This window comes from Burkholderia sp. B10 (assembly GCF_004368385.1).
GTDB lineage: Bacteria > Pseudomonadota > Gammaproteobacteria > Burkholderiales > Burkholderiaceae > Burkholderia > Burkholderia vietnamiensis.
On record NZ_PQMX01000020.1, the window covers coordinates 1 to 90783 of the forward strand.

Sequence of the window (90783 nt, forward strand, 5' to 3'; positions counted from 1 at the left end):
TCCCTCCGCACCCGCATCACCACGCTTCGCCGCACATCCCACATTTCGCCCGACGGCGCGCTATGATCGACGCGTGGCGCCGCCTGCGCGTCCGCTCGGGCGCTGCCGTCCGGCCGTTCCCCAGTGCTGTTCCGTTCGACTGCCTGTCCGCCGGGAGGCCGTATCGATGAGCACGCTCACCAACACCATCAAGCAACGTCTACACGACGGCGACGAGCCGTTGTACGGCCTGTGGCTGTCGCTCGGCTGCGACTCGGTCGCGGAAGCGCTCGCACACGCCGGCTACGACTGGCTCTGCATCGACATGGAGCATGCGCCGAACGACAGCCGCGACGTCGCATCGCAGTTGCGGGCGCTCGCTGCCGCGCATCTGCCGACCGAGCCGGTCGTGCGCGTGCCGGGGCGCGAGCCGTGGCTCGTGAAGCGCGCGCTCGACGCCGGCGCGCGCACGCTGATGTTTCCCTGTATCGAAACGCCCGAAGAAGCCGCGCACGCCGTGCGGCTCACGCGCTTTCCGTCGCCGGAATCTCCCGACGGCCTGCGCGGCGTAGCCGGCATGGTGCGCGCGGCGGCGTTCGGCATGCGCCGCGATTATCTGCAGACGGCGAACGCGCAAGTCGCGGTGATCGTGCAGATCGAATCGGCGCGCGGCATCGACGAGGTCGAGCGGATCGCCGCGACGCCCGGCGTCGACTGCCTGTTCGTCGGCCCGGCCGATCTGGCGGCGAGCATCGGACATCTGGGCGACAGCCGCCACCCGGACGTCGCCGCCGCGATGGCGCGCGTGCTGGCGGCGGGCAAGCAGGCCGGCGTCGCGGTCGGCATCTTCGCGAACGATGTGGCGGGCGCGCGCCAGTACCGCGACGCCGGCTACCGGATGATCGCGCTGTCGGCCGACGTGAGCTGGCTGCTGCGCGCAACACGCCAGGCGCTGCAGGAGGTGCGGTCATGAACGACGTCGATCGAAACGGAGCAGGAGCCGGCGCCCCGACTGACGCAGGACCAGGCACGACCCCAGAACCAAGCACCGATGCCCGCGCCCGATCCGCACGCCACGCGGTCGGTCCGCGCGAGCGGCTCGGCGCGATGCTCGGCCTGTGCGTACTCTGCGCGGCAACCGCCGCCGCAGCCACCGCCCAAACCACCCCGCACCCGAAACCCGATCCCGCGCACGAGACGCAATCCGCGGTAGCCGACTACAACGCCGGCGACTATCGCGCCGCGCTCGTGCAGTTCCACGACGCGGCCGAGCGCGGCGACCGGCTCGCGCAGTTCAATTACGCGATGATGCTGCTCACCGGCGTCGGCGTGAGCGCGAACGTCGACGAGGGGCTGCGCTGGCTCAAGCGGGCGGCCGACGCCAACATGTCGCACGCGCAGTACGTGTACGGGCGCATGTTCGACGACGGCGAGTTCGTCGCGCGCAACCCGGCCGAAGCGCACCGCTGGTTCCTGCGCGCGGCGAAGCAGGGGCACGTGCAGGCCGAGCTGTCGCTCGCGAACCAGTTTCTCGACGGGCGCGGCACGCCGCGCGACAACCGGCAGGCGTTCGTCTGGTACAAGCAGGCGGCCGATTCGGGCGAGCCGACGGCGCAGTACGTGACCGCATCGTTCTACGAGCGCGGCGGCGATGGCGTCGTGCAGAACCTGAACATCGCGCGTGCCTACTACGCGGCGGCCGCCGCGCAGGGCGACGAGACGGCCGGGCTGAAATTCAAGGAGCTGAGTGCGCGGCTGAAGGCGCAGGAGCCCGCGGCGGGCGGCGGCGCGGACCATGCGAGCCCGCGCGCGACGCCGCAGTGAGCGCGCGACCGGCCGCGACCGCTCGTCGAGACGAAAAACGGCGCCGAGGCGCCGTTTTCGCTTGCCGCGGCCGCATGCGGCCATCCGTCGTGCGGGCGCTCAGCTCTTCATCAGCCGCCGCTGCCGCGCGACGCTCATGATCATCCCGATCGCGATGCCGAGCGTCGTGAGCGCGGTGCCGCCGTAGCTCATGAACGGCAGCGGCACGCCGACGACCGGCAGCACGCCGCTCACCATGCCGATGTTCACGAACGCATAGACGAAGAACGCGAGCGTGAGCGAGCCGGCGAGCAGCCGGCCGAACAGCGTCGCGCCCTGCGCGGCGATGTAGAGCCCGCGCGCGATCAGCGCCATGTACAGCGTCAGCAGCACGAGCCCGCCCGCGAGCCCCCATTCTTCGGAGAACACCGCGAAGATGAAGTCGGTGTGCTTCTCCGGAATGAATTCGAGGTGCGCCTGCGTACCCTTCAGATAACCCTTGCCGAGCACCCCGCCCGAACCGATCGCGATCACCGCCTGAATGGTGTGGAAGCCCTTGCCGAGCGGGTCGGAGGTCGGGTCGAGCAGCGTGCACACGCGGTGCTTCTGATAATCGTGCATCAGCGGCCATTGCACTTCCGGCTGGCAGATGCGCTCCTCGAACACCGCGATCGAGCCGACCGCGATCACGCCCGCGACCAGCACCGGCACGATCAGCTTGAACGACAGGCCGGCCAGATAGATCACGAAGAAGCCGGCCGCGAACACCAGCAGGCCGGTGCCGAGGTCGGGCTGCTTCGCGATCAGCCCGACGGGCACCAGCAGAATGCCGAACGCGGCGAGGAAGTCGTACCAGCGCAGCCCGCCTTCGCGGCGCTGGTAGTACCACGCGAGCATCAGCGGCGTCGCGATCTTGAGGATCTCGGACGGCTGGATCACGACGCCGACGTTCAGCCAGCGCTTCGCGCCCTTCTTGGTCATGCCGAACAGCGCGACCGCGACCAGCAGCGCGACCCCGACCGTATAGAGCGGGACCGCGAAGCGCATCAGCGTCGTCGGCGGGATATTGGCGATCACCCACATCAGCACGAACGTCAGCAGGATGTTGCGCAGTTGATCCTCGACGCGGCCCGGCATGTCGATGCTCGCGCTGTACAGCGTGACGATGCCGACGCACATCAGCAGGAACACGATGAGGGCGAGCGGGCGGTCGAAGCCCGCGAACATCTGCTTGATCTTGTCGAGCCAGGCGCGCTTGTCGAATTGCATGCCTTTCTCCGTTAATGAGCGGTGCCGGCGTTCGCCGCCTTCGCGGCGGCTGCGGCTCGGGAATTGTCGTCGCGCGGCGCAGCCGCGAGCGGCTGCGCATCGCTGGCCGGCCGGCGCGGCCGGTGCGGGCGCCGGATCGGCGGCAGGCTCGCGGGCCGCGGCGCCGCGGCGCTCGCCTCGGTCGCTGGCGCCGCGCTGGCGGCCGCCGCAGCACCCGGTGCCGACGCAGCCGACGCGGCCTGCGCCGCGCTCGCCGCGCTCGGCACCACCGGTGGCGGCAGCGCCGTGAAGCCGGCCGCCACGGTGACGGGCTTCGTCGCGTCGCCGATCACGGGCGCGCTCACCGGCTCGGTCGCCGATGCGGCGGCGGCCACGGCCGCGGCCTCGTTCTTCGGGTTCTGGCGCTCGACCAGGTAGTAGTCGAGCACGCGGCGTGCGATCGGGCCGGCGGACTGCGCGCCCCAGCCGCCGTTCTCGACGACCAGCGCGAGCGCGATCTGCGGATGGTCGACCGGCGCGTACGCGATGAACAGCGCGTGGTCGCGCAGATGCTCGGCGAGCAGGTGGCCCTTGTAGTTCGAGCCCTGCAGCGAGAACACCTGCGCGGTGCCGGTCTTGCCCGCCGCGACGTACTGCGCGCCGCGGAACACCTTGTACGCGGTGCCCGACGGGTTGTCGATGACGTTCTCCATCCCGCGCTTCACGACGTCGAGGTCGGCGGCCTTGAGCGGGATGACCTCGCTTTCCTTCGGCACCGTCAGGTGGCGCGCGCGCGTGATCGGATCCTCGACTTCCTTCACCAGGTGCGGCTTCATCACGACGCCGTTGTTCGCGAGCGTCGCGGTCGCATGCGCGAGCTGCAGGATCGTGAACGAGTTGTAGCCCTGGCCGATCCCGAGGCTGATCGTCTCGCCGTCGTACCACTTCTGCTGCGCAGGCTTCTTGAACGCCTTCTTCTTCCATTCGGTCGACGGCAGGATCCCGCGCGCCTCGCCCTGGATGTCGATGCCGGTGATCTGGCCGAACCCGAACGGCTTCATGAAGTTCGCGATCGCATTGACGCCGAGGTCGCGCGCGAGCATGTAGAAGTAGGTGTCGTTCGACACCATGATCGCCTTGTTCATGTCGACCCAGCCCTGGCCCGAGCGCACGTCGTTGCGGAACGTGTGGCCGCCGAACGTGAAGTAGCCGGGATCCTGGAAGCCCCAGCCCGGCGTGCGCTTGCCGAGCGTCAGGCCGGCCAGCGCCATGAACGGCTTGTACGTCGAGCCGGGCGGGTAGGTGCCGTGCAGCGGGCGGTTCAGGAGCGGCTTGTCGGGCGAGTTGTTCAGCTCGTCCCAGGTCTGCTGGTCGATGCCGTCGACGAACGAGTTCGGGTCGAAGCTCGGCGACGACACGAACGCGAGCACGTCGCCCGTCTTCGGTTCGATCGCGACGAGCGCGCCGCGCTTGCCGGCGAACGCCTGCTCGGCCACCTGCTGCAGCGCGATGTCGAGCGACAGCACGAGGTTGTCGCCGGGCGTCGCCTGCGTGCGCGACAGCGTGCGCACGGGCCGGCCGCCGGCCGTCACCTCGACTTCCTCGAAGCCCGTCAGGCCGTGCAGCTCGGTCTCGTAGCTCTGCTCGACGCCGATCTTGCCGATGTAGTCGGTGCCCTTGTAGTTGTTCGCGTCGCGGCGCGGATCGTAGTGTTCCGGATCGCTGTCGTTGTCGTCGCTCATCGCGTCGATGCGATCCTGGTCGCGCTTCGAGATCCGGCCGATATAGCCGATCACGTGCGCGGCCGTCATGCCGAGCGGATACTGGCGGAACAGCCGCGCGCGCACGTCGACGCCGGGGAAGCGGAAGCGCTGCGCGGTGAAGCGGGCGACTTCGGCGTCGGTCAGGCGCGTGCGGATCGGCAGGCTCTCGAAATTCTTCGAGTCTTCCTGCAGCTTCTTGAAGCGGCGGCGGTCGCGCGCGTCGATCGGAACGATCTCGGACAGCTTGTCGATCGTGTTGTCGAGCGTGTCGTCGAGCTTCGACGGCGTGATCTCGAGCGTGTACGCCGAGTAGTTCTTCGCGAGCACCACGCCGTTGCGGTCGGTGATGATGCCGCGGTTCGGCACGATCGGCGCGACCGAGATGCGGTTTTCCTCGGCCTGCAGCGCGTATTTGCCGTGCTGCAGCAGCTGCAGGTAGAAGAAGCGGCTCGCGAGCAGCCCGAAGCAGACGAACACGAACACGCCCGCCGCCGCGACGCGCAGGCGGAACTTCGAGAGCTGCTGTTGGGTGTCGTTGAATTCGGTCATGCGCTTACAGTCGATCCGGCCCGCGCACGTCGAGCGCGCGGGCGAGGGGCCGCCTCGGGGCGCTTCGGGCGTGGGGGCGGCAGGTCATCAAGGGGCGGTTCCGGTGCGGCTCAGATCGGGCGCGTGTCGTCCGGGTCGACCGGGCGGCGTTGCGGCATCAGCAGCAGATGGCTCGCGATCGGCCACAGCGCGGCCTCGACGAAGCCGTCCACCAGATAGCGCCAGCCGGGGAACGCGGCGCCCATCATCAGCCGGATCACGAACGGCACCAGTTGCGCGCCGACCAGCAGCGGCGTCACGTACAGCACTTGCACGCCGATCGGCATCCACAGCACGCGCCGGTGGATCGTGATCGCACCGTACGACAGCAGCGTATAGGCGAGCGCATGCTCGCCGAGCAGCCCCGCGTCGTGCACGTCCATCAGGATGCCGAGCGCGAACGCGACGCCCATCCCGACCTTGCGCGGCTGATGGATGTTCCAGAACAGCAGCACGAGCGCGACGAAGTCGGGCACGCCGGGCAGGCGGCCCCACGGCATCAGGTTCAGCAGGAACGCGGCGGCGAGGCTGAAGACGATGAAGTACGGGTTGACCGGCTGCAGGATGTATTGCGGGCGATTCATCGCTGGGCTCCTGGTTGCCCGGCCGCGGGCTGCGCGGGCGCCGCCGGAGCCGCTGCCGCAGGCGTCGCGCCCGGTGCGGCGGCCGGCTTCGCGTCGGCCTTCTCCTTGTCGACCTTCGCCGCGCCCTTCACGCCTTTCTTGCCCTTCGCGTTCTTGTCGGCCGGCTCGGGCTCGGCCGGGCGCGGCGGGACGTCGCTGCGGTAATGCAGCACCAGCATCTCGCGCGCGCCGCGCACCGCGGCGATCGGCGCGCAGGTCACGCGCGCGAACGCGGTATCGGCGAGCTTGTCGACGCGCACGACCTTCGCGACCGGCAGGCCGGGCGGATAGACGCCGTCGAGGCCGCTCGTGACGAGCTCGTCGCCCGCGACGAGGTCCGAGCTGGTCGGCACGAAGCGCAGATCCAGCGCATCGCCCTTCGGCGTGCCGTAGATCACGCTGCGCAGGCCGGTGCGCAGCACCTGCACCGGAATCGCGAGATCGCGGTCGGTGATCAGCGTGACTTCCGCCTGCAGCGGGAACACGCGCGTGACCTGGCCGACCACGCCGTCCTCGCTGACGACCGGCGCGCCGTGCTGGATGCCCTGTTGCGAGCCTTGCCCGATGACGATCTTCTGCGTGAACGGGTCGCTCGTGTCGTACTGGATCTCGACCGGCGTCGATTGCGTCGCGATGTGCTGGCGCAGCTCGAGCACCGCGCGCAGATGGATGTTTTCCTGCGCCAGCATCGCGGCCTGGTTGGCCTGGGTGGACAGCTGCAGGTTGCGCTTGCGCAGCGCGTCGTTCTCGTGGCGCAGCGACGCGCCGGTGACCGCGATGTCGGCCGCGCCCATGAACAGGTCGCGCGGCACGAGCGCCGCGCGCTGCAACGGGTACAGCACGGTGCCGAGCACGCCGCGGACGATTTCGAGCGTGCTGAAGCGCGCGTCCGACACGAGGAGCGCGATGGCGAGGGCGACGAAGAAGATGAGCCGCGCGAGCGCAGGCGGACCTTGCTTGAAGAGAGGCGGCGGACTGTATTCCATGGTCGGCGCCGGGCGCGTGGTGATCGGTTAAATAATGCTCAGACGCGCAAACGGCGTGGCGGTTCGTTCTGAGCGAGCGATCCGGCCACGCCGCGCGTGCGTCATGTCAAACGGGACTGCCTAGGCGATCACTCGTACGAGAAGATGCTGCCCAGCTTGTCCATGCGCTCGAGCGCCATGCCCGAGCCGCGCACGACGCAGGTGAGCGGATCTTCGGCGACGAGCACCGGCAGGCCGGTTTCTTCCGCGAGCAGGCGGTCGAGGTCGCGCAGCAGCGCGCCGCCGCCCGTCAGCATCATCCCGCGCTCGGCGATGTCGGCGCCGAGTTCCGGCGGCGTCTGCTCGAGCGCGATCTTCACCGACGACACGATCTGGTTCAGCGGGTCGGTCAGCGCTTCGAGGATTTCGTTGCTGGAGATCGTGAAGCTGCGCGGAATGCCTTCCGACAGGTTGCGGCCCTTCACTTCCATTTCCTTGACTTCGGAGCCCGGGAACGCGGAGCCGATTTCCTTCTTGATCGCCTCGGCCGTCTGCTCGCCGATCAACATCCCGTAGTTGCGGCGGATGTAGTTGACGATCGCTTCGTCGAATTTGTCGCCGCCGACGCGCACCGAGCCCTTGTAGACGATGCCGCCGAGCGAGATCACGCCGACTTCGGTCGTGCCGCCGCCGATGTCGACGACCATCGAGCCGGTGGCTTCCGACACCGGCAGGCCCGCGCCGATCGCGGCCGCCATCGGCTCCTCGATCAGGTAGACCTGCGACGCGCCCGCGCCGTGCGCGGCTTCCTTGATCGCGCGGCGCTCGACCTGGGTCGAGCCGCACGGCACGCAGATGATGATGCGCGGCGACGGCGAGAACATGCGAGACTCGTGCGCCGTCTTGATGAACTGCTTGATCATCTGCTCGGTGACGGTGAAGTCGGCGATCACGCCGTCCTTCATCGGGCGGATCGCCTCGATGTTGCCCGGCACCTTGCCGAGCATCTGCTTGGCTTCCTTGCCGACTGCCTGGATCGTCTTCTTGCCGTTGGGGCCGCCTTCCTGGCGGATCGACACCACCGACGGCTCATCGAGCACGATGCCCTTGCCGCGCATGTAGATCAGGGTGTTTGCGGTGCCGAGGTCGATCGCGAGATCGTTGGAGAAATAGCTGCGCAAAAAACCGAACATTCAGAATCCTGTTTCGCTCTGAGCCGGCCCTGGATAGCGAGCGCTGAGGGCGGCAGCGGAAAAAATAACAGCCTCGGGAAGCGTGGCGGAAGCGGCCGCCGCGGCGCACGAAGCTGCGAGTGATGTCTACCGGGAACCGCACGAAGCACGCACGGCTTGCCGAAGCGGCGAAACGGTGCGGGAAAAGGCTGGCCGGGTTTGGGTCGAACGCGTAATGATACCTTATAATTTCGCGGTATTTGAACCGAAACGGACGGTATTTTTGCCGCTTCGGTCCCGATTTTTGAGGGTGGGATCGCACCCTCCAACCCCCCGCCGCAGCGCGGTTTCAGATTGCGCTGCGCAGTCTTGTTTTTCCGGTGATCGCATGGCCCTGACCCTGACCGATGTGAAACGCATCGCGCACCTGGCGCGACTCGAAATGGCCGACGCCGACGCCGAGCACACGCTCGGCCAGCTCAATGAGTTCTTCGGCCTCGTCGAGCAGATGCAGGCGGTCGACACCGCCGGCATCGCGCCGCTCGCCCACCCGATCGAACAGATCCAGGAAGTCGCGCAGCGCCTGCGCGACGACGCCGTGACGGAAGTCGTCAATCGCGACGACAACCAGCGTCCGGCGCCGGCCGTCCAGGACGGCCTCTATCTCGTGCCGAAGGTGATCGAGTAAGCCTTCGACGACACGCGCGCCGGCGCCACGCCGCGCGCGCGACCCAGAATTCCCAGGAAAACCACTCAATGCACGCAAAAAGCCTGACCGAACTGCGCGCCGCGCTCGCCGCCAAGGAATGCTCGGCCGTCGAGCTCGCGCAGCTGTACCTGAAACGGATCGACGCGGCACGCGACCTGAACGCGTTCGTCCACGTCGACGCCGACCTCACCCTCGCGCAGGCGAAGGCCGCCGACGCCGAGCTCGCGCGCGGCGCGGGCGGCCCGCTGACCGGCGTGCCGATCGCGCACAAGGACGTGTTCGTCACGCGCGGCTGGCGCTCGACCGCCGGCTCGAAGATGCTCGAAAACTACCAGAGCCCGTTCGATGCGACCGTCGTCGCCCGCCTGCAGGCGGCCGGCATGGTCACGCTCGGCAAGACCAACATGGACGAGTTCGCGATGGGCTCGTCGAACGAAAACTCCGCGTTCGGCGCGGTGAAGAACCCGTGGGACACCCACGCGGTGCCGGGCGGCAGCTCGGGCGGCAGCTCGGCCGCCGTCGCCGCGCGCCTCGCGCCGGCCGCCACCGGCACCGACACCGGCGGCTCGATTCGCCAGCCCGCGTCGTTCGCGGGCGTGACGGGCATCAAGCCGACCTACGGCCGCGTGTCGCGTTACGGGATGATCGCGTTCGCGTCGTCGCTCGACCAGGGCGGCCCGATGGCGCAGAGCGCGTCCGACTGCGCGCTGCTGCTGAACGCGATGGCCGGCTTCGACGAGCGCGACTCGACGAGCCTCGAGCGCGACGACGAAGATTTCACGCGCCACCTCGGCCAGCCGTGGACGGCCGGCAGCGACGCGGCCAGGCCGCTCGCCGGGCTGCGCATCGGCCTGCCGAACGAGTATTTCGGCGCGGGCCTCGCCGACGACGTGCGCGCGACGATCGACGCGGCGCTCAAGCAATATGAAGCGCTCGGCGCGACGCTCGTGCCGGTGTCGCTGCCGAAGACGGAGCTGTCGATTCCCGTCTACTACGTGATCGCGCCGGCGGAAGCGTCGTCGAACCTGTCGCGGTTCGACGGCGTGCGCTTCGGCCACCGCGCCGCGCAGTACGGCGATCTGCTCGACATGTACAAGAAGTCGCGCGCCGAAGGCTTCGGCCCCGAGGTGAAGCGCCGGATCCTGGTCGGCACCTACGTGCTGTCGCACGGCTACTACGACGCCTACTACCTGCAGGCGCAGAAGATCCGCCGCATCATCGCGCAGGATTTCCAGGAAGCGTTCAAGTCCTGCGACGTGATCATGGGCCCGGCGTCGCCGACGGTCGCATGGGATCTCGGCGCGAAGGGCGACGATCCGGTGCAGATGTATCTCGCCGACATCTACACGCTGTCCGTGAGCCTCGCCGGCCTGCCCGGCATGAGCGTGCCGTGCGGCTTCGGCGCCGGCGCGAACGCGAAGCGCCCGGTCGGTCTGCAGATCATCGGCAACTATTTCAACGAAGCCCGGATGCTGCAGGTCGCCGATGCGTTCCAGCGCGCGACCGACTGGCACAAGCAAGTACCGGCAGGGGTGTAAGCATATGACTCAATGGGAAGTCGTCATCGGTCTCGAGACGCACGCGCAACTGTCGACCGTCTCGAAGATTTTCTCCGGCGCGCCGACGCAGTTCGGCGCCGAGCCGAACACGCAGGCCTGCCCGGTCGATCTGGCGCTGCCGGGCGTGCTGCCGGTGCTGAACCGCGGCGCGGTCGAGCGGGCGATCCGCTTCGGCCTCGCGATCGGCTCGACCATCGCGCCGCGCAGCATCTTCGCGCGCAAGAATTATTTCTACCCCGATCTGCCGAAGGGCTATCAGATCAGCCAGTACGAGATCCCGGTCGTCCAGGGCGGCCAGATCACGATCCAGGTGCCGGCCAACGAAAAGGCCGGCAAGCCGGCGTACGAGAAGACGGTCAACCTGACCCGCGCGCATCTCGAGGAAGATGCGGGCAAGTCGCTGCATGAGGACTTCGCCGGGATGACCGGGATCGACCTGAACCGCGCGGGCACGCCGCTGCTCGAGATCGTCACCGAGCCGGAAATGCGCAGCGCGGCCGAGGCCGTCGCGTACGCGAAGGCGCTGCACGCGCTCGTCGTGTGGCTCGGCATCTGCGACGGCAACATGCAGGAAGGCTCGTTCCGCTGCGACGCGAACGTGTCGGTGCGCCCGGTCGGCCAGGAGAAGTTCGGCACGCGCGCCGAGATCAAGAACCTGAACTCGTTCCGCTTCCTCGAGGAGGCGATCAACTACGAAGTGCGACGCCAGATCGAGCTGATCGAGGACGGCGGCGAAGTCGTGCAGGAAACGCGCCTGTACGATCCGGACAAGCGCGAGACGCGCTCGATGCGCAGCAAGGAAGACGCGCACGACTACCGCTACTTCCCCGATCCCGACCTGATGCCGCTCGTGATCGGCCAGGACTGGATCGAGCGCGTGCAGGCCGGGATGCCCGAGCTGCCGGCCGCGATCCAGCAGCGCTTCGTCGACCAGTACGGCGTGTCCGCGTACGACGCCGGCGTGCTGACGTCGAGCAAGGCGATGGCCGCGTACTTCGAGGCGGTGGTCGCGAAGGCCGGCGCGGCGAACGCGAAGATCGCCGCGAACTGGCTGATGGGCGACGTATCGTCGCAGCTGAACCGCGACGGCATCGAGATCGACGCGATTCCGGTGTCGGCCGCGCAGCTCGCGCTGGTGCTGCAGCGCATCGCCGACGGCACGATCTCGAACAAGATCGCGAAGGAAATCTTCGCGACGATCTGGGACGAGAAGGCGACCGACGAAGGCGCGGCCGACCGCATCATCGACGCGAAGGGCCTCAAGCAGATCTCCGACACCGGCGCGCTGGAGGCGATCATCGACGAGGTGCTGGCGGCGAACGCGAAATCGGTCGAGGAATTCCGCGCGGGCAAGGAGAAGGCGTTCAACGCGCTGATCGGCCAGGCGATGAAGGCGACCAAGGGCAAGGCCAATCCGCAGCAGGTCAACGAGCTGTTGAAGAAGAAGCTCGGCTGAACGTGGCCGCGCACCCGAGCCGCGTGTGACGACGGGCCGCCGCCGAACCTGTTCGGGGCGGCCCGTCGCTTTGGCGGATGCGCTATCGTGTGCGACTGACCGCGCACCGTCCAACGGAGGAACGAATGGCGAAACAACCGTCGCTCGACGATTTCCGCGTGCCGTACGGCACGCGCGACAAGGCAGCTGCCGCATTCACGCTCGACGCGTTCGATCCGGCGGCGAAGCCATTCTCGTCGGGCTCGAAGGATACCGACCGCGAACGGCTGTCGGCCGTGTCGATCGAACTCGACACGCATCAGGAACGCCTGCACGCGCAGCACAAGAAGCGCGTGCTGCTGGTGCTGCAGGGCATGGACACCAGCGGCAAGGACGGCACCGTGCGCGCGGTGTTCCGCGAAGTCGATCCGCTCGGCCTGCGCGTCGTGCCGTTCAAGGCGCCGACGCCGATCGAGGCCGCGCACGATTTCCTGTGGCGCGTGCACGCGCAGGTGCCGGCCGCGGGCGAGCTCGCGATCTTCAATCGCAGCCACTATGAAGACGTGCTGGTGCCGCGCGTGCTCGGCATGATCGACGCGAAGGAATGCGAGCGCCGCTACCGGCAGATCCGCGATTTCGAGACGATGCTGGTCGAGAGCGGCACGACGATCGTCAAGTGCTTCCTGCACATTTCGAAGGACGAGCAGCGCGCACGGCTGCAGGCGCGCATCGACGATCCGACCAAGCATTGGAAGTTCGACATCGCCGATCTCGACGCGCGCAAGCACTGGGATGCGTATCAGTCGGCATACCGCGATGCGCTCGCCGCGACGTCGGTCGAGCATGCGCCGTGGTACGTGATTCCGGCGAACTCGAAGACGCACCGCAACGTGATGATCGCCGAGCTGCTGCTGCGCACGCTGACCGACATGAAGCTCGAATTCCCGCCGCCGAAGCCGGAGCTCGAAGGCGTGAAGATCAGCTAGCGATCCCGTCAAACCCATCGAAACGAACAGAACCACGGAACCCGACATGATGCGAGTGATTACCGCCAACCTGAACGGCATCCGCTCCGCCGCGAAGAAGGGCTTCTTCGACTGGCTCGGCGAACAGAACGCCGACTGCGTCTGCGTGCAGGAAATCAAGGTGTCGGCCGACGACCTGCCGGCCGAATTCGTCGAGCCGCACGGCTTCAAGAGCTATTTCCATCACGCGGCGAAGAAGGGCTACAGCGGTGCGGGCGTGTACAGCCGCCGTGAGCCCGACGACGTGATCATCGGCTTCGGCAGCAGCGAATTCGATCCCGAGGGGCGCTACGTCGAGGCGCGTTACGGCAAGCTGTCGGTCGTGTCGGTGTACGTGCCGTCCGGCTCGAGCGGCGAAGAGCGCCAGCAGGCGAAGTACCGCTTCATGGACGAATTCATGCCGCATCTCGCCGAGCTGAAGCAGCAGCGTGAGGTGATCCTGTGCGGCGACGTGAACATCGTCCACAAGGAAATCGACATCAAGAACTGGAAGAGCAACCAGAAGAACTCGGGCTGCCTGCCCGAGGAGCGCGCGTGGCTCACGCAGCTGTTCGACGAGGTCGGCTACGTCGACGTGTTCCGCACGCTGGACCCGCGCCCCGAGCAGTACACGTGGTGGAGCAACCGCGGCCAGGCGTACGCGAAGAACGTCGGGTGGCGCATCGACTACCAGATCGCGACGCCGGGCGTCGCGGGCACCGCGAAAAGCACGTCGATCTTCAAGGACATCAAGTTCAGCGATCACGCGCCGCTGACGGTCGATTACGACTACAAGAAGTGAGCGGCGGCATCGGCGTAACGCGCGATGCGAATTGCGCGTTACGCGGCCGTCGGGCCGTTCCGACGGTCGATGAAAAACGGGCCGCATGTCCTTCGACATGCGGCCCGTTTTCGTTGCGACGCCGGTTACTGCGCGAGCGACGCCATGTCGACCACGAACCGGTACTTCACGTCGCTCTTGAGCATCCGTTCGTACGCGGCATTGATCTGCTGCATCGGGATGACCTCGATGTCCGACGTGATCCCGTGCTGCGCGCAGAAATCGAGCATCTCCTGCGTTTCGGCGATCCCGCCGATCAGCGAGCCCGCGAGACGGCGGCGCTTGAAGATCAGGTTGAACACCTGCGGCGACGGATGGTCGTGCTCGGGCGCGCCGACGAGCGTCATCGTGCCGTCGCGCTTCAGCAGGTTCAGGAACGGGTTCAGGTCGTGCTGCGCGGCGACCGTGTTGAGGATGAAGTCGAAGCTGTTCAGGTGCGCGTTCATCTGCGCTTCGTCCTTCGAGACCACCACTTCGTGCGCGCCGAGCCGCTTGCCGTCTTCGATCTTCGACGGCGACGTCGTGAACAGCACGACGTGCGCGCCCATCGCGCGGGCGAGCTTCACGCCCATGTGGCCGAGGCCGCCCAGGCCGACGATCCCGACCTTCTTGCCGGGGCCGGCGTTCCACTGGCGCAGCGGCGAATAGGTCGTGATCCCCGCGCACAGCAGCGGCGCGGCGCCGGCCGGATCGAGCGACTCGGGCACGCGCAGCACGAACGCCTCGTCGACGACGATCCGCGTCGAATAGCCGCCGTACGTAACCTCGCCCGTCACGCGGTCCTGGCCGTTGTAGGTGCCGACGAAGCCGTTCTCGCAATACTGCTCGAGGCCTTCCGCGCAACTCGGGCAGGTGCGGCACGAATCGACGAGACAGCCGACGCCGACCAGCTCGCCGACCTTGAAGCGCGAGACCTGCGGGCCGGTCGCGCTGACGCGGCCGACGATTTCATGGCCCGGCACGACCGGGTAGATCGTGTTGCGCCATTCGTTGCGGGCCTGATGAAGGTCCGAGTGGCAGACGCCGCAGTACAGCACCTCGATCTGCACGTCGAGGTCGCGCAGCGCGCGGCGCTGGAGTTCGAAAGGGGCGAGCGGCGAGCGCGCGTCGGTCGCCGCGTAAGCGTAGGTTGTGCTCATGCAATGGGCTCCTGATCCGGAAATCCGGCAAAACGGGCTGCCGCCGCGTCATGTGGCGGCGCGGCGAGACAGGCTCCCATCCTAAGGAGCGCGCCGCGCCGGCGAAATACACGAAGGTCTGGAAGATTTGCCTATTCCTCTCGAATTTGGCGCGGACGGCCGCCGGGACGCTTTCCCGGTGCTACATTGCGAGCCTGATTCTCTTGCCGGACAGGACGACGCCGATGAGCTTCCAGCCCCTTTTCGACGACTCGGGCGAGCGCGTTCGGCGCCGCATGATCGAGCTGCATGCGCGCCTCGCGCCGCACGAAGGCGACACGCTCGCGGCGCTCGACGGCGTGCGCTTCATTCGCGTGAGCCGGCCCGTGCCGCGCATGCCGGTGTTGTACGAGCCGAGCATCGTGGTCGTGTGCCAGGGCCGCAAGCTCGGCTATCTCGGCGACCGCTCGTTCGTCTACGACGCGCAGCAGTATCTGGTGCTGTCGGTGCCGCTGCCGTTCGAATGCGAGACTTTCGCGAGCCCGGACGAGCCGTTTCTCGCGATCTCGATCCGCATCGATCTGGCCGTGATCGCCGAACTGGCGATCCTGCTCGACGAGACGCTCGGCGCGGCGGCGAGCGAGCCGCATGGCGTGTATTCGACCTCGCTCGACGCGCCGCTCGCCGACGCGGTGCTGCGGCTGCTCGAAGCGCTCGCGTCGCCGCACGACACGCGCGTGCTCGGGCCGGCCATCATGCGCGAGATCGCGTATCGCGTGCTGACCGGCGCGCAGGGCGACGCGATTCGCGCGGCGCTGGTCCAGCAGCATCATTTCGGACGCGTCGCGAAGGCGCTGCGGCGCATTCACGCAGACCTGAAAGCCGATCTCGACGTCGACACGCTCGCGCGCGAGGCCGGCATGAGCGTCGCGGTGTTCCACGCGCAGTTCAAGCACGTGACGGCGACTTCCCCGATGCAGTACGTGAAGGCCGCGCGCCTGCACCAGGCGCGGCTGATGATGATCCAGGACGGTTTGGGGGCGGGCGCCGCCGCCGCGCGGGTCGGCTATGCGAGCGCGTCGCAGTTCAGCCGCGAGTTCAAGCGGCTGTTCGGCCGCAGCCCCGGGGACGAGGTGCGCTCGATGCGCGACAGCGGCAGCCGGCCGGTCGAGTCGGAACTCGACGCGTAGCGCGCGGCCGGCCCGACGGATCAGCCGCCGCCGCTGGCGCTCAGCGCCGCGCGACCTTGCGCCGCTGCGCGCTGATGCCCGCGTAGTCGGGCAGCGCGTCGACGCGTGTGCCGATCGCCTTCGCATACAGCGGCATCAAGTCGGGCAGGCGGTTCAGCAGGTCCTGCCGGCGCGCGGCGCTGTACGGGTGCAGGTAGATGAAGCCCGACGTGCGGTTCGCGCGGGTCGCCGCGGCGAGCTTGTCCCACAGCGTGATCGCCGCGCGCGGATCGAAGCCCGCGCGGGCGGCGATGTCGCCGCCGATCACGTCGGCTTCGGTTTCGTCGGTCGGGTCGTAGCGCAGCGTCTGCAGACGCGCGCCCAGGTTCAGCGCCTGCGGCAGCGGATCGCCGACGCCAAACAGCGGCGGCAGCGTGGCCGCGCGCAGCGACGTCTGCGTCGTCGCGCCGAAATTGCTGCGCGCATGTTCGCGCAGCGCATGCGCGATGCCGTGCGCGAGCAGCACGCCGAGCTCGTCGTCGTTCAGGCGGATGCGGTCGAGCAGCCCGCCGTACACCAGCACCTTGCCGCCCGGCAGACACATGACGCGAATCTCGCGCGAGCGGATCGCGTTGACGTCCCATTGCCAGCTCTTCACGCGATCGTTCCACTTCACCGAATACGGCGCGAGCTTGTCGACGATCGCGCGCAGGCGCTTCACGCCCGGCTGCGTCGCGGGCAGCAGGCGGTTGCCGTCGGCGGCGGTCTGCACGATCTGCGCGTATTCGCTCGCGGTGAGTTGTTCGAGCAGCGGCGACGGGATCAGCGTGCGGAACGCGATCGCGTTGCCGTAGCGCACCTGCTGCGCCGCCGGTGTGTAGGCTTTCGCATGTGCGGCCGCGCCGCTCGGCTGGGCGGCTTCCGCGCCGGACGGTGCGACCGGCGGCGCGGCGGCGGACACGGCCGCGGGCGCCGTGGCGGGTGGGGGGCTGGCCGATGGCGCGCTGGCGTCGGCAGCATGGGCGCTGCCAGCGCCGCCCAACAGCACGAGGCCGGCGCTCAGTGCGGCGGCGGCCCGATGCCGACGCTCACTGCGCACGGCTCGCCTCGCCGTTGCGCGCGACGCCGTTCCACGGCGCGATCTTGAACAGCAGCAGCATGCCGGGAATCGCGAGCGCGGTGCAGACGATGAAGTAGTCGAACCAGCCGATCTTCGCGACGATGAAGCCGCTCGCGGCCGACGCGAGCGTGCGCGGCACCGATGCGAGGCTCGTGAACAGCGCGAACTGCGTGGCCGTGTAGCGCGGATCGGTCGTGCTGGCGATGTAGGCGACGAACGCGGCCATCGTCAGGCCGGTCGCGAAGGTTTCGACGCCGTAGACGATCGCGAGCGCGACCGTCATCGGGCTGAATTGCGGCGTGACCGCGATGCCGAACGTCGACAGCGCCGCGGCGATCGCGTGGCTCGTGGACAGCGTGAAGTCGTACAGCGCCGCGAGCACCGGCGAGCCCGGGCCGAGCTGCGCGAGCCATGCGAAGCCGAGCGTCGACACCATCTGCAGCGCGCCGAAGATCCACAGCCCGCGGCCGATGCCGATCTTCACGAGCCAGACGCCGCCGACGATGCCGCCGGCGACGCTCGCGACCAGCGCGGTGGTTTTCGCGACGATGCCGATCTCGGTGCGCGTGAAGCCGATGTCGAGGAAGAACGACGTCGACAGCGTGGTGGCCATCGTGTCGCCGATCTTGAACAGGAAGATGAACGCGATGACGAGCAGCGCGCCGGACCAGCCGTCGCGCTGGATGAATTCGCGAAACGGCAGCACGATCGCGTCGCGCAGATTGCGCGGCGGCGTGCCGGCCACTTCGGGCTCGCGCACGACCAGCGTCATCAGGATGCCCGGCAGCATGAACGCGCCGGTGATCGCGAACACGGCATCCCACGGCAGGTGGTCGGACAGGATCAGCGCGAGCGAGCCGGGGATCAGCGCGGCGAGCTTGTATGCGTTCACGTGCACCGCGTTGCCGAGGCCCTGTTCGGTGTCGCGCAGCAGCTCGCGGCGATACGCGTCGATCACGATGTCGGCGCTCGCGCCGAAGAACGCGACGAGCGTCGTGAGCGCGGCGACCGTCCAGATCGAGTCGCGCGGCGACACGAAGCCGAGCGTGGCGATCGCGCCGGCGACCAGCAGCTGCGTGAGCAGCAGCCAGCCGCGCCGGCGGCCCGGCCGCCAGCCGGGCAGGCGCGGCACGTAGCGATCCATCAGCGGCGCCCACAGGAACTTCCACGTATAGGGGAACTGGATCAGCGCGAACAGGCCGATCTCCTTCAGGTTCACGCCCTCGGAGCGCAGCCATGCCTGCACGAGGTAGACGAGCGTGAAGAGCGGCAGCCCGGACGTGAAGCCGAGGAACACGCAGATCAGCATGTGCGTGTTCAGATAGGCGCGCCAGCCGGGATGATCCTCGTGAGCGGTAAGGGCGGGCGCCTCGTGTGGCGTTTTCGACATGGACTGGGACTGGGTAGCGTTGACTGATTGCGGCCGCGGCGCAGGCGGCGCGGGCGGTGCAGAACGGACGGCCGCTCGCGCGGGCGGGCCGGAGCGTCCGTCGACGGCCCGCCGCTCAGCTGCGCTTCACGCGGTAGACAGCAAGACTACCACGCCAGTTCGCTCCCCACCGAATCAGCTGGCCTTCGTGCAGCACGATGCGATCGAGGATCGTCACGCCGACTTCCGGCGCGAGCGCCTCGAAGTCCTTGATCGTCAGCACCCGCACGTTCGGCGTGTTGTGCCATTGGTAAGGCAGCGATTTCGACACCGGCATCCGGCCGCGCAGCACCGACAGCCGATGCGCCCAGTAGCCGAAGTTCGGGAACGACACGATGCATTCGCGCCCGACGCGCGCGGTCTCGCGCAGGATTGCGGCCGTCTGGTGAATCGTCTGCAGCGTCTGCGACAGGATCGCGATGTCGAAGCTGTGATCCTCGAACAGGCGCAGGCCGTCTTCCAGATTCTGCTGGATCACGTTGATGCCGTTCTTCGTGCTCGCGAGCACGCCGGCGTCGTTCAGCTCGATCCCGTAGCCGGTGACGTCCAGTTCTTCCATCAGCAGCGACAGCAGCGAGCCGTCGCCGCAGCCGAGATCGAGCACCGTCGCGCGCGGCTCGACCCAGCGCGCGATCGCACGGAAGTCCGCGCGTGCGGACAGGGAATTCAGCGCTTGCTGGTTCATGCTCCCACCTCGTTGGCGATGCGTTCGTAATACGCGCGGATCAGGTTGTGATAGCGCGCGTCGTCGAGCAGGAACGCGTCGTGGCCGTGCGGCGCGTCGATTTCCGCGTAGCTGACGGTGCGCTTGTTGTCGAGCAGCGCCTTCACGATCTCGCGCGAACGCGCGGGCGCGAAACGCCAGTCGGTCGAGAAGCTCGCGATCAGGTATTTCGCCTGCGTGTGCGCGAGCGCGGCGGTCAGGTTGCCGTCGAACGCCTTGGCCGGATCGAAGTAGTCGAGCGCGCGCGTGATCAGCAGGTAGGTGTTCGCGTCGAAATAATCGGCGAACTTGTCGCCCTGGTAGCGCAGATACGACTCGACCTCGAACTCGACGTCGAAGCTGAAGTTGTAGGCATCGAGCGCGCCGTCCGCGCGGCGCAGCGCACGGCCGAATTTCTCGGCCATGTCGTCGTCGGACAGATAGGTAATGTGGCCGATCATCCGCGCGACGCGCAGCCCGCGCTTCGGTTTCACGCCGTGCGCGTAGTAGTTGCCGCCGTGGAAGTCGGGATCGGACAGGATCGCCGAGCGCGCCACTTCGTTGAACGCGATGTTCTGCGCGGACAGCTTCGGCGTCGATGCGATGTCGATGCAATGCGCGACGCGATCGGGATACATCAGGCTCCACGCGAGCGCCTGCATCCCGCCGAGGCTGCCGCCCATCACGGCGGCGAAGCGGTCGATGCCGAACGCGTCGGCGACGCGCGCCTGCGCATGCACCCAGTCCTCGACGGTCACCACCGGGAAGCGCGCGCCGTAGGGCTGGCCGGTCGACGGATCGTCGCTCATCGGGCCGGTCGAGCCGAAGCACGAGCCGAGGTTGTTCACGCCGATCACGAAGAAGCGGTTGGTGTCGAGCGGCTTGCCCGGGCCGACCATGTTGTCCCACCAGCCGGTGCTGCGCGGATCGTCCGCGTAGATGCCGGCGACGTGGTGCGACGCGTTGAGCGCGTGACAGACGAGCACCGCGTTCGAACGCGCGGCGTTGAGCTCGCCGTAGGTCTCGACGACGAGCTGATAGTTGCCGATCACGCTGCCGCTTTGCAAGCGCAGCGGTTCGGCGAAGTGCATGGTCTGTGGAGCGACGATGCCGATCGATTCCATTCGTTCCGCCTTATGACTGGGGCGGCTAAACGGTGTCGGCGATGCGCGGAGGCGAAATTGCGCGGCTGACGACCTCTTTAGCCGCATTTGTAGTGAACCGCCGGGTCGCTCGTACATCGCGCCCCGGCCGGTTCGCGCGCCCGCAATCGAGTCAGCAAATCGGCGCGCTTCCGACCTGCCGCCAGTGGCGGCAGTCGGCAGAGTATAGCGGAATTCGCCGGCCCACGGATTGCGTGGGCCGGCGACGGCCTGCTCGGCTCACCAGCGATACTTCGCCGACAGTTGCCCGCGAACCAGCGCGTAGTCGGACAGATTGCCTTCGACGCCGACACTCGCCGAGACCGAGAAGCGCCGGCTCAACTGGCCGGTCGCGCCGATCCGGATCGCCGCCCGATCGCGCGGGACGTTGAATGAGAACGCATTGCCGTCGAGCGTCAACGCACGCGAGCCGGGGCCGTGCCACCAGTTCGCCTCGAAGAACGGCCGCAGCTCGCGTCCCGCGGCGATCGCGGTGACGCCGTGCACGCGCACGCCGACGCGGGTCAGCAGGTCGGTCGAGCGTTGGCCGTCGATGCGGCCGCCGGGCGTCGCATGTGCGTCCGCGCCGTAGTCCGAGACGACGAGCTGCACCTCGGGCTCGACGAAGAAGCGCGAGTCGCCGCGCTCGTAGAACGGCAGCGAATAGCCGGCTTCGAGCGAGCCCGTGACGGTGCGCGACCGGTACGAATCGGCGGCGAGGCTGCCGCCGACGCTGTTCGCATAGGCGCCGTACATGAACCACGCATCGGCGTACGGGCCGGACAGGATGTCGCGGCTGCCGTACCACGTGCCGTACACGCCGACGTTGTAGCCGGACACGCTGCCGCGCGCGGTCGCGTCCATCGTCCGGCGCTCGAGGGCGTTCCACAGCGGGCGCGTCGACCAGTTCGTCTGGCTGCCGTACATGCCCATCGCGCCGACCCGGACGCTGCCGCCGCGACCGTCGTCGAAGCGCAGCAGGTCGGCGCCCGCGTGCAGCAGGCGGCCGTTGCCCGACACGCTGCGGCCGCCGCCCGACATCGAGGTCATCTGGCCTTCGGCGCGCAGCCACACCGCGCCGTCGAGCGGGCCGGCGGCTGCGGTGCGCAGCGAGCGATCGTCGCGCTGATGCAGCGTGTGGACCGCCATCCACGACGCCGCATCCGCATTCGCGAGATAGGCGTCGGGCTCCGGAGCGGTCGCGTGCGCAGGTGGTACGGCTTCGGGTTCGATCGGCGCGGCGGGGGTCACCGGGGCCGGCGGTTGCGATGGTGGCGGCGGTTGCTGCGGCTCGGGTTCCGGCTGCGCTTGGGGCTGCGCCGCGGATACGAGATACCAGTCGTCGGTCCGGCCGCCGCGGCCGCCGCGCTCGAGCATGTAGTCGTAGCCGCCAGCGGACAACGTGCCGAAGCCTGCGCGGTAGCCGTCCGATCCTGCATCGAGCGTGAATGCCGACACGTCGGTGGTGCCGCCGTTGCGCGTTTCGACGATCGGGATGCCGACGGTCGTTTGCGCACCGGTGCCGCCCGCGCGCTTGACGACGATGCCGGTGTCGCCCGCTGCATGGCCGCCGTCGATCACGAGGCGGTCGGTCGGAGATGCGTCGTCCTGCAGCGTCGTATGGATCACCAGCTTGCCGTTGTGCGCCGCGTAGTCGCCCGTCGCGACGAGCGTACGCGGTGTCGCCAATGCGCGGGCGGTCGGCTCTGCGAACGCGATCGTCGAGTCGTTCAGCGCGACGGAGCCGACCGACGAATCCGCGGTGACGGTCCAGCGGCTGTCCGAGTCGAGCGACAGCGTGCGCACCGCATCGGTCGCGCCGGTCCACGTGGACGCGTTCGACAGCGCGACGTCCGTCAATGCCGGCGTCGGGCTGCCGTCGTCGGCCGGATGGTTCACGATGTCGCCGTACGCATGCGAGCCGGTGTCGAGCGTCAGCCGCACGGGCGCATCGTATTGCGCATGGACGGCCAGCAGCGTGCCGTCGCCGCCGGTCGCGCGCGCGCCGTTGCGCAGCGCGATGCTGCCGCCGGCCGCGTCGAGCGCGCCGTATCGGTCGCTGACGAGCGAGCCGCCATCGACGTTCAGCGCGCCGCCGTAGACGCTGGCCGCATAAGCGCCGTCGCCGCGCGTGCGTGCGTCGCTGCGCAACAGGTCGATTCGGCCGCCGGTGCTGGCGTGGAGCGCGACGGCGCCGTCGCCGTACGTGTCGACGCTCATGTCGGTGGCGGTGACGACGGAGCCGCTGTCGGACGACATCGCACCGGGCGAGCCTGCGCCGCGCGTGTCGATGCCGCCGCGCGTCATCGCGATCTTGCCGCCGCGCCGCGCAATCGCGCCGGCCGCGCGCGCGCCGGTGGTCGTCACGCGCGTATCGGTCGCGTCGATGACGGGCGTGTCGGCGTATTCCTTCGATGCGTACAGCCCGTGCGCGCTGGTGCCTTCCGTGATCACGCGCGTGCGTGCGAGTGCGACGTCGCCCGCGCGCATATCGACGCCGAGCGAGCCTACGCCGCTGGCGTGCAGATACGAGTCGCTGAACGCGACCGTGGACGTGCTCGGCAGGAACAGCACCGGCGCGTAGTTGCCGTCCGTCCGGATCTCGGTGCGATCGAGCGTCGCGTGTGCGCCGTCGTAGCTGATCGACAGGCCGGAGGCGTACAGGCCGCTGGTCCGGATCGACGTAGTGGCGACATCGATCGTGCCGCCCGGCGTCCCGATCACGTTGATGCCGGCGCTTTCCTTGCCGCGCGTGACGATTGCGCTGTCCGCGATGCGGAACTCGCCGTTCGCGCCGTAGAGGTATGCACCGTGCGCGTAGTCGCCGTCGGTATCGATCGACACGCGTTCCGCCGACGCGCTCGCGCCGCCGCGCACGTCGATGCCGACGCTGTTGCCGCCGCGCGTGCGGATTTCCGTATCGCGCAGTTCCACGCGCGAGCCCGCTCCCGATGCGGCGGCGCCGGCGGCGACGGGGCCCGTCGAAAACGCGCGGGTTTTGGCCGTCGTCGTCAGATGTCCGCCGTTGATCGCGGACAGCACCGCGCGGCCGACCTGGGTCGTCGAATAGTCGCCCGGCGCGACCTCGAGCGCGACGCCGTTGGCCTGCTGCGGGCCGCCGGCGATTTGCGCACTGGACGCCCACGGCATCACGGCACCGGCGATCAGCGCCGAATGGGCGAGACGGCGGCCGGTGCGGGTTCGAGAAAGTGGAAAGCTGCGATGGTTCACCCGTTCACCTCTGTTTGGTAACGGGCTAAAAGTAGTTAGTATGGGAGAGATTGGAAATTGGACGAGTTCGAATTTTGCCGCGCTGACGGGCAAAAGGGGCGAGGTTGGCCATTCGGTGGGTGGAGCGACCGGGGCGTTCGACGTGCTGCGTGCGTCGAACCGTCGATAGCCGTCGATGGCCGGCGACGATGCCGGTGAGCGGCTCCGCATCGCGCAGGTTCGAGCGGATGCGCCCGGCGCATCGATCCGTCTATCGCCGGCGCGCGCCGGCATTGCCTACTGCAGAATCAGCCGCAGTTGCGCATCCGCATATTCGGTCGGCGATTTGCCGAAGCCGCTTTTCGCGTAGCGATGCCAGCGGCCGAGCACGTAGCTGACGATCAGGCTCGCGCGCATCGTCGGGTCGTAATCGCCCGGCAGCGGCGTCGTCGTGGTCGATCCACCGTCCGCGCCCGCGCCCGCGTCGGCGCGTGCCAGCCGCAGCGATTGCCTGAGCGACGCTTCGACTCGTTCGAGCATCTGCTCGACGCGCTCGGCCAGCCGCCCGTCTTCGCCGACCAGCGCTTCGCCGGTCAGCACGCGCGTCATTCCGGGGTTCTTCACCGCGAAATTGAGCAGCATCATCGCGATCGCGCGCGCCTGCAGCACGCCGTCGGGCTCTTTAGCGGAGATCTGATTGACGAGGCCGAAGAAGGTCGTCTCGATGAACTCGATCAGTCCTTCGTACATCTTCGCCTTGCTGGAGAAATGCCGGTACAGCGCGGCTTCCGACACGTCGAGGCGGGCGGCCAGCGCGGCCGTCGTGATTTTCTCCGGCTTCGGCGCCTCGAGCATCGCGGCGAGCGTCTGCAGGATCATCACGCGCCGCTCGCCCGGCTTCGGGCGCGGGCGGGACGGCGTGGCCTGGTGTTCCGTTACGGCAGGGTCCTGCGGATAAGTCGGCTGCATTTCTGTCGCCCCGATCGTGTGCCCAGTCGCAGCGATTTTAACGAACGAATGCGCTGGTCGACGTAATGCGGACGGCCGGTGCTCGGCAGATGGCCGGGCAGGTGGCCGGTGATCCATACGGTACCGACGCCGAGGCGCTTGTAGCGCTTCAGATGGCTGCGCGTGTCTTCGACGAGGATCGCGTCGGCCAGCCGCGCATGCGCGGCCCGCATGGTCCGGCGCAGCATCGTGTGGTCGGGCTTCGCGCGCCACGCGCGGCGGTCGCGCATGTGCTCGATCGCGATCACGCGCTCGAACAGCCGCTCGATGCGCAGCGCGCGCAGCACCGCGCGCGCGTAGTTTTCCGGCGCGTTGGTCAGCACGAACTTGCGGCCCGGCAGCGCGGCGACGAGGCGTGCGAGGCCGCGCTCGGCGCGCAGCATCGCCGGCAGATCGGCAAACGTGTGGACGACCTTCAGGAAGTCGTGCGGGTCGATCGGATGATGGCGCGTGAGGCCGAGCAGCGCGGCGCCGTAGCGCTGCGTGTAGCCGGTGCGCAGGCGGTCGGCCTCGGCGCGCTCGACGTTCAGCGTGTCGATGATGTACTGCGTCATCGCGCGGTTGATCTCCGGGAAGATCGCATGCGATGCGTGGTGCAGCGTGTTGTCGAGGTCGAACAGCCAGACGGGCGCGCCGGCTTGCGGCCGGCTACGGGAGACGCGCCGGCGTCGCAGCGACGCCGGCAGTTCGACAGCGGGGGGCGGGCGGCGCGCGCTCAATGCGAGCGGATCATCGTGCCGAACGGCTGGTCGGTCAGGATTTCGAGCAGCACCGAGTGCTCGATGCGGCCGTCGACGATGTGCACCGACTTCACGCCGCTCTTCGCCGCGTCGAGCGCCGACGAAATCTTCGGCAGCATGCCGCCCGAGATCGTGCCGTCTTCGAACAGCGCGTCGATCTCGCGCGCCGACAGGTCGGTCAGCAGGTTGCCGTCCTTGTCCATCACGCCGGGAATGTTGGTCATCATCAGCAGCTTCTCGGCGTTCAGCACCGTGGCCAGCTTGCCGGCGACGAGGTCGGCGTTGATGTTGTACGACAGGCCGTCTTCGCCGAAGCCGATCGGCGAGATCACCGGAATGAACGCGTCGTCCTGCAGCGCCTTCACGACCGCCGGGTTGATCGCCTCGACTTCGCCGACCTGGCCGATGTCGATGTACTGGCCCGGATTGTCGCGGTCCGGCATCAGCAGCTTGCGCGCGTGGATCAGGCCGCCGTCCTTGCCCGTCAGGCCCACCGCATGGCCGCCGAAGTGGTTGATCAGCATCACGATGTCCTGCTGCACTTCGCCGCCCAGCACCCATTCGACGACTTCCATCGTCTCTTCGTCGGTCACGCGCATGCCCTGGATGAAGGTGCCGGCCTTGCCGATCTTCTTCAGCGCATGATCGATCTGCGGGCCGCCGCCGTGGACGATCACCGGATTGATGCCGACCAGTTTCAGCAGGATCACGTCGCGCGCGAAGCCTTGCTTGAGCCGCTCTTCCGTCATCGCGTTGCCGCCGTATTTGATCACCACGGTCTTGCCGTGGTAGCGGCGGATGTACGGCAGCGCTTCGGCAAGGATTTCTGCCTTCAGCGTGGGGGCGATCTGCGAGAGGTCGATGGGCTCGGACATGGCGGCAGCTCTGGCTGGGAACGGTTGAAACAGGCCGAATTGTACAGGAGTGGCGCAGCGCAGCATCGGGTTTTTGGGCCGGCCGGACGGCCGATGAAACGCGCCGGGCGGCCCGCCGGCCATGGCGCCGCGCATGGCCGGGGCGATCCGCGCGCGGTGTCGCGCGACGCATCCGGCACGATGCGCCGCGCACGTTGGCCGGATGGCCGACGTGCAAAATCCGGGCGCCGCGCTATGCTTGTCCGGTAGGGCGACGTTCGTGCCCGCTTCTGCGCTCCGCCGATGACCGATACTGCCGCCGACGCCCGTTCGACCCCGCACCGCGCGCGCTGCCCGCAGTGCGGGCGCAGTTTCGACTGCGGCGCCGGCACGCAGCCGTTCGAGTGCTGGTGCACGGCGATGCCGGCCGTGCCGGGCGCCGCGCCACCGGCGGCCGGTGCGCAGTGCCGCTGCCCCGAGTGCCTCGCCGACGAGATCGCGAAGCGCGTCGCCGGTGCGGCCGGATGAGCGGGGGAGCGCGGTCGCGGCCCGTCGGGCAGCGCGGGCGCCGGCGCCGATCCGGCCCCTGGTGGAGCCGCCGCCCGCTAAACGGGTAAACTGCTCGGATGCAAAGAATCACCACCACCGGGCGCGTCAACCTCAGTCACCTGTTCTGGCTGCGCAATCTGGCGATCATCGGCCAGCTCGTGACGATCGGCGTCGTTCAGACCTATTTCGGCGTGCATCTGCCGTTGCCGGCGATGCTGATGGTCATCGCGCTCGAGATCGTCTTCAATGCGCTGACGTGGCTGCGCGTGCTGCGCGCGCGGCCCGAGACCAATTTCGAGCTGCTCGGCCAGCTATGGGTCGATCTCGGCGCGCTGTCGGCGCTGCTGTTCCTGTCTGGCGGCACGACCAATCCGTTCGTGTCGCTGTATCTGCCATCGCTGGCGATCGCGGCGGCCGTGCTGCCGTGGACGCTGATGGTCTGGCTCGCGGCGTTCGCGGTCGCGTGCTACGCGGCGCTCGGCTTCGACTCGGTGCCGCTGAACATGGACAACCCGGCGAACCTGTTCGACTACTACCGCACCGGGATGTGGGTGAACTTCATGGTGAGCGTCGGGCTGATCGCGTGGTTCGTCGCCCGGATGTCGAACGCGCTGCGCCAGCGCGACGCGGCGCTCGGCGAAGCGCAGACGCACCTGCTGCGCGACGAGCGCGCGGTCGCGCTCGGCGTGCAGGCCGCCACCGTCGCGCACGAGATGGGCACGCCGCTGTCGACCATCGCGATGCTGACCGAGGAGCTGCGCGACGCGGCGCGTGCCGACCCGGGGCTCGCGCGCTACGAGGCCGACCTGAAGGTGCTGGAAGAACAGATGACGCTCTGCACGTCGGCGCTCGCGCGGCTGCGCAGTCGGGCGAGCGCGCCGGCGAGCCGTCAGCCGGTCGACGACTGGCTCGACACGTTCGTCGAGCACTGGCGCCTGCGGCATCCGCACGTGCAGTTCGAGCTGCTCGGCGCGCGCCCGTCGGGCGTCGCGCTCGACGACACGGTCGCGGCCGGCCAGATCCTGACGATCCTGCTCGACAACGCGGCGCGGGCGAGCCCGCAGCGCGTGACGCTGGCCGCGAAGCTCACGCATCACGACCGCGTGGCCGACCAGATCGAATTCGAAGTATGCGACGATGGCCCCGGCATTCCTGCAGCGTTGCGGGAATCGCTCGGCTCGATGCCGGTCGACAGCACGCAAGGCGGCCACGGCGTCGGCCTGTATCTCGCGTTCAGCGCGGCGGCGCGTCTGGGCGGCGACATCGAGCTGTCCGACGTCACGCCGCGCGCCGCGGGCAACGGTCGCGCGGGCGGCGCCCATCCGCAGGCCGCTGCCGCGGCGGGCCAGCGCCTCGACGAGCGTGCGCTCGAACGCATGGCGGCGGCCGGCCGCGGCACGCGTGCCGTGCTGCGGCTGCCGGTCGCGCGCATCACGGCGCCGGCCGCCTCAAACCAACACGTAGACGGAGAAACGACATGAGCGAGAACAATTTCCTGGTGATCGACGACAACGAGGTGTTCGCGGGCACGCTCGCGCGCGGTCTCGAACGACGCGGCTATGCGGTCCAGCAGGCGCACGACAAGGACACGGCGCTGCGGCTCGCGGCCGGCGGCAAGTTCCAGTTCATCACCGTCGATCTGCATCTGGGCGAAGATTCGGGCCTGAGCCTGATCGCGCCGCTGTGCGACCTGCAACCCGACGCGCGAATCCTCGTGCTGACCGGCTACGCGAGCATCGCGACCGCCGTGCAGGCCGTGAAGGAGGGCGCCGACAACTATCTGGCGAAACCCGCGAACGTCGAGTCGATCCTCGCCGCGCTGCAGACCAACGCGAGCGAAGTGCAGGCCGACGAGGCGCTGGAGAATCCGGTCGTGCTGTCGGTCGACCGGCTCGAATGGGAGCACATCCAGCGCGTGCTCGCGGAGAACAACAACAACATCTCGGCCACCGCGCGCGCGCTGAACATGCATCGCCGCACGCTGCAGCGCAAGCTCGCGAAGAAGCCGGTGCGGCAGTAAGCCGCGGGGCACAGGTCGCGAGGCATCGGCCGCCAAGCACCTGCCGCTAGGCACCGGCCCCCCGGCCCCAAACGAAAACGGGCGGCCCATCGGGCCGCCCGTTTTCAAGTCGCTGCCGCCCCGCGCGTTACAGCACGTAGCGCGACAGGTCCTCGTCCTGCGACACTTCGCCGAGCGCGCGGTCGACATACTGCGCGTCGATCGTCACGCGCTCGCCGGCGTGGTTGCCGGCCGAGAACGACACTTCCTCGAGCAGCTTCTCGATCACCGTGTACAGCCGGCGCGCGCCGATGTTCTCGGTCTTCTCGTTGACCGCGTACGCGATCTCGGCGAGGCGGCGAATGCCGTCCGCGGCGAAGTTGAGCTGCACGTCCTCGGTGGCGAGCAGCGCCTGGTATTGCTTGACGAGGCTCGCGTCGGTCGCGACGAGGATCGATTCGAAATCCTCGACCGACAGCGAATCGAGCTCGACGCGGATCGGGAAGCGGCCCTGCAGCTCCGGAATCAGGTCGCTCGGCTTCGCGAGGTGGAACGCGCCGCTCGCGATGAACAGGATGTGATCGGTCTTCACCATCCCGTACTTCGTGTTGACGGTCGTGCCTTCGACGAGCGGCAGCAGGTCGCGCTGCACGCCCTGGCGCGACACTTCGCCGCCGCTGCCTTCGTTGTTGCGCGACGTGATCTTGTCGATCTCGTCGAGGAACACGATGCCGTTCTGCTCGACGTTCTGCACGGCCTTCGTCTTCACTTCCTCGTCGTTGAGCATCTTCGCCGCTTCCTCGTCGGTCAGCAGCTTCAGCGCTTCCTGGATCTTCACCTTGCGGCGCTGCTTCTTGCCGCTGCCGAGGTTCGAGAACATCGAGCGGATCTGCTCGGTCATCTCTTCCATGCCCGGAGGCGCCATGATGTCCATGCCGGCCGACGGCTGCTCCAGGTCGAGCTCGATTTCCTTGTCGTCGAGCTGGCCTTCGCGCAGACGCTTGCGGAACGTCTGGCGCGTCGCGTTGTTGTCGTCGTTCGCGTGGTCGGCGTTGCCGCCGAAGCCCACCGCGCGCGGTTGCGGCAGCAGGATGTCGAGGATGCGGTCTTCCGCCTGGTCGGTCGCCTTGCTGCGCACCTTGCGCATCTCGGACTCACGCGTCTGCTTGACCGAGATCTCGATCAGGTCGCGCACGATGCTGTCGACGTCGCGGCCGACGTAGCCGACTTCGGTGAACTTGGTCGCTTCGATCTTGATGAACGGCGCATCGGCGAGCTTCGCGAGGCGGCGCGCGATTTCGGTCTTGCCGACGCCCGTCGGCCCGATCATCAGGATGTTCTTCGGCGTGATTTCCTGGCGCAGCGGCTCGGTGACCTGCTGACGGCGCCAGCGGTTGCGCAGCGCGACCGCGACGGCCTTCTTCGCCTTCGACTGGCCGATGATGTGCTTGTCGAGTTCCGAGACGATCTCGGCAGGGGTCATGGTGCTCATGGGGCGGTCCTTACTCGATCGTTTCGATGATGCGGTTGTGGTTCGTGTAGATGCACATGTCGCCGGCGATCTCGAGCGACTTCTCGACGATCTCGCGCGGCGACATGTCGGTATTCTCGGCCAGCGCGCGGGCCGCGGCCTGCGCGTAGGCGCCGCCCGAGCCGATCGCGCAGATGCCGCCTTCCGGGTCGAGCACGTCGCCGTTGCCGGTGATGACGAGCGTGGTGGTCGCATCGGCGGTGATCAGCATCGCCTCGAGACGGCGCAGCATCCGGTCGGTGCGCCAGTCCTTCGCGAGCTCGACGGCCGCGCGGGTCAGGTTGCCCTGGTGCTTCTCGAGCTTCGCCTCGAAGCGATCGAGCAGCGAGAACGCATCGGCGGTGCCGCCTGCGAATCCGACCAGAACCTGGTTGTTGTAGATCCGCCGCACTTTCCGCGCGCCACCCTTCATGACGATGTTGCCGAGGGTTACCTGGCCGTCGCCGCCGAGCGCGACCTTGTCGCCGCGCCGGACCGAAACGATGGTCGTGCCGTGAAATTGCTCCATCTGCGTTCCTTGAGAAAAACGGGGAAGAGTCGGGCGGCGCGGGACGCGCCGCCGCGTGAATCGCAGTGCGCCGGGAGCGGCCCGGCGCGCGTCCGATTCATTTTAGGGCGCGCGCCGGGATATCAAGAGGGGACGCAAATCGCCGGCAGCCGGGAACCGGTGCCGGAAAACAAAAAGCGCGCGGCAGGCCGCGCGCTTTCGGGAAGCAGCGTGTGGGGGCGGAACGCCGCCGATCAGTCGCCGAACAGCTTCTGGCGCAGCTCGCGGCGCTCTTGCGCCTCGAGCGACAGCGTCGCGGTCGGGCGCGCGAGCAGGCGCGGGATGCCGATCGGTTCGCCGGTTTCCTCGCACCAGCCGTAATCGCCGGAATCGATGCGGGCGAGCGACTGCTGAACCTTCTTGAGGAGCTTGCGTTCGCGATCGCGCGTGCGCAGCTCGAGCGCGTGCTCTTCCTCGATCGTCGCGCGATCGGCGGGATCGGGCACGATCACCGTCTCGCGCAGGTTCTCGGTCGTCTGGCCAGCGTTCTTGAGGATGTCCGCCTGCAACTGTTCGAGCCGATTTTTGAAGAAGGCGAGCTGATCCTCATTCATGTAATCCTTGTCGCTCATCTTCAGGATTTCGGCTTCGGTCAAGAGTTTCTTCGTCATCTGCTTGCTTCTTCAATGTGCGGCAAATCCGGAGATATTGCCTGCACTTTGGGATTACCCGCAACTGCGCTAGCAATCATTTGCGATTAGCCGCCGCGGGGCCGAAAGCCTCTGGAAAACCGGTTCTCAAATACCAGGACGGGCCTGGCGCGGATCTGCGCGCGGCGAACCGGTGTGCTGCGCGGCAGATCGCATCGGCCGCAGCCGGTGGCGGATGGGCGATCCGGCGCGGTTGCGATGCCCGGGTAATGGTTCTGCAAGAACCGGGCCTGTTATTGCCGTACTCCAGCGGGCACGTATTGTAACTGAATCGCAAGCGGCCGCCGTATCGGGTCGATCCCCGTCGGCCGCGCCAATATCTAGAAAATATAACGCGCAAATCGGGAAAAAGCGATGACGGCGAAACCCTGCCCGGCAAAGGCGCGCCGCCAGCGTCGCGGCCGCCCGTGGGGGCGGCCTGCGGGTTCACGCGAGACAGGCGTCGAGGCCGTCGGTGATCAGGTCCTGCGGCAAGTCGACGCCGATGAACACCATCTTGTTGGTCTTCTTCTCGGCCGGCAGCCACTTCGCCGCCAGGTCGCTGCCCATCATCTGGTGCACGCCCTGGAACACGACCTTGCGATCGACGCCCTTCATGTACAGCACGCCCTTGTAGCGCAGCATCCGCTCGCCGTAGATCTGCAGGATGCCGCCGAGGAAATCCTCGAGCTTGTTCGGATCGAACGGGCGGTCGTTGCGGTACACGAACGACTTGATCTTGTCGTCGTGGTGCGCGTGGTGGTGGTGACCGTGGCCGTGATCGTGCGTGCATTCGCCATGATCGTGGTCGCAATGCGCGTGATCATGGTCATGATCGTGGTGATGGTGCGCGTGGTCGTCTTCGGCGAGGAAGTCCGGATCGATCTCGAGCTTCGCGTTCAGGTTGAAGCCGCGCAGGTCGAAGATTTCCTTGATGTCGGCTTCGCCGAAGTTCACGACCTTGACGGTCGCCTTCGGGTTCATGTGCAGCAGGCGGTGCTTGAGCGCCGCGACGGTTTCGTCGTCGACCAGATCCGACTTCGTGATGAACAGGCGATCGGCGAAACCGACCTGGCGCTGCACGACCTCGTGTTCGTCCAGCTGCGCGTTCGCATGCTTCGCGTCGACCAGCGTGATGATCGCGTCGAGCAGGAAGTCGTCGGCGATCTCGCTGTCGATGAAGAACGTCTGCGCGACCGGGCCCGGGTTCGCGAGGCCGGTCGTCTCGATCACGATGCGATCGAAGTCGAGCTTGCCGTCGCGCTTCTTCGCGGCCAGATCGCCGAGCGCGCGCGCGAGGTCGCCGCGGATCGTGCAGCAGATGCAGCCGTTGCTCATCTGGATGATCTGCTCGTTGGTGTCCTGAACGAGGATCTCGTTGTCGATGTTCTCTTCGCCGAATTCGTTCTCGATCACGGCGATCTTCATGCCGTGTTGTTCGTTCAGGATGCGCTTGAGCAGCGTCGTCTTGCCGCTGCCGAGGAAGCCGGTGAGGATGGTGACGGGAGTGGCCATGTCGATCGCCTGTGGTTCGTGAATCGGGGTCAAAACTAGGATGGGTACGTCGCGCCGCGAGCCGGCTGGGCCGGGCGCACAACCATCCATTGAAACATACCTGTCAAGCCTTCGCCCGTCGTCCGGACGACGGGTTGCAGCGCGCGTCGGCCGGCGCCCGACGAGCGGGCCGGCGACGAGTGGGCGGATAGATCGGGGCGATCAGACGATTTGCAACAGCAGCCCCTTCAGATATTCGCCTTCCGGGAACGCGGCGAGCAGCGGATGATCGACGCCCGCGCCGAGGCGCTTCAGGATCCGCGCGTCGACCTTCGCGTCGGCCGCAGCGCCCGCGACGATCTTCTGGAACAGCTCCGCGTCGATCGCGCCCGAGCACGAATACGTGAACAGCAGGCCGCCCGGACGCAGCAGCTTGAAGCCGCTCAGGTTGATGTCCTTGTACGCGCGTGCGGCGCGCTCGACGCTGTCACGGTTCGGCGCGAACTTCGGCGGATCGAGCACGATCAGGTCGAACCGCTCGCCTTCGTCGACGAGCCGGCGCAGCGTCTTGAATGCGTCCGCGTCGAGCCAGCTCGCGCGCGCGGCGTCGAAGCCGTTCGCCGCGACGTTCTGCTGCGCGAGCGCGAGCGCATCGCCCGACGAATCGATCGACACGACCCGTTGCGCGCCGCCCTTGAGCGCCGCCAGCGAGAAGCCGCCGGTGTAGCAGAAGCAGTTGAGCACGTCGCGGCCGGCCGCGTATTGCGCGACGAGCGCGCGGTTGTCGCGCTGGTCGACGTAGAAGCCCGTCTTGTGGCCGTGCGGCACGTCGACGTGATAGCGCACGCCGTTCTCGTCGACGATCAGCGTCGCGGGCGGCGCGTCGCCCGCGAGCACGCCGGTGGTCTGCGCGAGCCCTTCCTTGTCGCGGATCGACACGTCGGAGCGCTCGTACACGTTCGGGCAGCCGGTCGCGCCGATCAGCGCCTTCACGATCGCGTCCTTCCACGCTTCGACGCCCGCGGCCATGAACTGGCACACGAGCTGGCCGCGCGGCGCGGCGTCAGGTTCGGCGCCCGGTTCGGCGGTATCGGCGACGTAGTAGTCGACGATCAGCCCCGGCAAGCCGTCGGCTTCGCCGAACACGAGGCGCACCGCGCCCGTGCCCGACACCATCGCGTTGCGGTGCGCGACCGCGCGCTGCACGCGGCGCTTGAAGAACGCGTGGTCGATCGGCTCGGTCTCGTCGAAGCTCCACACGCGCACGCGGATCTGCGACTGCGGGCTGTACGCGCCGCGCGCGAGGAAGCGGCCGTCGTGTGCGCGCACGACCACGGTGGCGCCCGGCGCGGGCTGGCCGTCGACGCGGTCGATCGCATTCGCGTAGATCCACGGATGCCGGCGCTGCAGCGATTTGTCCTTGGACGGTTTGAGGGTGACGGTGTGCATGATGGAGTCTGAATGAGTCGTGCGGCGGCGGCCGTTGGCGGCCGCGCGCGGGGCGCATCGAACGGTACGCGCGTCAGTCGCGCTTCTTCGCGCGCGGATGCGCGCTGTCGTAAATCTTCGCGAGATGCTGGAAGTCGAGCGACGTGTAGATCTGCGTGGCCGCGACGCTCGCGTGGCCCAGCAGCTCCTGCACCGCGCGCAGGTCGCCGCTCGATTGCAGCACGTGCGTCGCGAACGAGTGGCGCAGCACGTGCGGATGCACGTTGGCCGGGATGCCGGCGGAGAGCGCCGCGCGCTTCACGCGCTCGCGCACGACGCCCGGCGCCATCCGGTTGCCGCGCACCGACAGGAACAGCGGATGCGGATCGTGCTTCACGAATTCGCCGCGCACCGCGAGCCATGCGTTGAGCGCGGCGATCGCCTTGCGGCCGACCGGCACCTTGCGCTCCTTGTTGCCCTTGCCGCGCACCGTGACTTCCGCTTCGGCGAGATCGAGCCAGCCGGCCGAGCGGTAGCCGTCCGCCTGCGTGTACATGGCGTCGAGCCCGACCAGTTCGGCGAGGCGCAGCCCCGACGAATAGAACAGCTCGAGGATCGCGTGATCGCGGATGCCTTCGGTCGTGTCGGGCAGCGGCGCGTCCATCAGCGCCGATGCGTCGTCGACCGACAGCGCCTTCGGCAGCGTCTTCGGGCGCTTCGGCGCGCGCACCGCGGCCACCGGGTTGGCGGGCATCTCGATGCGCAGCGCGAGCCATCGGTAGAACGCGCGCCATGCGGAAAGCCGGTGCGAGATCGAGCGCGCCGACAGCCCGCCCGCGTGTGCGCGCGCGACCGCGCCGCGCACGTCGGTGGCCGTCAGCGTTTCCAGCGGGCGGCCGGCCGCGAGCTTCTTCAGTTCGTCGAGCTCGTGCGTGTATCCGCGCAGCGTGTGCTCCGACAGCTGCCTGACGTGTTTCAGGTTCGACAGGTAGGCGGCGATCGAATCGTCGAGCATGGGCGCGGTGTCAGTGCGGCAGCAGGCGCGTGAGCGCGGCGCTCGCGAGCGTCGCGATCTGCGCGAGGAAGTCGGTGGCCATGCCGTCGTGGAAGCGGCGCGGATCGGGCGAGCCGAGCACGAGCAGCCCGAACGCGGGCGCATCGACGCCGGCGAGCGGCGCACGCAGCGCGAGCAGCGCGACCGACTTGGGCGAACCGTCGCCGGCCGGCGCGGCTTCGGCGGTGTCGGCCGAGGCCGCGGCGTTGGCGGCCGGCGCCGCGACGGCCGGTGCGAGCCACTGGGCCGCTTCGAAACCGGTGTTCGCGCCGCAGTACGGCGTCGCCAGCCCGTTCGTGAACAGGCGCACTTCCTCGCCGACCTGGCGCGCGAAATCGGCTTGCGCGTAGGTGTCGGCGACGTCCCAGACGCGCAGTGCCGTTTGCGGCACGTCGAACACGTCGGCGATGCCGTCGGCGATCGTGCGCGGCAGCGCGTACGGGTCACGTTCGGCGATGACGCGGGCGGTCCAGCGGCTGAACTTCGCGGACAGGCTGTCGTTCTCGTGGCCGTAGCGCACCAGCTCGGCGAGCCGGCGCTCGAGATGCTTGTTCTTGTCGCGCAGCATTTCCATCTGCCGCTCCTGCAGCGAGATCGCGGCCTTGCCGTGCGGGTTGGCGAGACGGATGGTCGCGAGCAGTTCCGCGTGTTGCGCGAAGAATTCGGGATTGGCGAGCAGGTAGTCGGCGACGTCGCGTTCGTTCATGTGGCTGGAGCGTTCAGTGGTTCAGGACGTTGAAGGGTCAGACGTTCAGCTCGATCTCGCCTTCGAACACGGTCGTGGCCGGGCCGGCCATCGTCAGCGCGGCGCGTTCGTCGTGCGCGCCGTCCCAGCTGATCGTCAGCGTGCCGCCGTGCGTGTGGACGGTGACCGGCGTGTCGAGCAGGCCGCGCCGGATGCCGGCCGCGACCGCCGCGCACGCGCCGGTGCCGCAGGCGAGCGTCTCGCCCGCTCCGCGCTCGTAGACGCGCAGCTTCACCTCGTGGCGCGACACGATCTGCATGAAGCCGGCGTTCACGCGCTTCGGGAAGCGCGCGTGGCGCTCGATCAGCGGGCCTTCGGCGAGCACCGGATACGCTTCGGCGTCGTCGACGACCTGCACCGCATGCGGATTGCCCATCGAGACCGTCGACACCCAGCGCGTCGCGCCGCCGACGTCGAGCGGCCACAGCGTGTCGTTGCCGTCCGTGCGGCCGTCGAGGCCGCTGGCGTCGAACGGCACCTGGGCCGGCTCGAACACGGGCGCGCCCATGTCGACGACCACTTCGCCGTTGTCCTGCATCGTCAGCGTAATCAGGCCCTTCATCACCTGCACGCGCACGCTGCGCTTGTCGGTCAGGCCGCGATCGGTGACGAACTTCACGAAGCAGCGCGCGCCGTTGCCGCAGTGCTCGACCTCGCCGCCGTCGCAATTGAAGATCCGGTATTTGAAATCGGCGCCGTCGACGGTCGGTTTCTCGACGACCAGCAGCTGGTCGGCGCCGATGCCGAAGTGGCGGTCGGCGAGCGCGCGCACCTGCACGTCGGTGAGCGGGGGCAGCGTGTGCGAATAGCCGTCGAGCACGACGAAGTCGTTGCCCGCGCCGTGCATCTTGGTGAACGAGAGTTTCACTGGGTCCGGAATTCCATGGCGAACGAGGCGGCCGGCACGATCGACGTGGCGACGGTCGCCCGCGCGGGCAGCGTCGTTCGTCGTGCCGATCTCAGCCGTAAATGATACATGCAGCGGGCAGGGGCGTCCCGCGCTGGCCGGCGGCGCAGCGCCCGCGGCGCATGCGCAGCGGATGTTGGACGGCGCGCGTTCGGCGGCGCGCCGGCGGATGGCGTTCAGTAGAGGCTCGGCTCGCCGGGCGGGCGCGTCTTGAAGCGCTTGTGAACCCAGTAGTACTGCTCGGGCATCAGCGGGATCTGCTCTTCGAGGAATTCGTTCATGCGCCGCGCGTCGAGGTCGTCGTCGCCGGTCGGGTAGTGATCCCACGGCTTGAACACCTTCAGCCGGTAACCCTTGTAGTTCGGCAGCACTTCGCCGATGAACGGCACGACCTGCGCGCGGCCCGTCTTCGCGAGCCGGCCGACGGCCGTCAGCGTGCAGGCGGGCACGCCGAAGAACGGCACGAACGTCGAATTGCGCAGCCCGTAGTCCATGTCGGCGCCGAGCATCACCGGCTTGCGGTCGCGCAGCCAGCGCAGCACGACGCGCGCGCTGTCCGCGCGGCCGACCATCTCGGCGTCGAAACGCCCGCGCGCCTTCTTTGCTTCCGCTTCGAGCACTTCGTTCGAGAACGGCTGGTACAGCGACCCGCAGCGGCGGTGCAGCGACCGGTTCAGCCAGATCGAGCCGGCCTCGATGCCGACGAAATGCAGGCCGAGGAACAGCGTCGGGGGCAGATCGGGATCGGTGAGGTCGACCGCGCTGTCGACCTGGATCAGCTTCGCGAGCTTGCGCTCGGAGCCGAACCACTGGACGCTGCGCTCGACGTAGCTGCGGATCGCATGGCGGAAATGCAGGCCGGCCACTTCCTCGCGCCGCGCGTCGCTCCAGTCGGGAAAGCAGAGTTTCAGATTGATATGTACGATGCGCTTGCGCCGGCTGGGGATCTGGTACAGCAGCCAGCCGAGGCCGTCGCCGAACCGCGCGGTCAGGCCGTACGGCAGCAGGGCGAGCAGCTTCAGGAAGCCGATGGCGAGGTGCGTGCCGAGGCGGCCTAGCATGCGGAATCTCCGTTGGGCCGGCTGGCCGGCGCGTGGCAGACAGGGGAGGAGGACAGCGGACGATACGGCACGGGCGGCGCTCTGTGACAATTCACGAAAGCCGCTATAATACGGGCTTCGCCGAGTTAACTGACAACTTGCGGGGCGAAGCCGGCTGGCGCGAAGCGCGCTGCCCGGTCCTGGTAATCCGCTAAAGCGTCGCCGCTTCAGGCCCAACGAAGCTGGCTACGTGAAACCGACCGTAACCACACAGGAGCCTGAAAAAGTGGCAAACGATTATTTCTTCACGTCCGAATCCGTCTCCGAAGGCCATCCGGACAAAGTCGCGGACCAAATCTCGGACGCGATTCTCGACGCCATCCTCGAGCAGGACAAATATTCCCGCGTTGCCGCAGAAACGCTGTGCAACACGGGTCTCGTCGTCCTGGCCGGTGAAATCACCACGACGGCCAACATCGATTACATCCAGATCGCGCGCGACACGATCAAGCGCATCGGCTACGACAACACCGACTACGGCATCGACTACAAGGGTTGCGCGGTGCTGGTCGCGTACGACAAGCAGTCGCCGGACATCGCGCAGGGCGTCGACCGCGCGCATGACGACAACCTCGATCAGGGCGCGGGCGACCAGGGCCTGATGTTCGGCTACGCATGCGACGAAACGCCGGAACTGATGCCGCTGCCGATCTACCTGTCGCACCGTCTGGTCGAGCGCCAGGCGAGCCTGCGCCGCGACGGCCGTCTGCCGTGGCTGCGTCCGGACGCGAAGTCGCAGGTCACGATCCGCTACGTCGACGGCAAGCCCGATTCGATCGACACCGTCGTGCTGTCGACGCAGCACGCACCGGACATCGAACTGCCGGCGCTGCGCGAAGCCGTGATCGAGGAAATCATCAAGCCGACGCTGCCGGCCGACCTGATCAAGGGCGACATCAAGTTCCTCGTGAACCCGACCGGCCGGTTCGTGATCGGCGGCCCGCAGGGCGACTGCGGCCTGACCGGCCGCAAGATCATCGTCGACACCTACGGCGGTGCCGCACCGCACGGCGGCGGCGCGTTCTCGGGCAAGGATCCGTCGAAGGTCGACCGCTCGGCCGCCTATGCGGGCCGCTATGTCGCGAAGAACATCGTCGCCGCGGGCCTCGCTTCGCGCGCGCTGATCCAGGTGTCGTATGCGATCGGCGTGGCCGAGCCGACCTCGGTGATGGTCAACACGTTCGGCACGGGCCGCGTGTCGGATGCGGTGATCACGAAGCTCGTGCGCGAGCACTTCGACCTGCGCCCGAAGGGCATCATCAAGATGCTCGACCTGCTGCGCCCGATCTACGAGAAGACGGCCGCTTACGGCCACTTCGGCCGCGAAGAGCCGGAATTCTCGTGGGAAGCGACCGACAAGGCGCTGGCGCTGGCCGAAGCGGCCGGCGTCGAGCCGACCGCACGCGTCGCATAAGCGCTCCGCTCCAAACGAAAAACCCCGGCATGCCGGGGTTTTTTTATGCGCGTCGTTCGCAGTCGAACCGACGCCGCATCGTGGCGATGCCGGCCGGCGCGGCGGCGTCAGCGTGCGCCGAAGCCGAACCAGCCGTGGCTCGCCGCCAGCCGCCGCGGACGATTGACGCGGCGCTGCGGGCCGAGCGTGCGGCGCAGCGCGAGCGCGCGCAGCGACGACGGCTTTTGCAGCAGCGAGCGCAGCCCGGCGCGGCGTGCGAACGCTTGCGCGTTCATCATCGAGAAGAACGCGTGGAACCACGCGCGGATGCCGTCCAGCCGGCTGTGCGCGTGCGTGTGCCCGGCGAGCGCGCGAGCCCGCGCGCGATGATGGCGCAGCGAGCGGGCGGGAGCGGACGGCACGACGCGCTTGGCAGCGCGGTTGAAACGGGAAGTCAGACGGAATGGCATGTGAACGATGCTTCGCTTGTATGGGTGGCGCCTTGCAGAGCGCACTGGTATCGACGGCCTCGGATGGCGCAACGGATCTTACCCAAACCCGCTGCGCGCCGCGCCCGCCAGAATTGACAGGCCGCGACAGGCTACCGGGCTTTCGTGACGCGCAAAAGTCGCGATAAACCCTCGTGCCGCAAGCGAATTGCCGCGTGCAGCCTGTCGCTGAGGCTCGCGCCGCGCCACACAGTTCCCTTGATCCGCATCAAATCAGCGATTGGCATGCCCATGCGCACGGCAATGGCGCTGTTCGCGGTCTTCGGCGCCGATTTACAATCGTCACATTCACACAATAAACGTCTGGCATCCCATGTCGTCACCATTGCAGTCGGAATCGATCCGCGCGCAGGTCGCGGAATTGCGCGAACACGGCTTCGTCGTTGCGCGCGGCCTCGTCGGCGAAGCGCAGTGCGCGACGCTCAAGCGGATCGCGCAGCGGCAGTTGCAGGAAGCGGCCGAGCCGATCGAATTCGAGGCCGATCTGCGCTATCCGGGCGCGCCGGACTCCCGGCACGCGCCGGGCGGCCATACGGTGCGGCGGTTGCTGGATGCGTACTCGCGCGACCCGGCGTTCGCCCAGCGCGCGATCGCGCCCGAGATCGGCGCATGGATGCGCGAGTACTTCGGCGAGCAGCCGGTGCTGTCGCGCGCGCATCACAACTGCATGATGACGAAGCATCCGGCGTACGGCAGCCTCACCGGCTGGCATCGCGACTTCCGCTACTGGTCGTTCGAACGCGCGGACATGGTGTCGGTGTGGCTCGCGCTCGGCACGGAAACGAACGAGAACGGCGCGCTGTGGCTGGTGCCGGGTTCGCACACGGCCGAATTCGGGCCGGAAGCATTCGACGACGCGAAGTTCTTCCGCAGCGACCTGCCCGCCAACCGCGTGATGATCGACGCGGCGATTTGTCCGCCGCTGCAGACCGGCGACGTCGTGTTCTTTCACTGCAACACGCTGCATTCGGCCGGCCAGAACCGCTCCGACGACGTGAAGTTCTCGCTGGTTTACACCTATCACGGGATCAGCAACCGGCCGCTGCCGGGCACGCGCTCGGCGGCGAAGCCGGAAGTGCAGTTCTAGCGGTGCGTCGGTCCGGCGCGCCCGTCGTGGTGCCGGGCCGTCGGGCTACCGGCCCCGGCGCGGCGCTTCGGCCGCGCGGGCACAATGACGAACGGGCGGCCTGGCCGCCCGTTTCGTTTGGTCGACCCGCTCGAGCGAATCGCGCCGGCGTGCTCAGCGCTTGTTGCCCGGCATCGCGAGGCCGATCAGACCGATCAGCATCGCGACGGCGCCGCCGGCGATCAGCAGGATCGTCTTCGTCGCGGGCGAGCCGGTGAAGAAGCGCGACACGTTGTCGTTGATCGAATGGAACGACTGGCCGCCGAAATAGAGCAGCACGACGCCGCCGACCAGCAGCGCAACCGAGATGACCCGGGACATACCAACCTCGCTGTAACGGTGATTCGAGACGCCGCAGTGTAGGCGACGCGCGCGGGCGCGTCCATGGCCGTGCGCGCTTCGGCCACGTTCGCTACCATGAACGCCGTACGTGTCCTTCGCCGCCGTCGCGCGATGTCTGCGCGCGGCGCGCGTCCCTTCCCCGACGTCCAGACGGAACCGACTCATGGCCTACGAAGCAGCTACCGAACGTTATGCCGACATGCAATACCGCACCTGCGGCAAATCCGGGCTCAAATTGCCCGCCCTGTCGCTCGGCCTGTGGCACAACTTCGGCGACACGACGCCGATCGCGACGCAGCGCGAGATTCTGCGCACCGCGTTCGACCTCGGCATCAATCACTTCGACCTCGCAAACAACTACGGGCCGCCGTACGGCAGCGCCGAAATCAACTTCGGCCGGCTGCTGAAGGAGGATTTCCGGCCCTACCGCGACGAGCTGCTGATCTCGACGAAGGCCGGCTGGGACATGTGGCCGGGGCCGTACGGCAGCGGCGGCGGCTCGCGCAAGTACGTGCTCGCGAGCCTCGACCAGAGCCTGCAGCGCATGGGCCTCGACTACGTCGACATCTTCTATTCGCACCGCTTCGACGCGCATACGCCGCTCGAGGAAACCGCCGGCGCGCTCGCATCGGCGGTTCAGCAGGGCAAGGCGCTGTATATCGGCATCTCGTCGTACTCGGCCGCGAAGACGCGCGAGATGGCCGAACTGCTCGCCCGGTACAAGGTGCCGCTGCTGATCCATCAGCCGTCGTACAACCTGCTCAACCGCTGGGTCGAGCACGAACTGCTCGGCACGCTCGATGCGCTCGGCACGGGCAGCATCGCGTTCACGCCGCTCGCGCAGGGGCTGCTGACGTCGAAATACCTGAACGGCGTGCCGGCCGATGCGCGCGTGAACAAGCCGGGCGGCGGTTCGCTGAAGCAGGATCACCTGAGCGCGGCGAACCTCGAGCACGTGCGCAAGCTCGATGCGATCGCGCAGCGGCGCGGCCAGAGCCTCGCGCAGATGGCGCTTGCATGGGTGCTGCGCGGCGAGCGCGTGACGTCGGCGTTGATCGGTGCGAGCCGTGCGGAGCAGGTGCGTGAAAACGTCGGCGCGCTAAAGAACCTCGAATTTTCGGCCGACGAACTCGCTGAAATCGATCGCTACGCGACCGAAGGCGGGATCAATCTGTGGGAAAAGCCGTCCACCGATCAGGCGATCTGACCGGTTGCATCGGCACGCGATACGGGCTCCGAAACATCGGGCGCCGTATCGCAGATAACTGCGCGCGGCAACTGCGTGCGAGCCGCTGCGTCGCTGCGATGCAGCGACGTGAACCGCACGCAATGGGCGCGTTGCTACAGCAGCGCAGGCAGCCCTTCGACGAGCAATACCGCGACGCCGACGCCGAGGATCACGCCCAGCACGCGCAGCAGGTTGTGGCGGAACTGCGTGGCGCACGGCACCGCGCCGAGAAACAGCGCGCCGGCCAGCGCCATCGGAATCAACAGGATGAAGTCGCCGATCGTGAAATAGGTGGTCATGCGTGTCTCCGTAGTCGGCCGGCGCAGGCACGCGCCTGCACCGGCCCCATGCCCGGTATTTCTAATGTGGGGCCGACCCGCTCGCAAGCGGGCCGGACAATTCGAGTATAGGCAACCGCGCCGCGTTTTTCGCTATCCGAACCATTAAAAGCAGCGGGAAAACGCCCGAATGTCGCCCGTTTCGCTGCGAATCGGACGAATGCCTTGCGCCAGCCTTTCCCGTTGCTTTCGGTTTGTGCGAAAGCGCAGTCCGGACCGGCGATGCCGACCTGGTAAGCGGCCCGTGTCGGCTATGCGCGGCCGCAGCGCGGCCGACGTGCCGACGGGCGAAACACGAGCACGAGCCCCGCGACGATGGCGCCCATGCCGGCGAGCGCGAGCGGCGCGGGGCGGTGGCCGAGCCACAACGCGTCCATCAGCGTGGTGACGACGGGCACGAGATAGAACAGGCTCGTCACGTCGACGAGATCGCCGCGCTGCATCAACCGATAGAACAGCAGCTGCGCGATCACCGAAATCACGATGCCCAGCCACAGCAACGGTACGACGAATGCCCAACCCGGCTCGAGCGACACGCGCTGGAACGGCAGGATCGCGACGCACAGCGCGAGGCCGATCGCGTTCTGCAACGGCAGCACGTCGGCGGGCGCCGCGCGCGTGCGTTTTTGCAGCAATGCGCCGACGGTCAGCGCGACGAGCGCGGCGAGTGCGCACGCGACGCCCGTCAGCGGCATGCCCGCGTCGCCGACGCCGCGGCATACGACGAGCGCCAGCCCGGCCAGCGACAGCCCGAGCCCCGCGACGCGCATCGGCTGCCAGCGCCGCTCGACGATCGCGAGCGTGACGATCGGCTGCACGCCGAGGATCGTCGCGAGCACGCCGGGCGCGATCCCGCGCTCGAGCGCGAGCAGATAGAAGATCGAATAGCCCCCCATCATCAGCAAGCCGGTGAGCGCGGCCATGCGGCGCTCGCCGCGCGGCGGCAGCCAGCGTCCGCGCACGCAGGCCAGCACGACGAGCACGAGCGATGCGAGCGCGAAGCGCGCGGCGAGGAAAACGAACGCGGACGCGTGACGCAGCCCCAGTTCGGCGAAGATCGCGCCGCTGCTCCACAGCAGGACGAACAGCGACGTTGCGCCATGCGCGGCGAGCGCGCGTTTGAACGAAATCATGTGAATTCACCTGTCGAACGGATCGAGACGTTCCATGCCGCGCGCAGACGTGCGATACGCGATACGCGAGCGCGTACCGCGTGTGTCACGCGGGCGGATGGAAAGCGGAATACCGGCTGGTCAGCCGGCGCGCGTCGCCGGTGGCGGCGGCGCGGCGCCGACGAGCGGCGTTGCGACAGGTGGAGGGGGAGCGGACGAATGCGCGCACGCCTGCGGCCGCGAGTCGAGCTGCGGCCAGGATTCTGCAGGTGCGGACGTGAGCGAATGCATCGTGTCGAAATGCGTTCGAATGCGAATGAACGTCAAAGGTACCGCGAGGCGGCCATCCGGCGCAACGGGGTAGGAGAACACCCGCACACCCGCGCGCCAGCCGTACGCGATCCGACGACGATCGCGATCGCCGCGCACGCGGCCGCGCAGCCATCGCAGGCACGTCGCGCATCGCACGGTTCACCGGCGCAACACGCGTGACGACACGCGTGACGCACGCGCCGGGCGCTTTCCGCGGACGGTCACGTGCGACAGGGTATGATGGGGTTGATCGGGCGTGCAAGCGCGCGCACGACGCAGTGGTTGATTGGAGACATTCGACGAATTCGCGGCACTTCACCCGCTTCTTCTTCTTTTCGCGCTTCGATAAACCGTGAACAATGGGATCACGCGCAACATCCCCGGCGAGGGCGGCGCGGATCGTGCATTTGCCGGCTCGTCCGCGAGCCGGGTTTCAAGTTTCAAGAGTGGGGAACCATCATGCATGTCGGGTCGATTGTCTGCACTACCCATATCGCAGTGCCGAAGGGCGCGCGCGGCATCGTTCAGCGCGTTCTGGGCGACATGGCCATGGTGACCTGGTACGCGGGCGTACCGGGCGAGTCGAAGGAACTCAACACCGAGCCGTTCTTTCTCGAGGACCTGATCGACACCGGCGAATCCGTGCTGCCGGCCGGCGCCGCGATCCACTGAGTCCACGCATCGCAGCCAACGCTCGTGTTTCGGCGCGGCTGACGGCACAATGCGGGGCATGACAGACGTTACTTCCGCCTCCGCTGCTCCCGCCGGCCCGCCGTTCGCCGGCCTCACGCCCGAGTGCGTGCTCGACGCGCTCGACAGCGTGCTGATGCCGGCCGGGCTGCGCACCGACGGGCGCCTGCTCGCGCTCAACAGCTACGAGAACCGCGTCTACCAGGTCGGCATCGAGGATGGCCCGCCCGTCGTCGCGAAGTTCTACCGGCCCGCGCGCTGGTCGGACGACGCAATCCTCGAAGAACACGCGTTCGTCGCCGAACTCGCCGCGCGCGAGATTCCGGCGGTGCCTGCCCGCGTCTTCGACGGTCGCACGCTGCACGCGTTCGGCGGCTTTCGCTTCTCGATCTTCGAACGTCGCGGCGGCCGCGCGCCGGACCTCGATCGCAGCGACACGCTCGAATGGCTCGGCCGCTTCATCGGCCGCATTCATGCGGTCGGGGCGACGCAGCCGTACGTCGCGCGTCCGGCGCTCGACATCGGCACGTTCGGCTACGAGCCGCGCGACTACCTCCTCGCGCACGATTTCATTCCCCACGATGTGCGGCCGGCGTACGAGACGGCAGTGGCGCTCGCGCTCGAAGGCGTCGAGGCCGCGTTCGACCGCGCGGGCGACGTGCGCATGCTGCGCACGCACGGCGACTGCCATCCGAGCAACGTGCTGTGGACCGATGCCGGCCCGCATTTCGTCGACTTCGACGACAGCCGGATGGCGCCGGCCGTACAGGATCTCTGGCTGCTGCTGCCGGGCGATCGCGAAGGCGCGTCGCGCGCGCTCGCGGACCTGCTCGCCGGCTATGAGGATTTCTGCGAATTCGAGCCGCGCGAGCTGCATCTGATCGAGGCGCTGCGCACGCTGCGCCTGATCCATTACGCGGCGTGGCTCGCGCGTCGCTGGGACGATCCGGCGTTTCCCGCGGCGTTTCCGTGGTTCAACACGCATCGCTACTGGGAAGCGCGCGTACTCGAGCTGCGCGAGCAGATCGGCGCGATGCAGGAAGGGCCGCTCTGGCCCGTGTGACCGCGCGGGTGGCCAACCGCGCCGCGCTCCGGCGCGAGCGCCGCGCCGCCCCCGCCGCTCAGAACTTCAGCATCATCCGGATCACCGCGGCGAAGCGCTTGCCGTACGGCGGCGCGATCAGCCCGCGCGCGTTCAGCCGCGACTGCGTGAGCACGGGCTTCATCTTCGAGAACGTCACGAAGCCGTCGTAGCCGTGATATGCGCCCATCCCGCTCGCACCGACACCGCCGAACGGCAGGCTGCCGCACGCGATGTGCATCAGCGTTTCATTGACGGTCACGCCGCCTGAAATCGTTTCGCGCAGCACGCGGTCGATCGTGCCGCGATCCTCGTCGAACAGGTACAGCGCGAGCGGCCGCGGCCGCGCGTTCACGTAGCCGATCGCCTCGTCGAGCCGTTCGTACGGCACGAGCGGCAGCAGCGGCCCGAAGATTTCCTCCTGCATCACCTGCGACGCGTCCGGCACGTGCGTGAGCGCGCACGGCACGAAGCGGCGCGACGCGGGATCGGATGGCGCATCCGACAGCGGGTGCAGTTGCGCGCCGGCCGCCTGCGCGTCGCTCGCGAGCTGCTGCAGCCGCGCGTAGTGGCGCGGCGACACGATCGTCGTGTAGTCGCCGTTGTTCGACAGGTCCGGATACAGCTTCGCGAAGCGCGCCCGCGCGCGCTCGATGAACGCGCCTTCCATCCCGCGCGGCAGCAGCACGTAGTCGGGGGCGATGCAGGTCTGCCCCGCGTTCAGCGTCTTGCCCCCGATGATCGCGTCGACCGCCGCATCGAAGCGCGCATTCGGGCCGATGATCGCCGGCGACTTGCCGCCGAGTTCCAGCGTCACGGGCGTCAGGTTGTCGGCGGCGGCGCGCATCACGTGGCGGCCGACGTGCGTCGAGCCGGTGAACAGCAGATGGTCGAACGGCAGCGCGCTGAAGGCGGCGCCGAGCTCCGCATCCCCGTTCACGACCGCAACGTGGTCGCGCGAGAAGGTCTTCGCGATCAGCTGCTCGAACAGCGCCGACGTGCGCGGGGTCAGCTCGGACATCTTGACGATCGCGCGGTTGCCGGCGGCCAGCGCGCAGATCAGCGGGCCGGCGGCGAGCAGCACCGGATAGTTCCACGGCACGACGATGCCGACCACGCCGAGCGGCTGCGGCACGACCTTGGCGCGCGCCGGCCGCAGCCACTTGTTCATCCGCTTCGCCATCGGCTTCATCCAGCGCTTGCCGTGCTTCAGCGCATCGTCGATCTCTTCCTTCGCCATCCAGATTTCCGACAGCAGCACCTCCTGTTTCGCGCGATGCCCGAAGTCGGCGCTGATCGCATCGGCGAGCGCATCGGCGTGCTCGATCAGCATCGTGCGCAGCGCGCGCAGGTGCTGCGCGCGCGTGTCCCATTCCGGGTACGGGGCGCGCAGGTAAGCCGCGCGCTGATCGCGCAGCAGCGACGTGAGCGCATCGAGCGACGGCAGCGCTTGCGGGGCCAGTTCGGGCAGGTCGTTCTTCATCGCATGTTCTCCAGGTGAGCGTGGCGCGTCGGCCAGCAGTCAGGCCGCACGTGTGCGCTCGGCGAGCGTGGCGGGTCGGGTCGGGGCCGCATGCGCGACGCGGCGTGGGGCCGGATGCGTCGGGTGAGCGAAAACGGCATGAAGCGGCAGGCAAGCGTCGCGTCCGCGCGACGGTATCCGGATGCGGAATCGGGGCGACGCGGTGCGCGCAGGCGGCGCGAGCCGATCGTCGTGGCAAGCGCGGACGGCCGCGTCGGGCGCTCGCCGGTGCGGCGAAGCGCAGTCGCGCAGCATGGGCAGATGCGTGTGTGCACGCGCGACCCGCCGCTCGCTCGACGGGCCGTCCAAACGGTCGGCCGTGTGCGACGTCGTTCGATTTCGGCTGCTGCTGCATCGGCTGCAGCACGTCGCCGTGGTGGCGTCCGTTTGAATTGAAATGCGGGCGGCGCGCGGCGCGATCGGATCATCCGGTCGGCACGCGGCTCGCAGAGCTTCGCGCTGCATCGTCGTCTCCCCAGTTTTGCGACGGCGCGGCGTCTGGCGGCCGTTGCATCGCGTCGCATCGATCGACACATCTTAAATTTAGTTCACGCGTGCGTTTAGAGGAATCGCTCTTTAATGGACCTGCCGCGCGCGCGATGGCCGTTCCTACAATGCCCGAACATTACAAGCGGGAGCCGGCCGAACCGGGCGCCGTTCATGACACGAAGGAGACGTGACGTGCAATACGACTACATCATCGTCGGCGCGGGCTCGGGCGGCTCGAGCCTCGCCGGCCGCCTCGCCGACGCCTGCCCCGATGCGACGATCGCGCTGATCGAAGCCGGTTCGCACACGGAGCGCAATCTGCTCGTCAACATGCCGGTCGGCATCGCGGCGCTCGTGCCGTTCAAGCTCGGCACCAACTACGGTTACGAGACGGTGCCGCAGCCGGGCCTCGGCGGCCGCCGCGGCTATCAGCCGCGCGGCCGCGGGATGGGCGGCTCGAGCGCGATCAACGCGATGATCTACACGCGCGGCCATCCGGGCGACTACGACGAGTGGGCGGCGCTCGGCGCGACGGGCTGGGGCTGGCAGGAGGTGCTGCCGTATTTCCGCCGCGCGGAAGGCAACCAGCGCGGCGCCGACGCATGGCACGGCGCGGACGGTCCGCTCACGGTTTCCGATCTGCGCTTCCGCAATCCGTTCTCCGAACGATTCGTGCAGGCCGCGCATGCGGCCGGCTATCCGCTGAACGACGACTTCAACGGCGCGACGCAGGAAGGCGTCGGCTTCTACCAGGTCACGCATCGCGACGGCTCGCGCTGCAGCGTCGCGCGGGCGTACATCTACGGCCGCAACCGGCCGAACCTGCACGTGATCACCGATGCGACGGTGCTGCGCGTCGGCTTCGACGGCAAGCGCGCGGTCGGCGTCGTGGTGTCGCGCGACGGGCGCGTCGAGACGCTCGGCGCGCGGGCGGAAGTGATCCTGTCGGCCGGCGCGTTCAACTCGCCGCAACTGTTGATGTGCTCGGGGATCGGCCCGGTCGAGCAGCTGCGCCGGCACGGCATCGCGGTCGTGCACGATGCGCCGGAGGTCGGCACGAACCTGAGCGACCACATCGACTTCATCGTCAATACGCGCGTGAATTCGTCCGAACTGGTCGGCATCTGTCTGCGCGGCATCGCGAAGATGACGCCCGCGCTCGCGCGCTACCTGTCGAGCCGCACGGGGATCATGACGAGCAACGTCGCGGAGGCCGGCGGCTTCATCAAGAGCGATCCGTCGCTCGATCGTCCCGACCTGCAGCTGCATTTCTGCGCGGCGCTGGTCGACGATCACAACCGCAAGATGCATTGGGGGTTCGGTTATTCGCTGCACGTGTGCGCGCTGCGTCCGTTCAGCCGCGGCACGGTCGCGCTCGCGAGCGGCGATGCGCGCGACGCGCCGCTGATCGATCCGCGCTTCTTCAGCGATACGCGCGATCTCGACCTGCTGGTGCGCGGCGCGCACGCGATGCGGCGGATCCTGTCGCAGGCGCCGCTCGCGTCGCAAGGCGGCCGCGAGCTGTACACGCGGGCAGACCAGAGCGACGCCGAGCTGCGCGCGACGATCGTCGCGCACGCCGACACGATCTACCATCCGGTCGGCACCTGCCGGATGGGCTCCGATGCGCGGGCGGTCGTCGATCCGCAACTGCGCGTGCGCGGCGTCGACGGGTTGCGGGTCGTGGATGCGTCGGTGATGCCGACGCTGATCGGCGGCAACACGAATGCGCCGTCGGTGATGATCGGCGAGCGCGCGGCGGACTTCGTCGTCGCGGCGCGCAACGGCAGCGCGTCGCGCAGCGCGGCGGTCGCGGCCGTGCACGGCCGCTGAGCGCCGGTCAGCGCACGCGATGCTCAGGCAAACGTATCGACGAGGCCGGCGCGGCTCACGGTTGCGGCGGCCGCTGCGGATGGCGCGGCGTCGAGCGGTGCATCGGCGCCTGACGATCCGGCGCGTGCGCGCGACGCCGGTCGTCCGCCGGCGAAGGCCTGTTGCTGCGCGTTCTGCTGCGAGCCGAAGCCGCCGTCGCTGACCGTCGCGCTGCCCAGCCCGAGACCGCCCGCTTCCATCGCTTCGCGCAGCTTCGGCAGCGCCGCCTCGACGGCATCGCGCACCTGCGGGTGCTGCGACACGAACAGCGCGTGCGCATGATTGTCTGCCACGCGCAGCACGACCTGCAGCGGCCCGAGATCCGGCGGGTTCAGCGTGAGCTCGGCGCTCTGCTGATGCGCATTCGACAGGAACACGACCTTCTGGCTCAGCGCATCGGTCCAGTCCGCGGTGCCGACGTGCGGCGCGAGCACGTGCGCATTGGCCGCGGCGATCGAGCCGGCGACCGGAGACGCCTGCACGTTCGCCTGTGCCGCAGCCGCGGCCGTGGCCGCTGCGGTGGCGGCGGCCGCCGTCGCATCGGCTGCCGGGCTGGCGGCCTGTTCGCCGGACCCGAATCCATGCTGCGCGGCCGACTGGCCGCCCGCGCCGGCCTGCAGCGCCGAGGCGGCCGCTTGCGCGGGCGTCTGTTGGGTTGCGAGCGCACCCTTCGCGTCCGCGAGCGTGCGGTCGAAGGTCGGGACGGTCGGCGTGGACTGCGCGCCTGCGGCCGTCGGCGCAGCCGCCGACGACGTGCCCGCGGCGCCGGCGGGCAGCGCGATCGCGCCCGCGTCGCCGCTCAGCTTCGCGAGCGCGGCCTGCAGCGCATCGCGGGCCGCTGCGGGCGCGACCGGCGTGGCGGCGGCATCCGTGCCGGCCTGATGTGCGAGCGCGGCGGTCGCGTCGGGCTGGCCCGCTGCGACCGCCGTGCCGGCGAGCGCGGCGGCGCCGGCAGCCGTCGCCGCGGCATCCGCGGCGGCCGGCGCCGGATTGTCCACGCGCGCCTGCAATTGCGCCTGCATGGCGACGGCCGCGGCCAGCGCGGCCGCATCCGGGTTCGGCGTCGCGTTCGCGTCGTCGGTGGACTTGTCGTCGTGGTTGCCGGACGGCTTCGACGGGTTCGTGCCGGCGGCCGAGGTCGACGAATTCGGCGCCGACGTCGACGCGGCCGATGAAGTCGCGCCATCCGACGTGTCGCCGCTGGCGGCGTCGTGGCGGCTGGCGACGCTTTGCTTGAGCGTCTGCGCGAACGGCACGGCGGCCGGGCCGCTGGCGGAATCGTTGCCGGCCGACGCGGCCGGCGTGGCGGATGCGGCCGACGAGCCCGAGTTGCGAACGGCCTTGATGGCGGCGCCGGCGGTGTCGATCAGGGCGCCGAGCAGGGGAAGAGGGAGCATGACGATTCTCTGGTTCGAAAGCGTTGAGCGGTTAGGCCGAGCGGGCCGCGTCGGCCCGCATGCGCAGAATCTTCGCGGCGTGTTCGTCGGCGTCGCGCTGTTCGCGCTTCGCGGCGCGCTGCGCGTCCTGCGCGACGCCGCGCGCCTGCAGGATCTCGTACGAGCCGACGGTGCGCTTCTTCTGCTGCCAGTTCGGGCGTGCCTCGTCGATGCGCACTTCGGCCGCGGCCAGCACGCTGCGCTGCTGCGCGATCGCCGCGTCGAGCGTATCGATGAACGCCTGGAAATTGCGCCAGTTGCCGGCCGGCATGCCGTGCTGCGCCGACTGCGAGAAGCGCGCGTGGTATTCGTCCCGATAGCGCAGCAGCGCGTCGAGCTGTTCGGCGGCCGCGCTGCGATCGCGCTGCGCGGTGCCGAGCTGCTTGGCCGCGGCGTCGAGGTCTTCCTGCGCGCGGTCGAGCAGCAGTTGCAACGGAAATCCATGTGCCATCGGCGTCAGCCTCCGTATTCGTCGAACAGCGCATCGAGCGCGGCGAGGCTCGATGCGAACGGCGCGCATTCGCGAAAGCCCTGCTGCAGGAACGCTTCGATGCGCGGGTAGAGCGCGATCGCGCGGTCGAGCTGCGCGTCGCGGCCCGGTGCATAGGCGCCCACCGCGATCAGGTCGCGATTGCGCTGGTAGCGCGACAGCATCTGCTTGAACTGCCGCACGCGGTCGAGATGCCCTTCGTCGATCAGCGCGGTCATCGCGCGGCTGATCGACGCCTCGATGTCGATCGCCGGATAGTGGCCGGCCTCGGCGAGCGAGCGCGACAGCACGATATGGCCGTCGAGGATCGCGCGCGCGGAGTCGGCGATCGGGTCCTGCTGGTCGTCGCCTTCGGTCAGCACCGTGTAGAACGCGGTGATCGAGCCGCCGCCTTCCGGCCCGTTGCCGGTGCGCTCGACGAGCGCGGGCAGCTTCGCGAACACCGACGGCGGATAGCCCTTGGTCGCGGGCGGCTCGCCGATCGCCAGCGCGATCTCGCGCTGCGCCATCGCGTAGCGCGTCAGCGAATCCATCAGCAGCAGCACGTGCTTGCCCTGGTCGCGGAAATATTCGGCGAGCGAGGTCGCATAGGCGGCGCCCTGCATCCGCAGCAGCGGCGACACGTCGGCCGGCGCCGCGACGACGACCGAGCGCGCGAGGCCGTCCTCGCCGAGGATCTGCTCGATGAATTCCTTCACTTCGCGGCCGCGTTCGCCGATCAGCCCGATCACGATCACTTCCGCGCTCGTGTAGCGCGCCATCGTGCCGAGCAGCACCGACTTGCCGACGCCGGAACCCGCGAACAGGCCCATGCGCTGCCCGCGGCCGACGGTGAGCAGGCCGTTGATCGCGCGTACGCCGACGTCGAGCACGTGATGGATCGGTTCGCGATCGAGCGGGTTGATCGACGGCGCGGACAGCGGCGCGTCGACCTTCGCCGCGAGCGGGCCGAGGCCGTCGAGCGGGCGGCCCGACGCGTCGACGACGCGCCCGAGCATTTCCCAGCCGACCGGCAGCCGTTTCGCGCCCGCGAGCGGATCGGCGACGGGGGCGGCCTCGAGCGGCCACACGCGCGCGCCGGGCAACACGCCGGCCACGTCGGTGGTCGGCATCAGGAACAGGCGCTCGCCGGAGAAGCCGACGACTTCCGCTTGCGCGTACGGCAGCGTGCTGCCGGGCGGCAGCTCGATCGTGCATTCGGCGCCGACCGACAGCCGCAGCCCGATCGCTTCGAGCACGAGCCCCGCCGCGCGCGTGAGGCGCCCGCAGGGCCGCAGCGGCAGCGCACGCTGGCTGCGCGTCGCGAGCGTGTGCAGATGCGTGCGCCAATGTTCGAGGTGCGGATTGTGCGGCGCGTGCCGCGTGTCGGCCGGCGCGCTCGCGGCGGCGGGCTCTGCGCCCGGCGCGCCTTCTGGCCCGAACGACGCGAGCGCGAGTTCGCGCTCGAGCGGCGTCAAGCCGTCGTGCGCGAGCTGCTCGGGCACGCGCGTCACCACGTGCTCACCTTGCCGATCGCGGCGGCGACGCGCTGCCAGCGGGTGGGCAGCGTCGCGTCGACCTCGCCGGTGGCGGCGTGCGCGCGGCAGCCGCCGCGTTCGATCGATGCGTCGGTGCGCACGCTCCAGCCGAGCGTGTCGAGATCGTCCTGCAGATAGGCTTCGACGACGGGCAGGTCGGCCGGATTCACGACGAGATGCGGGGCGCCGGACAGCGCCGGTTCGGCGGCGAGCACGTCGCGCACGGCCGCGACCAGCGCGGCGGGATCGTGCTTCACGTGCTGACGCACGACCTGCTGCGCGATGTCGAGCGCGAGCTGCGCGAGATCCGACGCGAGATCGCGCTCGGCCTGCGACACGGCCTCGCGAAACGATACGGCCAGCGCGGCAAGCTGCGCGGCCTGCTCGCGGGCTTCGGCCTGGCCGGCCGCATAGCCCTGCTCGCGGCCCTGCTCGAAGCCGGCCTGGTAGCCGCGCGCCTGGCCGTCGACGTGGCCGGCCGCGTGGCCTTCCGCATGGGCGGCGTCGCGCACGCGCTGCAGTTCCTCGGCGAGCGCGGCGGCCGCGGCGGCCGCGTCGTCGGGCGGCGGAGGCGGCGGGGGCGGGTCGAACGACGCCATCTCCCACCGCTGGTACGCGGTGAGCGTGGCGCGATCGCGCGCGGCATCAGACATATGCGTCTTCCGCCTTGCCGCCTAGCACGATCTGGCCGCTCTCGGCGAGGTTGCGCACGATCTGCAGGATGCGGCGCTGCTGCGTCTCGACTTCGGACACGCGCACCGGGCCGCGCGCGTCGAGATCCTCGGCGAGCAGCTCGGCTGCGCGCTGCGACATGTTCGCGAGGAACTTCTGGCGCAGCGCGGGCGGCGCGCCCTTCAGCGCGATGATCAGCGTCTCGGATTCGACTTCCTTCAGCACCATCTGGATCGCGCGATCCTCGAGGTCGAGCAGGTTCTCGAACACGAACATCTGGTCGACGATCTTCTGCGCGAGATCGGCGTCGTACTGGCGCACGTTTTCGAGCACGCCTTCCTCATGATGGCTCGTCATGAAGTTCAGGATCTCGGCCGCGGTGCGGATGCCGCCCATCGGGCTGCGCTTCAGGTTGTCGCTGCCGGACAGCAGGCCGGTCAGCACGTCGTCGAGCTCGCGCAGCGCGGCCGGCTGGATGCCGTCGAGCGTCGCGATCCGCAGCAGCACGTCGTTGCGCAGCCGTTCGGTGAAGCACGACGCGATTTCCGACGCCTGGTCGCGGTCGAGGTGCACGAGGATCGTCGCGATGATCTGCGGATGCTCGTTCTTGATCAGCTCGGCGACGGCGGCCGAATCCATCCACTTCAGGCCTTCGATGCCGCTCGTGTCGCTGCCCTGCAGGATCCGGTCGATCAGCACGCCGGCCTTGTCCTCGCCGAGCGCCTTGGTCAGCACCGAGCGGATGTAGTCGCCGGAATCGAGCGACAGCGCGGTGTGCTGCTCCGCTTCGCGCGCGAACTCCTGCAGCACTTCCTCGACCTGCTCGCGCGTGACGTTCTTCAGCGCGGCCATCGCGGCGCCGATCTTCTGCACCTCGCGCGGCGCGAGGAACTTGAATACTTCAGCGGCCTCTTCCTCGCCGATCGACATCAGCAGGAGCGCGCTCTTGTTCAGGCCTTCAGCGTTCATCGGACACCCAGTTCTTCACGACGGTGGCGACGATCTTCGGATCCTGGCGGGCGATCGTGCGCGCGTAGTCGAGGTTGCGTTCGTAGCGGTTCTTCTCGTTCTCGAAGCCGAGCAGCATCGGATCGGGCTCGGCGGCCGCCTCCGGCGCGGGCAGGCCGTCGAGCACGACCGTGTCCTCCGGCGCCGCGAGCGCCGGCGCGGGCGGCTCGGGCGGCGGGAACGCGCGGCGCATCGCCGGGCGCACGAACATGAAGTAGAGCGCCGCCGCGGCCGCCGCGATGCCGAGCCACTTCGCGGCTTCCTTCGCCATCTCGATCATGTCCGGCTGGCGCCACCACGGCAGGTCGGCGTACGGGTCGTTCGCGGTCGAGAACGCGCTGTTCACGACGTTCACCGAGTCGCCGCGCTTCTCGTCGTAGCCCATCGCGTCCTTCACGAGCTGCTCGATCTGCGCGAGCTTCGCGGGCGGCAGCGGCTGCATCGTCACGTGGCCCTTCGCGTCGGCCACCGGCTGATAGTTGACGACCACCGCGACCGACAGCCGCTTCACGTTGCCCATCGGCTGCTCGACGTGGCGGATCGTCTTGTCGAGCTCGTAGTTGGTCGTCTGGTCCTTGCGGTCGCTCACCGGCGTCGACTGCGGCCCGCTCTGGCCGTTGCCCGCGACGATCGGCGCGGACGCCGGCTGCGGCGGCGTGTTCGACAGCGCGCCCGGCACGCCCGACGCGCCGCCCTGCGCGAGTTCGGTCGCGCTGCTGGTCTGCTGGCTGCGGATCGCGGCCTGCTGCGGCGTGCCGTTCGGGCCGTAGCTTTCCGAGGTCTGTTCGAGCTTCGAGAAATCGATGTCCGCGCTGACCTGCGAGCGCGCGTTGCCGGTGCCGAAGATCGGCGCGAGGATCGAATCGATGCGCTTCTGCGTATTGCGCTCGACCTGCTGCACGTACTTGAGCTGGCTCGCGTCGAGGCCGGACGCCGAGGCCGGCTGCGTCAGCAGGTTGCCGTCCTGGTCGACGATCGTCACGTTCTTCGCCGGCATGTCGGGCACGCCCGACGACACCATTCGCGTGATCGCCTGCACCTGGCCCTCGTCGAGCACGCGGCCGGGGTAGAGGTCGATGAACACCGACGCGCTCGGTGCTTCCTTGTCGCGCACGAACACCGACGGCTTCGGGATCGCGAGATGCACGCGCGCGCCGCGCACGGCGTTGATCGATTCGATCGTGCGCTGCAGCTCGCCTTCGAGCGCGCGCTGGTAGTTCACCTGCTCGGCGAACTGGCTGATGCCGAATTTCTGGTTGTCCATCAGCTCGAAGCCGACCGAGCCGCCCTTCGGCAGGCCCATCGCCGCGAGCTTCAGCCGCGTTTCGTGCACCTGGTTCGACGGCACCAGGATCGCGCCGCCGGCGTCGGCGAACTTGTAGGGAACGTTTGCCTGCTGGAGCGCGGCGATGATCGCGCCGCCGTCACGGTCGGACAGGTTGCTGTAGAGCACGCGATAGTCGGGCGTGCGGCTCCACAGCACGAGGGCGGTAATCGCGGCGATCGCAAACGCGACGGCGATCAGGAACGGCAGCTTCGGGTTGCCCTTCATCCGTGCGATGCCCGGAATCCGTTCCGCGAAGCCGCCGAACCCGAAGTCAGCGCCGGCAGCGCCCGCGCCCGGCAACGCGGCGGCCGCGGTTGCGCCTGGCACCGGGCCGGCGAGGCCCGTGCGAGCGTCGGGGTTGATCAGCGAGTTGGCCTGCGAATCCATGCGAGGAGTTTCTCCGGAGCGGGACGACTGAGCCGCTCAGGCGAGCGGACGGACAATGACACGATGCGATTATCGGGACCGGAGCGCGACTCCGATCGCCCGAAAAGAGCCGGGTTTCCCCCGTACTTTCTCGGCTTTGGCGCGGGCCGCGCTGCTATCCTTTTTCGCTATCCGGCATGGTGCGCATGGTGCGGCGCCGGCGGGTCGCCCGGGACGTCCGGGTCTCTTCTCTTGTGTCTGGGGACAGCATGGTTGCCAACGTCAGCGGAATCGGGTCGGTATTGCAACAAATGCAGGCGATGGCCGCGCAGGCGAACGGCGGCGTGGCCAGCCCGGCGGCGGCGCTCGCCGGCTCGGGCGCGGCCACGGCGGGGACCTTCGCGAGCGCGATGAAGGCGTCGCTCGACAAGATCAGCGGCGACCAGCAACATGCGCTCGGCGAGGCCCGCGCGTTCGAGGTCGGCGCGGCGAACGTGTCGCTGAACGACGTGATGGTCGACATGCAGAAGGCCAACATCGGCTTCCAGTTCGGCCTCCAGGTCCGCAACAAGCTGGTGAGCGCTTACAACGAGGTCATGCAGATGTCGGTGTGACGTCCCGCGGGCGGGGCGGCCGCGTGCGCGCCTAAAGGTTTTCAATTCCCTTCCGATAACTCCGGAACAGGGCCGCGTCGTGCGATGCAGGGCGGCGGCTACCGCATAGCCAACGCATCACAAGGAGAAGCGCATGTTTTCGCCAGGGCACGCTGGAGCCAGCGCATACGCGCGCGTCGGCGTCGAGACGGGCGTGATGGGCGCGTCGCCGCACCGGCTGATCGCGATGCTGTATCAGGGCGCCCGCCAGGCGATCGCACTGGGGCGCATGCATTTGCAGCAGGGCAACGTGGCCGCTCGCGGCGAAGCGATCGGCAAAGCCATCTCGATCGTCGAGAGCGGGCTGCAGGCGTCGCTGAACCGCGACGTCGGCGGCGAGATCGCCGCGCGGCTCGACGCGCTGTACACCTACATGGGCCGCCGGCTGCTGCAGGCCAACGCGCAGGGCAGCGACGCGATGCTGGTCGAGGTCGACGGGCTGCTCGCCACGCTCGAGGAAGCGTGGACGGGCATTGCGCCCGAAGTCGCCCGGATGGCCGCGCAGCAGGCTGCGGATGCGGCCAGATGAACGGCAAGGCCCAATACTTCGCTAGCTACGAGGCGCTCGCGGCCGTGTCCGGCCAGATGCTGAGCGCTGCGCGCGCTGCCGACTGGAGCGTGTTGCCAGCGCTGCAGGTGGAGTTCCTGCGCCTCGTCGACGAGTTGAAGGAGGCCGCACCGGGCGTTGCGCTCGACGAGCCCGAGCGGGGCCGCAAGCTCGAATTGATTCGCCGGATCCTGGCCGACGACGCCGCGATCCGCGATCTCGCCAGCCCGGACATGGCCCGGCTGTCGGGGCTGTTCGAGGCGCGCCGCTCGAGCCGCGTATTGACCGATCTGTATCGCGCGCGCGGGTAAGGCCCGTTTGCCGGGGCGGCGCTTGCCGCGGGCCCCGATTCCGGATTTGCAACGAAGTGGCTGAGGTGAGCAGGCTCCGATCATGACCGGTATCGACCCCGTTGCGGCCGCCTTGCTGACGAGCCGCATCGACAGCCTGCTGACCACCGTGACGGCGCCCGCCGGCAGCGGCGCCGCGCAGGTCGGCACGCCGGGCGCCGGCGTGGCGTCGGCGGCGCCTGCGCTCGCGCAGCCGGCCGCGCCGCCCGCTTCGGCCCAGACCGCGCTGTCCGACGTCGCGCTGGTGCTCGATGCGATCTCGCGTTCGGGCGGTGTCGCGACGCCCGCGATCGCCGGGCGCGCACCGCTGCTGGCCGATCCGACCGTGCTGCTGAATGCGCTGACCGCGTCGCCCGACGGCGCGCAGCCGGGCGTGGCCGCTGCGGCGGCGTCTGCGCCTGCTTCGTCTTCTTCTCCTTCTTCTTCCACGCCATCGGCCGCGACCGCCGCGAACGCCGCCGCGGCCGTGCGCGATACGCCCGCCGCGCCGCCCACGGCGGCGCTGCGCGCGGCGCTCGCGCAGGCCGTGAGCGAAAGCGGCCTGTTCTACGAATCGCATCTCGCGCAGTGGCTTGCCGGCCAGCGTCCGCTCGCCGCGCTGATGCGCGAACCGCAGGCGCGGCTCGCGACGGTGCCGGTGCAGACGGCCGCCGACGCCGCGCAGCACGACGCACCCGACCCGCTCGACGAACTGCTCGCGCAGCGCGCGCCGCTGCCGGCTGCGTCGCGCACCGCCTTGCCGGCGGGCGCGTCGGCGACGGGCAGCGCCGCGCCGCATGCATCGATGCCGAACGCGTCGGCGGCCGCGCGCGGTGGTGCGCCGGGCACGGCCGGCATGGCCGATCCGCTCGGCGAACTGCCCGACGCGCACTGGGCGACACCCGCGCGCGCCGCGCTGGCCGCCGCGTCGGCCGATCCGCAGGCGCAGCCGCAGTCGTCGGCGGCCGTGCATCCGGCGGCCGTCGCGATCGTGCGGCAGCAGCTCGATGCCCTCGCGACCGACCAGTTCCGCTGGACCGGCGAAGCATGGCCGGGCGCGCGGCTCGACTGGACGATCGAGCCGGACGACCCGGGCGGCGGTGCGCCGCGCGGCGGCGACGGCGACGCGGGCGACGGCATCGCGTGGCGCACGCGGCTCACGTTGACGCTGCCGTCGCTCGGCACCGTCGACGCCGAACTGGTGCTGAACGGCGCGCAACTCGTCGCGCGCCTGCGCGCGAATTCGGCCGGTGCGGGCCGGCTGACGCGTAACGAGGCCGCGCTGCGGCAGCGCTTCGAAGGCTCGGGGCTGCGGCTCGGCGGCCTGTCGATCCGCGCGGTCGGCGACGCGCCGGACGGCTTCGACGCGTTCGTCGCGCAGGCCGCCGCCGCCGCGTATGCGCGGGGCGGCGCGGGCGGCACGCCGGACGTCGACGAAACGGTGCCGCGATGAGCATGGGTTCCCGCAAGCGCGCGGCCGCGCTGGTCTACGATCCGAAGGGCGGGGACGCCGCGCCGCGCGTCGTCGCGAAGGGCTACGGGCTGGTCGCCGACATGATCGTCGAGCGCGCGCGCGATGCCGGCCTGTACGTGCATACCGCGCCGGAGATGGTGTCGCTGCTGATGCAGGTCGACCTCGACGACCGGATTCCGCCGCAGCTTTACCAGGCCGTCGCCGATCTGCTTGCCTGGCTGTACGCGCTCGATCGCGCCGAGCCGGAGCGTGAGCCGGACGGCGCCGCGCACTTTCCGCTGCCGGCACTGCGACGCTGAGCGTCGCGCGGGTTCGCTCGTTCGTTTCGTTGCTTGCCTGCGCTGTTGCGTCGGTGTCGGCTGGCGCGGGCTTTCTTCCCGTATCTCGCCGTAAATCTGCCCGATCAGCCGCCGATCGGTGGGCATTCCCGTCTATTCGCTCCTCGTTCCGCGCGCGCCGTGCGATGCAGACGGATTGAGCTGCATCCCGCTTTATGTAATGATATCCATTCTCATTATCATATTGACCGGGCGGCGCACGTTCCACGTGGCGCCGCTCGTCGTGTCGAACGAATGGAAGCTATTGCGTGAACGCGCCTGAAACGATCGCCCCGCTGCGGGCCGACCAGCCCGCCGCGGGCGTCACCGTGCTGCGACCGGCCGTGCGTCCGGCGAGCGACGCCGAGCTGGCGGCGCGCCGCCGCCGTTCGCGCCGCGCGACCTTCATCAAGTGGCTGCGCAAGGTGCACGGCTGGGTCGGACTGTGGGGCGCGGTGCTCGGCCTGCTGTTCGGCGTGACGGGCGTGCTGCTCAACCATCGCGCGGCGCCGTTGAAGATTTCCACCGGCGAGCCGCAGGTCGAGCAGCTGCAGCTCGCGCTGCCGGATCCGGCGCCGCGCTCGCCCGCGGCGATGACCCGCTGGCTGCAGCAGGAACTGCACTTCGAAGGCCGGCCGGGCCGTGTACGCAAGGAGCCGGCGCAGGCGGTCGCGTGGGGCGACCGGCGCGTGATGCAGCCGGAGCACTGGCAGATCGGCGTGTTCGGACCGCACCAGAACGTGCAGGCCGACTACTGGGTCGGCAACGGCTACGTGTCGGTCAAGCGCACCGGCAATACGTTCGTCGGCACGTTGAGCAGCCTGCACCGCGGCGTCGGCATGGGCATCGGCTGGGTGTTGCTGATGGACACGATCGCGGGGTCGCTGATCCTGTTGTCGCTGACGGGCGTGTTGCTGTGGACCGAGCTGAACAAGCGTCGCACGGTCGGCGTCGTGCTGGTGGCCGGCTCGGTTGCCGCGGCGCTTGCCGCGGGATTCGCGTAAGGCGACCGGATCGACGCTGCAGCGCGTGCGCGCACACCGCCCATCGCGCCCGCCGGCGTCACGACCCGCAGGTCGCGCCGCTGCTCGCCGCGAGTTCGCGCGCGGCCTTCGCGCCTTCCACCTGCAGGATCGTCGGCAGCGATACGTTGTTCTTCGCGGCCGTCACCTCAGCGAGGATCGAGATCGCGATTTCCGGCGGCGTGCGGCTGCCGATGTAGATGCCGGCCGGCCCGTGCAGCCGCGCAAGCTCGGCCTCGCTCAGATCGAATTCGCGCAGCCGCTCGCGCCGCGCCGCATTGTTGCGGCGCGAGCCGAGCGCGCCCACGTAGAACGCGGGCGTCTTCAGCGCCTCCATCAGCGCGAGATCGTCGAGCTTCGGGTCGTGCGTGAGCGCGATCACGGCGGAGCGCGCGTCGAGCTTCATGTCGAGCACCGTGTCGTCTGGCATCGTCCGCACGACCCGCGTGCCCGGCACGTCCCATCCATCCGTGTATTCGTCGCGCGGATCGCAGACCGTCACCTGATAGTCGAGCCCCGCCGCGATCTGGCACAGGTAGCGCGACAACTGCCCCGCGCCGATCACGAGGATCCGGTAGCGCGGCCCGTGGATCGTCACGAGCCGTTCGCCGTCGAACGCGAGCGCGTCGGCGGCTTGCGCCGGCGACAGCGACGCGTGGCCGGTCGCGAGCGTCATCGTGCGCGTGACGAGGCGGCCGGCCTCGACCTGTGCGCACAGCTCGGCGATCCCGCTGTCGCGCGTGAGCGGCTCGAGCACCAGCTGGATCGTGCCGCCGCACGGCAAGCCGAAGCGATGCGCTTCTTCGGCGGTGACGCCGTACTTCACCGCCTCCGGCCGCGCGTCGGCCGCGATGCCCGCGGCATGAACGCGCGCGATCAGATCGTCCTCGATGCATCCGCCGGACACCGAGCCGACCACCAGCCCGTCTTCGCGCACCGCGAGCATCGCCCCCTCGGGGCGGGGCGACGAGCCCCAGGTCTTCACGCCCGTCACGAGCAGCACGCGGCGCCCGTCGGCGAGCCAGCGCGCGCTGGATTTCAGTACATCGAGATCGACGCTGTCCATGATGTTTTCCCGTTGCCGGACGGTCTGCGGCTCCCAACCGTCGTTCGATGGCGGGATTATGAACCGCACCGCGCGCGCGTGCTGCCAGCGTGCGCGTGTGGGGCGCAAATGGCGAGGATCGGGCAAGAGATCGGGACGATCAGGCAGCGCCCGCGCGCGGCAATGGCGCGGCGCGGTTGTGGCGGAGGAGGAAGGCGGAGGCGGAGGCGCTGCGCGCCGCACGGGGCCGGGCGGCCCGGTGCGGCGTTGCAGCCGCACGCGCTGCGTGGGTGCGCGGCTGCATCTGCCATTTCACGTGCGAACGCACGTGCGCGTGGCGTCAGTGCGCGTCGTGCTGTCCGCGCGCCAGCTTCGAGTGGTGGCGCGAGTACAGGAAGTAGATCACGAGGCCGATCACGAGCCAGATGCCGAACGCGGCCCACGTGATGGGCTGCAGGTTCAGCATCAGGAACAGGCACGCGCCGACCGCGAGGATCGGCACCACCGGCACGCCGGGGCAGCGGAACGCGCGCGGCAGCTCGGGGTGCGTGCGGCGCAGCACCAGCACCGCGATCGACACCATCGAGAACGCCGCGAGCGTGCCGATGTTGATCAGCTCGGCGAGCACGTTCAGCGGCACGAGCGCCGCGATCAGCCCGAAGAACAGGCCGACCAGCCAGGTCGTCAGGAACGGCGTCGCGTAGCGCGGATGCACGCGCGACAGCATCGCCGGCAGCAGCCCGTCGCGCGACATCGCGAAGATGATCCGCGTCTGGCCGTAGCTCATCACGAGGATCACGGTCAGCATGCCGAGCACCGCGCCGAGGTCGATGAAGCCGGCCACCCACTTCTCGCCGGCGATCTGCAGCGCATACGAGATCGGGTGCGACACGTTCGCGTACTGCGCCGACGGCACGATGCCGGTCGCGACGGCCGCGACCGTCACGTACAGCACCGCGCACACGGCCAGCGACGCGATGATGCCGATCGGCAGGTCGCGCTTCGGATTCTTCACTTCCTCGGCCGCCGACGACACCGCGTCGAAGCCGATGAACGCGAAGAACATCACGGCCGCCGCGCCGAACACGCCGTTCCAGCCGTGCGGCATGAACGGCTTCCAGTTCGCGGGCGTCACGTGGAACAGGCCGACGGCGATCACGAGCAGCACCACCGACACCTTGATGAACACCATGACGTTGTTGATGCGGGTCGATTCGCGGATGCCGATCGACAGCAGCGTCGTGATCACCAGCATCACCAGGAACGCGGGCAGGTTGAACCACGTGACGGTGCCGGGGATCGCGCCTGGCGCGGCGGTCAGCACGGTCGGCAGCGACAGCCCGAAGCCCTGCAGCAGCGACTGCAGGTAGCCCGACCAGCCGACCGACACGGCCGATGCCGCGAGGCCGTATTCGAGCATCAGGTCCCAGCCGATGATCCACGCGACCAGCTCGCCGAGCGTCGCGTACGAATAGGTGTAGATCGAGCCGGCGACCGGAATGGTCGACGCGAACTCGGCATACGACAGCGCTGCGAGGCCGCACGCGATCGCGGCGATCACGAACGACAGCATCAGCGCGGGGCCGGCCTGCACGGCGCCGGTGCCGGTCAGCACGAAGATGCCGGTGCCGATGATCGCGCCGATGCCGAGGAAGGTGAGATCGATGGCGCCGAGCGCTTTCTTGAGCCCGGCGGCGTGCGCGCCGGCGATCATGCGATCGACGTTTTTCTTGCGGAAGAGGGACATTGCGGGGTAGGTCTCCAGCGCGCGCGAACACGGCCGCGCCGACTGAGTGAAAAACCCGGAATTTTAGCCGATTTGGCGCAGAAGACCCGTTGCGGCGCAGCGGCGCGCTGCGAAATCGTCCGATAAAACAAGCGCTTGCGCGCTGCGCGGGCGGGGCGTCGCCGGTGCGGGGGAGGCCGCGGCGCGGGTCGAACCCGCGCCGAACGGGTGAAGCGGGTGAAACGTGCGGCGAGCATGAGATCCCGCCGAACGAAGCGAAGCGCCCGATGAAGCGCCCGCCAAGCGGCAGTCGCTCAGCCGCCCGACGCGGGCGCCATGTCGACGAGCCGGTTGCTCATCACGTAGAACGTCAGCTCCGCGTTGTTCGACAGCCGCATCTTCTCGAGCAGCCGCGAGCGGTACACGCTCACCGTCTTCACCGACAGCGACAGCGTGTTCGCGATGTCGGTGAGGCGCTTGCCCGACGCGAGCATGCAGAGCGTCTGGTATTCGCGGTCGGACAGCTTCTCGTGCGGCAGCGGCTCGTTCTCGAACGACACGTATTCGGCGAGCGCCTCGGCCATCGCCGGGCTCACGTACTTGCGGCCGGCGGCGACCTGCTGGATCGCGCCGATCATCTGCGCGGCGTTCACCGTCTTCGACAGATAGCCGGCCGCGCCGGCTTTGAGCGCGCGCACCGCGTACTGATCCTCGCGGTACATCGAGAACATCAGCACGGGCGCGTTCGGCAGCTTGCGCTTGATGCGCTTGAGCACCTCGATGCCGTTCGTATCGGGCAACGAAATGTCGAGCAGGATCACGTCGAAGGTCTGGCGGTCGACGGCGGCCATCGCGTCGCTGCCGGTCTCGGCTTCGGTGACCTCGCGCGCGATGCCGCGATCGATCAGCAGGTGGCGGATCCCTTGCCGGACGATCGCATGATCGTCGACGAGCAGGATGTTCAAGCTCATGTCGACCTCACGAACGCGACGCGCGGCGCGCGACGGCGGGCACCGCGAACAGCGAATCCCATGCGAAGCGCGCGACCACGCGCGTGCCGCGGCCCGACGCCGGCTTGCCGGCGTCGAAGCTGCCGCCGAACGCTTCGCAGCGCGCGCGCATGCCGGCGAGGCCGTAGCCGACGCGCCGGCCTCGCGCGAAACCGCGACCGTCGTCGCTGACGATCAGGGCCAGATGGGTAGCGTCGGTGTCGATGCGCACGTCGGCGGACGTCGCGCGTGCATGCTTGGCGACGTTCGACAGCGCTTCCTGCGCGACGCGAAAGATCGCCAGCGCGCTCGCGCCCCCGAGCTGGGTGAGGCGGCCGTCGGCCGCGCACACGAAGCTGGTGCGCAGCCCGGTGCGGGCCGCATGGCTGTCGACCCACGTCGACAGCGCGCCGACCACGCCGCCATCGAGCGGCGGCGTGTCGCGTTCGTCGATCAGCCGGCGATTTGCGTCGGTCGCGGCGTCGAGCGCGCGCTGTGCGAGTTCGACCGCGCGCACGCAGCCTTCCGGCGCATCGGCCGGCAGCCAGGTCAGAACGTTGGCGAGCGCGAAACGCGCGGCGGTGAGTTCGGCGCCGAGCCCGTCGTGCAGCTCGCCGGCCAGATAGCGGCGGGCGGCTTCGTCGGCGGCCATCAATTGCGTGGACAGCGCCGCGATCCGTGCAGCGGATGCGTCGCGTTCGGGGAGAGTGTCAATCATCGGATCGGCAGCGGCGCCGCGGGGCGCGAACGGCTGCGACTGGAACGGGGCGTGAGCGCCGGAGGGCGCATTGAGCAACGTATCCATGATTCTCCCTGCTGTCAGAAGCGGTTCAGACACCGGCTGGCTGAGTGGCCCGATTGCCGTTTCCATGACGGTCGCCGCCAGAGAATCGCCCATCGCCGAAGTAACAAAAGTTACAACTCGTAACGTTTTTGTCCGACCCTTTCATGACCCTCCGAACAGCAACCGCTCGGGCCGCATCATATCTCAAAATTTTCGAAAAATTCATGACAGGCGGACATTTAAGGGTAAATGTGCACAATCGGCTTGAAGGTGTTGTAGGAAAAACACCGACGGGAAAATACCGGTTCCACCCGTATCGAAATGTAACTATTTCGGGATGAATAGTCTCAGTTTGTTACGAATTCGCCAAGTGGGGACAAAAAAAAACCGGAGCCAAAGCTCCGGTTTGTTGACCGCGGACAATTTCCGGGGACCGATCAGTCCACGAAGGCGCGCTCGATCACGTAGTGTCCGGGCGCGCTGTTCTTGCCCTCGACCAGGCCGGCCTGCTTCAGCAGGTCGGTGGTGTCCTTCAGCATCGCGGTGCTGCCGCACAGCATCACGCGGTCGTGTTCCGGCGAGAACGGCGCCACGCCGAGATCGGTGAACAGCTTGCCGGTCGCGATCAGATCGGTGATCCGGCCTTCGTTGTCGAACGCTTCGCGGGTGACCGTCGGGTAGTAGACGAGCTTTTCCTTGATGATGTCGCCCAGGTACTCGTGGCCCGGCAGGTCGTGCTTGATGTAGTCCATGTACGCCAGCTCGCCCTTCAGGCGGCAGGTGTGCGTCAGGATGACCTTGTCGAAGCGTTCGTAGATGTCCGGATCGCGAATGATCGACATGAACGGCGCGAGGCCCGTGCCCGTCGACAGCATCCACAGCGTCTTGCCCGGCAGCAGGTTGTCGGCGACCAGCGTGCCGGTCGGCTTCTTGCCGATCAGCACCGTGTCGCCCACCTTCAGATGCTGCAGGCGCGACGTCAGCGGGCCGTCCTGGACCTTGATGCTGAAGAACTCGAGGTGATCCTCGTAGTTCGGGCTGACGATCGAGTAAGCGCGCGCGAGCGGCTTGCCGTCGACCTCGAGGCCGACCATCGTGAATTCGCCGTTGTTGAAGCGCAGGCTCGGTTCGCGGCTGCAGGTGAAGCTGAAAAGCGTGTCGGTCCAGTGGTGGACGGATTGGACGGTGGCGGTGTCGTATTTGCTCATGGCTTTGAAAGCGGACGCGCGTCGCTAACGCGTGTAACGAGCCCAAAAACGGGCAAAAAAACCGAGTGCAGCGGCCCGATCGCGGATCGGCCGGCCGGCGCGTCGGACACGCGCCTTCTCGATGACAGACGTTTGAGTAACTCGGTATTTTACCCTGCTTGGGGCGGATGCGGGCTTGACCCGCGCGGCTGCGCGGATTTGGCGCAACGAATCATTTCATCCGGCTTGCGCCGGGCGGCCCCGCGCGCGGCGCGGCGCGCGGGCGCGCGCGTCACCGCGGTTACCGCCGTTACTGCGGATCGAGCCGCAGCCGCGCGATGTAGGGCAGGTGGTCGGACAGCCAGGCCGTCTCGCCGGACGGCGCCTGCCATTCGAGCGGCGTCAGCCCGCGCACGAACATCTTGTCGAGCGCGAGCGCCGGCGAGAACGCCGGGAACGTGCGGCCCGACTCGCCGAGCAGCGTCGCGACCTCGGACAGCCCGATCTCGCCGAACAGCGCCACCGAATCGTTGCGCCAGTCGTTGAAGTCGCCGGCCAGCACGAGCGGATCGTCGCCCGCGTTGCGCACGATCCAGTGCGCGATCCAGTGCATCTGGCGCAGCCGCGCGGCGCGCGTGAGCGCGAGGTGCGCGCACAGCAGCGTGACGGGCCGCGCGCCGGCGAGCGTCGCGCGCGCCACCAGCAGCCCGCGGCGCTCGAAGCGGTGCGCGGAGATGTCCCAGCGGCCGCCGAGATCGAGCGGATGCGGCGACAGGATCGCGTTGCCGTGCCGCCACGACGGTTTGAACACGTTCGGCCCGAGCGCGATCTGCCAGTCGAGCGCCTGCGCGATCTCGGTGGCCTGGCAGTGCCAGACGTCGTCGCCGGCCTCTTCCATCGGCGCGCCGAAGCCCGGTGCGAGCATCGGGCGCGGCATGCGGCGGGCCATCGCTTCCTGCAGGAAGTACACGTCGGCGTGCGTCGACTGCATCCAGTTGCGCATCGCGTTCCACGCGGTGAAGCCGAGCGGCGAGCGGCCCTTGTGCAGGTTCCAGCTGACCGCGGTGATTTCGTCGGGCGCCGCGTGCGGTTCGGCGAACGGCAGGGATAGTGCGTCTGCGGACATGGCGTTCAGTCCCTGGCGACGTGCGCACGCACGCGATAGACGAGATGCGGATGCTGGTCGACGAGCGTCCAGTCGGTCCATGCCTCGCCGCCGACCGCGAGCCCCGGATGACTCGCGGCGATCTGCCGCGGCGACGCGGGCACGCACGGATCGCCGCGCGGCGTGTCGTCGTCGTCGAGGGTCTCCTGCACGTCGAGCGCGAGCGAGACGGTGTGCGCGGCGTCGTCGACGGACAGCGGCGCGACCGTGACCGCGCGCGAGCGCTCGGTCGGCACGACGCGCGCGGCATTGCCGCAGCCGACGGGCACGGCGGACGGATAGCGATGGGTATCGGTGCGGGTTTGACCGACGGTGGTGCGCTGCTGGAACGTGTCGATGGTCTGACCGTCGCGCACCACCTGGATCTCCCATGCGACGACGGCCGGTGCGGGGCTTTGCGCATGGGCCGCGAGCGCGCAGCTCGCGAGCAGGACGGCCAGGCCGTGCTTCAGCATGAAACTTCTCCGGAAAACGCGGGTAGCGTGGAACGGACGCACATCTTACGCCCGATCGATCGGCGCGGTCGCGCGAGCGAATGCACCGTCCGGGGCGCAGCACGATCCGGTCCTGATCGAAAGGTAGGTGCGGGCCGCGTGTTTTCAAGCGAAAAAGCGGGTGAACTCGGCGACGCTCGCACGCTCGGTGACGAGACGGTTCTCGATCGCGTGCGGGTCCGCGTGGCCGAGCGACATTCCGCAGACGAGCTGCTCGTTGGCCGGTATCCCGAGGTGCTCGGCGACGATCCGGTGAAACGGCACGAACGCGGCCTGCGGGCAGGTGTCGAGACCGCGTGCGCGCGCGGCCGTCATCACGGCCTGCACGAACATCCCGCAGTCGAGCCACGCGCCGAGCGCCATCACGCGATCGAGCGTGAAGAACAGCGCGACCGGCGCATCGAAGAAGCGGAAATTGCGCGCGTGCTGCGCATGCATGCGCGCCTTGTCGTCGCGGCCGATGTTCAACAGGCCGTACAGGTCCCAGCCGACCTTGCGGCGCCGGTCGACGTACGGCGACACCCATTCGCGCGGGTAGTAGTCGTACTCGGCGACGTATTTCTCGTCGCGCGTGGGATCGTCGTACGCGGCGGTGAGCGCCGCCGCGAGCGCGTCGCGCGTCGCGCCGGTAGCGACGTACACGCGCCACGGCTGGATGTTGGTGCCGGACGGCGCGCGGCTCGCGGCTTCGAGGATCGCCTCGAGCGTGTCGCGCGGCACCGGGGTCGGCAGGAACGCGCGTATCGCGCGGCGTGACTTGAGCGCGGCATCGACCGCGTCCACAGTGCGGAGCGCGTCGGCGTCGACGCGCGAGGCGGCATCGGGAAAGGACATCGGCAACCCTTCGGAACGAAGCGCGCCGCGTCGTGCGGGCGCAGTGCGCGAGGACGGCGAGGACGGCGAGGCCGCCCGTGAACCGTCGATCATACGCCGCGGCGCGCGCCGCTGCAGCGTGCGCGCGTGTTAGCAGCAGAGCGTGGCGGCTGCTTGCTTGCGCGCCGACGCGGGATCGTTACACTGAAATCGTCGGGGTCCGATGGCCGGGCGACGGCAGCACGAGCGAGGTTGGTATGACGACGGCGATGGTGAAACAGGAACTGGCGGTGGCGTCCTTCAGCACGGTGTACGACCTCGAGCAGGTCGAGACCGCGCTGAACGATCTGAACGAGAGCGCGAGCGATGCGCTGCGCGCGACCTACGAGCGGATGCTCAAGACCGGCAATCTGCGCTTTTGCGTGAAGCCGAACCGGATGCCGTCGTTCGACGCGCTCGGCGAAGCGCTGCCCAATTTCACCGAGCCGCTCGACGACATGCGCAAGCAGGTCGCGCTGTGTCTCGAGACGGACGACCGGCTCGAGCTGATGCCGATCCTGCTGCTCGGCCCGCCGGGGATCGGCAAGACCCATTTCGCGAAGGCGCTCGCGCAGCTGCTCGGCACCGCGTATCACTACGTGCCGATGAGTTCGCTGACGGCCGGGTGGATTCTGTCGGGCGCGTCGTCGCAATGGAAGAACGCGAAGCCGGGGAAGGTGTTCGATGCGCTCGTCAACGGCAGCTACGCGAACCCGGTGATCGCCGTCGACGAGATCGACAAGGCCGGCAGCGACGCGCAGTACGATCCGCTCGGCGCGCTGTACGCCTTGCTCGAGCACGACACCGCGCGCGCGTTCGTCGACGAATTCGCCGAGGTGCCGATCAACGCGGGCAACGTGATCTGGATCGCGACCGCGAACGACGCGCATGCGATTCCCGAGCCGCTGCTGAACCGGATGAACGTGTACGAGATCGCGCCGCCCGACGCGGCCGGCGCGCGCCGCATCGCGCAGACGATCTACGACGAGATCCGCACGTCGCATGGATGGGGACGGCGCTTTCCCGAGACGCTCGATGCCGACGCGCTCGACGTGCTCGCGGCGACGCCGCCGCGCACGATGCGCCGCGCGCTGCTGCATGCGTTCGGCGCCGCGCGGCTCGACGGGCGCGACGTGATCGCGCCGGCGGACATCCGCGCCGACGAGGGCGCCGCGAAGCGCAGGCCGATCGGCTTCTGAGTCGGCGGCGGCGCGCGGCCGGCCACGACGTGTGCGCGGCCGGCACGCGCGCGAACCGGGACGTACAATCTCCGTGTGTTCCCTCGACGCGTGAGCGACGCGAAATGCCATGGAGCAGACGGATTGTGTGGTGATCGGCGCGGGTGTCGTCGGTCTGGCGATCGCGCGCGAGCTTGCCGCGCGCGGCCGCGAGACGATCGTGCTCGAAGCGGCCGATGCGATCGGCACGGGCATCAGTTCGCGCAACAGCGAGGTGATCCACGCGGGGCTCTACTATCCGCGCGGCTCGCTGAAGGCGACCTCATGCGTGCACGGGCGCGATCTCCTGTATCGATTCTGCGAGACGCATCACGTGCCGCACCGGCGCGTGGGCAAGCTGCTGGTCGCGACGAGCGCCGCGCAGGTGAAGCAGCTGAAGGCGATCGCGGCCCGCGCGGCGGAAAACGGCGTGCTCGACCTGTTGCCGCTCACGCGCGCCGAAGCGCAGACGCTCGAACCGGCGCTCGAATGCGTGGAAGCGCTGTTCTCGCCCGAGACCGGCATCGTCGACAGCCATCAGCTGATGCTCGCGCTGCTCGGCGACGCGCAGCGCGACGCCGCGACGTGCGCGTTGCAATCGCCGGTCGAGTCGATCGACGTGTTGCGCGGCGGGCGCTTCGTCGTTCGCACCGGCGGCGCTGCGCCGACCGAAATCGAGGCCGCGTGCGTCGTCAACAGCGCGGGGCTCGGCGCGCAGGCGCTCGCGCGCCGCACGCGCGGGCTCGACCCGCGCTGGGTGCCGCCGCTCTACCTCGCGCGCGGCCACTACTTCAGCCTCGCCGCGCGCGCGCCGTTCTCGCACCTCGTCTATCCGATGCCCGATCGCGCCGGGCTCGGCATCCACTTGACGCTCGACCTGGCCGGACAGGCGCGTTTCGGCCCCGACGTCGAATGGGTCGACGCATTGCGCTACGACGTCGATCCGGCGCGCGCGCAGGGGTTCTACGCATCGATCCGCGCATACTGGCCCGGCCTGCCCGACGGCGCGCTGCAGCCCGCGTACGCCGGAATCCGGCCGAAGCTCGCCGGGCCCGGCGAGCCGCCGGCCGACTTCGTCGTGCAGGGGCCGGCGCAGCATGGCGTGCGCGGGCTCGTCAATCTGTTCGGCATCGAGTCGCCGGGGCTGACCGCGGCGCTCGCGCTCGCGCAGCGCGTCGGCGACATCGCGTCGCGCACCTGACGCGCACCTCACGCGTAGCGTCCGCGCGCGGGCCGCCCGACGCGGCTTCGCTGCGCCTGCGAAATCCGTTATCTCCGGCATTTCGGCGCGCACATTTGTTCGCCGCGCGGTTATTCTGTCGAGCGGCCGTCGCCAGAACGGCTTTCAAACCGATAACGTTGGAGCGAGTCCCCATGAAAGCAACCCGTCGGAGTTTCCTGATCACGAGCATCGGCGCCGTGTCCGCGCTTGCGCTGTCGCGCGAAGCGCTGGCCGATGCGCCGATGCTGTCGGAAACCGATCCGACCGCGGTGGCGCTCGGCTACAAGTCCGATGCCACCAAGGTCGACAAGGCGAAGTATCCGAAATACGCGGCGGGCCAGGATTGCGCGGCCTGCATGCTGTATCAGGGCAAGAAGGGCTCCGCGTCGGGCCCGTGCGGTGCGTTCCCCGGCAAGCAGGTGTCGGCGAAGGGCTGGTGCAGCGCATTCTCGAAGATGGGCTGACGTCGGTGGCGGCATCGTGCGATGCCGCAATGTGGCGAAAACCGCAAAACGCCCGCCATCATCCGATGGCGGGCGTTTTTATGCTTGAAATCGGTTTCTTCGCTTTCTACACTCGCTGCACACCAGCGCGCCGCGAACGCTCCCGTGCGATCCGCGACCGCCCGACACGGCGAATTCACGAGGACGAGGCACGCATGGCGACGATTGCGAATTCAACCAAGACGGTCCGGCCCGAGCGTGCGCTGAACCGGCGCGCGGTCGCGGCGGCCGTGATCGGCAACGCGCTCGAGTGGTACGACTTCACCGTGTTCGGCCTGATGACGGTCGTGATCGCCGAGCTGTTCTTCCCGACTTCCAGTGAATACGCGTCGCTGCTGCTGACGACCGCGACGTTCGGCGTCGCGTTCTTCATGCGCCCGGTCGGCGGCATCGTGCTCGGGCTGTACGCGGACCGCGCGGGCCGCAAGGCCGCGCTGTCGCTGGTGATGCTGCTGATGACGGCCGGCATCTTCCTGCTCGCCGCCGCGCCGCCGTATGCGGCGATCGGCATCGGCGGCCCGCTGCTGATCGTGCTCGGCCGTCTGTTGCAGGGCTTCTCGGCCGGCGGCGAATTCGGCAGCGCGACCGCGCTGCTGATCGAAGCCGCGCCGTTCTCGAAACGCGGCTTCTACGGCAGCTGGCAGATGGCGAGCCAGGCGGCCGCGCTGCTGATCGGCGCGCTGGTGGGCGCGGCCGTCACGCGCGGGCTGTCGCACGACGCGCTGCACAGCTGGGGCTGGCGCGTGCCGTTCGTCCTCGGGCTCGTGATCGGGCCGATCGGTTTCTATATCCGCCGTCATCTCGACGATTCCGAAGCATTCCTGCATGCCCAGCAGAGCGCGCGCCGCGCGACGCTCGGCGAAGTCTTCACGCGCCATCCACGCGAGGTGCTGTGCGGGCTCGGCTCGGTGATCGCGCTCACCGTGACCATCTACGTGCTGATCATCTATCTGCCGACCTTCGCGGTGAAGCAGCTGAAGCTGCCCTATGCTCAGTCGTTCTACGCAGTGATCATCGGCAACCTGCTGCTGATGGTGCTGTCGCCGATCGCCGGCGCATGGTCCGATCGCATCGGTCGCAAAGGGCTGTCGCTGTGGTCGCTCGTGCTGACGCTCGCGTTGATGTATCCGCTGTTCGTGTGGCTCGACGGGGCGCCGAGCATCGGCCGGCTGATCGTCGTGCACGCGGTGCTGGCGGTCACGCTCGCGGGCTACTACGGGCCGTTCGGCGCGATGATCGCCGAGCTGTTTCCCGCCAACGTGCGCTCGACCGGGCTGTCGATCGCATACAACATCGCGGTGATGCTGTTCGGCGGCTTCGGCCAGTTCATCGTCACGTGGCTCATCAAGACGACCGGCTCGCCGCTCGCGCCGACCTACTACGTGATGGCCGGGCTCGCGCTGTCGATCGTCGCGGTCGCATTCGTCCCCGTGCGCAGCGCCGACCTCGACGCACCCGCCTGACGATGCGCTGCAACACGCGCACCGGCGCCGTTCCGGGCGTGCAGCCATGCGCGCGCGGAGCGCAACGAGCGCGATGAGCACGATGCGCATGACTTCGACGTGACGGCCCGTCCGCGCACGCAGCCGAATTGTTTAGTTGTAGAAGGAAACAGGCGCACGATTGGCGCATCCGCCGCTCGCGCATGCGGCGCGACCGTTCCGCGCCCGCGCTACCCCGGCAAAAAGCCGCGCGCACGCAACTAAAAGAGTTTTTTCTCCAGCTTGTTGCGCAATCCATAGCTCAAGTAATATCCGCGTACCCGGCCCATGGGGACCGGTTCCGATCTGGAGACCTGGAGGAAACATGGAATACAACCGTCTGTTGCACAGCCTGCGTGTTACCGCCATTGCAGGCGTGGCAGCAGCATCGCTCGGCGTCGCGGGTTCTGCCTTCGCGCAGATTCCGAACAAGACGCTCGTCTACTGCTCAGAAGGCAGCCCGGCGGGTTTCGATTCCGCGCAATTCACCACCGGCGTCGATTTCACCGCCGCCACGTTCACCGTGTACAACCGCCTCGTCGAATTCGAGCGCGGCGGCACCAAGGTCGAGCCGGGCCTCGCGGAGAAGTGGGACGTGTCGTCCGACGGCAAGGTGTACACGTTCCACCTGCGTCACGGCGTGAAGTTCCACACGACCGACTTCTTCAAGCCCACGCGCGAGTTCAACGCGGACGACGTCGTGTTCACGTTCGAGCGCATGCTCGATCCGAACCAGCCGTTCCGCAAGGCGTACCCGGTGTCGTTCCCGTACTTCACCGACATGGGCCTCGACAAGCTCATCACGAAGGTCGAGAAGGTCGATCCGTACACCGTGAAGTTCACGCTCGCCGAGCCGAACGCGCCGTTCATCCAGAACATGGCGATGGAGTTCGCGTCGATCCTGTCGGCCGAATACGCGGATCAGCTGATGAAGGCCGGCCGCGCCGCCGACATCAACCAGAAGCCGATCGGCACCGGTCCGTTCATCTTCCGCAGCTACACGAAGGACGCGACGATCCGTTTCGATGGCAATCCAGACTATTGGAAGAAGGGCGCGGTGAAGCTGTCGAAGCTGATCTTCTCGATCACGCCGGATCCGGGCGTGCGCGTGCAGAAGATCAAGCGCAACGAATGCCAGGTGATGAGCTATCCGCGTCCGGCCGACATCGCGACGCTGAAGGCCGACTCGGGCATCGACATGCCGTCGCAGCCGGGCTTCAACCTCGGCTACCTGGCATACAACGTCGAGCACAAGCCGGTCGACAAGCTCGAAGTGCGTCAGGCGCTCGACATGGCGATCAACAAGAAGGCGATCCTCGAATCGGTCTACCAGGGCGCCGGCCAGGCCGCGTCCGCGCCGGTGCCGCCGACCCAATGGTCGTATGACAAGAACCTGAAGATGGCCGCCTACGACACCGCGAAGGCGAAGGCGCTGCTCGCCAAGGCAGGCTTCCCGAACGGTTTCGACATCACGCTGTGGGCGATGCCGGTGCAGCGCGCGTACAACCCGAACGCGCGGCTGATGGCCGAGATGATCCAGGCCGACTGGGCGAAGATCGGCGTGAAGGCGAAGATCGTCACCTACGAATGGGGCGAGTACATCAAGCGCGCGCACGCCGGCGAGCAGGACACGATGCTGATCGGCTGGACCGGCGACAACGGCGACCCGGACAACTGGCTCGGCACGCTGCTCGGCTGCGAGGCGATCAAGGGCAACAACTTCTCGCACTGGTGCTACAAGCCGTTCGACGAGCTGGTGCAGAAGGGCCGCACGACGACGGGCCAGGACGCGCGCACGAAGATCTACATGCAGGCGCAGCAGATCTTCGCGCAACAGCTGCCGTTCTCGCCGATCGCGAACTCGACGGTCTACCAGCCGGTGCGCAAGAACGTGGTCGACATGCGGATCGAACCGCTCGGCTACGCGCGCTTCGACGGAGTCGGCGTGAAGTAATACGGCCCGTATAAGCTGTCCAGAAGACCGAGACCGGCTCATACCTCATCCGGCGGCGGGAAGCCAAAAGCTTCCCGTCGCCGGTCGCACATTTCCCACAAGAAAATACGAGACGCATCATGTTCACATTCGTGTTGCGCCGCGTGGGGATGGTGATCCCGACCTTCATCGGCATCACCATCCTGGCGTTTGCGCTGATTCACCTGATACCGGGCGACCCCATCGAAGTGATGATGGGCGAGCGCGGCGTCGATCCCGCGATGCATGCAGAGGCGATGAAGCGCCTCGGGCTCGACCAGCCGTTGCCCATGCAATATCTGCACTACATCGGCCGGGCGCTGCATGGCGACCTCGGCACGTCGATCATCACCAACACCAGCGTCGCGGGCGAATTCTTCGCGCGCTTTCCGGCGACCGTCGAGCTGTCGCTGTGCGCGCTCGTGTTCGCGCTCGTGGTCGGGCTGCCGGCCGGCGTGATCGCCGCGCTGCGGCGCGGCTCGGTCGTCGATCACGGCGTGATGGGCACCGCGCTGACCGGCTACTCGATGCCGATCTTCTGGTGGGGGCTGATCCTCATCATGGTGTTTTCGTCGTATCTCGGCTGGACGCCCGTGTCGGGCCGCATCGCCGTCGAATACGACTTCCCGCATCCGACCGGCTTCATGCTGATCGACGCGCTGCTCGCGCCGGACGAAGGCTCGTTCAAGTCGGCGGTCAGCCACCTGATCCTGCCCGCGATCGTGCTCGGCACGATCCCGCTCGCGGTGATCGCGCGGATGACGCGCTCGTCGATGCTCGAAGTGCTGCGCGAGGATTACATCCGCACGGCGCGCGCGAAAGGGCTGTCGCCGGCGCGCGTGGTGGTCGTGCACGCGCTGCGCAACGCGCTGATCCCGGTCGTCACCGTGATCGGCCTGCAGATCGGCACGCTGCTTGCTGGCGCCGTGCTGACCGAGACGCTGTTTTCGTGGCCCGGCGTCGGCAAGTGGCTGATCGATGCGATCGGCCGCCGCGACTATCCGGTCGTGCAGGGCGGCATTCTGCTGATCGCGACGCTCGTGATCGTCGTGAACCTGGTCGTCGACCTGCTGTACGGCGTGCTGAATCCGCGCATCCGCCACACGAGGTAACTCCATGAGCAATCTGCAAAATACCCTGCCGACCGAATCTGCGCCGGCCGGCGGCCGCGCGCTCGCGCTGCGCGAGTTCTGGGCCAACTTCTCGCGCAATCGCGGTGCGGTCGGCGCCGGCCTCGTCGTGCTCGTGCTGATTCTGGTCGCGCTCCTCGCGCCGCTGATCGCGCCGCACAGCCCGGTCGAGCAATACCGCGACTACGTGAAGATTCCGCCCGCGTGGCTCGCCGGCGGCAACTGGCAGTTCATCCTCGGCACCGACGAAGCCGGGCGCGACATCCTTTCGCGCCTGATGTTCGGCGCGCGCATGTCGTTCTGGATCGGCTTCGTGTCGGTCGTGCTCGCGCTGATCCCCGGCATCGTGCTGGGCCTCGTCGCCGCGTTCTTCCAGAAATGGGCCGACACGCCCGTGATGCGCATCATGGACGTGCTGCTCGCGCTGCCGTCGCTGCTGCTCGCGGTCGCCGTCGTCGCGATCATCGGGCCGGGCCTCACCAACACGATGTTCGCGATCGCGATCGTCGCGCTGCCGGCCTACGTGCGCCTCACGCGCGCGTCGGCGCTCGGCGAGCTGCAGAAGGAGTACGTGACGGCGTCGCGCGTGGCCGGCGCCGGCACGCTGCGCCTGATGTTCTCGCAGGTGCTGCCGAACTGCACGGCGCCGCTGATCGTGCAGGCGACGCTCGGCTTCTCGTCGGCGATCCTCGACGCGGCCGCGCTCGGCTTCCTCGGCCTCGGCGTGCAACCGCCGACCGCCGAGTGGGGCGCGATGCTCGCGTCCGCGCGCGACTACATCGACAACGCATGGTGGATCGTGACGATGCCGGGCCTGTCGATCCTGATTTCGGTGCTCGCGATCAACCTGCTCGGCGACGGGCTGCGCGACGCGCTCGATCCCAAACTGAAACGGATGGCCTAAGATGAAACGAACCCCACGCTTGCTTCGTTCGCTGCCGACCGGAGTTGGCGCTTCAGCGCTTACTCCGGTCCCATGCACGGCGCCCCCCAAGGGGGCGGTCATCCTCTTTGGGACGGCCCGGCGGAGGACGACATGAGCAACCCACTCCTGACCATCCGCAATCTCGCGGTGAATTTCAACGGCCTGCCCGCCGTCGACCGGATCAACCTGTCGATCGCGCCGGGCGAGGTGGTGGGCGTCGTCGGCGAATCGGGCTCGGGCAAGAGCGTGACGATGATGGCGCTGATGGGCCTGATCGACGCGCCGGGCAAGGTGACGGCCGACGAGGTCACGTTCAACGGCGTGGATCTCTTGAAGGCGTCGCCGAAGGCGCGCCGCAAGATCGTCGGCAAGGACATCGCGATGGTGTTCCAGGACGCGCTGACGAGCCTGAACCCGAGCTACACGGTCGGCTACCAGATCAAGGAGGTGCTGAAGCTGCACGAAGGGCTGCGCGGCGACGCGCTGCACCGGCGCGCGCTCGAGCTGCTCGACCAGGTCGGCATTCCCGATGCGAAGAACCGGATCGCGGCGTTTCCGCACCAGATGTCGGGCGGCATGAATCAGCGCGTGATGATCGCGATGGCCGTCGCGTGCAATCCGAAGCTGCTGATCGCCGACGAGCCGACCACCGCGCTCGACGTGACGATCCAGGCGCAGATCATGGATCTGCTCGTCAAGCTGCAGAAGGAGCGCGGGATGGCGCTGGTGCTGATCTCGCACGATCTGGCCGTGGTGTCGGAGGTCGCGCAGCGCGTGGCGGTGATGTACGCGGGCGAGATCATCGAGACCAACCGCGTGCCCGACATCTTCCGCGCGCCGCATCACCCGTACACCGAAGCGCTGCTCGCGGCGATTCCCGAGCACAATCAGGGGGCGCGTCGCCTTGCCGCATTGCCCGGCATGGTGCCGGGCCGCGATGATCGCCCGTCCGGATGCCTGTTCGCGCCGCGCTGCAAGTACGTCGTCGACGATTGCCGCAAGGCGCGCCCGGCGCTCGATCCGCTCGTGGCCGGCAACGATGCGATGCGCGCGCGCTGCATCAAGCCGCTCAATGTTTCCAGCTTCGACCTGACGGGAGGCGCACGATGAATGCTGTCAACGAAACGCGCCGCGCGTCGCCCGACGGGCAGGCCGTGCTGGTCGCCGACCAGCTCGCGAAGCACTACACGGTCAGGCGCGGGATGTTCGGGCAGGGCACCGTGAAGGCGCTGAACGGCGTGTCGTTCACGCTCGAGCGCGGCAAGACGCTCGCGGTGGTCGGCGAGTCGGGCTGCGGAAAATCGACGCTCGCGCGCCAGCTGACGATGATCGAGACGCCCACCTCGGGCAGCCTGATGATCGACGGCAACGACGTGGCCGGCGCCGGCCGCCACACCGTCGCCGACCTGCGCCGGCGCGTGCAGATGGTGTTCCAGAACCCGTTCGCGTCGCTGAATCCGCGCAAGACCGTCGAGCAGACGCTCGCCGAGCCGCTCGAGATCAACGCGAACCTGTCGGCGGCCGAACGCGCGGCACGCATCGCGCAGATGATGCGCACCGTCGGCCTGCGCCCCGAGCACGCGAAGCGCTATCCGCACATGTTCTCGGGCGGCCAGCGCCAGCGCGTCGCGATCGCGCGCGCGATGATCCTCGAGCCGCGCATCGTCGTCGCCGACGAGCCGGTGTCCGCGCTCGACGTGTCGATCCAGGCGCAGATCCTGAACCTGTTCATGGATCTGCAGGAGCAGTTCAACACGAGCTACGTGTTCATCTCGCACAACCTGTCGGTGGTCGAGCACGTCGCGGACGACGTGATGGTGATGTACTTCGGCAGCGTCGCCGAACTCGGCGACAAGGCGACGATCTACGCGCGGCCGCGCCATCCGTACACGCGTGCGCTGATGTCGGCGACGCCGGCGATCTTCGAGGAAGACCGCCGCGTGCAGATCAAGCTGCAGGGCGAACTGCCGTCGCCGCTCAATCCGCCGTCGGGCTGCGCGTTTCACCAGCGCTGCCCGTACGCGGTCGAGCGCTGCCGTGTCGAGGAACCGCAGCTGCGCGACGTCGACGGACGTCGCGTGGCCTGCCATCGCGCCGAGGAGGTGGGGGAGGCGAATGCCTGACGGGTTGGCGGCGCGCGCGCCTCGCGTGCGCCGGTCGGGAGCCGGCCGCGCGCGCATGCTGCGCGCGTGCCGCAACGCAAGACGCTGGAGCGTGCGCACGGTCACGGGCGCGGCGCTGGCCGGCGCCTGCGTGGCCGCGAGCGTGCTGGTGCCGGCCGCGGCCGCGCGCGCGCAGGAGCGCATGCCGAGCAGTTCGCCGATTCATCGGGCGCAGGCGCCGTCGCCGGGCATGACGCTGCCGGGCTTCCACGCGCCGTCCGTGTCGAACGGCACGGTCGCGCGCGGTACGGTGCGCGTGCAGCCGGCCCGCATGCCGTTCTACGTCGCGACGCGCGGCAAGGTCACGCTGTACGTGCTCGGCACGCTGCATACGGGCGACCCGTCCGACTACCCGAGTGCGCAGCCGTTCCGGCCCACCATCCTCGCGGCGCTCGCCGCCTCGCCGACGCTCGCGCTCGAGCTGTCGCCGGACGATCTGCTGGAATCGCAGGACGACGTGTCGAAGTACGGCGTCTGCCGCTACCCGTGCCTGCAGCGCCTGCTTCCCGAGCCGTTGTGGCAGCAGCTCGCCGCGCGGCTGCGCGGTAACCCGGCCGCGCTCGCCGAAATCCGCCGGATGCGGCCGTGGCTCGCCGCGCTGGTGGTCGAGACGTACGACTCGTTGTCGGCCGGCCTGCAGACCGAGTACGGCACCGAGGCGCAGCTGCAGAACGTATTTCTGAAGAAGAAGGGCGGCCGCGTGATCGGCCTGGAGACGCTCGCCGAGCAGATGCGCGCGTTCACCGGCCTCACGCTCGCCGAGCAGCGCGAGATGCTCGCGCAGGACATGGTGCAGACGCCCGCGCAGAACGCCGCCGACATCGGCGCGCTGCACCGGCTGTGGCGTATTGGCGACGCCGACGCGATCTCCGCATGGGCGGTCGCGAAGAGCGAGCGGCTCGCACGGTCGAAGGCGCTGTCGGCGTCGATCGACAACAAGATCCTGTACGAGCGCAACCGGCGCTTCGTTGCACGGATGACGGCAATCGCGGCGCCGAACCGGCCGGTGTTCGTCGCGATCGGCGCGCTGCACCTGGGTGGCCAGCGCGGCGTGCTCGAATTGTTGCGCCAGCAGGGGTACCGGGTCGACGCGAACTGAGCGCGCCCGACGCCGCTCGCCGATCCTCCGCCATTCGATCGGCCGCGCGCTTGCGTGTCGATGCGCGCAGGCGGCCGCGCGAGCCGATAAGGAAAACCCTCGAACCGTCTGGAAATAGCGTTTAAAGCCATTGACATCCGGTTCTGCCAATCTCTATTCTTCACCCCACAAGTTGAAAAAATGCAAAGAATAGAAAAGTTCTACGGGGTAGCAGAAAACAAAGCGCGGGGTTGGCGTAGCCGGCACGTAATCAGCGTGCCGGCCGCGGAGTGTCTGCATGCACGGCGGGGCCAAACATCGTCGTACAGCACATGCATGCGGCAGACTTAGCGGTATAAGCGACGTTCCGTCGTCCGACCGGGGGAAGCAGCAATCGGGCGGCGGCGGACGTTTTTTCATCCGGAGCAGCGTTCCGGTCACCGTCGCAAGGCGGTTTCGGGAGGCGAATCGACAGACGGCGAAGCCGCGGCGATTGTGCCAACAATGAAGCGCCACGAGGGCGCTTTTTTCTTTGATGCGGCCGATCGGATGCGGCACGCGATGCGTGCGCGTGAGCGAGGGCGTGCCGCGTTACGCGTCTTCGCCGGCCTGCAGCGTGCCGGGCGCGATCACGTCGATGCCGGCCGTCTCGAGCGCCGCGCGAATCCGCTTCGCGAATGCGAGCGCATGCGGGCCGTCGCCGTGCAGGCAGACGGTCTGCGCATTGAGCGGCACCCACTCGCCCGTCACCGCGCGCACCTGCCGCTCGCGCACCATGTCGAGCGTGCGCGCGAGCACCGCGTCTTCGTCGTCGATCAGCGCGCCGGGCTGGCTGCGCGGAACCAGCGTGCCGTCCGCGCGGTAGCCGCGATCGGCGAACACCTCTTCGATCGCGACGAGGCCCGCATGCCGCGCGGCCGCGACGAACACGCTGTTGGCGAGCCCGAACACCGACAGCGACGGATCGAAATCGTGGATGGCCGACACGACCGCGTCCGCGATCGTCGGATCGCGCGCGGCCTGGTTGTACAGCGCGCCGTGCGGCTTGACGTGCGCGATGCGGCCGCCTTCGGCCTGCGCGATCGCCGACAGCGCGCCCAGCTGGTACAGCACGCCGGCATAGATGTCGCCGGGCGGCAGCTGCATTTCCTTGCGGCCGAAATTCTCCGGATCGTGAAAGCTCGGATGCGCGCCGATCGACACGCCCTTCTGCACGGCCCAGCGCACGCAGTCGCGCATCGCATTGGCGCCGCCTGCATGCCAGCCGCATGCGATGTTCGCCGACGTGACGAGGTCGAGCAGCGCCTCGTCCGATCCGCATCCTTCGCCGAGATCGGCGTTCAGATCGATTTCCATGATGTTCCTCGCCCGCGGGCTGCGCGGGCCGTGTTGCGTACTGCTTGCGCCATTGTCACGCTGCGCGCGATTGCGCGCGGCGACGCGTCTCCTCGCGCATCTCGATCGCGACGTCGATCTGTCTCAGATATGCGCGTTCCGCGTTCAGCGCGGCGCGCGCGGCCTCGGGCGTCGTGCGCACGAAGCGGATCGGCAGGTTGAGCCGCGCCTGCGCGAGTTTCCACAGGTCGGCGCGAATCACCGTGCCGATCTTCGGGTAGCCGCCGGTGGTCTGCGCGTCGTGCATCAGCACGATCGGCTGGCCGTTCGGCGGCACCTGGATCGTGCCGGGCAGCACCGCGTGCGACAGCAGCTCGACCGGCCGCTCGCGCACGAGCTCGGCGCCGGCGAGCCGATAGCCCATCCGGTTGCTGTTGGCGGTGACGAGCCATTCCTCGTCCCAGAGCGCCTGCTGCGACTCGGCCGAGAACGACGCGTAATCGGGGCCCGGCAGCACGCGCACGGGCATCGCCCACGGCGCATGCGCGGGACGGTGGCGGCGCGGCGGTTCGTCGACGCGCACGAACGCGCACCACGCCGGCGCCTTCACGCCGAACTCGGGCGCATCGGACGCGAGGCAGCCGGCGCCGGCCGGCGGCACGCCGACCGGCAGCCGGTCGCCGTCGCGCAGCGCGCGGCCGCCGAGGCCGCCGAAGCGCGCCGCGAGATCGGTGCTGCGCGAGCCGAGCACCGGCAGCACGTCGATGCCGCCCGCGATGCACAGGTAGCCGCGCATCCCGCGTTTCGCGGCCGGCAGCACGAGCGTCTGTCCGGCGTCGACCGGCAGGCTCCACCACGAATACACCGGCTTGCCGTCGAGCGTCGCGCCGAATTCGGTGCCGGTGATCGCGATGCGCGTGGCGCGCGTGAAGCGGAACGCGGCCGGGCCGATCGTGATTTCGACGGCCGCCGCATCGGGACGGTTGCCGACCAGCCGGTTGCCGACTTCGAGCGCGAGGCCGTCGAGCGCGCCGCCTTGCGCGACGCCCAGATGGCGCATCCCGCGGCGGCCGAGATCCTGCACGGTGGACAGCGGGCCGGCGCGCACGACCTCGATCGTGCCGGGGGCGGTCTTCTGGGTCATGTCGCGTCGACTCCGGCAATGGTGAAGCGCACGCGGTCGCCGGGCAGCAGCAGCGTCGGCTGCGGCCGGGCCGGATCGAACAGCACCTGCGAAGTACGGCCGATCAACTGCCAGCCGCCCGGCGCCGTGGCCGGATAGATGCCGGTTTGCGCGCCGCCGATGCCGACCGAGCCGGCCGGCACCTCGAGCCGCGGCGCGGCGCGGCGCGGCGTGTGCAGCGCCGGGTCGAGGCCGCCGAGATACGCGAACCCCGGCTGGAATCCTACGAAGAACACGACGTATTCGCCGCCCGCGTGGCGCGCGACCACTTCGTCGGCCGACAGCCCGGTGTGCGCGGCGACGGCCGCCAGATCGGGGCCGGCGGCACCGCCGTACTCGACCGGGATCTCGACGTCGCGGCCCGGCACGGGCGCGACGTCGGCGCTGTCCCACGCGTCGCGCAGCGCCGGGGTGAGCGACTCGGCGGTTGAGGCGAGCGCGTCGAACACGATCGTCAGATTGTTCATGCCCGGCACGACGTCGATCACGTCGGGCCACGCGCGCGCGGCTTCGGCGACGGCCCACACGCGGCGCTGGCAATCGAGCGTGGCGGGCGCCGGCATCTCGCAGACGAGGGCGGCATCGCCGAGTGGATAAATGCGGGGTTGCGTCATCGGACTGGCACGGTTCGGACGGCAATGTTAGCGTACATTCTCAATAAAATATCGAGAATTTCCCAATAAGCGTTTTCGCCTAGCTCTTATACAGAGGCTTCTGTCGTACACTCGGCTCACCCTGACATCCTGCTTGCGCCGCCCTTCCATGAAGCGTTCTCCGACCAAGATCGTGTCATCCGAACACCTCGTTTCCGAGTCGAGCGTGGAGCTGTCGGAGCTCGAATACGGGCTCATCATGGCCGGCAACGCGTTCAACCGCTGGATGGTGCGCTGCATGTCGGCCGCCGGCGCGAAGGACATGACGGCCGTCGAGGTGTCGCTGCTGCATCACGTGAGCCACCGTGAGCGCAAGAAGAAGCTCGCCGACATCTGCTTCGTGCTCAATATCGAGGATACGCACGTCGCGACCTATGCGCTGAAAAAACTGATCGCGCGCGGCTATGTGAAAAGCGAGAAGAGCGGCAAGGAAGTGTTCTTCTTCGCGACCGATGCGGGCCGCGCGCTGTGCATGAAGTATCGCGAGGTGCGCGAGCACTGTCTGATCGAGACGCTGAAGGACAGCGGCCTCACCAACGAGCAGATCGGCGACGCCGCGCAACTGCTGCGCAACGCATCGGGCCTGTACGACACCGCCGCGCGCGCGGCCGCCTCGTTGTAAACGATTGCGGCTCGGACGCCGAGCGCGGCGACGCGCGGGATGCCGGCGCGGCGTCGCGCGTCGCGTCATCCGGCGTCCGGGTAGAGCGCGCGGTCGGTGACGATCCAGCCCATCGCCAGATCGTGCGCCTCGGCCGGCAGCGCGTCGACGCGGCACGCGTCGTACGCGATGCCGACCGTCACCGGCAGCGTGTCGCCCGGCCATGCCGCGAGCGTGCGGTCGTAATAGCCGCCGCCGTAGCCGAGCCGGTAGCGCTGCAGATCGAATCCCACACACGGAATCAGCAACAGGTCGGGCACGACCGCGATGCCCGACGCGGGCTCCGGAATCCGGTGATGCCCTTCGCGCATCGGCGTGTGCGCATCCCATGCATGGAACGCGAGCGGCGTGTGCTTCTCGCCGATCACCGGCAGCGCGGCGCGGCGGCCGGGGCCGGCGGCGGCCCACGCGAGCACGGCGTCGCGCGCGTCGAATTCGCCGGGCAGCGGCCAGTAGAAGCCGACCGTGCACGGCGCGAGCCGTTCGAGCAAGCCGCGCAGCCGGGCCTCGAGCGCGGCGTTCGCGGCCGGCTGCGACGCGGCGTCGCGACGCGCGCCGGACAGCGTTCTGCGCAGTGCAACCTTCGGGTTCGGCACAGGGTTGCATGCTATGCTTTCGCTCACTTCGTGCTCCATTCAAAACGATGTCGAACAGCCTTTTCCGAGTATATCGCGCGGTCGCGCTCACGCTTTCGGCCGCCGCGCTCGTGGCGGGCACGAGCGCGTGCGCCGCACCGGGCGACGACACGCTCGCCGGGGACGATCAGATCTTCGTGCAGCTGCGCGAAGCCGCGCGCCGCAACGATGCCGCGAAGGCCGCGCAGCTCGCGTCGATGATCCCGAACTATCCGGTGCCGTCCTACGTCGAGTATTTCCAGATCAAACCGCAGCTGTTCGATTCGACCGGACGCGCGCGCGTCGATGCGCCGGACGCGCCGGTGCAGTCGTTCCTGCAGCGCTACGACGGCCAGGCGATCGCCGATCGCCTGCGCAACGACTACCTGCTCGTGCTCGGCGCGCGCCACGACTGGCGCGGCTTCGACGACCAGTACAAGCGCTTCGTGCTCGACGACGACACGCAGGTCAAATGCTATGCGCTCGAATCGCGCGCGGCGCGCGGCGAGAACGTCGCCGATGCCGCCCGCGCGCTGCTCGTCGAGCCGAAATACTACGGCGACGCCTGCGTCGACCTGATCACGGCGCTCACCGTCAACCAGCAGTTCACGAGCGACGACGTGTGGCAGCAGGCGCGCCTCGCTTTCGAGCAGAACTACACGACGCTCGGCGGCAAGATCGTCGACGCGCTCGGCCCGCGCCCGGCCGGTTTCGACCAGGCGACGAGCGCGCCGCCGCTGTACCTCGCGCGCGGCGTCGGCGCGGACGCCGCATCGCACCAGCTCGCGCTGATCGCGCTCGGCCGGATGGCGCGCAACGATCCCGATGCGGCCGCCGGAATGCTCACCTCGCTCGCCGGTTCGCTGACGAAGCGGGAGCAGGCGATCGCGTGGGGCGCGATCGGCTACCAGGCCGCCATCAAGCGCTCGGCGCTCGCGTCCGACTGGTATGCGAAATCCGCCAACGCGCCGCTGTCGAACCCCGGCTACGAATGGCGCACGCGCGCCGCGCTGCTGGCCGGCAACTGGCCGATGGTGCGCTGGTCGATCGAGCAGATGCCGCCGTCGCTGCGCAGCGATCCCGCATGGATCTACTGGCACGCGCGCGCGCTGAAGCAAAGCGGCGACACGCTGCAGGCGAACCAGGAATTCGAGCAGGTGGCCGGCCAGTACAACTTCTACGGGCAGCTCGCCGGCGAGGAGCTGGGCCAGCGCACGTCGGTGCCGCCGCGCACCAAGGTGAGCGACGCCGAGATCGACGCGATGAGCAAGATTCCGGGCTTCGCGCTCGCGCAGCGCTTCTACGGCCTGAACCTGCGCCTCGAGGGCAACCGCGAATGGAACTGGCCGCTGCGCGGGATGACCGATCGCCAGCTGCTCGCCGCCGCCGCGTACGGCAAGCGCGTCGAGCTGCTCGACCGCACGGTGAATACGGCCGACCGCACGAAGGCCGAGCACGACTTCACGCTGCGCTATCCGTCGCCGTACCGCGACATCGTCGAGCGCTATGCGCAATCGACCGGGCTCGACGTCGAATGGGCGTACGGGCTGATCCGCCAGGAGTCGCGCTTCATCACGAACGCGCGTTCGTCGGTCGGCGCGGGCGGGCTGATGCAGCTGATGCCGGCCACCGCGCAGCTCGTCGCGAAGAAGCTCGGGATGGGCACGATCACGCGTGCGCAGATGCACGACATCGACACCAACATCCAGCTCGGCACCTGGTATCTGGCCGACATCTACAACAACTTCGACAGCTCGCCGGTGCTGGCGACCGCCGGCTACAACGCCGGGCCGGGACGGCCGCGCCAGTGGCGCCAGGTGCTGACGCGGCCGGTCGAAGGCGCGATCTTCGCCGAGACGATTCCGTTCAACGAGACACGCGAGTACGTGAAGAACGTGCTGTCGAACACCGTCTACTACGCGGCGCTCTTCGAGGGCAAACCGCAGTCGTTGAAGAAGCGCCTGGGCACGATCTCGCCCTGATCCGCAACCTTCGTGCTGCACGCGCGCCGCGCGGCAGCGTGAAGGGGCCGTTCACGCGAATGGCCGGCTCGCGAACGCCCGGTGCACGCCGTTTCGTGCGCGCGCGTGCCACGCGCCACGCACGCCGTCATCGGCGTGAACCGTCCATCGGAGGACCGAACATGGAACGCCAGACCGTCGCGCTGCTGGGCGGCACCGGCTTCATCGGCAGCCGGCTCGTCAATGCGCTGATCGAAGCCGGCAAGCACGTGCGGGTCGCCACGCGGCGGCGCGAGCATGCGCGCCACCTGCAGATGCTGCCGATCGAGATCGTCGAGCTCGACGCGCTCGATGCGCGCACGTTGACCGGCTTCGTCGCCGGCGCGCATGCGGCCGTCAATCTGATCGGCGTGCTGCACGGCGGGCGCGGCTCGCCGTACGGGCCGGGCTTCGAGCGCGCGCACGTCGCCGTGCCGGCCGCGCTCGGCGCCGCGTGCGCGCAGGCCGGCGTGCGGCGTGTGCTGCACATGAGCGCGCTCGGCGCCGATTCGAACGGCCCGAGCATGTACCAGCGCTCGAAGGGCGACGGCGAGGCCGCGCTGCGGGCGGCCGCGGCGTCTGCGGCGGCCGGCCCGCTCGCGCTGACGATCTTCCGCCCGTCGGTCGTCTTCGGCCCCGGCGATGCGTTCCTCAATACGTTCGCGAACTTGCAGCGCACGCTGCCGGTGCTGCCGCTCGCGATGCCGGACGCGCGCTTCCAGCCGGTGTTCGTCGGCGACGTCGTGCGCGCGTTCGTCAACACGCTCGATCTGGCGGCCGCGCATGGCAAGACCTACGAGCTCGGCGGCCCGACGGTGTACACGCTCGAGCAGCTGGTGCGCTATTGCGGCACGCTGGTCGGCCGGCACGCACGCATCGTGCGGCTGCCCGATGCGCTCGCGCAGCTGCAGGCGCGCGTGTTCGAATGTCTGCCGGGCGAGCCGGTCATCACGCGCGACAATCTCGCGTCGATGTCGCAGCCCAACGTGCTGTCCGGGCCGCTCGCGCCGGAACTCGGGCTCACGCCCGCGAGTCTCGAAAGCATCGCGCCCGCGTACCTCGGCGCCGCCGCGCAGCGCTCACGCTTCGACTGGTTCCGCGCGCGCCGCTAGGCGCCGCCGGCCGTCGCTTTCCGTCGTCCAACCTCGTGCTAATCGGAACACCGCCATGAAACTCGTCATTGGAGACAAGAACTACTCGTCGTGGTCGATGCGGCCCTGGCTGCTGCTCGCGCATTTCGGCATCCCGTTCGACGAGATCGCGATCGAACTGCGCCGCGACGACACGGCCGCGCGGATCCGCGAGTATTCGCCGACCGGAAAGGTGCCGTGCCTGATCGACGATCACGGCTTCGCGATCTGGGATTCGCTCGCGATCGCCGAGACGCTCGCCGAGCGCTATCCGCAGTTTCCGATGTGGCCGGCCGATCCGCTCGATCGCGCGCACGCGCGCTGCATTTCGGCGGAGATGCACGCCGGTTTCACCGCGTTGCGCACGGAAATGGTGATGAACGTGCGCGCGTCGGCGCCGGGCCGCGGCGCGACGCCCGACGCGCTCGCCGACGTCGCCCGCATCGACACGCTGTGGGGCGCCTGCCTGGCGGCATCGGGCGGCCCGTTCCTGTTCGGCGAATTCGGGATTGCCGATGCGATGTATGCGCCCGTCGTGATGCGCTTCAACACCTATGCGCCGGAGCTGTCGCCGGAGGCGGCCGGGTATGCCGCGCGCGTGACGGCGCTGCCGGCGGTGCAGCGCTGGATCGAAGGCGCGCGGCGCGAAACCAACGTGATCGCCGAGTACGAATCGACGCCATGAACATTTACGCAGTAGGCGGAGCGATCCGCGACGCATTGCTCGGCGTGCCGGTGCAGGACCGCGACTACGTGGTGGTGGGCGCGACGCCCGAGCAGATGGCCGCGCAGGGCTTCCGGCCGGTCGGCAAGGATTTCCCGGTGTTCCTGCATCCGGACACGCAGGAGGAGTACGCGCTCGCGCGCACCGAGCGCAAGACGGCCGCGGGCTATCACGGCTTCCAGTTCTATTACGCGCCGGACGTGACGCTCGACGAGGACCTCGCGCGGCGCGACCTGACGATCAACGCGATGGCGCGCGAAGTGAGCCCGGACGGCACGCTGATCGGGCCGGTGATCGACCCGTTCGACGGGCAGGCCGATCTGCGCGCGCGGGTGTTCCGGCACGTGAGCGACGCGTTCGTCGAGGATCCGGTGCGGATTCTGCGGATCGCGCGCTTCGCCGCGCGCTTCGCGGATTTCACGGTGGCCGACGAGACGCTCGCGCTGATGCGGCGCATGGTCGACGCGGGCGAGGCGGACGCGCTGGTGCCCGAGCGCGTATGGCAGGAAATCGCGCGCGGGCTGATGGAGGCGACGCCGTCGCGGATGTTCGACGTGCTGCGCGAATGCGGCGCGCTCGCGCGCGTGCTGCCCGAGGTCGATGCGCTGTGGGGCGTGCCGCAGCGCGCCGATTACCACCCGGAAGTCGACACGGGCGTGCACGTGATGATGGTCGTCGACTACGCGGCGAAGCAGGGCTATTCGCTGCCGGTGCGCTTCGCGGCGCTCACGCACGATCTCGGCAAGGCGACGACGCCGGCCGACGTGCTGCCGCGTCATGTCGGCCACGAAGGCCGCAGCGTCGAGCTGATCAAGCCGCTGTGCGAGCGGCTGCGGGTGCCGAACGAATGCCGCGACCTCGCGCTGGTGGTCGCGCGCGAGCACGGCAACCTGCATCGCGTGATGGAGAGGGGCGCGGCCGCGCTGGTGCGGCTGTTCGAACGCAGCGACGCGCTGCGCAAGCCGGCGCGCTTCGCCGAGATGCTGCAGGCGTGCGAATCGGATGCGCGCGGCCGCCTCGGGCTCGACACGCAGCCGTATCCGCAGGCCGAGCGGCTGCGCGTGGCGCTGGTCGCGGCGCGCAGCGTCGATGCCGGCGCGATCGCGCGCGGTATCGGCAACGATGCGATGCAGATCAAGGACGCCGTGCATCGCGCACGGATCGACGCGGTCAAGCAGGCGCTGGCGATCGCGGAATAGGCGAGGGGCGGGTGG

At 68.8% G+C, this 90783-nt stretch carries 85 protein-coding genes; 39 read left to right on the top strand and 46 right to left on the bottom strand.

The window, feature by feature from the left end; genetic code table 11:
* The first annotated feature begins 166 nt into the window (after positions 1–166).
* Positions 167–952 carry an aldolase/citrate lyase family protein gene (locus tag C3Y15_RS12635; protein WP_011886350.1) on the top strand — a complete coding sequence of 262 codons (786 nt, stop codon included), beginning with the start codon at positions 167–169 and terminating at the stop codon, positions 950–952.
* Between the two features lie 134 nt (positions 953–1086).
* Positions 1087–1803: a tetratricopeptide repeat protein gene (locus C3Y15_RS12640; RefSeq protein WP_059462196.1), complete on the top strand. Its 717-nt coding sequence runs from the start codon at positions 1087–1089 to the stop codon at positions 1801–1803.
* Positions 1804–1902: 99 nt separating this feature from the next.
* Here the strand turns inward: C3Y15_RS12640 and rodA are convergent, their stop codons facing one another.
* The 5 genes from rodA to C3Y15_RS12665 form a co-directional block, all read right to left on the bottom strand.
* Positions 1903–3051: a rod shape-determining protein RodA gene (gene rodA / locus C3Y15_RS12645; RefSeq protein WP_011886348.1), complete on the bottom strand. Its 1149-nt coding sequence runs from the start codon at positions 3049–3051 to the stop codon at positions 1903–1905.
* Positions 3052–3062: 11 nt separating this feature from the next.
* Entirely contained in the window at positions 3063–5342 is a 2280-nt protein-coding gene (mrdA, locus tag C3Y15_RS12650) for a penicillin-binding protein 2 (protein WP_069246363.1), read from the bottom strand.
* A 110-nt stretch (positions 5343–5452) separates the two neighbouring features.
* Positions 5453–5965, bottom strand: a complete 513-nt coding sequence (gene mreD / locus C3Y15_RS12655) for a rod shape-determining protein MreD (protein WP_011886346.1) — start codon at positions 5963–5965, stop codon at positions 5453–5455.
* Positions 5962–6990 (bottom strand): rod shape-determining protein MreC, encoded by a 1029-nt coding sequence (gene mreC, locus C3Y15_RS12660; RefSeq protein WP_069246362.1) that lies wholly within the window; start codon positions 6988–6990, stop codon positions 5962–5964. Before mreC ends, mreD begins: the two co-directional genes overlap by 4 nt.
* A gap of 128 nt (positions 6991–7118) precedes the next feature.
* The gene (locus C3Y15_RS12665; protein ID WP_004189550.1) at positions 7119–8162 is read right to left on the bottom strand and encodes a rod shape-determining protein; all 1044 of its coding nucleotides are present in this window, start codon (positions 8160–8162) and stop codon (positions 7119–7121) included.
* A gap of 367 nt (positions 8163–8529) precedes the next feature.
* Between C3Y15_RS12665 and gatC the strand changes: the two genes are divergently transcribed.
* From gatC to C3Y15_RS12690, 5 genes are all read left to right on the top strand, one after another.
* Complete coding sequence (gene gatC, locus C3Y15_RS12670) at positions 8530–8829, top strand: Asp-tRNA(Asn)/Glu-tRNA(Gln) amidotransferase subunit GatC (protein WP_006407213.1); 300 nt, start codon at positions 8530–8532, stop codon at positions 8827–8829.
* A gap of 68 nt (positions 8830–8897) precedes the next feature.
* Positions 8898–10388 carry an Asp-tRNA(Asn)/Glu-tRNA(Gln) amidotransferase subunit GatA gene (gene gatA, locus C3Y15_RS12675; RefSeq protein ID WP_011886344.1) on the top strand — a complete coding sequence of 497 codons (1491 nt, stop codon included), beginning with the start codon at positions 8898–8900 and terminating at the stop codon, positions 10386–10388.
* Positions 10389–10392: 4 nt separating this feature from the next.
* Positions 10393–11865 (top strand): Asp-tRNA(Asn)/Glu-tRNA(Gln) amidotransferase subunit GatB, encoded by a 1473-nt coding sequence (gene gatB, locus C3Y15_RS12680; RefSeq protein ID WP_011886343.1) that lies wholly within the window; start codon positions 10393–10395, stop codon positions 11863–11865.
* A 125-nt stretch (positions 11866–11990) separates the two neighbouring features.
* The gene (locus C3Y15_RS12685; protein ID WP_011886342.1) at positions 11991–12830 is read left to right on the top strand and encodes a polyphosphate kinase 2 family protein; all 840 of its coding nucleotides are present in this window, start codon (positions 11991–11993) and stop codon (positions 12828–12830) included.
* A 46-nt stretch (positions 12831–12876) separates the two neighbouring features.
* Complete coding sequence (locus tag C3Y15_RS12690; protein WP_011886341.1) at positions 12877–13650, top strand: exodeoxyribonuclease III; 774 nt, start codon at positions 12877–12879, stop codon at positions 13648–13650.
* A 125-nt stretch (positions 13651–13775) separates the two neighbouring features.
* On the opposite strand, the gene C3Y15_RS12695 is transcribed toward C3Y15_RS12690, so the two are convergent.
* The gene (locus C3Y15_RS12695) at positions 13776–14828 is read right to left on the bottom strand and encodes an NAD(P)-dependent alcohol dehydrogenase (protein WP_011886340.1); all 1053 of its coding nucleotides are present in this window, start codon (positions 14826–14828) and stop codon (positions 13776–13778) included.
* 224 nt (positions 14829–15052) lie between these two features.
* Between C3Y15_RS12695 and C3Y15_RS12700 the strand changes: the two genes are divergently transcribed.
* The gene (locus tag C3Y15_RS12700) at positions 15053–15997 is read left to right on the top strand and encodes an AraC family transcriptional regulator (RefSeq protein ID WP_014723857.1); all 945 of its coding nucleotides are present in this window, start codon (positions 15053–15055) and stop codon (positions 15995–15997) included.
* 40 nt (positions 15998–16037) lie between these two features.
* Here the strand turns inward: C3Y15_RS12700 and C3Y15_RS12705 are convergent, their stop codons facing one another.
* The 8 genes from C3Y15_RS12705 to argB form a co-directional block, all read right to left on the bottom strand.
* Complete coding sequence (locus C3Y15_RS12705; protein ID WP_224056274.1) at positions 16038–17018, bottom strand: M48 family metallopeptidase; 981 nt, start codon at positions 17016–17018, stop codon at positions 16038–16040.
* 46 nt (positions 17019–17064) lie between these two features.
* On the bottom strand, positions 17065–18486 hold the full coding sequence (locus C3Y15_RS12710; RefSeq protein WP_059463413.1) for an AmpG family muropeptide MFS transporter: 1422 nt from the start codon (positions 18484–18486) through the stop codon (positions 17065–17067).
* Positions 18487–18601: 115 nt separating this feature from the next.
* Complete coding sequence (gene metW, locus C3Y15_RS12715) at positions 18602–19210, bottom strand: methionine biosynthesis protein MetW (RefSeq protein WP_011886336.1); 609 nt, start codon at positions 19208–19210, stop codon at positions 18602–18604.
* Positions 19207–20352 carry a homoserine O-acetyltransferase gene (locus C3Y15_RS12720; RefSeq protein ID WP_011886335.1) on the bottom strand — a complete coding sequence of 382 codons (1146 nt, stop codon included), beginning with the start codon at positions 20350–20352 and terminating at the stop codon, positions 19207–19209. The genes metW and C3Y15_RS12720 overlap by 4 nt, the downstream gene beginning before the upstream one ends.
* Before the next feature lie 258 nt (positions 20353–20610).
* Complete coding sequence (locus C3Y15_RS12725) at positions 20611–23601, bottom strand: autotransporter outer membrane beta-barrel domain-containing protein (RefSeq protein WP_069246359.1); 2991 nt, start codon at positions 23599–23601, stop codon at positions 20611–20613.
* Positions 23602–23877: 276 nt separating this feature from the next.
* Positions 23878–24549 (bottom strand): nucleoid occlusion factor SlmA, encoded by a 672-nt coding sequence (slmA, locus tag C3Y15_RS12730; RefSeq protein WP_034192462.1) that lies wholly within the window; start codon positions 24547–24549, stop codon positions 23878–23880.
* Complete coding sequence (locus C3Y15_RS12735; RefSeq protein ID WP_011886332.1) at positions 24516–25307, bottom strand: pyrimidine 5'-nucleotidase; 792 nt, start codon at positions 25305–25307, stop codon at positions 24516–24518. The genes slmA and C3Y15_RS12735 overlap by 34 nt, the downstream gene beginning before the upstream one ends.
* Entirely contained in the window at positions 25304–26203 is a 900-nt protein-coding gene (gene argB, locus C3Y15_RS12740) for an acetylglutamate kinase (protein ID WP_011886331.1), read from the bottom strand. The genes C3Y15_RS12735 and argB overlap by 4 nt, the downstream gene beginning before the upstream one ends.
* Before the next feature lie 282 nt (positions 26204–26485).
* Here argB and C3Y15_RS12750 point away from each other — a divergent pair, with 282 nt between their 5' ends.
* From C3Y15_RS12750 to C3Y15_RS12760, 3 genes are all read left to right on the top strand, one after another.
* Positions 26486–26710, top strand: a complete 225-nt coding sequence (locus tag C3Y15_RS12750) for a cysteine-rich CWC family protein (protein WP_011886330.1) — start codon at positions 26486–26488, stop codon at positions 26708–26710.
* A gap of 98 nt (positions 26711–26808) precedes the next feature.
* Positions 26809–28212, top strand: coding sequence for an ATP-binding protein (locus C3Y15_RS12755; protein ID WP_034192463.1), 1404 nt, complete (start codon positions 26809–26811; stop codon positions 28210–28212).
* Entirely contained in the window at positions 28209–28751 is a 543-nt protein-coding gene (locus C3Y15_RS12760) for a response regulator transcription factor (protein ID WP_011886328.1), read from the top strand. Before C3Y15_RS12755 ends, C3Y15_RS12760 begins: the two co-directional genes overlap by 4 nt.
* Positions 28752–28878: 127 nt before the next feature.
* On the opposite strand, the gene hslU is transcribed toward C3Y15_RS12760, so the two are convergent.
* The 9 genes from hslU to lpxL form a co-directional block, all read right to left on the bottom strand.
* Positions 28879–30222 (bottom strand): ATP-dependent protease ATPase subunit HslU, encoded by a 1344-nt coding sequence (gene hslU / locus C3Y15_RS12765; RefSeq protein WP_124260079.1) that lies wholly within the window; start codon positions 30220–30222, stop codon positions 28879–28881.
* 10 nt (positions 30223–30232) lie between these two features.
* On the bottom strand, positions 30233–30769 hold the full coding sequence (gene hslV, locus C3Y15_RS12770; protein ID WP_011886326.1) for an ATP-dependent protease subunit HslV: 537 nt from the start codon (positions 30767–30769) through the stop codon (positions 30233–30235).
* A gap of 233 nt (positions 30770–31002) precedes the next feature.
* Complete coding sequence (gene dksA / locus C3Y15_RS12775) at positions 31003–31419, bottom strand: RNA polymerase-binding protein DksA (RefSeq protein WP_006477498.1); 417 nt, start codon at positions 31417–31419, stop codon at positions 31003–31005.
* Positions 31420–31884: 465 nt separating this feature from the next.
* The gene (locus C3Y15_RS12785; RefSeq protein ID WP_069246358.1) at positions 31885–32952 is read right to left on the bottom strand and encodes a GTP-binding protein; all 1068 of its coding nucleotides are present in this window, start codon (positions 32950–32952) and stop codon (positions 31885–31887) included.
* A 201-nt stretch (positions 32953–33153) separates the two neighbouring features.
* Positions 33154–34380 (bottom strand): class I SAM-dependent rRNA methyltransferase, encoded by a 1227-nt coding sequence (locus tag C3Y15_RS12790; RefSeq protein WP_011886324.1) that lies wholly within the window; start codon positions 34378–34380, stop codon positions 33154–33156.
* Between the two features lie 73 nt (positions 34381–34453).
* Positions 34454–35374 carry a tyrosine recombinase XerC gene (gene xerC, locus C3Y15_RS12795; RefSeq protein ID WP_046423626.1) on the bottom strand — a complete coding sequence of 307 codons (921 nt, stop codon included), beginning with the start codon at positions 35372–35374 and terminating at the stop codon, positions 34454–34456.
* A 10-nt stretch (positions 35375–35384) separates the two neighbouring features.
* Entirely contained in the window at positions 35385–36119 is a 735-nt protein-coding gene (locus C3Y15_RS12800; protein ID WP_011886322.1) for a DUF484 family protein, read from the bottom strand.
* A gap of 37 nt (positions 36120–36156) precedes the next feature.
* Positions 36157–37026, bottom strand: a complete 870-nt coding sequence (gene dapF / locus C3Y15_RS12805; protein ID WP_011886321.1) for a diaminopimelate epimerase — start codon at positions 37024–37026, stop codon at positions 36157–36159.
* A 215-nt stretch (positions 37027–37241) separates the two neighbouring features.
* Positions 37242–38165: a lauroyl acyltransferase LpxL gene (gene lpxL / locus C3Y15_RS12810; RefSeq protein WP_258366898.1), complete on the bottom strand. Its 924-nt coding sequence runs from the start codon at positions 38163–38165 to the stop codon at positions 37242–37244.
* A gap of 226 nt (positions 38166–38391) precedes the next feature.
* Between lpxL and metK the strand changes: the two genes are divergently transcribed.
* Positions 38392–39579, top strand: coding sequence for a methionine adenosyltransferase (metK, locus tag C3Y15_RS12815; RefSeq protein ID WP_011886319.1), 1188 nt, complete (start codon positions 38392–38394; stop codon positions 39577–39579).
* Between the two features lie 107 nt (positions 39580–39686).
* On the opposite strand, the gene C3Y15_RS12820 is transcribed toward metK, so the two are convergent.
* Positions 39687–40028, bottom strand: a complete 342-nt coding sequence (locus tag C3Y15_RS12820; RefSeq protein ID WP_011886318.1) for a hypothetical protein — start codon at positions 40026–40028, stop codon at positions 39687–39689.
* Positions 40029–40380: 352 nt separating this feature from the next.
* Here C3Y15_RS12820 and C3Y15_RS12825 point away from each other — a divergent pair, with 352 nt between their 5' ends.
* On the top strand, positions 40381–41154 hold the full coding sequence (locus tag C3Y15_RS12825; protein ID WP_011886317.1) for a phytanoyl-CoA dioxygenase family protein: 774 nt from the start codon (positions 40381–40383) through the stop codon (positions 41152–41154).
* A 153-nt stretch (positions 41155–41307) separates the two neighbouring features.
* On the opposite strand, the gene C3Y15_RS12830 is transcribed toward C3Y15_RS12825, so the two are convergent.
* Positions 41308–41514 (bottom strand): DUF3185 family protein, encoded by a 207-nt coding sequence (locus C3Y15_RS12830; RefSeq protein WP_011886316.1) that lies wholly within the window; start codon positions 41512–41514, stop codon positions 41308–41310.
* 184 nt (positions 41515–41698) lie between these two features.
* Between C3Y15_RS12830 and mgrA the strand changes: the two genes are divergently transcribed.
* Entirely contained in the window at positions 41699–42742 is a 1044-nt protein-coding gene (gene mgrA, locus C3Y15_RS12835) for an L-glyceraldehyde 3-phosphate reductase (protein WP_059890095.1), read from the top strand.
* A gap of 134 nt (positions 42743–42876) precedes the next feature.
* Here the strand turns inward: mgrA and C3Y15_RS12840 are convergent, their stop codons facing one another.
* Positions 42877–43062, bottom strand: coding sequence for a hypothetical protein (locus tag C3Y15_RS12840; protein WP_011886314.1), 186 nt, complete (start codon positions 43060–43062; stop codon positions 42877–42879).
* 290 nt (positions 43063–43352) lie between these two features.
* Positions 43353–44234, bottom strand: a complete 882-nt coding sequence (locus C3Y15_RS12845; RefSeq protein ID WP_034192469.1) for a DMT family transporter — start codon at positions 44232–44234, stop codon at positions 43353–43355.
* A 750-nt stretch (positions 44235–44984) separates the two neighbouring features.
* Between C3Y15_RS12845 and C3Y15_RS12860 the strand changes: the two genes are divergently transcribed.
* Positions 44985–45197, top strand: coding sequence for a hypothetical protein (locus C3Y15_RS12860; protein WP_011886311.1), 213 nt, complete (start codon positions 44985–44987; stop codon positions 45195–45197).
* A 49-nt stretch (positions 45198–45246) separates the two neighbouring features.
* Complete coding sequence (locus C3Y15_RS12865) at positions 45247–46278, top strand: serine/threonine protein kinase (RefSeq protein WP_011886310.1); 1032 nt, start codon at positions 45247–45249, stop codon at positions 46276–46278.
* A gap of 58 nt (positions 46279–46336) precedes the next feature.
* Here the strand turns inward: C3Y15_RS12865 and C3Y15_RS12870 are convergent, their stop codons facing one another.
* Entirely contained in the window at positions 46337–47779 is a 1443-nt protein-coding gene (locus C3Y15_RS12870) for a coniferyl aldehyde dehydrogenase (RefSeq protein ID WP_059474625.1), read from the bottom strand.
* Positions 47780–48499: 720 nt separating this feature from the next.
* Here C3Y15_RS12870 and C3Y15_RS12880 point away from each other — a divergent pair.
* Complete coding sequence (locus C3Y15_RS12880) at positions 48500–50140, top strand: GMC family oxidoreductase N-terminal domain-containing protein (RefSeq protein ID WP_069246357.1); 1641 nt, start codon at positions 48500–48502, stop codon at positions 50138–50140.
* A 23-nt stretch (positions 50141–50163) separates the two neighbouring features.
* Here the strand turns inward: C3Y15_RS12880 and C3Y15_RS12885 are convergent, their stop codons facing one another.
* Genes C3Y15_RS12885 through fliF form a run of 6 tightly spaced genes read right to left on the bottom strand, consistent with a single transcriptional unit; the run spans position 50164 to position 57016 of the window.
* Positions 50164–51576 carry a flagellar hook-length control protein FliK gene (locus C3Y15_RS12885; RefSeq protein ID WP_059462206.1) on the bottom strand — a complete coding sequence of 471 codons (1413 nt, stop codon included), beginning with the start codon at positions 51574–51576 and terminating at the stop codon, positions 50164–50166.
* Between the two features lie 31 nt (positions 51577–51607).
* Positions 51608–52066, bottom strand: coding sequence for a flagellar export protein FliJ (gene fliJ / locus C3Y15_RS12890; protein WP_011886306.1), 459 nt, complete (start codon positions 52064–52066; stop codon positions 51608–51610).
* A gap of 5 nt (positions 52067–52071) precedes the next feature.
* Complete coding sequence (fliI, locus tag C3Y15_RS12895; protein ID WP_043291565.1) at positions 52072–53601, bottom strand: flagellar protein export ATPase FliI; 1530 nt, start codon at positions 53599–53601, stop codon at positions 52072–52074.
* The gene (gene fliH / locus C3Y15_RS12900) at positions 53595–54275 is read right to left on the bottom strand and encodes a flagellar assembly protein FliH (RefSeq protein ID WP_059739017.1); all 681 of its coding nucleotides are present in this window, start codon (positions 54273–54275) and stop codon (positions 53595–53597) included. Before fliH ends, fliI begins: the two co-directional genes overlap by 7 nt.
* On the bottom strand, positions 54268–55263 hold the full coding sequence (fliG, locus tag C3Y15_RS12905; RefSeq protein WP_011886303.1) for a flagellar motor switch protein FliG: 996 nt from the start codon (positions 55261–55263) through the stop codon (positions 54268–54270). The genes fliH and fliG overlap by 8 nt, the downstream gene beginning before the upstream one ends.
* Positions 55253–57016: a flagellar basal-body MS-ring/collar protein FliF gene (gene fliF, locus C3Y15_RS12910; protein ID WP_014723838.1), complete on the bottom strand. Its 1764-nt coding sequence runs from the start codon at positions 57014–57016 to the stop codon at positions 55253–55255. The genes fliG and fliF overlap by 11 nt, the downstream gene beginning before the upstream one ends.
* Before the next feature lie 248 nt (positions 57017–57264).
* Here fliF and fliE point away from each other — a divergent pair, with 248 nt between their 5' ends.
* The 6 genes from fliE to C3Y15_RS12945 all read left to right on the top strand — a co-directional run bounded on the left by fliE (position 57265) and on the right by C3Y15_RS12945 (position 61319).
* Entirely contained in the window at positions 57265–57609 is a 345-nt protein-coding gene (gene fliE, locus C3Y15_RS12920; protein WP_011886301.1) for a flagellar hook-basal body complex protein FliE, read from the top strand.
* Between the two features lie 133 nt (positions 57610–57742).
* A complete protein-coding gene (gene fliS / locus C3Y15_RS12925) occupies positions 57743–58177 on the top strand; it encodes a flagellar export chaperone FliS (RefSeq protein WP_011886300.1) in 435 nt (144 codons plus the stop codon).
* Positions 58174–58506, top strand: coding sequence for a flagellar protein FliT (locus C3Y15_RS12930; RefSeq protein WP_011886299.1), 333 nt, complete (start codon positions 58174–58176; stop codon positions 58504–58506). The genes fliS and C3Y15_RS12930 overlap by 4 nt, the downstream gene beginning before the upstream one ends.
* Positions 58507–58588: 82 nt before the next feature.
* Positions 58589–59977 (top strand): flagellar hook-length control protein FliK, encoded by a 1389-nt coding sequence (locus C3Y15_RS12935; protein WP_069246356.1) that lies wholly within the window; start codon positions 58589–58591, stop codon positions 59975–59977.
* Complete coding sequence (locus tag C3Y15_RS12940; RefSeq protein ID WP_014723834.1) at positions 59974–60297, top strand: EscU/YscU/HrcU family type III secretion system export apparatus switch protein; 324 nt, start codon at positions 59974–59976, stop codon at positions 60295–60297. Before C3Y15_RS12935 ends, C3Y15_RS12940 begins: the two co-directional genes overlap by 4 nt.
* 287 nt (positions 60298–60584) lie before the next feature.
* Positions 60585–61319 (top strand): PepSY-associated TM helix domain-containing protein, encoded by a 735-nt coding sequence (locus C3Y15_RS12945; protein ID WP_059992002.1) that lies wholly within the window; start codon positions 60585–60587, stop codon positions 61317–61319.
* Positions 61320–61377: 58 nt separating this feature from the next.
* On the opposite strand, the gene C3Y15_RS12950 is transcribed toward C3Y15_RS12945, so the two are convergent.
* The 4 genes from C3Y15_RS12950 to rqpS all read right to left on the bottom strand — a co-directional run bounded on the left by C3Y15_RS12950 (position 61378) and on the right by rqpS (position 65902).
* Entirely contained in the window at positions 61378–62403 is a 1026-nt protein-coding gene (locus tag C3Y15_RS12950; protein WP_134206836.1) for an XdhC family protein, read from the bottom strand.
* A 319-nt stretch (positions 62404–62722) separates the two neighbouring features.
* A complete protein-coding gene (locus C3Y15_RS12955) occupies positions 62723–64129 on the bottom strand; it encodes an amino acid permease (protein WP_011886294.1) in 1407 nt (468 codons plus the stop codon).
* A gap of 293 nt (positions 64130–64422) precedes the next feature.
* Positions 64423–65079, bottom strand: a complete 657-nt coding sequence (gene rqpR, locus C3Y15_RS12960; RefSeq protein ID WP_011886293.1) for a response regulator transcription factor RqpR — start codon at positions 65077–65079, stop codon at positions 64423–64425.
* A gap of 7 nt (positions 65080–65086) precedes the next feature.
* Complete coding sequence (gene rqpS / locus C3Y15_RS12965) at positions 65087–65902, bottom strand: quorum system sensor histidine kinase RqpS (protein WP_045578700.1); 816 nt, start codon at positions 65900–65902, stop codon at positions 65087–65089.
* Between rqpS and C3Y15_RS12970 the strand changes: the two genes are divergently transcribed.
* Positions 65886–66149: a hypothetical protein gene (locus tag C3Y15_RS12970; RefSeq protein WP_131753889.1), complete on the top strand. Its 264-nt coding sequence runs from the start codon at positions 65886–65888 to the stop codon at positions 66147–66149. The two genes, rqpS and C3Y15_RS12970, sit on opposite strands and share 17 nt — an antisense overlap.
* Positions 66150–66318: 169 nt before the next feature.
* Here the strand turns inward: C3Y15_RS12970 and C3Y15_RS12975 are convergent, their stop codons facing one another.
* The 4 genes from C3Y15_RS12975 to C3Y15_RS12990 form a co-directional block, all read right to left on the bottom strand.
* Complete coding sequence (locus C3Y15_RS12975) at positions 66319–67089, bottom strand: ferredoxin--NADP reductase (protein ID WP_011886291.1); 771 nt, start codon at positions 67087–67089, stop codon at positions 66319–66321.
* Positions 67090–67378: 289 nt separating this feature from the next.
* On the bottom strand, positions 67379–68194 hold the full coding sequence (locus C3Y15_RS12980) for an endonuclease/exonuclease/phosphatase family protein (protein WP_011886290.1): 816 nt from the start codon (positions 68192–68194) through the stop codon (positions 67379–67381).
* Between the two features lie 5 nt (positions 68195–68199).
* On the bottom strand, positions 68200–68688 hold the full coding sequence (locus C3Y15_RS12985; protein WP_014723829.1) for a hypothetical protein: 489 nt from the start codon (positions 68686–68688) through the stop codon (positions 68200–68202).
* 144 nt (positions 68689–68832) lie between these two features.
* Positions 68833–69561: a nitroreductase gene (locus C3Y15_RS12990; RefSeq protein WP_069246355.1), complete on the bottom strand. Its 729-nt coding sequence runs from the start codon at positions 69559–69561 to the stop codon at positions 68833–68835.
* A 236-nt stretch (positions 69562–69797) separates the two neighbouring features.
* Between C3Y15_RS12990 and C3Y15_RS12995 the strand changes: the two genes are divergently transcribed.
* The 10 genes from C3Y15_RS12995 to C3Y15_RS13040 all read left to right on the top strand — a co-directional run bounded on the left by C3Y15_RS12995 (position 69798) and on the right by C3Y15_RS13040 (position 81290).
* Positions 69798–70778 (top strand): AAA family ATPase, encoded by a 981-nt coding sequence (locus C3Y15_RS12995; protein ID WP_011886287.1) that lies wholly within the window; start codon positions 69798–69800, stop codon positions 70776–70778.
* Positions 70779–70887: 109 nt separating this feature from the next.
* Positions 70888–71997, top strand: coding sequence for an NAD(P)/FAD-dependent oxidoreductase (locus C3Y15_RS13000; RefSeq protein WP_011886286.1), 1110 nt, complete (start codon positions 70888–70890; stop codon positions 71995–71997).
* A 173-nt stretch (positions 71998–72170) separates the two neighbouring features.
* Positions 72171–72482: a high-potential iron-sulfur protein gene (locus C3Y15_RS13005; protein WP_011886285.1), complete on the top strand. Its 312-nt coding sequence runs from the start codon at positions 72171–72173 to the stop codon at positions 72480–72482.
* 194 nt (positions 72483–72676) lie between these two features.
* Positions 72677–73984 carry an MFS transporter gene (locus tag C3Y15_RS13010; RefSeq protein WP_069246354.1) on the top strand — a complete coding sequence of 436 codons (1308 nt, stop codon included), beginning with the start codon at positions 72677–72679 and terminating at the stop codon, positions 73982–73984.
* A gap of 343 nt (positions 73985–74327) precedes the next feature.
* Complete coding sequence (locus tag C3Y15_RS13015) at positions 74328–75956, top strand: ABC transporter substrate-binding protein (RefSeq protein WP_059568278.1); 1629 nt, start codon at positions 74328–74330, stop codon at positions 75954–75956.
* A gap of 119 nt (positions 75957–76075) precedes the next feature.
* Positions 76076–77086, top strand: coding sequence for an ABC transporter permease subunit (locus C3Y15_RS13020; protein ID WP_011886282.1), 1011 nt, complete (start codon positions 76076–76078; stop codon positions 77084–77086).
* A gap of 4 nt (positions 77087–77090) precedes the next feature.
* Positions 77091–78008 carry an ABC transporter permease subunit gene (locus C3Y15_RS13025; protein WP_011886281.1) on the top strand — a complete coding sequence of 306 codons (918 nt, stop codon included), beginning with the start codon at positions 77091–77093 and terminating at the stop codon, positions 78006–78008.
* A 132-nt stretch (positions 78009–78140) separates the two neighbouring features.
* Positions 78141–79139 carry an ABC transporter ATP-binding protein gene (locus C3Y15_RS13030; protein WP_034192484.1) on the top strand — a complete coding sequence of 333 codons (999 nt, stop codon included), beginning with the start codon at positions 78141–78143 and terminating at the stop codon, positions 79137–79139.
* Positions 79136–80152: a peptide ABC transporter ATP-binding protein gene (locus C3Y15_RS13035; protein WP_011886279.1), complete on the top strand. Its 1017-nt coding sequence runs from the start codon at positions 79136–79138 to the stop codon at positions 80150–80152. Before C3Y15_RS13030 ends, C3Y15_RS13035 begins: the two co-directional genes overlap by 4 nt.
* Positions 80145–81290, top strand: a complete 1146-nt coding sequence (locus tag C3Y15_RS13040) for a TraB/GumN family protein (protein ID WP_011886278.1) — start codon at positions 80145–80147, stop codon at positions 81288–81290. Before C3Y15_RS13035 ends, C3Y15_RS13040 begins: the two co-directional genes overlap by 8 nt.
* A gap of 570 nt (positions 81291–81860) precedes the next feature.
* Here C3Y15_RS13040 and pxpA read toward each other — a convergent pair.
* Genes pxpA through pxpB form a run of 3 tightly spaced genes read right to left on the bottom strand, consistent with a single transcriptional unit; the run spans position 81861 to position 84401 of the window.
* Positions 81861–82625, bottom strand: a complete 765-nt coding sequence (pxpA, locus tag C3Y15_RS13045) for a 5-oxoprolinase subunit PxpA (protein ID WP_069246353.1) — start codon at positions 82623–82625, stop codon at positions 81861–81863.
* Positions 82626–82680: 55 nt separating this feature from the next.
* Complete coding sequence (locus tag C3Y15_RS13050; protein WP_011886276.1) at positions 82681–83748, bottom strand: biotin-dependent carboxyltransferase family protein; 1068 nt, start codon at positions 83746–83748, stop codon at positions 82681–82683.
* The gene (gene pxpB / locus C3Y15_RS13055) at positions 83745–84401 is read right to left on the bottom strand and encodes a 5-oxoprolinase subunit PxpB (RefSeq protein ID WP_011886275.1); all 657 of its coding nucleotides are present in this window, start codon (positions 84399–84401) and stop codon (positions 83745–83747) included. The genes C3Y15_RS13050 and pxpB overlap by 4 nt, the downstream gene beginning before the upstream one ends.
* Positions 84402–84549: 148 nt before the next feature.
* On the opposite strand from pxpB, the gene C3Y15_RS13060 reads away from it, so the two are divergent.
* Positions 84550–85062, top strand: a complete 513-nt coding sequence (locus tag C3Y15_RS13060; protein ID WP_014723821.1) for a winged helix DNA-binding protein — start codon at positions 84550–84552, stop codon at positions 85060–85062.
* Positions 85063–85127: 65 nt separating this feature from the next.
* On the opposite strand, the gene C3Y15_RS13065 is transcribed toward C3Y15_RS13060, so the two are convergent.
* On the bottom strand, positions 85128–85736 hold the full coding sequence (locus C3Y15_RS13065) for a 5-formyltetrahydrofolate cyclo-ligase (RefSeq protein WP_059695709.1): 609 nt from the start codon (positions 85734–85736) through the stop codon (positions 85128–85130).
* Between the two features lie 8 nt (positions 85737–85744).
* Between C3Y15_RS13065 and C3Y15_RS13070 the strand changes: the two genes are divergently transcribed.
* From C3Y15_RS13070 to C3Y15_RS13085, 4 genes are all read left to right on the top strand, one after another.
* Positions 85745–87697, top strand: coding sequence for a lytic transglycosylase domain-containing protein (locus C3Y15_RS13070; RefSeq protein ID WP_041493912.1), 1953 nt, complete (start codon positions 85745–85747; stop codon positions 87695–87697).
* Positions 87698–87858: 161 nt separating this feature from the next.
* Complete coding sequence (locus C3Y15_RS13075; protein WP_041493911.1) at positions 87859–88827, top strand: complex I NDUFA9 subunit family protein; 969 nt, start codon at positions 87859–87861, stop codon at positions 88825–88827.
* A gap of 55 nt (positions 88828–88882) precedes the next feature.
* On the top strand, positions 88883–89530 hold the full coding sequence (locus C3Y15_RS13080; RefSeq protein WP_011886270.1) for a glutathione S-transferase family protein: 648 nt from the start codon (positions 88883–88885) through the stop codon (positions 89528–89530).
* Positions 89527–90768, top strand: a complete 1242-nt coding sequence (locus C3Y15_RS13085; RefSeq protein ID WP_134206838.1) for a multifunctional CCA addition/repair protein — start codon at positions 89527–89529, stop codon at positions 90766–90768. Before C3Y15_RS13080 ends, C3Y15_RS13085 begins: the two co-directional genes overlap by 4 nt.
* Positions 90769–90783: the final 15 nt, after the last annotated feature.

What these genes read in the sequence shown, in the direction of transcription:
- C3Y15_RS12635 (WP_011886350.1), top strand. Translation starts at nt 167, where the DNA reads ATGAGCACGCTCACCAACACCATCAAGCAACGTCTACACGACGGCGAC.
- C3Y15_RS12640 (WP_059462196.1), top strand. Translation starts at nt 1,087, where the DNA reads ATGCTCGGCCTGTGCGTACTCTGCGCGGCAACCGCCGCCGCAGCCACC.
- rodA (WP_011886348.1), bottom strand. Translation starts at nt 3,051, where the DNA reads ATGCAATTCGACAAGCGCGCCTGGCTCGACAAGATCAAGCAGATGTTC.
- mrdA (WP_069246363.1), bottom strand. Translation starts at nt 5,342, where the DNA reads ATGACCGAATTCAACGACACCCAACAGCAGCTCTCGAAGTTCCGCCTG.
- mreD (WP_011886346.1), bottom strand. Translation starts at nt 5,965, where the DNA reads ATGAATCGCCCGCAATACATCCTGCAGCCGGTCAACCCGTACTTCATC.
- mreC (WP_069246362.1), bottom strand. Translation starts at nt 6,990, where the DNA reads ATGGAATACAGTCCGCCGCCTCTCTTCAAGCAAGGTCCGCCTGCGCTC.
- C3Y15_RS12665 (WP_004189550.1), bottom strand. Translation starts at nt 8,162, where the DNA reads ATGTTCGGTTTTTTGCGCAGCTATTTCTCCAACGATCTCGCGATCGAC.
- gatC (WP_006407213.1), top strand. Translation starts at nt 8,530, where the DNA reads ATGGCCCTGACCCTGACCGATGTGAAACGCATCGCGCACCTGGCGCGA.
- gatA (WP_011886344.1), top strand. Translation starts at nt 8,898, where the DNA reads ATGCACGCAAAAAGCCTGACCGAACTGCGCGCCGCGCTCGCCGCCAAG.
- gatB (WP_011886343.1), top strand. Translation starts at nt 10,393, where the DNA reads ATGACTCAATGGGAAGTCGTCATCGGTCTCGAGACGCACGCGCAACTG.
- C3Y15_RS12685 (WP_011886342.1), top strand. Translation starts at nt 11,991, where the DNA reads ATGGCGAAACAACCGTCGCTCGACGATTTCCGCGTGCCGTACGGCACG.
- C3Y15_RS12690 (WP_011886341.1), top strand. Translation starts at nt 12,877, where the DNA reads ATGATGCGAGTGATTACCGCCAACCTGAACGGCATCCGCTCCGCCGCG.
- C3Y15_RS12695 (WP_011886340.1), bottom strand. Translation starts at nt 14,828, where the DNA reads ATGAGCACAACCTACGCTTACGCGGCGACCGACGCGCGCTCGCCGCTC.
- C3Y15_RS12700 (WP_014723857.1), top strand. Translation starts at nt 15,053, where the DNA reads ATGAGCTTCCAGCCCCTTTTCGACGACTCGGGCGAGCGCGTTCGGCGC.
- C3Y15_RS12710 (WP_059463413.1), bottom strand. Translation starts at nt 18,486, where the DNA reads ATGTCGAAAACGCCACACGAGGCGCCCGCCCTTACCGCTCACGAGGAT.
- metW (WP_011886336.1), bottom strand. Translation starts at nt 19,210, where the DNA reads ATGAACCAGCAAGCGCTGAATTCCCTGTCCGCACGCGCGGACTTCCGT.
- C3Y15_RS12720 (WP_011886335.1), bottom strand. Translation starts at nt 20,352, where the DNA reads ATGGAATCGATCGGCATCGTCGCTCCACAGACCATGCACTTCGCCGAA.
- slmA (WP_034192462.1), bottom strand. Translation starts at nt 24,549, where the DNA reads ATGCAGCCGACTTATCCGCAGGACCCTGCCGTAACGGAACACCAGGCC.
- argB (WP_011886331.1), bottom strand. Translation starts at nt 26,203, where the DNA reads ATGTCCGAGCCCATCGACCTCTCGCAGATCGCCCCCACGCTGAAGGCA.
- C3Y15_RS12750 (WP_011886330.1), top strand. Translation starts at nt 26,486, where the DNA reads ATGACCGATACTGCCGCCGACGCCCGTTCGACCCCGCACCGCGCGCGC.
- C3Y15_RS12755 (WP_034192463.1), top strand. Translation starts at nt 26,809, where the DNA reads ATGCAAAGAATCACCACCACCGGGCGCGTCAACCTCAGTCACCTGTTC.
- C3Y15_RS12760 (WP_011886328.1), top strand. Translation starts at nt 28,209, where the DNA reads ATGAGCGAGAACAATTTCCTGGTGATCGACGACAACGAGGTGTTCGCG.
- hslU (WP_124260079.1), bottom strand. Translation starts at nt 30,222, where the DNA reads ATGAGCACCATGACCCCTGCCGAGATCGTCTCGGAACTCGACAAGCAC.
- hslV (WP_011886326.1), bottom strand. Translation starts at nt 30,769, where the DNA reads ATGGAGCAATTTCACGGCACGACCATCGTTTCGGTCCGGCGCGGCGAC.
- dksA (WP_006477498.1), bottom strand. Translation starts at nt 31,419, where the DNA reads ATGACGAAGAAACTCTTGACCGAAGCCGAAATCCTGAAGATGAGCGAC.
- C3Y15_RS12785 (WP_069246358.1), bottom strand. Translation starts at nt 32,952, where the DNA reads ATGGCCACTCCCGTCACCATCCTCACCGGCTTCCTCGGCAGCGGCAAG.
- C3Y15_RS12790 (WP_011886324.1), bottom strand. Translation starts at nt 34,380, where the DNA reads ATGCACACCGTCACCCTCAAACCGTCCAAGGACAAATCGCTGCAGCGC.
- xerC (WP_046423626.1), bottom strand. Translation starts at nt 35,374, where the DNA reads ATGCTCGACGATTCGATCGCCGCCTACCTGTCGAACCTGAAACACGTC.
- C3Y15_RS12800 (WP_011886322.1), bottom strand. Translation starts at nt 36,119, where the DNA reads ATGAACGAACGCGACGTCGCCGACTACCTGCTCGCCAATCCCGAATTC.
- C3Y15_RS12820 (WP_011886318.1), bottom strand. Translation starts at nt 40,028, where the DNA reads ATGCCATTCCGTCTGACTTCCCGTTTCAACCGCGCTGCCAAGCGCGTC.
- C3Y15_RS12825 (WP_011886317.1), top strand. Translation starts at nt 40,381, where the DNA reads ATGTCGTCACCATTGCAGTCGGAATCGATCCGCGCGCAGGTCGCGGAA.
- C3Y15_RS12830 (WP_011886316.1), bottom strand. Translation starts at nt 41,514, where the DNA reads ATGTCCCGGGTCATCTCGGTTGCGCTGCTGGTCGGCGGCGTCGTGCTG.
- mgrA (WP_059890095.1), top strand. Translation starts at nt 41,699, where the DNA reads ATGGCCTACGAAGCAGCTACCGAACGTTATGCCGACATGCAATACCGC.
- C3Y15_RS12840 (WP_011886314.1), bottom strand. Translation starts at nt 43,062, where the DNA reads ATGACCACCTATTTCACGATCGGCGACTTCATCCTGTTGATTCCGATG.
- C3Y15_RS12845 (WP_034192469.1), bottom strand. Translation starts at nt 44,234, where the DNA reads ATGATTTCGTTCAAACGCGCGCTCGCCGCGCATGGCGCAACGTCGCTG.
- C3Y15_RS12860 (WP_011886311.1), top strand. Translation starts at nt 44,985, where the DNA reads ATGCATGTCGGGTCGATTGTCTGCACTACCCATATCGCAGTGCCGAAG.
- C3Y15_RS12865 (WP_011886310.1), top strand. Translation starts at nt 45,247, where the DNA reads ATGCGGGGCATGACAGACGTTACTTCCGCCTCCGCTGCTCCCGCCGGC.
- C3Y15_RS12870 (WP_059474625.1), bottom strand. Translation starts at nt 47,779, where the DNA reads ATGAAGAACGACCTGCCCGAACTGGCCCCGCAAGCGCTGCCGTCGCTC.
- C3Y15_RS12885 (WP_059462206.1), bottom strand. Translation starts at nt 51,576, where the DNA reads ATGCTCCCTCTTCCCCTGCTCGGCGCCCTGATCGACACCGCCGGCGCC.
- fliJ (WP_011886306.1), bottom strand. Translation starts at nt 52,066, where the DNA reads ATGGCACATGGATTTCCGTTGCAACTGCTGCTCGACCGCGCGCAGGAA.
- fliH (WP_059739017.1), bottom strand. Translation starts at nt 54,275, where the DNA reads ATGTCTGATGCCGCGCGCGATCGCGCCACGCTCACCGCGTACCAGCGG.
- fliG (WP_011886303.1), bottom strand. Translation starts at nt 55,263, where the DNA reads ATGAACGCTGAAGGCCTGAACAAGAGCGCGCTCCTGCTGATGTCGATC.
- fliF (WP_014723838.1), bottom strand. Translation starts at nt 57,016, where the DNA reads ATGGATTCGCAGGCCAACTCGCTGATCAACCCCGACGCTCGCACGGGC.
- fliE (WP_011886301.1), top strand. Translation starts at nt 57,265, where the DNA reads ATGGTTGCCAACGTCAGCGGAATCGGGTCGGTATTGCAACAAATGCAG.
- fliS (WP_011886300.1), top strand. Translation starts at nt 57,743, where the DNA reads ATGTTTTCGCCAGGGCACGCTGGAGCCAGCGCATACGCGCGCGTCGGC.
- C3Y15_RS12930 (WP_011886299.1), top strand. Translation starts at nt 58,174, where the DNA reads ATGAACGGCAAGGCCCAATACTTCGCTAGCTACGAGGCGCTCGCGGCC.
- C3Y15_RS12935 (WP_069246356.1), top strand. Translation starts at nt 58,589, where the DNA reads ATGACCGGTATCGACCCCGTTGCGGCCGCCTTGCTGACGAGCCGCATC.
- C3Y15_RS12940 (WP_014723834.1), top strand. Translation starts at nt 59,974, where the DNA reads ATGAGCATGGGTTCCCGCAAGCGCGCGGCCGCGCTGGTCTACGATCCG.
- C3Y15_RS12950 (WP_134206836.1), bottom strand. Translation starts at nt 62,403, where the DNA reads ATGGACAGCGTCGATCTCGATGTACTGAAATCCAGCGCGCGCTGGCTC.
- C3Y15_RS12955 (WP_011886294.1), bottom strand. Translation starts at nt 64,129, where the DNA reads ATGTCCCTCTTCCGCAAGAAAAACGTCGATCGCATGATCGCCGGCGCG.
- rqpR (WP_011886293.1), bottom strand. Translation starts at nt 65,079, where the DNA reads ATGAGCTTGAACATCCTGCTCGTCGACGATCATGCGATCGTCCGGCAA.
- rqpS (WP_045578700.1), bottom strand. Translation starts at nt 65,902, where the DNA reads ATGGATACGTTGCTCAATGCGCCCTCCGGCGCTCACGCCCCGTTCCAG.
- C3Y15_RS12975 (WP_011886291.1), bottom strand. Translation starts at nt 67,089, where the DNA reads ATGAGCAAATACGACACCGCCACCGTCCAATCCGTCCACCACTGGACC.
- C3Y15_RS12980 (WP_011886290.1), bottom strand. Translation starts at nt 68,194, where the DNA reads ATGTCCGCAGACGCACTATCCCTGCCGTTCGCCGAACCGCACGCGGCG.
- C3Y15_RS12985 (WP_014723829.1), bottom strand. Translation starts at nt 68,688, where the DNA reads ATGCTGAAGCACGGCCTGGCCGTCCTGCTCGCGAGCTGCGCGCTCGCG.
- C3Y15_RS12990 (WP_069246355.1), bottom strand. Translation starts at nt 69,561, where the DNA reads ATGTCCTTTCCCGATGCCGCCTCGCGCGTCGACGCCGACGCGCTCCGC.
- C3Y15_RS12995 (WP_011886287.1), top strand. Translation starts at nt 69,798, where the DNA reads ATGACGACGGCGATGGTGAAACAGGAACTGGCGGTGGCGTCCTTCAGC.
- C3Y15_RS13000 (WP_011886286.1), top strand. Translation starts at nt 70,888, where the DNA reads ATGGAGCAGACGGATTGTGTGGTGATCGGCGCGGGTGTCGTCGGTCTG.
- C3Y15_RS13005 (WP_011886285.1), top strand. Translation starts at nt 72,171, where the DNA reads ATGAAAGCAACCCGTCGGAGTTTCCTGATCACGAGCATCGGCGCCGTG.
- C3Y15_RS13010 (WP_069246354.1), top strand. Translation starts at nt 72,677, where the DNA reads ATGGCGACGATTGCGAATTCAACCAAGACGGTCCGGCCCGAGCGTGCG.
- C3Y15_RS13015 (WP_059568278.1), top strand. Translation starts at nt 74,328, where the DNA reads ATGGAATACAACCGTCTGTTGCACAGCCTGCGTGTTACCGCCATTGCA.
- C3Y15_RS13020 (WP_011886282.1), top strand. Translation starts at nt 76,076, where the DNA reads ATGTTCACATTCGTGTTGCGCCGCGTGGGGATGGTGATCCCGACCTTC.
- C3Y15_RS13025 (WP_011886281.1), top strand. Translation starts at nt 77,091, where the DNA reads ATGAGCAATCTGCAAAATACCCTGCCGACCGAATCTGCGCCGGCCGGC.
- C3Y15_RS13030 (WP_034192484.1), top strand. Translation starts at nt 78,141, where the DNA reads ATGAGCAACCCACTCCTGACCATCCGCAATCTCGCGGTGAATTTCAAC.
- C3Y15_RS13035 (WP_011886279.1), top strand. Translation starts at nt 79,136, where the DNA reads ATGAATGCTGTCAACGAAACGCGCCGCGCGTCGCCCGACGGGCAGGCC.
- C3Y15_RS13040 (WP_011886278.1), top strand. Translation starts at nt 80,145, where the DNA reads ATGCCTGACGGGTTGGCGGCGCGCGCGCCTCGCGTGCGCCGGTCGGGA.
- pxpA (WP_069246353.1), bottom strand. Translation starts at nt 82,625, where the DNA reads ATGGAAATCGATCTGAACGCCGATCTCGGCGAAGGATGCGGATCGGAC.
- C3Y15_RS13050 (WP_011886276.1), bottom strand. Translation starts at nt 83,748, where the DNA reads ATGACCCAGAAGACCGCCCCCGGCACGATCGAGGTCGTGCGCGCCGGC.
- pxpB (WP_011886275.1), bottom strand. Translation starts at nt 84,401, where the DNA reads ATGACGCAACCCCGCATTTATCCACTCGGCGATGCCGCCCTCGTCTGC.
- C3Y15_RS13060 (WP_014723821.1), top strand. Translation starts at nt 84,550, where the DNA reads ATGAAGCGTTCTCCGACCAAGATCGTGTCATCCGAACACCTCGTTTCC.
- C3Y15_RS13065 (WP_059695709.1), bottom strand. Translation starts at nt 85,736, where the DNA reads ATGGAGCACGAAGTGAGCGAAAGCATAGCATGCAACCCTGTGCCGAAC.
- C3Y15_RS13070 (WP_041493912.1), top strand. Translation starts at nt 85,745, where the DNA reads ATGTCGAACAGCCTTTTCCGAGTATATCGCGCGGTCGCGCTCACGCTT.
- C3Y15_RS13075 (WP_041493911.1), top strand. Translation starts at nt 87,859, where the DNA reads ATGGAACGCCAGACCGTCGCGCTGCTGGGCGGCACCGGCTTCATCGGC.
- C3Y15_RS13080 (WP_011886270.1), top strand. Translation starts at nt 88,883, where the DNA reads ATGAAACTCGTCATTGGAGACAAGAACTACTCGTCGTGGTCGATGCGG.
- C3Y15_RS13085 (WP_134206838.1), top strand. Translation starts at nt 89,527, where the DNA reads ATGAACATTTACGCAGTAGGCGGAGCGATCCGCGACGCATTGCTCGGC.